Annotated in this window: 105 protein-coding genes (1 of these 105 only partly in view); 90 read left to right on the top strand and 15 right to left on the bottom strand. The window is 38.8% G+C overall.

From position 1 onward, the window contains the following. Nucleotides 1-1,013, top strand: partial view of a fructose-1,6-bisphosphatase gene (locus GMB86_RS02770; RefSeq protein WP_155216604.1) — the 3' portion only. Its footprint begins 925 nt before the window's first position; the window shows 1,013 of its 1,938 coding nt (coding positions 926-1,938); the start codon falls outside the window, past its left edge; it ends in the stop codon at nucleotides 1,011-1,013. Between the two features lie 272 nt (nucleotides 1,014-1,285). On the opposite strand, the gene GMB86_RS02775 is transcribed toward GMB86_RS02770, so the two are convergent. Further along, nucleotides 1,286-2,353, bottom strand: a complete 1,068-nt coding sequence (locus tag GMB86_RS02775) for a DUF3900 domain-containing protein (RefSeq protein WP_155216606.1) — start codon at nucleotides 2,351-2,353, stop codon at nucleotides 1,286-1,288. A 452-nt stretch (nucleotides 2,354-2,805) separates the two neighbouring features. On the opposite strand from GMB86_RS02775, the gene GMB86_RS02780 reads away from it, so the two are divergent. From GMB86_RS02780 to GMB86_RS02790, 3 genes are read left to right on the top strand one after another with little or no spacing between them, the layout of a single operon-like run. Continuing rightward, entirely contained in the window at nucleotides 2,806-3,492 is a 687-nt protein-coding gene (locus GMB86_RS02780) for a TerC family protein (protein ID WP_155216608.1), read from the top strand. Between the two features lie 28 nt (nucleotides 3,493-3,520). Next, nucleotides 3,521-3,958 (top strand): DUF1499 domain-containing protein, encoded by a 438-nt coding sequence (locus GMB86_RS02785; RefSeq protein ID WP_155216610.1) that lies wholly within the window; start codon nucleotides 3,521-3,523, stop codon nucleotides 3,956-3,958. Continuing rightward, on the top strand, nucleotides 3,951-4,328 hold the full coding sequence (locus tag GMB86_RS02790; protein WP_230458969.1) for a DUF423 domain-containing protein: 378 nt from the start codon (nucleotides 3,951-3,953) through the stop codon (nucleotides 4,326-4,328). Before GMB86_RS02785 ends, GMB86_RS02790 begins: the two co-directional genes overlap by 8 nt. Before the next feature lie 247 nt (nucleotides 4,329-4,575). On the opposite strand, the gene gerQ is transcribed toward GMB86_RS02790, so the two are convergent. The 3 genes from gerQ to hemQ form a co-directional block, all read right to left on the bottom strand. Continuing rightward, nucleotides 4,576-5,091 carry a spore coat protein GerQ gene (gerQ, locus tag GMB86_RS02795; protein WP_196220110.1) on the bottom strand — a complete coding sequence of 172 codons (516 nt, stop codon included), beginning with the start codon at nucleotides 5,089-5,091 and terminating at the stop codon, nucleotides 4,576-4,578. 126 nt (nucleotides 5,092-5,217) lie between these two features. After that, a complete protein-coding gene (locus GMB86_RS02800) occupies nucleotides 5,218-5,640 on the bottom strand; it encodes a cell wall hydrolase (protein WP_155216614.1) in 423 nt (140 codons plus the stop codon). 287 nt (nucleotides 5,641-5,927) lie between these two features. Continuing rightward, nucleotides 5,928-6,674 (bottom strand): hydrogen peroxide-dependent heme synthase, encoded by a 747-nt coding sequence (gene hemQ, locus GMB86_RS02805; RefSeq protein ID WP_155216616.1) that lies wholly within the window; start codon nucleotides 6,672-6,674, stop codon nucleotides 5,928-5,930. Nucleotides 6,675-7,029: 355 nt separating this feature from the next. Here hemQ and pta point away from each other — a divergent pair, with 355 nt between their 5' ends. Beyond that, a complete protein-coding gene (gene pta / locus GMB86_RS02810; RefSeq protein WP_155216618.1) occupies nucleotides 7,030-8,028 on the top strand; it encodes a phosphate acetyltransferase in 999 nt (332 codons plus the stop codon). A gap of 208 nt (nucleotides 8,029-8,236) precedes the next feature. Next, nucleotides 8,237-9,163: a DMT family transporter gene (locus tag GMB86_RS02815; protein WP_155216620.1), complete on the top strand. Its 927-nt coding sequence runs from the start codon at nucleotides 8,237-8,239 to the stop codon at nucleotides 9,161-9,163. A gap of 44 nt (nucleotides 9,164-9,207) precedes the next feature. Here the strand turns inward: GMB86_RS02815 and GMB86_RS02820 are convergent, their stop codons facing one another. After that, entirely contained in the window at nucleotides 9,208-9,666 is a 459-nt protein-coding gene (locus tag GMB86_RS02820; RefSeq protein ID WP_155216622.1) for a hypothetical protein, read from the bottom strand. 130 nt (nucleotides 9,667-9,796) lie between these two features. On the opposite strand from GMB86_RS02820, the gene GMB86_RS02825 reads away from it, so the two are divergent. Next, on the top strand, nucleotides 9,797-10,303 hold the full coding sequence (locus GMB86_RS02825; RefSeq protein WP_155216624.1) for a DUF3189 family protein: 507 nt from the start codon (nucleotides 9,797-9,799) through the stop codon (nucleotides 10,301-10,303). A 24-nt stretch (nucleotides 10,304-10,327) separates the two neighbouring features. Here GMB86_RS02825 and GMB86_RS02830 read toward each other — a convergent pair whose 3' ends face one another. Continuing rightward, complete coding sequence (locus GMB86_RS02830; RefSeq protein WP_155216626.1) at nucleotides 10,328-11,164, bottom strand: lipoate--protein ligase family protein; 837 nt, start codon at nucleotides 11,162-11,164, stop codon at nucleotides 10,328-10,330. Between the two features lie 173 nt (nucleotides 11,165-11,337). Here GMB86_RS02830 and GMB86_RS02835 point away from each other — a divergent pair, with 173 nt between their 5' ends. The 3 genes from GMB86_RS02835 to GMB86_RS02845 all read left to right on the top strand — a co-directional run bounded on the left by GMB86_RS02835 (nucleotide 11,338) and on the right by GMB86_RS02845 (nucleotide 13,881). Next, nucleotides 11,338-12,630 carry an HD domain-containing protein gene (locus tag GMB86_RS02835; protein WP_155216628.1) on the top strand — a complete coding sequence of 431 codons (1,293 nt, stop codon included), beginning with the start codon at nucleotides 11,338-11,340 and terminating at the stop codon, nucleotides 12,628-12,630. 29 nt (nucleotides 12,631-12,659) lie between these two features. Next, a complete protein-coding gene (locus GMB86_RS02840; protein ID WP_329602722.1) occupies nucleotides 12,660-13,172 on the top strand; it encodes a YwgA family protein in 513 nt (170 codons plus the stop codon). A 127-nt stretch (nucleotides 13,173-13,299) separates the two neighbouring features. Then, nucleotides 13,300-13,881 carry a GNAT family N-acetyltransferase gene (locus GMB86_RS02845; protein ID WP_155216630.1) on the top strand — a complete coding sequence of 194 codons (582 nt, stop codon included), beginning with the start codon at nucleotides 13,300-13,302 and terminating at the stop codon, nucleotides 13,879-13,881. A gap of 256 nt (nucleotides 13,882-14,137) precedes the next feature. On the opposite strand, the gene GMB86_RS02850 is transcribed toward GMB86_RS02845, so the two are convergent. Further along, on the bottom strand, nucleotides 14,138-14,380 hold the full coding sequence (locus GMB86_RS02850; RefSeq protein ID WP_155216632.1) for a hypothetical protein: 243 nt from the start codon (nucleotides 14,378-14,380) through the stop codon (nucleotides 14,138-14,140). Between the two features lie 301 nt (nucleotides 14,381-14,681). Between GMB86_RS02850 and GMB86_RS02855 the strand changes: the two genes are divergently transcribed. After that, nucleotides 14,682-14,969, top strand: coding sequence for a hypothetical protein (locus GMB86_RS02855; RefSeq protein WP_155216634.1), 288 nt, complete (start codon nucleotides 14,682-14,684; stop codon nucleotides 14,967-14,969). Between the two features lie 265 nt (nucleotides 14,970-15,234). Here GMB86_RS02855 and GMB86_RS02860 read toward each other — a convergent pair whose 3' ends face one another. Next, nucleotides 15,235-15,462: a hypothetical protein gene (locus GMB86_RS02860; RefSeq protein ID WP_155216636.1), complete on the bottom strand. Its 228-nt coding sequence runs from the start codon at nucleotides 15,460-15,462 to the stop codon at nucleotides 15,235-15,237. Nucleotides 15,463-15,862: 400 nt separating this feature from the next. Here GMB86_RS02860 and GMB86_RS02865 point away from each other — a divergent pair, with 400 nt between their 5' ends. Next, complete coding sequence (locus GMB86_RS02865; RefSeq protein WP_155216638.1) at nucleotides 15,863-16,381, top strand: YwhD family protein; 519 nt, start codon at nucleotides 15,863-15,865, stop codon at nucleotides 16,379-16,381. A gap of 47 nt (nucleotides 16,382-16,428) precedes the next feature. On the opposite strand, the gene GMB86_RS02870 is transcribed toward GMB86_RS02865, so the two are convergent. Both GMB86_RS02870 and GMB86_RS02875 read right to left on the bottom strand, forming a co-directional pair. Next, complete coding sequence (locus tag GMB86_RS02870) at nucleotides 16,429-18,492, bottom strand: transglycosylase domain-containing protein (protein ID WP_329602723.1); 2,064 nt, start codon at nucleotides 18,490-18,492, stop codon at nucleotides 16,429-16,431. A 333-nt stretch (nucleotides 18,493-18,825) separates the two neighbouring features. After that, on the bottom strand, nucleotides 18,826-19,002 hold the full coding sequence (locus GMB86_RS02875) for a hypothetical protein (protein WP_155216640.1): 177 nt from the start codon (nucleotides 19,000-19,002) through the stop codon (nucleotides 18,826-18,828). A gap of 148 nt (nucleotides 19,003-19,150) precedes the next feature. On the opposite strand from GMB86_RS02875, the gene speB reads away from it, so the two are divergent. From speB to GMB86_RS02935, 12 genes are all read left to right on the top strand, one after another. Continuing rightward, nucleotides 19,151-20,020 carry an agmatinase gene (gene speB / locus GMB86_RS02880; RefSeq protein WP_155216642.1) on the top strand — a complete coding sequence of 290 codons (870 nt, stop codon included), beginning with the start codon at nucleotides 19,151-19,153 and terminating at the stop codon, nucleotides 20,018-20,020. A gap of 428 nt (nucleotides 20,021-20,448) precedes the next feature. Further along, on the top strand, nucleotides 20,449-21,180 hold the full coding sequence (locus GMB86_RS02885; RefSeq protein ID WP_329602724.1) for a phosphoadenylyl-sulfate reductase: 732 nt from the start codon (nucleotides 20,449-20,451) through the stop codon (nucleotides 21,178-21,180). A 3-nt stretch (nucleotides 21,181-21,183) separates the two neighbouring features. Then, nucleotides 21,184-22,299: an inorganic phosphate transporter gene (locus GMB86_RS02890; protein ID WP_155216646.1), complete on the top strand. Its 1,116-nt coding sequence runs from the start codon at nucleotides 21,184-21,186 to the stop codon at nucleotides 22,297-22,299. Further along, nucleotides 22,300-23,451, top strand: a complete 1,152-nt coding sequence (gene sat, locus GMB86_RS02895) for a sulfate adenylyltransferase (protein ID WP_155216648.1) — start codon at nucleotides 22,300-22,302, stop codon at nucleotides 23,449-23,451. It begins immediately after the preceding gene. Between the two features lie 38 nt (nucleotides 23,452-23,489). Continuing rightward, nucleotides 23,490-24,092 (top strand): adenylyl-sulfate kinase, encoded by a 603-nt coding sequence (cysC, locus tag GMB86_RS02900; protein ID WP_329602725.1) that lies wholly within the window; start codon nucleotides 23,490-23,492, stop codon nucleotides 24,090-24,092. A 260-nt stretch (nucleotides 24,093-24,352) separates the two neighbouring features. Next, the gene (gene cobA / locus GMB86_RS02905; RefSeq protein ID WP_155216652.1) at nucleotides 24,353-25,120 is read left to right on the top strand and encodes a uroporphyrinogen-III C-methyltransferase; all 768 of its coding nucleotides are present in this window, start codon (nucleotides 24,353-24,355) and stop codon (nucleotides 25,118-25,120) included. Then, nucleotides 25,074-25,898, top strand: a complete 825-nt coding sequence (locus tag GMB86_RS02910) for a sirohydrochlorin chelatase (protein ID WP_329602726.1) — start codon at nucleotides 25,074-25,076, stop codon at nucleotides 25,896-25,898. The genes cobA and GMB86_RS02910 overlap by 47 nt, the downstream gene beginning before the upstream one ends. A gap of 32 nt (nucleotides 25,899-25,930) precedes the next feature. Further along, entirely contained in the window at nucleotides 25,931-26,545 is a 615-nt protein-coding gene (locus GMB86_RS02915) for an NAD(P)-binding protein (protein WP_155216656.1), read from the top strand. 13 nt (nucleotides 26,546-26,558) lie between these two features. Next, a complete protein-coding gene (locus tag GMB86_RS02920) occupies nucleotides 26,559-27,371 on the top strand; it encodes a uroporphyrinogen-III synthase (protein ID WP_155216658.1) in 813 nt (270 codons plus the stop codon). Between the two features lie 332 nt (nucleotides 27,372-27,703). After that, nucleotides 27,704-28,141: a DUF1934 domain-containing protein gene (locus GMB86_RS02925; protein WP_155216660.1), complete on the top strand. Its 438-nt coding sequence runs from the start codon at nucleotides 27,704-27,706 to the stop codon at nucleotides 28,139-28,141. Between the two features lie 159 nt (nucleotides 28,142-28,300). Continuing rightward, nucleotides 28,301-29,971 carry an arginine--tRNA ligase gene (gene argS / locus GMB86_RS02930; protein ID WP_155216662.1) on the top strand — a complete coding sequence of 557 codons (1,671 nt, stop codon included), beginning with the start codon at nucleotides 28,301-28,303 and terminating at the stop codon, nucleotides 29,969-29,971. Between the two features lie 195 nt (nucleotides 29,972-30,166). Further along, nucleotides 30,167-31,408: a cation:dicarboxylate symporter family transporter gene (locus GMB86_RS02935; protein WP_155216795.1), complete on the top strand. Its 1,242-nt coding sequence runs from the start codon at nucleotides 30,167-30,169 to the stop codon at nucleotides 31,406-31,408. A 62-nt stretch (nucleotides 31,409-31,470) separates the two neighbouring features. Here GMB86_RS02935 and cls read toward each other — a convergent pair whose 3' ends face one another. Then, the gene (gene cls / locus GMB86_RS02940; RefSeq protein ID WP_196220111.1) at nucleotides 31,471-32,676 is read right to left on the bottom strand and encodes a cardiolipin synthase; all 1,206 of its coding nucleotides are present in this window, start codon (nucleotides 32,674-32,676) and stop codon (nucleotides 31,471-31,473) included. A gap of 581 nt (nucleotides 32,677-33,257) precedes the next feature. Here cls and rpoE point away from each other — a divergent pair. Both rpoE and GMB86_RS02950 read left to right on the top strand, forming a co-directional pair. Then, nucleotides 33,258-33,767 carry a DNA-directed RNA polymerase subunit delta gene (gene rpoE / locus GMB86_RS02945; RefSeq protein ID WP_329602727.1) on the top strand — a complete coding sequence of 170 codons (510 nt, stop codon included), beginning with the start codon at nucleotides 33,258-33,260 and terminating at the stop codon, nucleotides 33,765-33,767. 267 nt (nucleotides 33,768-34,034) lie between these two features. After that, the gene (locus tag GMB86_RS02950) at nucleotides 34,035-35,633 is read left to right on the top strand and encodes a CTP synthase (protein WP_155216666.1); all 1,599 of its coding nucleotides are present in this window, start codon (nucleotides 34,035-34,037) and stop codon (nucleotides 35,631-35,633) included. 385 nt (nucleotides 35,634-36,018) lie between these two features. On the opposite strand, the gene GMB86_RS02955 is transcribed toward GMB86_RS02950, so the two are convergent. Further along, nucleotides 36,019-36,567, bottom strand: a complete 549-nt coding sequence (locus tag GMB86_RS02955) for a DUF2529 family protein (protein ID WP_155216668.1) — start codon at nucleotides 36,565-36,567, stop codon at nucleotides 36,019-36,021. A 221-nt stretch (nucleotides 36,568-36,788) separates the two neighbouring features. Between GMB86_RS02955 and GMB86_RS02960 the strand changes: the two genes are divergently transcribed. From GMB86_RS02960 to GMB86_RS02995, 9 genes are all read left to right on the top strand, one after another. Continuing rightward, nucleotides 36,789-37,178 (top strand): response regulator, encoded by a 390-nt coding sequence (locus GMB86_RS02960; protein WP_155216670.1) that lies wholly within the window; start codon nucleotides 36,789-36,791, stop codon nucleotides 37,176-37,178. Between the two features lie 361 nt (nucleotides 37,179-37,539). Beyond that, nucleotides 37,540-38,394: a class II fructose-1,6-bisphosphate aldolase gene (fba, locus tag GMB86_RS02965; protein WP_155216672.1), complete on the top strand. Its 855-nt coding sequence runs from the start codon at nucleotides 37,540-37,542 to the stop codon at nucleotides 38,392-38,394. Nucleotides 38,395-38,674: 280 nt separating this feature from the next. Next, a complete protein-coding gene (gene fsa / locus GMB86_RS02970; protein ID WP_155216674.1) occupies nucleotides 38,675-39,322 on the top strand; it encodes a fructose-6-phosphate aldolase in 648 nt (215 codons plus the stop codon). Between the two features lie 332 nt (nucleotides 39,323-39,654). Next, nucleotides 39,655-40,941, top strand: coding sequence for a UDP-N-acetylglucosamine 1-carboxyvinyltransferase (locus GMB86_RS02975; RefSeq protein WP_155216676.1), 1,287 nt, complete (start codon nucleotides 39,655-39,657; stop codon nucleotides 40,939-40,941). Between the two features lie 804 nt (nucleotides 40,942-41,745). Continuing rightward, nucleotides 41,746-43,014, top strand: a complete 1,269-nt coding sequence (gene rho / locus GMB86_RS02980; protein ID WP_155216678.1) for a transcription termination factor Rho — start codon at nucleotides 41,746-41,748, stop codon at nucleotides 43,012-43,014. Between the two features lie 115 nt (nucleotides 43,015-43,129). Continuing rightward, the gene (locus GMB86_RS02985) at nucleotides 43,130-43,375 is read left to right on the top strand and encodes a type B 50S ribosomal protein L31 (RefSeq protein WP_141189690.1); all 246 of its coding nucleotides are present in this window, start codon (nucleotides 43,130-43,132) and stop codon (nucleotides 43,373-43,375) included. A 92-nt stretch (nucleotides 43,376-43,467) separates the two neighbouring features. Next, complete coding sequence (locus GMB86_RS15900) at nucleotides 43,468-43,590, top strand: hypothetical protein (protein ID WP_268987281.1); 123 nt, start codon at nucleotides 43,468-43,470, stop codon at nucleotides 43,588-43,590. 64 nt (nucleotides 43,591-43,654) lie between these two features. Beyond that, nucleotides 43,655-44,035 (top strand): hypothetical protein, encoded by a 381-nt coding sequence (locus tag GMB86_RS02990; RefSeq protein WP_230458970.1) that lies wholly within the window; start codon nucleotides 43,655-43,657, stop codon nucleotides 44,033-44,035. Between the two features lie 224 nt (nucleotides 44,036-44,259). Beyond that, nucleotides 44,260-45,576, top strand: coding sequence for a cation:dicarboxylate symporter family transporter (locus GMB86_RS02995; protein WP_155216681.1), 1,317 nt, complete (start codon nucleotides 44,260-44,262; stop codon nucleotides 45,574-45,576). A 221-nt stretch (nucleotides 45,577-45,797) separates the two neighbouring features. Here the strand turns inward: GMB86_RS02995 and GMB86_RS16135 are convergent, their stop codons facing one another. Beyond that, nucleotides 45,798-46,001 carry a hypothetical protein gene (locus GMB86_RS16135; protein WP_408033825.1) on the bottom strand — a complete coding sequence of 68 codons (204 nt, stop codon included), beginning with the start codon at nucleotides 45,999-46,001 and terminating at the stop codon, nucleotides 45,798-45,800. Here GMB86_RS16135 and GMB86_RS15450 point away from each other — a divergent pair. The 26 genes from GMB86_RS15450 (at nucleotide 45,908) to spoIID (ending at nucleotide 70,829) form a co-directional block, all read left to right on the top strand. Next, nucleotides 45,908-46,162: a hypothetical protein gene (locus GMB86_RS15450; protein ID WP_196220113.1), complete on the top strand. Its 255-nt coding sequence runs from the start codon at nucleotides 45,908-45,910 to the stop codon at nucleotides 46,160-46,162. The genes GMB86_RS16135 and GMB86_RS15450 overlap by 94 nt on opposite strands. 341 nt (nucleotides 46,163-46,503) lie before the next feature. Continuing rightward, the gene (locus GMB86_RS03010) at nucleotides 46,504-47,118 is read left to right on the top strand and encodes a thymidine kinase (protein WP_155216685.1); all 615 of its coding nucleotides are present in this window, start codon (nucleotides 46,504-46,506) and stop codon (nucleotides 47,116-47,118) included. 238 nt (nucleotides 47,119-47,356) lie between these two features. Beyond that, nucleotides 47,357-48,430, top strand: a complete 1,074-nt coding sequence (prfA, locus tag GMB86_RS03015; RefSeq protein WP_155216687.1) for a peptide chain release factor 1 — start codon at nucleotides 47,357-47,359, stop codon at nucleotides 48,428-48,430. Beyond that, nucleotides 48,427-49,296 (top strand): peptide chain release factor N(5)-glutamine methyltransferase, encoded by an 870-nt coding sequence (gene prmC / locus GMB86_RS03020; protein WP_155216689.1) that lies wholly within the window; start codon nucleotides 48,427-48,429, stop codon nucleotides 49,294-49,296. Before prfA ends, prmC begins: the two co-directional genes overlap by 4 nt. Nucleotides 49,297-49,741: 445 nt before the next feature. After that, nucleotides 49,742-50,773, top strand: a complete 1,032-nt coding sequence (gene spoIIR / locus GMB86_RS15680) for a stage II sporulation protein R (protein ID WP_230458971.1) — start codon at nucleotides 49,742-49,744, stop codon at nucleotides 50,771-50,773. Nucleotides 50,774-50,911: 138 nt separating this feature from the next. Continuing rightward, on the top strand, nucleotides 50,912-51,955 hold the full coding sequence (locus tag GMB86_RS03030) for an L-threonylcarbamoyladenylate synthase (RefSeq protein WP_155216691.1): 1,044 nt from the start codon (nucleotides 50,912-50,914) through the stop codon (nucleotides 51,953-51,955). A gap of 149 nt (nucleotides 51,956-52,104) precedes the next feature. After that, a complete protein-coding gene (locus GMB86_RS03035) occupies nucleotides 52,105-52,671 on the top strand; it encodes a manganese efflux pump MntP (protein WP_155216693.1) in 567 nt (188 codons plus the stop codon). 170 nt (nucleotides 52,672-52,841) lie between these two features. Beyond that, a complete protein-coding gene (locus tag GMB86_RS03040; protein WP_155216695.1) occupies nucleotides 52,842-53,480 on the top strand; it encodes a low molecular weight protein arginine phosphatase in 639 nt (212 codons plus the stop codon). 176 nt (nucleotides 53,481-53,656) lie between these two features. Further along, nucleotides 53,657-54,244 (top strand): TIGR01440 family protein, encoded by a 588-nt coding sequence (locus tag GMB86_RS03045; protein ID WP_155216697.1) that lies wholly within the window; start codon nucleotides 53,657-53,659, stop codon nucleotides 54,242-54,244. A 389-nt stretch (nucleotides 54,245-54,633) separates the two neighbouring features. Next, complete coding sequence (locus GMB86_RS03050) at nucleotides 54,634-55,290, top strand: potassium channel family protein (protein WP_155216699.1); 657 nt, start codon at nucleotides 54,634-54,636, stop codon at nucleotides 55,288-55,290. A 153-nt stretch (nucleotides 55,291-55,443) separates the two neighbouring features. After that, nucleotides 55,444-56,685 carry a serine hydroxymethyltransferase gene (locus GMB86_RS03055; RefSeq protein ID WP_155216701.1) on the top strand — a complete coding sequence of 414 codons (1,242 nt, stop codon included), beginning with the start codon at nucleotides 55,444-55,446 and terminating at the stop codon, nucleotides 56,683-56,685. Nucleotides 56,686-56,956: 271 nt separating this feature from the next. Then, the gene (gene upp / locus GMB86_RS03060; protein WP_155216703.1) at nucleotides 56,957-57,586 is read left to right on the top strand and encodes a uracil phosphoribosyltransferase; all 630 of its coding nucleotides are present in this window, start codon (nucleotides 56,957-56,959) and stop codon (nucleotides 57,584-57,586) included. A 518-nt stretch (nucleotides 57,587-58,104) separates the two neighbouring features. Then, on the top strand, nucleotides 58,105-58,404 hold the full coding sequence (locus tag GMB86_RS03065; RefSeq protein ID WP_196220114.1) for an AtpZ/AtpI family protein: 300 nt from the start codon (nucleotides 58,105-58,107) through the stop codon (nucleotides 58,402-58,404). A 17-nt stretch (nucleotides 58,405-58,421) separates the two neighbouring features. Then, nucleotides 58,422-58,820: an ATP synthase subunit I gene (locus GMB86_RS03070; RefSeq protein ID WP_230458972.1), complete on the top strand. Its 399-nt coding sequence runs from the start codon at nucleotides 58,422-58,424 to the stop codon at nucleotides 58,818-58,820. Further along, complete coding sequence (gene atpB, locus GMB86_RS03075; RefSeq protein WP_155216709.1) at nucleotides 58,811-59,533, top strand: F0F1 ATP synthase subunit A; 723 nt, start codon at nucleotides 58,811-58,813, stop codon at nucleotides 59,531-59,533. The genes GMB86_RS03070 and atpB overlap by 10 nt, the downstream gene beginning before the upstream one ends. A 53-nt stretch (nucleotides 59,534-59,586) precedes the next feature. Continuing rightward, complete coding sequence (gene atpE / locus GMB86_RS03080) at nucleotides 59,587-59,808, top strand: F0F1 ATP synthase subunit C (protein WP_155216711.1); 222 nt, start codon at nucleotides 59,587-59,589, stop codon at nucleotides 59,806-59,808. 188 nt (nucleotides 59,809-59,996) lie between these two features. Then, the gene (atpF, locus tag GMB86_RS03085; protein WP_155216712.1) at nucleotides 59,997-60,485 is read left to right on the top strand and encodes a F0F1 ATP synthase subunit B; all 489 of its coding nucleotides are present in this window, start codon (nucleotides 59,997-59,999) and stop codon (nucleotides 60,483-60,485) included. Continuing rightward, nucleotides 60,482-61,021, top strand: a complete 540-nt coding sequence (locus GMB86_RS03090; RefSeq protein ID WP_155216714.1) for a F0F1 ATP synthase subunit delta — start codon at nucleotides 60,482-60,484, stop codon at nucleotides 61,019-61,021. The genes atpF and GMB86_RS03090 overlap by 4 nt, the downstream gene beginning before the upstream one ends. A gap of 13 nt (nucleotides 61,022-61,034) precedes the next feature. Then, nucleotides 61,035-62,549: a F0F1 ATP synthase subunit alpha gene (gene atpA / locus GMB86_RS03095; protein WP_329602729.1), complete on the top strand. Its 1,515-nt coding sequence runs from the start codon at nucleotides 61,035-61,037 to the stop codon at nucleotides 62,547-62,549. A gap of 48 nt (nucleotides 62,550-62,597) precedes the next feature. Next, on the top strand, nucleotides 62,598-63,461 hold the full coding sequence (atpG, locus tag GMB86_RS03100) for an ATP synthase F1 subunit gamma (RefSeq protein WP_329602730.1): 864 nt from the start codon (nucleotides 62,598-62,600) through the stop codon (nucleotides 63,459-63,461). A 32-nt stretch (nucleotides 63,462-63,493) separates the two neighbouring features. Further along, entirely contained in the window at nucleotides 63,494-64,906 is a 1,413-nt protein-coding gene (gene atpD, locus GMB86_RS03105; protein ID WP_155216716.1) for a F0F1 ATP synthase subunit beta, read from the top strand. Between the two features lie 60 nt (nucleotides 64,907-64,966). Beyond that, the gene (locus GMB86_RS03110) at nucleotides 64,967-65,377 is read left to right on the top strand and encodes a F0F1 ATP synthase subunit epsilon (protein WP_155216718.1); all 411 of its coding nucleotides are present in this window, start codon (nucleotides 64,967-64,969) and stop codon (nucleotides 65,375-65,377) included. A gap of 1,481 nt (nucleotides 65,378-66,858) precedes the next feature. Then, the gene (locus GMB86_RS03115) at nucleotides 66,859-67,080 is read left to right on the top strand and encodes a DUF1146 family protein (protein WP_155216720.1); all 222 of its coding nucleotides are present in this window, start codon (nucleotides 66,859-66,861) and stop codon (nucleotides 67,078-67,080) included. Nucleotides 67,081-67,262: 182 nt separating this feature from the next. Further along, nucleotides 67,263-68,021 carry a YwmB family TATA-box binding protein gene (locus tag GMB86_RS03120; RefSeq protein WP_155216722.1) on the top strand — a complete coding sequence of 253 codons (759 nt, stop codon included), beginning with the start codon at nucleotides 67,263-67,265 and terminating at the stop codon, nucleotides 68,019-68,021. A 167-nt stretch (nucleotides 68,022-68,188) separates the two neighbouring features. After that, nucleotides 68,189-69,511, top strand: a complete 1,323-nt coding sequence (gene murA / locus GMB86_RS03125; RefSeq protein ID WP_155216724.1) for a UDP-N-acetylglucosamine 1-carboxyvinyltransferase — start codon at nucleotides 68,189-68,191, stop codon at nucleotides 69,509-69,511. A gap of 292 nt (nucleotides 69,512-69,803) precedes the next feature. Beyond that, nucleotides 69,804-70,829, top strand: coding sequence for a stage II sporulation protein D (gene spoIID, locus GMB86_RS03130; protein WP_155216726.1), 1,026 nt, complete (start codon nucleotides 69,804-69,806; stop codon nucleotides 70,827-70,829). A gap of 622 nt (nucleotides 70,830-71,451) precedes the next feature. Here spoIID and GMB86_RS03135 read toward each other — a convergent pair. Together GMB86_RS03135 and GMB86_RS03140 are read right to left on the bottom strand one after the other, a co-directional pair. After that, nucleotides 71,452-72,576: an ABC transporter ATP-binding protein gene (locus tag GMB86_RS03135; protein WP_155216728.1), complete on the bottom strand. Its 1,125-nt coding sequence runs from the start codon at nucleotides 72,574-72,576 to the stop codon at nucleotides 71,452-71,454. Between the two features lie 602 nt (nucleotides 72,577-73,178). Next, the gene (locus GMB86_RS03140; RefSeq protein WP_155216730.1) at nucleotides 73,179-74,360 is read right to left on the bottom strand and encodes a M20 metallopeptidase family protein; all 1,182 of its coding nucleotides are present in this window, start codon (nucleotides 74,358-74,360) and stop codon (nucleotides 73,179-73,181) included. 262 nt (nucleotides 74,361-74,622) lie between these two features. Here GMB86_RS03140 and GMB86_RS03145 point away from each other — a divergent pair, with 262 nt between their 5' ends. The 29 genes from GMB86_RS03145 (at nucleotide 74,623) to GMB86_RS03265 (ending at nucleotide 105,078) form a co-directional block, all read left to right on the top strand. After that, the gene (locus GMB86_RS03145) at nucleotides 74,623-75,507 is read left to right on the top strand and encodes a M23 family metallopeptidase (protein WP_181406357.1); all 885 of its coding nucleotides are present in this window, start codon (nucleotides 74,623-74,625) and stop codon (nucleotides 75,505-75,507) included. A gap of 281 nt (nucleotides 75,508-75,788) precedes the next feature. Further along, on the top strand, nucleotides 75,789-75,914 hold the full coding sequence (locus tag GMB86_RS15905) for a hypothetical protein (protein WP_268987282.1): 126 nt from the start codon (nucleotides 75,789-75,791) through the stop codon (nucleotides 75,912-75,914). Between the two features lie 355 nt (nucleotides 75,915-76,269). After that, entirely contained in the window at nucleotides 76,270-76,995 is a 726-nt protein-coding gene (locus GMB86_RS03150; protein WP_141189661.1) for a hypothetical protein, read from the top strand. Between the two features lie 545 nt (nucleotides 76,996-77,540). After that, the gene (locus GMB86_RS03155) at nucleotides 77,541-79,190 is read left to right on the top strand and encodes a M20/M25/M40 family metallo-hydrolase (protein WP_329602731.1); all 1,650 of its coding nucleotides are present in this window, start codon (nucleotides 77,541-77,543) and stop codon (nucleotides 79,188-79,190) included. A 36-nt stretch (nucleotides 79,191-79,226) separates the two neighbouring features. Beyond that, a complete protein-coding gene (locus GMB86_RS03160; RefSeq protein ID WP_155216732.1) occupies nucleotides 79,227-80,504 on the top strand; it encodes an aspartate aminotransferase family protein in 1,278 nt (425 codons plus the stop codon). Nucleotides 80,505-80,648: 144 nt separating this feature from the next. After that, nucleotides 80,649-82,640 (top strand): methyl-accepting chemotaxis protein, encoded by a 1,992-nt coding sequence (locus tag GMB86_RS03165; protein ID WP_155216734.1) that lies wholly within the window; start codon nucleotides 80,649-80,651, stop codon nucleotides 82,638-82,640. Nucleotides 82,641-83,050: 410 nt separating this feature from the next. Then, nucleotides 83,051-83,173, top strand: coding sequence for a hypothetical protein (locus tag GMB86_RS15910; protein ID WP_268987283.1), 123 nt, complete (start codon nucleotides 83,051-83,053; stop codon nucleotides 83,171-83,173). 251 nt (nucleotides 83,174-83,424) lie between these two features. Then, the gene (locus GMB86_RS03170) at nucleotides 83,425-85,416 is read left to right on the top strand and encodes a methyl-accepting chemotaxis protein (RefSeq protein WP_141603656.1); all 1,992 of its coding nucleotides are present in this window, start codon (nucleotides 83,425-83,427) and stop codon (nucleotides 85,414-85,416) included. A 68-nt stretch (nucleotides 85,417-85,484) separates the two neighbouring features. Continuing rightward, complete coding sequence (locus tag GMB86_RS15685) at nucleotides 85,485-85,622, top strand: hypothetical protein (protein WP_230458973.1); 138 nt, start codon at nucleotides 85,485-85,487, stop codon at nucleotides 85,620-85,622. Between the two features lie 587 nt (nucleotides 85,623-86,209). Continuing rightward, on the top strand, nucleotides 86,210-86,617 hold the full coding sequence (locus tag GMB86_RS03175) for a thiol-disulfide oxidoreductase DCC family protein (RefSeq protein ID WP_246092675.1): 408 nt from the start codon (nucleotides 86,210-86,212) through the stop codon (nucleotides 86,615-86,617). 303 nt (nucleotides 86,618-86,920) lie between these two features. Continuing rightward, nucleotides 86,921-87,874: an ABC transporter permease gene (locus GMB86_RS03180; RefSeq protein ID WP_155216736.1), complete on the top strand. Its 954-nt coding sequence runs from the start codon at nucleotides 86,921-86,923 to the stop codon at nucleotides 87,872-87,874. Then, a complete protein-coding gene (locus tag GMB86_RS03185; protein ID WP_155216738.1) occupies nucleotides 87,864-88,817 on the top strand; it encodes an iron chelate uptake ABC transporter family permease subunit in 954 nt (317 codons plus the stop codon). The genes GMB86_RS03180 and GMB86_RS03185 overlap by 11 nt, the downstream gene beginning before the upstream one ends. Next, nucleotides 88,814-89,572, top strand: coding sequence for an iron ABC transporter ATP-binding protein (locus GMB86_RS03190; RefSeq protein WP_155216740.1), 759 nt, complete (start codon nucleotides 88,814-88,816; stop codon nucleotides 89,570-89,572). The genes GMB86_RS03185 and GMB86_RS03190 overlap by 4 nt, the downstream gene beginning before the upstream one ends. A gap of 86 nt (nucleotides 89,573-89,658) precedes the next feature. Next, nucleotides 89,659-90,585: a siderophore ABC transporter substrate-binding protein gene (locus GMB86_RS03195; RefSeq protein WP_155216742.1), complete on the top strand. Its 927-nt coding sequence runs from the start codon at nucleotides 89,659-89,661 to the stop codon at nucleotides 90,583-90,585. A 710-nt stretch (nucleotides 90,586-91,295) separates the two neighbouring features. Then, nucleotides 91,296-91,988, top strand: a complete 693-nt coding sequence (locus tag GMB86_RS03200; RefSeq protein ID WP_155216745.1) for a FadR/GntR family transcriptional regulator — start codon at nucleotides 91,296-91,298, stop codon at nucleotides 91,986-91,988. A gap of 380 nt (nucleotides 91,989-92,368) precedes the next feature. Further along, complete coding sequence (locus GMB86_RS03205; protein WP_196220115.1) at nucleotides 92,369-93,547, top strand: ABC transporter substrate-binding protein; 1,179 nt, start codon at nucleotides 92,369-92,371, stop codon at nucleotides 93,545-93,547. Nucleotides 93,548-93,637: 90 nt separating this feature from the next. Then, nucleotides 93,638-94,510, top strand: a complete 873-nt coding sequence (locus tag GMB86_RS03210; protein ID WP_155216748.1) for a branched-chain amino acid ABC transporter permease — start codon at nucleotides 93,638-93,640, stop codon at nucleotides 94,508-94,510. Further along, the gene (locus GMB86_RS03215) at nucleotides 94,507-95,520 is read left to right on the top strand and encodes a branched-chain amino acid ABC transporter permease (RefSeq protein WP_155216750.1); all 1,014 of its coding nucleotides are present in this window, start codon (nucleotides 94,507-94,509) and stop codon (nucleotides 95,518-95,520) included. Before GMB86_RS03210 ends, GMB86_RS03215 begins: the two co-directional genes overlap by 4 nt. Next, nucleotides 95,513-96,286: an ABC transporter ATP-binding protein gene (locus GMB86_RS03220; RefSeq protein WP_155216752.1), complete on the top strand. Its 774-nt coding sequence runs from the start codon at nucleotides 95,513-95,515 to the stop codon at nucleotides 96,284-96,286. Before GMB86_RS03215 ends, GMB86_RS03220 begins: the two co-directional genes overlap by 8 nt. Continuing rightward, on the top strand, nucleotides 96,279-96,992 hold the full coding sequence (locus GMB86_RS03225; RefSeq protein WP_155216754.1) for an ABC transporter ATP-binding protein: 714 nt from the start codon (nucleotides 96,279-96,281) through the stop codon (nucleotides 96,990-96,992). Before GMB86_RS03220 ends, GMB86_RS03225 begins: the two co-directional genes overlap by 8 nt. A 26-nt stretch (nucleotides 96,993-97,018) precedes the next feature. Beyond that, nucleotides 97,019-98,674 (top strand): M20/M25/M40 family metallo-hydrolase, encoded by a 1,656-nt coding sequence (locus GMB86_RS03230; RefSeq protein ID WP_155216756.1) that lies wholly within the window; start codon nucleotides 97,019-97,021, stop codon nucleotides 98,672-98,674. 59 nt (nucleotides 98,675-98,733) lie between these two features. After that, entirely contained in the window at nucleotides 98,734-100,044 is a 1,311-nt protein-coding gene (locus GMB86_RS03235) for an aspartate aminotransferase family protein (RefSeq protein WP_155216758.1), read from the top strand. Nucleotides 100,045-100,334: 290 nt separating this feature from the next. Next, nucleotides 100,335-101,315, top strand: a complete 981-nt coding sequence (locus GMB86_RS03240; RefSeq protein ID WP_155216760.1) for a nuclease-related domain-containing protein — start codon at nucleotides 100,335-100,337, stop codon at nucleotides 101,313-101,315. A gap of 192 nt (nucleotides 101,316-101,507) precedes the next feature. Further along, nucleotides 101,508-101,645, top strand: a complete 138-nt coding sequence (locus GMB86_RS03245) for a hypothetical protein (RefSeq protein WP_155216762.1) — start codon at nucleotides 101,508-101,510, stop codon at nucleotides 101,643-101,645. Continuing rightward, on the top strand, nucleotides 101,633-101,767 hold the full coding sequence (locus GMB86_RS15915; protein ID WP_268987284.1) for a hypothetical protein: 135 nt from the start codon (nucleotides 101,633-101,635) through the stop codon (nucleotides 101,765-101,767). The genes GMB86_RS03245 and GMB86_RS15915 overlap by 13 nt, the downstream gene beginning before the upstream one ends. 152 nt (nucleotides 101,768-101,919) lie before the next feature. After that, nucleotides 101,920-102,081 (top strand): hypothetical protein, encoded by a 162-nt coding sequence (locus GMB86_RS03250; RefSeq protein ID WP_155216764.1) that lies wholly within the window; start codon nucleotides 101,920-101,922, stop codon nucleotides 102,079-102,081. Nucleotides 102,082-102,458: 377 nt separating this feature from the next. Next, nucleotides 102,459-102,728 (top strand): sporulation transcriptional regulator SpoIIID, encoded by a 270-nt coding sequence (gene spoIIID, locus GMB86_RS03255; RefSeq protein ID WP_141189637.1) that lies wholly within the window; start codon nucleotides 102,459-102,461, stop codon nucleotides 102,726-102,728. A gap of 387 nt (nucleotides 102,729-103,115) precedes the next feature. Beyond that, on the top strand, nucleotides 103,116-104,117 hold the full coding sequence (gene mreB / locus GMB86_RS03260; RefSeq protein ID WP_155216766.1) for a rod shape-determining protein: 1,002 nt from the start codon (nucleotides 103,116-103,118) through the stop codon (nucleotides 104,115-104,117). Nucleotides 104,118-104,262: 145 nt separating this feature from the next. After that, on the top strand, nucleotides 104,263-105,078 hold the full coding sequence (locus tag GMB86_RS03265; RefSeq protein ID WP_329602732.1) for a flagellar hook-basal body protein: 816 nt from the start codon (nucleotides 104,263-104,265) through the stop codon (nucleotides 105,076-105,078). The last annotated feature ends 56 nt before the right edge of the window (nucleotides 105,079-105,134 follow it).

A 105,134-nucleotide genomic window follows, 5' to 3' on the forward strand; every position in this document is an offset into this window, starting at 1 on the left:
CAATGATTCAATTTAAGCTAGAAATGCCCATTATACAGAGGCGTCCGGATTTTGAAATGGACCATCGATTATTGCTGAACAAGATTGATTATGATCATAAGACGATTACGCTCCATGGTAAAACCTATCCATTACAAAATACATGCTTTGCGACGATTAACCCGGAACATCCTGAGCAGCTTTTAAAAGAAGAGGAACAAGTGATTGAAAAACTATTGTTTGCGATTCAGCACTCAGAAAAACTTTCGAGACATATGAATTTTCTCGTCAGGAAAGGGAGTCTTTATTTAAAATACAACGGAAATCTACTCATACACGGGTGTATCCCTTTAAATGAAGATGGAACGATGAAGAATATGACGATAGAAGGAAAAGAATACTCTGGGAAAAACTTACTTGATACGTTTGAACACTACTTACGCTATAGTTTTGCACACCCAGAAGAAACCGATGACCTTGCAACCGATATGATTTGGTATTTATGGACAGGGGAAAATTCATCACTCTTTGGCAAAAAAGATATGACAACGTTTGAAAGATATTTTATTAAAGAAAAAGAAACCCATATTGAGCAAAAAAACCCATATTATCAATTGCGTGAACAAGAAGATACATGTAAAAAAATCTTAGAAGAATTTGATTTAGATCCTGAGCAAGGGCATATTATCAATGGTCACACGCCAGTTGAAGAAATTAATGGGGAAAATCCAATTAAGGCAAATGGCAAAATGATCGTCATTGATGGAGGGTTCTCAAAAGCCTATCAACCGAAGACAGGCATAGCTGGTTATACGTTATTATACAATTCATACGGTATGCAGCTAGTTGCCCATAAACCTTTTACATCAAAAGAAGATGTTCTTCAGAACGGTGCCGATATTTTATCTGTCAAAAGGCTCGTTGATCGAGAGCTCAGAAGAAAGAAAATATTAGAAACTAATGTTGGAAGGAAATTACTGGAACAAATATCTGTGTTAAATGATCTTTTAGAATATAAATACATGAAATATTGACCTTGAACAAAGTTATCATCAACGAAACTGGCCTCCCAGTGGTTGAATGCCTGAACTAATCGGACTTATGCGGGTAGTTATCTCCCGCCTAGGAATGCGAGTTTTCATTCATTACCTTGAGGTGGGGTCAATGTTCGCGTTAATCCAGGATAAAATGACCGTGGCAAACTTTTTTATTGCCACGATTTTTTATGAAAAAAACTCCTTGATACTGTAGATAGAGATCCTACGACTCGTAAATTGTTTTAACCGAATTCATTTTTCATTTGCCTCTAAAATCCAGCTTTCTTCCCAATTCTTTCAACCAATCGGTGCAAATCATCTGGCTTATGAAATTCAATAGGTGAAAAGCCTTTTTCAAACTGTATGGATTCTGCTTCCACAACGAGGACATACCGGCCGTTTACTTTCGCAAGATGCAGGTTTTCACCAAAATCAGCGAGCAGCCCTTTGACCGACGTATTGCCGACTTTCATCTGCAATTCAGCATCGGGTGTATGTTCAACAATTTGAGCAGTAGCTTCAACGACTTGTTCCGTTGTGAGACGTTCTTGTATGTCACGTGTTTCACTTGATTCCCATATTTCCATTGCTTCTTCAAATTGCTGACGTTCTTGACTCTCTTCAGGTAGCTCCTCATGAAAATGCTCCTGTACCATCGTTTTGACTTGTTCTTTCATGATCATTGGCATGGATTCTTCATAATCCACGAATTTTAAAAAGTCTTCGAAGTAACGAGCATGGGAAGCCTGATGGATCTTAATTTCAGTTTCCTCGATCATGCCTTCTTCAGGCATGTAGGGGTATTGGATCGATTTCATATTCTTTGTTGTAATCGCCATTTCAACTTTATGAATAAGCGAGTCTTCGTCTGTGATGGAAGCCACTTTTGGTTCAAAATCGCATTTCATAATAAAGAGAAACCGGTCATCAAAATATTTTCTTGGAACGGCTGTAGCTACAAGGAAGGCGCCGCCTCGGACTGCACTGGTATCTAAATAAAGGCGAATAAGTTCTTCACTGTGGGTTCTAAAGTCTTCCTTCGTGTCAGCTATGAGAGTTCGATGAAATAAGTTATAGTTAGGATTCGAAGTTAGCTCATGGCCCGGTTCAACAATAAAATAACCGAGCTTTGTTGACACTTGATCTGATTTTGGATGCTTGTCCACTTTTCGTTTCACAATTTTTGCTAATTCACCATCTAAGAAGTCTTTAAGACGACTTGTATCATAGTCACTTCGATCCAGAGTTTGATAATGTTTAAAGCTTTTATTGAGTTGATCCTCTTTACCATTGACTTGTATCACAAAAAATGATAAAAAATCGATTTGAAAATCCATTTATGGTCACCTTTTTTCCTTCATTATCGATCTTGTAAAATACTTAAACGGTCTAACTAAGTATTAATAAAGTGAAACTTAATCAGTGGGTTTTTTTTCATCTCTCACTGGTTGTAAGTCTGAATGAATCGGACTCATGCGGGATAAACTTTATAAATAGGACTAAGCGTCCTTCTTAATCAACTCCCTAATTATACCTGAATTCCTTTTTTCATATAAGCAAAACTTCAATCATTGGTTTTTCCGCTAATATAGTTAACCTAAATCAATCTGGCTGCTGCAAGCAATCCATCCAAACATCAACATCTCATTTTTCTCGGAGTTTGTAAGGTGGAAAATGAGATAAAGGATAAATCTGCATGTCCGACCACGCATAACCATTGAGTAGAAGGATAAATGAAGGTATACTTTATATATGACCTAATGAAGATGTACTGGAGATGTAAAATATAATGACTTTTTTAATTGGATTATTAAGTATTATTATCATTGATATAGTGCTCAGTGGCGATAATGCGGTTGTTATTGCCCTTGCTTGTCGGAATTTACCTAAAGAAAAGCAACGGCCAGCCATATTAATAGGAAGTGGCGGAGCCATTTTGCTAAGAATTATTCTAACGTTCATTGCGTTCTGGCTTCTTGAACTCCCATTGTTAAATATGATTGGGGGCGTTCTATTACTCTATATTGCGATTCATTTATTAACGAGTAATGAAAATCCCGACTTGAAAAGTAGTTCAACCTTATTTGGCGCTGTCCGTACCATTATTATCGCTGATTTTGTCATGAGCTTAGATAACGTTGTGGCTATTGCTGGTGCTGCACATAACAATGTTCTTCTAATTATTATTGGCCTAGCCATAAGTATGCCTCTTATTATTTGGGGAAGTCAGCTATTAATGAAATTGATGGAAAGATTCCCAGTCATTGTAACCATTGGTGCGGCTATATTGGGCTATACGGCGGGAGAAATGATCTTTAAAGACCAATTGATTGATCAATGGTTTCAAACCGATTTAATAAATAAAGGGATAGCTGTTCTGTTTGCCCTTTTAGTTGTCTTAGCCGGCTATCTTATCAATAACAATAAGAAAAGTAAAAAAAAACATGTGAATGAACATCAAACATTGAGTAGATAACGAAAGATACACCAACGGAGATGATAAGATGAAAGAAAACGGACAGGTTGATTTTGGAGTAAATAATGGACAACTATTACCCTGCTCTAAATGGCCTAACGGGGTTTCGACGGATCATAGAGATCCAAATCGGCGAATGGTGCCGTTGTCCTACAAAGAAGTGTCAATGGATACGGCAAATAGCTATTTACAAGACGTGTTATCAACCATTCCTAAGACAACAATAAAAGTCAATGATGGTCATTATGTACACGTTGAATATAAAACACCCATTCTAAATCTGCCTCATGATGCGGAATTTTATTTTGATGAAGATAAGAAGATTCTTCAATTTCGTTCTGTTTCGAGAGTGGGAATAGCGGATTTTGGAATGAATAAAAGGTGGTTGCAAGCCGTTTACTCACGGCTTTTAAAAAAGCTGACAATACATCACATTAACCATGAGGATGGTGGATCAGTTGGATAAATTATTTATCGTGCTAGGTGCGATTTTTTCATTTTTATCGGTCGCTTTTGGGGCTTTTGGGGCTCATATTCTTAAAGAAAAACTGTCTGAACACGCTCTATCAATCTTTCAAACGGGTGTGCAATATCAAATGATGCATGCTCTTGGTCTTATTCTAATAGGAATTTTGGCAAGTAAAGTCATCAATGGACCTTCTCAATCTCTTCACTGGGCGGGCATTTTAATGGCTTTAGGCATTGTCGTGTTTTCAGGAAGTTTATACGTACTGAGTACGACAGGGATCGGTATTCTCGGAGCGATTACGCCAATCGGTGGTGTCTTATTTTTAATTAGCTGGTTCCTTGTTATCCTTGCTTTTTTACGAGCGTAATAAGGTTACCTTAGAAAGTTGATGTATTTAAGAAAGAGATCTCCCTCTAAAAGCGTTAAGCGTACCGAGCAGCAGTAAGGGGAAAACGGATTTCGGTTAGTTGATAGCTTAAAAGCGTTTTTCTTGTTACGTTGATAAACACTATTATTGACTCATTTGTGTAGAGTATGACAATACACGAATACGTTAAAAACCAACATAGATAGTTAACATAGCGATTAAAAAAAGCCTTCAGAGTTTCTGAAGGCTATTCTCTTGTTGTCTGAGGACCAAACGGATAAGAGTAACTAATAGGTCCTTCAAATGTAACGTAATTAACAAATACCATAGGAATGATATAGCGTGTGCCAGTTGGCGATTCACTTATGATAACATGGTCACGTCCAGCGGCTTCAAGTTCTCCTCTGAAAATTTTTGCATTCCATTGATTATTATTTTCAAATGTCGCATAGACAGTGACAGGTTTATCTAAATTTAATCGAAGAATATTTTCAATGTAGGATTGTTCAAATAATGGTAATTGAGGGGTTGATGGCTGCGTCGTAAACGATGGAAACGGAAAGGCTGGTTGTTGTTGTTGAAAGGTAGGTTGTTGTTGCGTTCCAGGCATGATACTTGATTGTCCTGGAAAAATGGTTGTCGGAGATCCAGTTATTTGTGGCTGCATGTCTTGTTGCATACCTTGTTGTTGCATGCCTCCTTGTTGCGGTATACCTGATGATTGACGTTGCTGATCTTCTGGAAAAGATGAATAATAACTCATATCATTTCACTCCTTTAGTTGGCTAAATGTACCAGTGACAAAACGTAAAATGAATTGATCCTAAATTAAGCGCTATTTTCTACTAGTGTTGACAGTACATTTTTATAAGCTAGTAAAGACAGGTTCTTAATATACTTCAGGACAAGCAGACTCAGTCGGCTGATAAAAACAATGAGCTTTATATCTGCCCGAATTCCATTGATTGTACCACTGAGCTGGGCATGAAGCAGGCGGTTGAAAAAACCACAATGCATTTGAAGCAGGATGAAATCTAGCACCATTTAAGACTTTTCTTGCCAAACGTTTATCTTGTTCCCTGGCGGCTTGATAGAAATAGCCTTTTTGTGTTGCTTCAAATCCACCAGGGCTTTGGAAGACCATTTGCCTTATGTTTCGAACATCTCTGAAATCCAAACAATTACCTCGGACACGATTAACACCCACATTTCCAACCAATTGCATGCCCAGTAATCCATCACCTTCAGCTTCCGCCCGCATGAGCCTTGCTAATAAAGAAACATCGTTTTCAGTGTGTTGAATAACTGCCATTCGTTCACCCCCAGTTATGGACCGCACTCTAACACCTAATTTATGAAGAAGTAGATAAATTCATGACAAATAAAATATGTCATGACCCTATTTTCATATCATTATATATAGAAGTTGTGATAAGGTGCTTATAAATTTACTAACGAATTAGGTCTTTAATCCGCTTAGGCAGCTAGAACGTCTAAAAATAAAATTCTCTTTATCAAAAATTGAGCAGTAGACTCCGAATAATTATAGAAGCATTAGAAAAACCGAGCCTTATGGACTCGGTTTTTCTTAAGATCAAATTACAAAGCCATCATTTGGCTAAAACGTTCCTTAGATAGCAAGGTCCCTACAAAGAACGAACCAAACTCGCCGTAACGGGCACTGACTTCGTCAAATCTCATTTCATAGACGAGTTTTTTGAATTGAAGCGCATCATCGCCAAATAAGGTGACGCCCCACTCCCAATCATCAAAACCAACAGAACCCGTAATAATTTGTTTGATTTTCCCTGCATAAGAGCGGCCAATTAAACCATGGCTTTTCATTAGCTCACGTCTTTCTGACATAGGGAGCATATACCAATTGTCTTCGCCATCCCGGCGCTTATCCATAGGATAGAAACAAAGATACTGTGTTCTTGGCAAAATAGGGAAAAGGCGCGATTTAATACGTGGATTTTCCATCGGATCCTCATCGCTTTGCCCTAAATAATTACTTAATTCAACCACTGAAACATAGGAATGGGCAGGAATGGTCACTTCAGCAAGTTTTGTTTTATTAAAGGCTGTTTCAAGGGCATTTAAATCATCCAAGGTTGGTCTAAGCCACATAAAGACAAAATCAGCTTTTTGACCAATAATCGAATAGAATGCATAGCTTCCTTTCTTTTCTTTCTGAATAAGATCCCATTCATTTAGAAAAGCATAAAATTCTTGAAGCGCTGATTCACGTTCATCACTGGATAGACTTTTCCATGCTTTCCAATCAATAAATCTGAAATCATGTAAACAATACCAACCATCTAAAGTTTGAGCTGCTTCACTCATGTTTTATATCACTCCTGTTCGGACGAAATAGTCAAAAAAAGGCTTGTCCAATTATTAAAATAATGATCTTATCATTATTGACAACTTTAACTATAGCATAATCATAATAATCAATGCGAAGTGGATGAATTTGAGTTCACTAAATTGTCATAATTTCAAAAGGAGTTCTTTTCCTATATAATTCGATATAATAAGAGTAGAGGATCATGAAACTTTCAACATTGACGATGTCCATGACGTTACTCCACTTATGACGATTTGAGCAAGGTTTCTCCCATGTAGGTATTTATTTACTCGATAAATCCGGGATATAAAGACACAAAAGGCAAGAATATTTTGAATGGAGGAGATCGATATGAGCACACTTTTTGATCAAATGAAGATTCAGGTAAAAAAAGAACAACCCAGACTGGTCTTTCCAGAAGGCCATGACGGTCGTATCTGTGAAGCAGTTCAAAGACTCGCGGAAGAAGACATTCTTTTTCCTATTTTAATTGCGAAACGGGATGAATGTCCGGCATACATACAGGATCTCGAAAAGAAAGGTAAGCTTTTCATTAAACATCCAGAAGAGGATCAGAATTTGGATCAGTTAGCAGATAAACTGGCTGAACGCAGAAAAGGAAAGTTAACAAAAGAAGAAGCGGAAAAATGGCTGCAAGATGAAAATTATTATGGAACGATGCTAGTTTACACCGATCAAGCAGCAGGACTTGTCAGTGGCGCAACACATTCAACTGCAGATACGGTCAGACCTGCCTTGCAAATTATTAAAACAAAACCAGGAGTACAGCGGACATCTGGTTCTTTTATCATGCTAAAAGGGGAGGAACAATTACTGTTTGCAGATTGTGCGATTAACATAGCCCCTGATAGTGAAGTATTAGCAGACATTGCTATAGAAAGTGCTAATACAGCTAAGGCATTCGGCATGGACCCTAAGATTGCCATGCTCAGTTTTTCAACAAAAGGTTCAGCGAAGGCTCCTGAAACAGACAAAGTGATGAAAGCTACAAAGTTAGTTAAAGAGAAACGTCCGGATTTATTCATAGATGGAGAATTCCAATTTGATGCGGCTTATGTGCCAGAGGTGGCTCAGACAAAGGCCCCTGACTCACCGCTTAAAGGCAAAGCGAATGTTTTTGTCTTTCCAAGTCTTGAAGCCGGAAATATCGGCTATAAGATTGCCCAACGTCTTGGCGGATATGAAGCCATAGGACCTATCTTGCAAGGTCTAAATCAACCTGTGAATGATTTATCAAGAGGCTGCAATACAGAAGATGTCTACAAACTGGCGATCATTACGGCCATGCAATCTGTCATGGACTCATCTAAAAAAAATAAAGTAAAATGACCGGTTTAGCAGGAATACATCATTAGTCTTCGAATTCATAGATAGAACGATTTTAAGGTGGTGTGGACAGTGAGAAGACTTTATTTTGATCTTTTTGAAAATGATCAACCAGCCCTTCATTCCTAAGAACAGGGATGATATCAATTTGATCATGCCTTTCTTAGCGGGAATCGATTTGAATATCCCATGAAGAGAGGAATGGGCCAGGATGAAAGAATCAATCATAGGGGCATGTTGCCTAACATTAGCTGCAAGCATATGGGGTAGTATGTATGTCATTAGTAAATATATTTTAATGTATGTTCCACCCATCACATTACTTTGGTTTCGTTATGTGATCGCTTGTCTTTTACTATTCGCTGTTATGGCGGCTAGCCGCAAGGGAAAAAAGATGAAGCTGCTTTCCAAAAGAGACGGGTTATTATTTATGTGGATTGGTTTTATCGGTTATTTTATCTCCATAGCCTTCCAGTTTATTGGAACAAAGTTATCAGATGCTCATACCGGGGCTTTGATAACGTCATCAACACCCGCTTTTATTGTCATCTTTGCTTGGTTTGTCTTGAAAGAGAGGATCACCGCTCGCAAGCTCCTTTCTCTTATCGTGGCAACGATCGGTGTGGTGATTTGCATTGGAGGTTCACCAAGAGTCGGGACTTACGCTTTAGGTAATATCATTTTAGTAGGGGCTGCTGTGACTTGGGCACTCTTGTCAGTCTATGTTAAGAAAGCATCTAGAAAGTTCTCATCACTCATGATAACGACGTACTCAATGATTTTTGCCCTCTTGTTTTCAACACCATTTATGATAGTAGAACAAATGAATGAGCCTATGACAATAAATCAAACACCCATCATTTTAGGTATCTTGTATTTAGGAACGGTATCAACTGCAGGAGCGTTCTTTCTATGGAATAAAGGGTTAGAACTTATGGATGCAGGGATTGGTTCATTATTTCTTTTTCTTCAACCAATTGTTGGAGCCATCCTCGGCTGGTTGTGGTTAAAGGAGACATTGTCCTATTCTTTTTATATAGGGGGCTGTTTTATTCTAGTAGGAATTATTATCGCGACTAGAAGGAAAGAACAATCTGCCAAGAAGAGGCCGAACACGAACAATAAATTAACGTCATAATTAAAAACGGATCATCCGAGTGGGTAGCGGATGATCCGTTTTTTTTAGTTTCTTTGAAGACGAAAGCCTTCATCTTTTAAGTAAAGAGCAGCGTCCTCATGGGAGCCGAAAGAATCGACTAAATTATTTCCAGCGTAGATGGTCCACGCCTCATCTTCATGAATCAACTGTAGCGTTTGTTTTTCACGATTAATCCACGTTTCCTCTTCTGGTTTTGGTTGTCCTTCTTCAGAAAGAGAAAAAATGGCATTTTCCACAATTGAGTGAAGCTCTGCTTCATTGAAATCCCGTATATTGACAAAGCCTTTGTCATCGGTGGGATAGCCTTCTAATTCTCCCGCATAGACATACCCATTTCCATTAGGATGGAGATGATAAACGACATTTTTCTTTTCTTTCACACTGTCATTATATTGGAAATTCACGCGTCCAAGCGAAACATCACGACGTTCTAATTCTGGAAAAGATTCAATAATCTCTAATTTTTGTTCGAAAGTAAGCATAGTTCCTCCATGTAGTTAGGTTATGACAAACATTATATCCTATTTGAATAAGGATAAGCCAATCTTCCCTGATATTTTAGGACGAATTCGGCCATAATAAAAGAAAAGTCGATCCCCGAGGTGGATGATAATGATTTATATTTATAACGATTATGGCGGTACACATACAACGGCATTAGCGGCAGCTTATCACCTAAACAAACTTCCAAAAGAGGGTAAGCTCACAAAAGAACAAATATTAGAAACACCATTTTTTAACAAACTAAAGACTAGTGATATGGGCGTTCTATTTTTTCATGGGATTGACTCGGATGGGAATTCCGTTTATACCGTTGGTCGCGGGGCTGCGAAACAAATGAAACGACTCCTTAAAAGTCTAACGGAACTTTTACAAGAAAAATATAACGGAACGGAAAAAGTCGTTCTCTCAAATACCTCTCCAACCGTTCCCATCACGATGACCTTTGGAGGACTTTTCTCAAGAAGACTACATATTGATTTTATTGGAGTTCCTTTGCTTGTGCTAGGGGCTAAACAATGCTGTCACGACATCCTTAGAGTGGTTGAACATACCAAATATGTAGGCAAAACAACATCAGCAAAGCTCACTGTTTTGGATAATAAAGAATTTAAGTAAAAATGACTCGAAGCTGGTGTCTTATCAGCGACGAGTCATCTTATTTAATGGATCATTTCTTTCTCTAATTCTTTGATAATATCCCCTGAATAAGTTTTGTTCAGAAGACGATAATAATGGAGATGAAATCTCTCCAAATTGTTGAATCACTTGAAGAAGAGTGACGATAAAACTTTGAACCGTTAAAGATGAACCGGAAATTTCCTCTAAAGAGGCCATTTTTTCTGGAACAATTTTTGGATAAACAAATTTCGTCTGTTCTCCTCTTAGACCACGATCATAAAACGACTTAATGAGTTCCGCCCGCTTCGATCCACTGCCTGTAAGACAAAGATAAATTTGAACTGCGACGCCTTTTCGAATCCGTCTTTGCGATATCCCCGCAAATTTTTTTCCATTTACACTTAAATCATAACGGCCAGGACAATAGGAACCGACGATTTCCTTTGCTTCAAAGGAAACATGGATGGGTTCAAGACACATTTTGATGAAATCGACCATAGCCTCGAAACTTTCATCAATCGATAAACTCCGGGTTTGCTCAGAAAAAATAAGGGAAATATTTAACACGCCTTCATCTAGAACAACCGCAAGACCACCTGAATTTCGTGTGACACAATGGTAACCCTGCTGTTGAATCGCATGAATACCGTCTTGCAAATGAGGGAGACGCATGTCTTGTATACCAAGAATAACGGTTTGATGATGGACCCAAGTACGAATCACAGGAGCCGATTCTCCGGATCCAACAGAATGGCACAATGTATCATCCATGGCAAACGACTGCATGCCATTAAATGAAGGGCCAAGAGTTGATTGATCAATCCAACGCCACGTAGGTTGATAGAGAAGTGATGTCATAGAATTTTCCTCTTTACATATTAAAGTATTGAACTAAAAGGTGACTTCATTATATCAAATTTGAACAAGACGAGAGTGAAGATTAATCTTACTTGTTCGACAAAATAACTCTTCATTCCATTTTTAATAGGGACAAGCTATAATAATAACATGACAGAATTGGGGTGAAGAAAATGGCCCAACGTATGACGAAACTTAGTGAAGAAAAAGTGTTTAAAGATCCCGTTCATCGCTATATTCACGTTCGAGATCGATTAATATGGGAGCTTATTGGAACAAGTGAATTTCAAAGGTTAAGGCGGATTAAGCAGCTTGGAACGAGTTACTTAACCTTTCACGGAGCTGAACATAGCCGTTTTGGTCATTCTCTAGGAGTCTATGAGATTACGAGAAAACTGATTAACGTTTTCGAAAAAGAACCAGAATGGGATCCGAATGATCGTCTCCTCTGTCTTTGTGCAGCCCTTCTCCACGATATTGGCCATGGACCTTTTTCTCATTCCTTTGAAAAAGTATTTCAGACGGATCATGAGCATTTTACAAGGGAAATGATTCTCGGGCAAACAGAGATTAATGCTGTACTAAGGAAAATAAGTGATGATTTTCCACGGAAGGTATCCGATGTGATTGGGAAAACGTATGAAAATAAATTGGTCGTAAGCATGATTTCAAGTCAGATTGATGCTGATCGAATGGATTACTTGCTTCGGGACGCCTATTATACAGGGGTAAGTTATGGGAATTTTGATCTAGAACGTCTTTGGCGAGTCATGCGTCCACGTGAAGACCAAGTTGTGATTAAAAAAAGCGGCATGCACGCCGTAGAAGACTATATTATGAGCCGTTATCAAATGTATTGGCAAATCTACTTTCATCCAGTCACGAGAAGTGCGGAAGTTATTTTAACAAAAATCCTGCATCGGGCAAAAACTCTTTATCACAACGGATTTAAGTTCAAATATGTACCAACGCAGCTTATGAGCCTTTTTGATGGACAAGTCACAGTCGAAGATTATCTCAAACTAGATGAGGCTTTAATTTTATATTACTTCCAAGTTTGGCAGGAGGAAGAAGATCAGATTCTGAAAGATCTTTGTTATCGTTTTATGAATCGTAAGTTATTTAAATACATTGAGTTTACGCCCATGGATTTAAGTTTATATGATGAACTTCGTGAGACATTTTTAGATGCAGGCTTAGATCCGGATTACTATCTTGTTGTCGATTCGTCATCTGATTGCCCATACGATCTCTATCGTCCTGGGGAAGAAGAAGAGAAATTGCCCATCTATTTGGTGATGCCAGATTCTCAATTGCGTGAACTGTCCAGAGAATCGGATGTTGTGGATTCCATCACAGGGAAGAAGCGAACAGACCATAAACTTTATTATCCATTGGATGCCATAATGGCACTGCCGAGTCATTCCAAAGCAAAGAAGAAACTGAGATCATTACTATCAATATAAATGAAAAAAGAAGATAAGGAGGAGTTCAAGTGCTTGAGGATCATGCGAAAATTGTCTCGTTGCTAGAGCAAGCAGGCGAAGTCGTCGGTCGAAAAAAATTACAAAAAATCATCTACATATTAAAAAAATGTGATATTCCGTTCCAAGAAAAATATCATTTTCATTTTTTTGGCCCTTATTCTGAAGAACTGTCCCTCCGAATAGAAGAATTATGTAACTTAGGATTTGTCAATGAAGTAAAAGAAACAAAAGGCGGCTATTATCAATATCGGTATACTTCAACTGAGACATCAAAAGAATTTCTTTCTCACTTCGATATTCATATGGAGACGATTGAACCTCTCATCCAGGAGTTAAATAACCAGAATTCGAAGTTTCTAGAACTCGTATCTACGATTTTATATTTTGATGACCTCTCTCATGAAGAAATTATTGAAAAAGTACAAGTGGTAAAGAAAAAACAAAACTATTCTTTGGACGATATCGAAGAAGCTTTTTCTTTTATCACATCCATAAAACGTCTGAACACAAAAGTGAGCTAATGATCTTATTAGTTCATTTTTTTCTTTTTCCTCTTCATAAAAAAACGACATCATCTAGAGTGTAGAATCCCATACTGTAGTGGCATAAGATAATGGTACGGATAGCCTTTGGAAGAGGGTGTACAAGATGTTTCAGTTTCGAATAAATGAAAACATTGACCTAAAAATGCTTGAGATGAATGACGTTCCCACATTATTTACAGTCATCAATAACGAAAGAAATGAATTACGCGAGTACGTTCCTTGGATTGATCACTTTCAGAGTGAATCAGATTTTTACCCGATTATTGAAATCTGGAATGAGCAATTTAAAATGAATATGGGGATGCAAATGGGCATCTTTTATAAAAATAAGTTTGTTGGAATGGTTGAATTTCATAAGTACGATTGGAGAAATAAATCAACGAGTATGGGGTATTGGCTGGTAAGTAGCGCTCGAGGTAAAGGCATTATGACAACCTGTTGTCGTGCACTCATTGACTATGGTTTCAATGTTTTGGGATTAAACCGAATAGAAATTCGGGCGGCATCTCAAAATGATAGCAGTAAGGCTGTCGCCAGAAGGCTTGGATTCATACATGAAGGTCACATCCGTTCTGCTGAGTGGCTTCACGGCCGTTATGTTGACCATGATTTGTATGGATTATTACAATCTGATTGGTATAAAAGAAAGTATCCCAATCTAGTATCTTATGACCTTAACGGATAAAATTTATCTCTTTCACCGTCGTAGCAACCCATCAGTGGGATAAACCTCCCACTGATGATTGCTACGATCTTTATTTTTCTGTTTGGATGAAAAAGAAGCCAATATAGATTGCTACTATCCAAATAATAATGGCAGACACTCGGTTTATGAACGTCAACCACTTTCCATTTGAGTCCATTTCACCTAACAGTTTTCCACAAAGGGCCAGACTAAAAAACCAAATCCAAGACACGGTAATACAAGTTCATGCGGAAATTCACACCAGTATTATTAAAAATATCAAAACAATAACAGCTAAAATATCAAGAAACATTCCTTTCTTATCATTTTCTTCTTTTTTGGAAAGTAATACGAAGAAATCAATCAAAGAAATTAGTATATATAACGACAAAGCGATTCTAACATCAAGCTTAAATATAACAACCACCGTGAGAAAAATCATCAAAAATACTAATGGCCAATGGATACTGTCATAAGACTTTATAAATCTTTTATACATAAAAGTCACTCCACTTGTAGTTCTAAAACATGATGTTTAATTAAATAAACATTAAAGAATGCAATATGAAGAAAAGGTTAATATTTGATTAGTAACAGTATTATTATTCACTATCAAAGGTTTCAGTTAAATTATCCCATTTAGTCGAATATAGTCGATGAAAACGTCTATCATTTCTTTAAGGAAATACTAGGTTCGAATCTATAAAAAAGAAGAAATGTGCGAATAAATGATAGAATTTATCCAATCAGTTAGAAAGAAAGACTCATAGAATATAAAGAAAGCGAAAGGAGGGAACAGCATGTGGGATGATTTAATGTGGCGTGACAATAGTAACTGCAAAAGACACGATTCATACAATTATTCAAACTATAACTCAAATAATTATCCAAACTATACTGGTATTGAATCATTATTACGCACCTTAACACCAGGAACAACAATTAACCGATTAGTCCTATTAGGAATCGACTATGAAGATGTCACCTTCGTTAACTATGATAGAAGCAGGAATCTAGCCTATTTCAATAATGACGGCGTTATTGTGGTTGAAGCGAACAAAATCCAAAGTTTAGATATTGAAGAATAGAGAAACATCAATCAGTGGGGCTTTTCCCACTGATCCTTACATAGTTCTGTTGAAATCCTTGCACTTTTTATCATTTATCCCGCCTTAACGGGCAGTAAGACCCCCACCTTATTTTGAGTATTCAAGGAAGATAGGTGGTGGATCAACTGCCCGTAAAGGTCCGATTGGTTCAACTAACCATCAGTGGGGGATGAAGACACCCCCCCACTGATGGAAGTTTCACTTTATTTATACCTGAACAGGGTTTAATACTATGGCGAATAACCTACAATAAAATAAAATGTTCGTGAAACCAATCGTCAAGATCTAAAGTATTATGCCCGTCTGCAATAATATGAAGTTCGTTTTCTTCGTCTCTCGTCAGCCATTTACCTTCTTCATCTTCTTCAACCATATAAAAGTAATCCTTCTTAAAAAGACAGCGATCTGTCCATTCAATTGGTAAATCTAATGACCGCTCAAAGACATTTCTAATACATCTAACTAAAATCATGTGACCCTCCATTAATTCGATTACGCATAAAGATAAAGATAATATGAATGGGACGTTTTTGCAATGGTTAAGCTTGGATATTAAATGCGTGTTCAAAAAGGTGACAAATTAGAAGCAAGAAGGTCAAGGCGGCGCCGTTTTGAGGACCGGCATTCCACATGATGTGGTAGCTTCAACGTTGCTCATAGGACGTGAGCGATTTTAGTTGAAGATCCTCTTGTGTTTACTACATGAGGACCGGAAAAACAAGCCAACGCCGAGATTCGTAGCTTATCATTTGGTGACTTTTTGAACAACTTCTATATGGAAAGTTGATATGATAAACTAGGGTTATCATGAGAATAATAACGGGTTATATTCCCCGGCTTTTGAACAGCTCGTATGAGGAGGATGATGATTAATGACTCAAGAAGATCAAAATAAAAAGAAATCAAGTTTCAATATTGTGAGTGGCGACTCAACCTCAGGCCATGGCGGTTATGGGGTGGGTTCCATCAATTTAGATAACATTTCCCCAATTATTATTGATGTTGAAGAGGGAACGGCAGAAGTGGATATGGGAGCCCTACATGCACGGAGTCAAATTGAAAGACGCATCCGCTTTTCACCAGACAAGGCCAACGTTGAAGGTGGGGGTAAACTTTACTGGCTTGTTTGGATGAACACGGAAGTGGGAGAAGAAGGACCATTTTATGCTGGAGCAGGTGCGGCTGATATGATCATTAATCGTGAAATCAGGAGAGGGTATAAAGTCTTACCAGACCATGTCAATAAAATGGATAAAGCACTAAAAGGCAAAGTTCTCGTTGACCACATGGATGAGGCATCGAAAAAAGTGTTGAAAGATTTTCTAGTCGGACACAGTGCTGAGATGTGGGAACGAGCCAATCCAGAATTAAAAAAACAGTTGGGTGAATAACCAAAAAAACCTCAAATGATGTGTGAATCGATCATTTGAGGTTTTTATTATTTTTTCTCGCCAAGGTGGAAGATCCAATCGAATAAACCATGGGATTGGGTTTTCTTTTTATGTTTAGGATGTGAAACGACTTTGGTTCCGTCACAATAAGCTTTTGGCGCCGTTCCTTTAATGAAATACGTTTCTCTTCCGGGACATGTATCTGTTGCACGAAGTCCAGTTTTCGGATCAATGTTAACAGCGACAACGCCCTTAGGTGGTTTAAAACTATTTTTTGATTTGCCTGATAGAGCGGACTCCATGCTATGGGCCCATATTTTTTTAGCATAACCAGAATCAGGATAGACGCTAATGGTTTCTCCTTGATCATAGCCAACCCACACGGCCATAGCGAGTTTGGGCGTAAAGCCTACCATCCAGCTATCTGTCGCCGTTGAACCTGTTTTCGCAGCCACTTTGTGCGTGAGGATATTGGCAACTTTACTACCTGTGACGGTCGTATAGCCATTAAGATGTTTGTCAAAGATACCCGTCATCATTTGGGATAAGACAAACGCCGCTTTCTTATTTAATACTTTTTTATTTTTAGGTTTCCATTCATATAGAACATTCCCATCTTTGTCGGTTACTTTTTTGACAAAGTGGGGTTGTACCCGATACCCACCGTTTGCGATCGCACTGTATCCTCTCGTGATTTCCAGCATGCTCACGGGTTTTGATCCAAGTGCGAGTGACGGGATCGGGGCAAGAGGACTGCGAATACCGACTTCTTTGGCTGTTTTAACCAGTTCATCCATGCCAATCGACATATGTGTCTTGACCGCATAGATATTATCTGACACGGCTAAAGCTTCAGCCATGGTTATTTTTTTGTTGGCATAGTAATTTCCAAAATTACTAGGTGAATAGGTGGCTCTGTCATCGTCATATTGAAAGGATGTTGGTGCACTTTTCAATAAAGTCGAAGGCGTGAAACCGTCTTGTAGGGCCGCATAATATAAAAATGGTTTGAATGATGAACCAGGTGATCTTCTGGATTGCGTGGCCCGGTTAAACGCACTTTTATCATAATCTCGGCCGCCGATAAGCGCGAGCACCGCACCTGTTTTCGGATTCATTGAAACGAGGGCTGATTGGATATCTGATTTTGGGTCAATTGTATCCTTTATCCAATACTCTGCCTTCTTCTGAATTTTAGGGTCCAAGGTTGTGTAAACGTTTAAACCACCATTAATCAATTGGTCATCTGTTAAATGTAATTTGTTCTTCAACTCATCTCGCACGGCTTGTTGAAAGTAAGGTGCTAATCGCTCTTTTTTTGGTCGTTCTTTAACAAGCTTAAGAGAGTGATTACTTGCCGAATGGGCTAATTGTTTAGAAATGGTTCCGTTTTTCACCATCGATTGTAAAACTATTTTTTGTCGCTCTTTTGCACGTTCATAATGGACATCTGGAGCATAAAGAGACGGTCCTTTAGGAATACCAGCCAGCATGCTCGCTTCACTTAAAGAAAGATCGGATGCATTTTTATTAAAATAATATTTTGATGCAGCTTGTATACCGTAAGCACCATGGCCGTAATAGATCGTATTCAAATACCCTTCTAAAATTTGGTCCTTTGAATAATTCATCTCGAGCCGCATGGTATAAAAAGCCTCGGCTAATTTTCTCGTCCATGTTTTGTCATTAGATAGAAAACTATTTTTTGCATATTGCATGGTAATGGTACTCGCCCCTTGGGCCTTTGAAAAACTTTTTACATCTGCAAATAGGGCACCTGCAAGTCGACGAAGATCAAAACCATGATGTTTATAAAAGTGTTTATCTTCGATGGAAAGGGTGGCTTGAATCAGTGGTTTGGATATATGGTCAAGCTTCGTCCATTCTGAACTAGAACTTAAAGCTGAATCCGTTGCTTTATTGAAAATATTTCCATGGCTGTCATAATAACTAATGGCTTTTGGAACATTAAGAGGCGGTGGACCAGCTATTTTAGCAACAATCCAAAGTCCAGCAATCCCTATCAGGAATAATAGGAGGAAAAAGAGGTTTAAGCGAAAAACCCATCTTAATCCACCTCGATATCGCTTTCGATTGGTTAGGAACTTCACAAATACACCCCCAAGATGTAAAAATCTAAGACTAGAGGGAAGTTATTCTAGTCTGTAAGTTGTGTTAGTAGTATGGTATAAAGAGACTAGGATTAAACATGTTTTAAGAGGATGTTCAAAAATCCACCAAATGATAAGCTGCGAATCTCGGCGTTGGCTTGTTTTTCCGGTCCTCATGTAGAAAGAACCTACATTCCGGTCCTCAAAACGGCGCCGCCTTGACCTTCTTGCTTCTAATCTGTCGCCTTTTTGAACACGTACTTAAAGAGGATGTTCAAAAATCCACCAAATGATAAGCTGCGAATCTCGGGCGATGTCCAAGAGGATCTTCAACTAAAATCGCTCACGTCCTGTGGCTGACGTTGAAGCCACCACATCCTGTGGAAGGCCGGTCCTCATGTAGAAAGAACCTACATTCCGGTCCTCAAAACGGCGCCGCCTTGACCTTCTTGCTTCTAATTTGTCGCCTTTTTGAACACGTATTTTAATGGATAGAAAATGATGAGTCATTTTAAGTGCCACATTCAGAAATTGACGAGCATGGCCGTTAAGTTTAGGGTATACTTACTGAATAATATAGAAGAAAGAGGACGTTACCATCTACATAATAGAAGGGACAACCGTTTTATATATTAATATATAGAAAAGGAGTATCGACATGATTTTTGATGAAGCTTATTCTGGGAAAGTATTTATAATGAGTCGAAAGGACTATGATTCTGCTGAAGCCGTTATTTATGGTATGCCGATGGATTATACGGTCAGCTTTAGGCCGGGATCACGATTTGGCCCAGGAAGAATAAGAGAAGCCTCGATTGGATTAGAAGAATATTCGCCGTATATGGATAAACACTTGGAAGAAGTGAACTATTTCGATGCAGGTGATATCCTATTTCCATTCGGTAATGCCGAAAAAAGCTTGGGACTTATTGAAGGATACGTTGATAAATTACTTAATGATGGTAAATTTCCGCTTGGACTTGGTGGCGAACACCTCGTGACATGGCCTGTTATTAAAGCCATGGCCAAAAAGTATCCGGATTTGGCTTTGATTCACATTGATGCCCATGCTGATTTACGTGAGGAGTATGAAGGAGAAGTTCTCTCCCATTCCACACCTGTGAGAAAAGTGTGTGGGTTAATTGGTGCGAACAACGTCTATTCATTTGGTATTCGTTCAGGTATGAGAGAAGAGTTTGCTTTTGCAAAAGAATCTGGGATGGTTCTTGAGAAGTTTGATGTCGCTGAACCTCTGCAAAAGTATTTGCCTAAACTGGCAGGACGCCCGGTTTATGTCACGATTGATATTGATGTATTAGATCCAGCCTTTGCTCCAGGAACCGGGACGGCAGAAGCAGGCGGTATTACATCAAAAGAACTTCTTCAAGCTATTCAGCTCATTGCAGAATCCGAATTGAATGTCGTTGGAGCGGATATTGTTGAAGTAGCACCAGCTTATGATCCAACAGAACAAACATCTATTGCAGCAAGTAAATTTGTAAGGGAAATCCTGCTCGGATGGGTCTGACTTCGTGTCAGGCTCTTTTTTTATCTTGATTTTTTAAAAAATGGGTGTCAAAACATCACAATTTGAGTAATATGAATTAAAACTTACCTTGAGTGATTTGCCTAAATACAAAGACGAAAAGCAACACCACGATTACTTGAATTTGACCATTTCAGAGATCATTTTTAGTGAAAAAAAGTAAATCAAAGTAAACATCTAGGAATATAACAAATTAATTGTAAGAAACTTGTTTATTTATTACAAATTTCTGTTGACTCTAACTAAAGTGTGGTATAAAATGGGTAACAATCCTATAAAAATACTGGGGATTAAAATGAAAGTTTAAATCAAACATTACATTTTATAAATAATGTGACATGATTGACCAAAATCACCATCTATAATAAAATCTAATCCTGAGTAAACTAATAAGAAAAGGGGACAATGGAGTGAAACCTCAGATTACGTATGACACATTTGTTGAGGATCCGTTTATAGACTTTGAACCAAATGATGCAACCAAAGGAGCTGAATCGATATTAGAATGGGCTTATGATATGTATGGCGACTCGATGATTTATGCTTGCAGTTTTGGTGCAGAGGGCATCGTTTTAATTGATATGATTTCTAAAATCAAAAAAGATGCCACCGTGGTTTTCTTAGACACAGGCCTACATTTCCCCCAAACATATGAATTAATTGACAAAGTAAAAAGGAACTATCCAGACCTAAGGATTCACATGAAAAAGCCTGATTTGACAGTTGATGAACAAGCCGAAAAATATGGATCAGCCCTCTGGAAGAGACAACCTGATCAATGCTGTTATCTACGTAAAATTAAACCGCTAGAAGATACATTAAGTGGGGCTGTCAGTTGGCTATCGGGCTTAAGAAGAGATCAATCGCCGTCAAGAAGCAAGACGAATTTTGTCAATAAAGATGATCGTTTTCATTCGATAAAAATATGCCCATTGATCTACTGGACTTGGGATAATGTTTGGGATTACATCAAACAGAACAATTTAGCTTACAATGAATTGCATGATCACGGCTATCCGAGTATTGGATGCTTCCCATGCACCCAAGCTGTTAACAATAATGGAGATTCTCGTGAAGGAAGATGGGTGGGTTTACAGAAAACCGAATGCGGTTTGCATACGGTTGAAAAAGGAGGCCATTAAAACATGGAACTCGTTATCCTTTCTTTTATTCTGGCTTACTTTTTTGCGTTTAACATCGGTGCCAGCGGGTCTGCCGCAGCGATGAGCGTATCTTATGGTGCAGGAGCTATACCTCAAAAGAAATGGGCGCTTATCATTTGTTCAATAGCTCTAATGCTAGGTGCTGTTCTTGGCAGTGGCCCTGTTGTAAAAACATTGAGTCACTCAATTATTCCATCACATTTCTTAACTCCAGAAATTGTTGTCATTATTTTGGCTGCTTCGGCTGGAACTTTGTTTATATCTAATTTGCTTAGTATCCCCTTATCGACAAGCGAGGTGACGGTAGGCGCTATTGTCGGTGCTGGGATCGCCTTTCAATCCCTAAATATAAACAAATTACTTATCATTTTTTCGTTTTGGATCGTTGTTCCTATTGTGGCTATGGTGGCGACCTATCTCCTTGTGAAGGGAGGTGACCGCTTCTATTCGGGTAAAAGACATTTTAATGCTAAGTGGAAGAAAATTGGGAGCATCATATTAATTTTGACAGGATGCTTAGAAGCTTATGCCGCAGGAATGAATAATGTAGGAAATGCCATTGGACCTCTAGTAGGGGCTGGTCTTGTTCCAGTACATATTGGTATTTTGACGGGTGCGGTATTTATGGTCATCGGAGTATTATCGCTTGGCAGTCGGGTTATCGAAACGAGCGCAAAACGAATCGTGAAACTGTCGATACCTAATGGTATTGCCGTCTCAGGCGTGTCAGGTATCCTTGTGACTCTGGCTTCTGTATACGGACTGCCTATTCCTATTACACAGGTCACAACATCAGCGATTGCTGGCGTTAGTGCCTCAAAAAACAGGCAAGCCGTTTGGAAACAACCCATTATTAAATTAATTATTAAAGTTTGGTTAGTCTCCCCTGCATTATCGATGATTGTGGCTTATCTATTAATTCAGGCTTGCGTTCGCTTTAACTTTTATTCGGTGATCATTATTTTATGTGTGATCCTCGCAACTTTATGTACATCAAGCCTATTAAAAACAAAACATATCAAAGAATTATTTAACGAAAAAAAACCAGAACAAACATCTGTAACCGTCATAACACATAAAAAAGAGGAGGTTTTGTAAATGACTTTAATCAAACCACACGGTGGTCATTTAGTAAATCAAATTGAATCGGAATCTTATCAACCTGAAACGGACTTACAAATCAATATCGATGCGATGGCATTGAGTGATTTAGAATTAATCGCAAATGGTGCCTATAGTCCATTAAAAGGGTTTATGAATCAAGCAGACTATCAATCTGTTGTCGAAACGATGCATCTAGTTTCTGGTGAGCCATGGAGCATTCCTATTACATTGCCAGTCGAGGAAGAGACCTCAAAACGATTGAAAAAGGGCGACACAGCTGCACTCGTAAAAGAAAACGAGACATACGGTTATATCCAAATTGAAGATATTTATCAACCAGATAAAGAAAAAGAAGCCCAGCTTGTCTATCAAACAACGGAACTTGCGCATCCTGGTGTGAAAAAACTTTTCTCAAGACCAGACCACTATGTTAGTGGCGAAATCAAACTGGTTAAAAGACCTAAGCGTGCGCATAGTGAATCATTCTTTTTAGATCCTAAAGAAACACGCGCTCGATTTGAACAACTTGGCTGGAACAAAGTGGTTGGTTTTCAAACACGCAATCCGATCCACCGCGCTCATGAGTACATTCAGAAAACAGCATTAGAAACCGTTGATGGCCTCTTTATCAATCCACTAGTTGGTGAGACAAAAAGCGATGACATCCCAGGTGATGTCCGGATGGAAAGCTACCAAGTTTTACTCAAACATTATTATCCAAAAAACCATGTTTTCTTAGCGGTATTTGCTGCGGCCATGAGGTATGCAGGTCCTAGAGAGGCAATCTTCCATGCAATCGTTCGGAAAAATTTTGGCTGCTCTCATTTCATCGTCGGCCGCGATCATGCAGGTGTTGGCAATTATTATGGCACCTATGATGCTCAAAAAATCTTTAGTAAATTTAAAGATGGTGAATTAGGCATTACGCCGATGTTCTTTGAACATAGTTTCTACTGCAAGGCTTGCGAAGGAATGGCTTCACATAAAACATGCCCACATGATGACGATCAACACGTGATTCTATCAGGAACAAAAGTAAGAGAGCTCTTGCGAAGCGGTCAAAGACCACCAGCTACGTTTAGTCGTCCTGAAGTGGTTGATGTCCTTATTGCTGGTTTAAAAAAGGCAGAAGGCATTAAATCTTAATGAGTCAAAAAATCAACAAAAAGGGGGAGAATGTAAACGTGGATACAAATATTGTTTGGCACAATCAAACGATTACAAAGCAGGATTATCGCAAAAAGAATGGTCATTATAGCGGCGTGATTTGGTTAACCGGTCTTTCAGGAGCAGGAAAGTCCACGATTGCCAATATTTTAAACCAAAAACTATATGCTCTAAATGTAAACTCTTATTTGTTAGACGGTGATAATGTCCGTCATGGATTGAATAAAGGTCTTGGATTTAGTGAGGAAGACAGACAAGAGAATATCAGACGGGTTGGCGAAGTGGCCAAACTATTTGTTGATAGCGGGTCAATAGCGATCGTCGCGTTTATCTCTCCTTTTCGCACAGATCGTGATCGAGTTCGAGAAAATCTCGAAGATGGCGAGTTTTTAGAAGTTTACGTTGACTGTCCATTGGAAGAATGCGAGGAACGTGATCCAAAAGGGCTGTATAAAAAGGCGCGAAGTGGAGAAATAAAATCGTTTACGGGAATAGACTCACCTTATGAAGCCCCATTATCCCCAGAAATAACATTACATTCTGGCCAAAAAGAGGCTGAGGCTTGTGCGGATGAGTTAATCGATCTCTTAATCCAAAAACAATGGATAACCAAAGGATAATACTTTAAAGTGAAATGTCACTCCGTGGGGTTTTCTTCATCTCCACGGAGTTTAAGCCTGAACCAATCGGGCTCATGTGGGCCGTTATCCCCTACCTAGGAATGCTTGTTGACCATGAGGTGGGAGCTTTTATTCGCCATAAATAGGAAATAAAAAAGTATAGCTTGAGCAGTCTTTGATGATGTATAGTGAACTAAAGAAGAGTAACTCGTAACGAGGGAGTAAGTGCTGTGGTTAATCCAAAAGAATGAGGTGGAATGATGAGAAAAGTTTATTTAGTCGGTGCTGGACCTGGGGATCCTGATCTTATTACAGTTAAAGGGTTAAAGGCGATTCAACAAGCGGATACCATTTTGTATGACCGTCTTGTGAATCCCGAACTTCTAAATTATGCAAAGAAAGAGGCTGAGTTGATCTATTGCGGGAAACGTCCCGATCATCATGCGTTGAGTCAAGAGAGTATCAATCATCTTCTTTGTAAATTTGCTAATCAAGGAAAGATTGTGACGAGATTAAAAGGTGGAGATCCTTTTATCTTTGGTAGAGGTGGGGAAGAGGCCGAAGAACTGGTTAAAAAGCAAATCCCCTTTGAAATTGTACCAGGGATTACGTCTGGTTCTGCTGCTCCAGCCTATGCCGGCATCCCATTAACCCACCGAAATTTCAGCTCATCAGTCGCCTTTATTGCTGGGATGACCCAACATGAAGATAACGTGGACAAGTATTGGTCTAAGTTTATCGGTATTGATACCTTATGTATTTACATGGGCGTCAAAAATTTGCCGGTTATTTGTAACCAGCTAATCAAACACGGAAAAGATCCACAAACGCCGATCGCTCTCATTCATTGGGGAACGACAGAGCGACAAATCACAATCTCTGGTACGTTAACGAACATTTGTGAGAAAGCCGCCACTGTGAAAAATCCTTCGTTAATCATTATTGGGGAAGTTGTTCAATTAAGAGATCAATTAAATTGGTTTGAATCCTTATCCACCGATAAAACCATGCAGGCAATTATGGGTTAAAAGTGCCATGGATAAACAAGGTGTATTATATGTCAGTCATGGAAGCCGAGACAAAGAAGCACTTCGTGAAGCAGAACAATGTATCAAAATGGCGCAAAAACAAGTCCAAGTCCCCCTGCAAGAAATTTGTTATTTAGAGATTTCAAAGCCTGACATTTTTGAAGGTATGGAGAAACTTGTAAAAAGAGGAGCCACAAGGGTTGCCATAGTTCCAGTTCTTTTATTGAGTGCGGGGCATTACTATAAAGACATACCAAAGGCGATCGAAGATATAAAGTGTCAATATCCATTCGTGACGTTAACTTATGGCAAGCCTCTTGGCGTCCAAGATCGTTTGATCGATGTTCTTGTCGATAGACTCAAGGAAGCTGAAATTCCTCATTTATCAAAGGCTAGACTCTTACTCGTTGGTAGAGGTAGCCGCAATCCAGAAACTCGAAGGGATATCGAAAAGATAGCTAGCATGCTGAAAGAACGCAGTCAAGTTAAAACAGTGGATGTATGTTACTTGGCCGTGTTAAAACCTTCATTTAATGATGTTCTAAATCATCTAGATAAACTGGAAAATGAAACCGTCATTATTCTTCCTTATTTATGGTTTACAGGACTATTAATTAAATCAATGGAAAAAAAGATAGAATCACTCAACACAACAAATAAACTTGTTTTATGCCAATATCTTGGGTTGCACCCTAATATGGCAGACGCTCTAAGTGATCGGGTCAAAGAAGCCATTTTATCAACACCCGTTACCCGTTCGAAACTAGATTTTAGTTAGTATAAGGTTAAGGTGAATGGGAGGAACACTGAATGTCTTTGATCCCTGTCATGGTTGATTTAAATAGGCGCCATGTGGTCATTGTTGGTGGAGGGAAAATAGCCACGCGTAAGATGAAGTTACTCAAAGAAACAGGTGCACGTATAACGATTGTGAGTCCATCCATTGAGGCGGCACTTCAGTCGTTACAAAAAAATGGCGATTTTATTTGGAAGCCAAAACAATTTGAAAAACAAGATATCGCGGATGCAGATGTTATTATTGTTGCAACAAATGATTCAGAGATTAACCAGCAGGTCGTTGAGGGAGCCCCCTGCCATGCACTCATTAATGATACGGAAGATGCCGAGAGGGGAAATATGACATTCCCCTCTTTTTTTCGAAAAGGGCGCCTAACCGTTAGTACGTCAACAGGCGGAGCAAGCCCGTCCTTAGCTAAAATGATTAATCAAAAGTTACAGACATTATTTGATGATGAACAATACGAGGAGTATCTCGACTTTTTGTATGATTGTCGAAAGCTCATTAAAGGCTCATCCTTATCTAAAAGTGAAAAAATTGATTTTTTAAGAAAACTTCTCGATGATGAATTCAAGAACAAAGAGAAACGAAGGAACTTAGTTGAAACGTTGAAAGCTAAGAAATGAGGGAGGCGAAATAATGAAAGGTCTAGTCAATAAGAGAATTGGGATTGCAGCCGAACGTCAAGCTGAGACAATCGCAACGTTAGTGACAAAACATGGCGGATCGCCTACAATTCATTCCATTCAAGGTCAATGGCTTTTAAACGATGAGATATGCAAGAACGACGTCAAAACTTTAGTCAATGGATCTTTTGATTGGGTTGTTCTGACAACAGGAATTGGAGCAAGAACGTTAGAAGAGGCTGCTGAAAAACTAAATGAGAAGGATCGTTTTCTGCAAAGCTTGCAAAAGACCCCACTTGCCATTCGCGGCAGTAAAACGCTCAAATGGTTAAAAGGGCACAATCTCGTCCCTGAGCGTGTTTCTGAAGATGGCACAATGGAACATTTGATATCTATGTTTAAGCAGGAGCGGGAGAATGAGAAAGGCAAAAGAGTCTATTTACAGCTCTATGATCAGGATGATGTAGAACTCAAGCAACAATTTGAAAGTCTAGGATTTGACCCCTATTTATCAAAGCCTTATTCTTATAAACAACCAGATCCTCAAGCGTTAAAATTGTTAACGGAGCAAATTATAGAGCAATCACTCGATGCTGTCGTTTTCACAAGTAAAACGCAAGTTCGTAACTTGTTTAGCCAAGTGGATCGAAAAGAGGCACTGGTCAAAGCGTTTAACGACCGAGTCTTGGCTGTGGCTGTAGGTAAAGTGACAGCAGGTGTGCTAGAAGAACAAGGAATCGAGGAATTAATTCAACCAGAAAATCAAAAAATGGGTCAAATGATTGTTAGGTTGAGTGAATATTATGAAGAAACGAGCCTTAAATAATTTTAAATAGAAGAATAAGCTGGCCGATCTGATTGATTAACGACAGATTGGTCGGTTTTTTTTATGAATCAAAATAGATTTTTTACTGTGACTTTTAACTTATCGAATTCAATTGCGAAATCTACTGATTGTTAGATACACAAATACTAACACTCCTTCTTTGACACGGTGTTTAAAAAAGAAAGGAAATATGTCTAATTTTATAACATTATGAAACATTCATTGAAAAAAAGCTTGAAAATGTTGAACTAATGCTTGTTTTGTCTATAATAGTGAAAGAGAGACCTTTTTTATGATAGAATAGTAAAAGTCTCTATTTTTTTTGATGTGGAGTGAGACCAATCGATAAACTTGCTGTTAACGTTTTATTAATATCAAAAGCCATTGATGAGACAGAAAAAGTGACAAAAACCACTCCGAAAACGGATAATGGTTACTTTTATATGAAAAACGACGCATTATACGTGAAGTTTGATGAAATAGATGAACATGGAACAGTACATACTTTGATAAAAGTGTCGAATGGAAAAGCACTCATTCAAAGAAAGGGTCATGTTTCAATGAATCAGCCCTTAGTAAAAAATGAGGAAATGGCTGGCAGTTATTCAGGTCCTTATGGTGAAATGAATACATCGGCTAAAACTCATAAAATCAAGGCGTTGTGGGATAGCCATCTAAAACAAGGCTGGATCCAATTAAACTACGAACTACATGTACAAGGACAATATGTTGGACATTTTGATTTAACCTATCAAATAAGCCCCTACTAATAGATAGTAAGGCGGCTTGAGAGCTTAAATACCATTGGTTCATCCAATGATCAGTGGAAAAGCCCCTCCCTACTGATGGAGGATTTACTTTATTCCGTGTGATGGGGCAGCAAGACCTACGCTAAAGCATTAGCTTTTAGCATTTTTAGGAGGATGAAAATGACAGTTGTTGAACAAGTCAAACAACAATTAAAGGACGAGATAATACAAGCTGTGTTGAAAGCAGGGCTTGCTACTGGAGAGCAGATACCTGATGTTGTATTAGAAACACCTAAGGATAAGGCGCATGGTGATTTTGCGACGAATATGGCCATGCAGCTTGCACGTATTGCAAAACAAGCACCAAGAAAAATTGCCGAAGCTTTGGTTGAAAACTTTGATAAGAAAAAAGGTCATATTCGTGAAATCGAAATAGCTGGACCTGGGTTCATTAACTTTTTCTTAGACAATAGCTACTTGACTAGATTAATTCCTACCATCCTAGAAGAAGGCGATGACTACGGTCAATCGACAAAAGGTAGCGGAAAGAAAATTCAAATTGAATATGTTTCAGCTAACCCTACAGGCAGCTTGCATCTTGGTCATGCCAGGGGAGCAGCGGTTGGAGATACATTAATTCGCATTCTAAGAAAAGCGGGCTACGAGGCGAGTCCTGAGTACTATATTAATGATGCAGGAAATCAAATTGGTAACCTCACCACTTCACTAGAAGCGCGCTATTTTCAGGCTTTAGGCATTGAAAAAGAGATGCCTGAAGACGGATATCAAGGTCAAGACATTGTCAAATTGGGTCAACAATTGGCCGAAAAGTATGGAGATGAATACGTTCATAAATCAGATAAAGAGCGGAATCAATTTCTCCGTAACTTTGGAGTCGAACACTTAATGGCTAAGATTAAAAAAGACTTAAGTGATTTCGGCGTCCATTTTGATGTTTGGTTCTCTGAGACATCTTTATATGAATCAGGCGAGATTACATCCGTATTAGAAAAACTCAAAGAACGTGGTCATACGTATGAACAAGACGGTGCCTTGTGGTTTGCATCAACAAAATTTGGTGACGACAAAGACAGAGTGCTGATCAAAAGTGATGGATCTTATACGTATTTAACACCCGATATTGCTTACCATTTAAATAAATTCTTACGTGGATTTGATCAACTTATTAACGTATGGGGAGCTGATCATCATGGCTACATTCCTAGAATGAAGGCAGCGATGGAAGCACTTGGTTATGATCCAAATCGTCTTGAAGTTCAAATTATTCAACTCGTGAACTTATTCAAAGACGGTGAAAAAGTGAAAATGAGTAAGCGTACGGGTAAAGCGGTGACTTTAAGAGAGTTGATGGAAGAAGTAGGGACCGACGCCATGCGTTATTTCTTTGCGATGAGAAGCTCAGACAGTCACTTAGACTTCGATATAGACCTCGCTGTTTCTAGATCAAATGAGAACCCGGTCTTCTATGTGCAATATGCCCATGCTAGAATATGCAGTATGCTCAAACGGGCGGAAAGCTATGAAACAGCATCCCTTGAAGAAGTGGACTTATCGCTTTTAACCAGTGAAAAAGAAATTGATTTATTAAAGAAAGTCGGAGAATTCCCTGAAGTCATCGCGGATAGTGCCGAGCAACTGGCTATTCAACGGATGACAACGTATCTTTTTGACCTTGCTTCAACCTTGCATAGTTTCTACAATGCGGAGAAAGTTCTTGATCCAGAGAACAAGGAATTAAGTCGCGCTCGTGTCGCCTTAATGAAAGCAGTCAAAATCACCTTGAAAAATGCGATGGATCTTATAGGCGTCAATGCTCCAGTGAGTATGTAAGATAAAAAAGTCGGCTGGCTGTTAAAGCATCCAATTAGCTTTTACAGTCAGCTTTTTACTGATTTTTATTGAGACCCATATATAATAAATAGAGAGATAAACCATAAGTAATAAAAATAGAGAAATCATTACTATCCAAAAAAACAGAAAATAAGGATAGTTTACAGAAACAGAGGGGTTTTGTAAGTGAAGAAATTGAGATTAAGTTTAGCGGTGCAAATCGTCATAGGACTTATTTTAGGTATTATTGTTGGAACGATCTTTTATGGACAGCCAGAAATTTCCACATTCTTGCAGCCTATAGCTGATATATTTTTACGAGCTATAAAAATGATTGTTGTTCCAATCGTACTAGCGTCAATTATTGTTGGCGTGGCGAGTGTTGGTGATTTAAAAAAAGTCGGAAAATTAGGGCTTAAAACAATCGTTTACTTTGAAATTATTTCAGCAATTGCCATTGTTATTGGTTTGCTCTTTGCTAATATTTTTCAACCAGGAGCAGGTGTAGATCGTCATCAATTAGAAAAAGCGGATATTAGTTCCTATATGCAAACAGAAAAAGAAGTGGAACAGCACAGTGCGGTCGATACTTTTGTGAATATCGTACCGACAAATATTTTTGAATCTTTGGCGAATGGTGACATGCTGGCGATTGTCTTTTTTGCTGTCATTTTCGGCACTGGTCTCACCTTTGTAGGAGAACGAGGAAAGCCAGTCCTTCATTTTTTTCAAGGGGTAGGAGACACCATGTTTTGGGTCACCAACCAAGTAATGAAGCTCGCTCCATTTGGGGTATTTGCCCTCATTGGTATAACGGTTTCTAAATTTGGTTTATCATCGTTGGTAGCGCTAGGTAAGTTAACCATTGTTGTTTATGGTAGTATGGTCTTCCTTGTTTTGGTCGTATTCCTTATCGTTGCCTTTATAGCGAAAATAAAATACTTCTCATTACTGCGTTTGCTTAAGGATGAAATTATATTAGCCTATTCAACTGCAAGTTCTGAATCTGTAATGCCCCGGTTAATGCAAAAACTAGAGAATTATGGATGTTCAAAATCCATCGTGTCCTTTGTTATTCCAACGGGTTATACGTTTAACTTAGACGGTTCGACCCTTTATCAATCGATTACTGCTATTTTTATTGCCCAGATGTACGGAATGCATATGTCTATTTCAAGTCAAATTATGCTTGTACTCATGCTCATGTTAACATCAAAAGGCATTGCAGGTGTACCGGGTGCCTCGTTTGTTGTATTACTTGCAACTCTTGGAACCGTAGGAATTCCTCTTGAAGGTATCGCTTTTATTGCTGGTATTGAAAGAATCCTTGATATGGCAAGAACAGCGGTCAATATTGTTGGAAATGCTCTTGCAACGGTTGTCGTTTCAAAATGGGAAGGTCAGTATCATCCTCAAGAAAATAAACGTGTCAGTTAAATCAAATCAGCCCACCAGATCATAGCTGGGGGCTTTATTTGATTATCTCATTTTTTTGTTTTTTAGAGCAGTGGATAAAGCATCCTACATAGCGGCGTCTTAATTTTTTCCCATAGCGGGCGATTTTTAAAACCTTCCAATGTCATCAATTCGGAGCCAAGATGAATGTCACGATAAGTTTGTTCAAGGACGACTTTTACAAAAGATTTATCATGAATAAAAGCAGATAATTCGTCGTTCCAAAAGAAACTGCGCCAGTCAAAATTTGCTGTACCGATACAACATGCCTCCTCATCCACGACAATTGTTTTAGAGTGATAGAATCCTTGATAAAAGTAATATAGTTCACATCCTCTTTTTAATAGAGGTTTTAAATAGTGACATGAGGCAGGCTTAACAAACGGGTGGTCTTTTCTTGTTGGTAATAAAATCGTGAGTTTCACCCCTCGATCCAAACAATGGATTAAAACCTGCATTAATTTTTTACTAGGAATGAAATAAGGAGATCCAATGAAAATCGAGTGTTTAGCTTGTTCGAGGTGTTCAATAAGAGCCTTTTCCAAATGGGATCCATTTGTTGCAAGTAATTTAATGCTTATATTTTCTTTTTCTAATCCAACGTCGATGCCTTTAATATTTAGCGATTCCCCTGATGCTTGAAGCCAATCTTGACTGAATTGTTGTTGTAAGTGGTTGACTCCGTCGCCTTTCAATTTAAGATGGCAGTCCTGCCAATCGCCGCGTTCGGGATTCCTCCCTAAATACTCGTCACCCACATTAAAACCACCAAAATAACCAACCTTTCCATCAATCACAGCTATTTTTCGATGATAGCGCCTATTAAGGTAATAAAATAAAAAAGGAAAACGGATGGGAGCAGCAAAAGAAAGATGGATACCTGCTTCTTTAATTTTTTTTCGATGTTTCCGAAGTGGAAATCCCCCAACGGTATCAACCAATAACCGTACGGTAACTCCGTCCTTCGCTTTTTCCCTTAATAGCTTGATCAATTTCTTGCCAATGGCATCATAAGCGAAAATGAAAAATGATAAATGAATATAGTCCTTGGCAGATTCTATTTCTCGTATAAGGTCAGAGAAAAGTTCCGTGCCATCTGCAAAAAAATGAACCGTATCATAGCCTTGATATTCTTGGGGTTGAGCCCGTGTTTTTTGCTTCAGTCGATACCCTAGAAAAATATCAAGTGCAATAGCCAAAATCAAGAAAATCATAAAGAGTAAAATAAGACCAATCCAAATCCAGAGCATGTTTCTCCTCCCAAGTATGGCGTTCATTCTTTCAATATAGCATAACCTAGAGATAGAGACCTTATCCATTCCCCAATCACTGATCTGTATAGGTACAGTTAAAAATGTAAAGTAAAGCTGAAGATTAAAAATGATTGATGTAGAGCTAATGTCTATCGAGTATCGGAAAATAGCCGAACGATCGTTAAATGGTCTTTTTAAAAAGTATTTTTATAAAATTAGTTGCTAAGTAGATGTTTTTAAGACTGTTTTGTGGTAGTATTGAGAAAGTTTTTTGTTTATACTGTATACTGTAATAAGAGATTTTATTATAAAACGGGCTGTACCATGAACATTCTCGATTTCTAGAACCTTGGCTATATAATAAGGAGTAACCAGGTTTAACGTACCTATTCATTTAAAGGTTTTGAGGTAATAAAGTTAAATAGGTATAAAGATTTCATATATAGGCGAGGATGGTTTTAGAAAATAGGATGGATGATCGTGTTTTTTCAAATAAAGCGAATGGGCAGATTGTCTGTTGCTTTTATCTGTAGTTTGATAAAATGGTTGGATATGATGGATAGAAAGGGTGTTTTTTTGTGACTAATAACGTAACAGAAGAGAAGCCAAAGTTGGACCAAGTATTTGATTTGTTGAAAGATGGAAATAAAACGCCTCGTACTTTCTATGAGTTGGCTCATAATGTTTTTACAAAACAAGAGGTAGAACGCGATAGTGGAGAAATGCTTGCGCGCCTTTATACTAATATGAATTTGGATGGTCGATTCTTGAGTCTAGGAAATAATTTCTGGGGTCTTCGTAGTTGGTATCCAATTGAACAACGAGAAGAAGATGTTGCGAAAACCCTTGCTCCAAGTAGGAAAACCAAGACGGCTAATGATGGATTCGACGATTACGATGACTATGAAGATGAAGAACTCGATGAAGATTTGGAAAAACTCGATGAAGATTATGATGACGATGAAGCTGACGAAGAAGAAAATGACTTCGATGATTTCACAAATTTAGATGATGATACTGAAGACACGGATGATGATACCATCAAACAAATCAAAGGGCATCATATTGATTTAGACGATGAGGAATAAAAAAAGGACCATCGAGGTCCTTTTTTCAATAATTAAATAGGGTGAAATATATAGATCTTCAAAAGGTTACCAATAGCCAAAATGTGGATTACGCCAAGATGTAAAACGTACTTGATACCCTATAACAAATTTGTTAAAATAACATTGGGCTATTTTGAGTAATACACGTCAAAGCAAAAGTGTGCCTCCTGTTGGGGAATAAGCACTTTTGCTTTTTTATATTGTAATTTTGTTAAATACTATCCTTAAAAAGGGGGAAATACCCGAATGACAAAATATATTTTTGTAACAGGTGGAGTCGTGTCATCTCTAGGTAAAGGGATAACTGCGGCGTCTTTAGGTAGATTATTGAAAAATAGAGGAGTTAGTGTGACGATCCAAAAGTTTGACCCGTACATTAACTTAGATCCTGGTACAATGAGTCCATATCAACATGGTGAAGTGTTTGTAACGGAAGATGGTGCCGAAACAGACCTTGACTTAGGTCACTACGAACGGTTTATTGATATTAATCTTAATCAAAACAGTAACGTCACTACAGGTAAAATATATTCAACCGTATTAAAAAAAGAACGTCGTGGTGATTATAATGGTTCAACGGTTCAAGTTATTCCACATATCACGAATGAAATTAAAAATCGGGTGTTCCGTGCAGGTAAGGAAACAGGTGCCGAAGTCGTTATTACCGAAATAGGCGGTACTGTAGGTGATATTGAAAGTCTTCCATTCCTTGAAGCGATTCGTCAAATTAAAAGTGATGTTGGTATTGAAAATGTCATGTACATTCACTGTACTCTCATTCCTTATTTAAAAGCAGCAGGGGAAATGAAAACAAAGCCGACACAACACAGCGTTAAAGAGCTTAGAAGTCTTGGCATTCAACCAAATGTGATCGTTGTTAGAACAGAATTGCCTGTTCCTGAAGACATGAAACGAAAAATTGCGTTGTTCTGTGATATTGATACTGAAGCGGTCATTGAAGCACCTGATGCAGAAACATTATATCAAGTCCCATTACACCTCCAAGAACAACATCTTGATGACATCGTATGTAAACATTTGAAACTAAAATGCGGTGAAGCGGATATGCAAGAGTGGAGTGAATTGGTTGAAAGAGTGCTTAACTTAAAAAACACAGTCAATATTGCCCTTGTTGGTAAATATGTTGAATTACAAGATGCTTATATTTCCGTTGTTGAATCATTAAAACATGCAGGATATGGTTATGATGCAGATGTTCACGTAAAATGGGTTAATGCAACGGAATTGACGAAGGAAAATCTAGAAGAACAACTAAGTGATGTGAACGGTATCCTTGTTCCAGGTGGGTTCGGTGACCGCGGAGTAAAAGGTAAAATTCTTGCCATTCAATATGCAAGAGAAAACAAGGTTCCATTCTTTGGAATCTGTCTAGGTATGCAACTTGCATCCATCGAATTTGCGAGACATGTGCTTGGGATCAAAGATGCTAACTCAGCTGAAATTGACCCAGAAACATCACATGCGATTATCGATTTACTTCCTGAACAAAAGGATATTGAGGATATTGGAGGAACACTTCGTCTTGGTCTCTTCCCGACAAGAATTGAAGAAGGTACCATTGCCTATGAAGCTTATCAAGACGAAATCATCTATGAACGTCATCGCCATCGTTATGAATTCAATAATGAATATCGTAAAGAAATGGAAGCAGAAGGATTTATCTTCTCAGGCCTTAGCCCGGATAACCGTCTCGTTGAAATCATCGAACTGAAAAATCATCCATGGTTTTTGGCTTCCCAATTCCATCCAGAATTTACATCTCGTCCAACAAGACCACAACCATTATTTAGAGAGTTTGTTGGAGCAGCCATTAATCATAAATAATAAAAGAGGTCGAAAAGGGGCTATTGCTTTTCGACCTCTTTTCATTTTACAAATTCTTTATTCCTCGTTAGAAGAGTAAAACCCGTAAGGTTGTGCGAAAAGAGGCGGAGTAGGTGCAATAAACAGAAAGTAGTGCAAACGAAGGAGGAACAGGTGTAATAAAACAGAAAGTAGTGCAAACGGAGGAACAGGTGTAATAAAACAGAAAGTGGTACAAACGAAGGAGGAGTAGGTGCAATAAAACAGAAAGTGGTGCAAACGAAGGAGGAGTAGGTGCAATAATCAATAAAGTGGTGCAAACGAAGGCGGAGTAGGTGCCCAATAATCAATAAAAAAGCCTACCCCGTTAAACGACGGAATAGGCAGCACTGATGGAACTTTCACTTTATTCCATTGACTGAAAGAAGTCCTGTTCTTCTAAAATGTCCATGATATTTAAATAAAGCGCCATGTATATGTATAGTGCAGCAAATATAAGAGGATTTCCGATTTTTTTACCGTTATCAGTTGGAACGAGCGGCCCCTTAACATCTAAATTAAGGAAACAATCAACATCATTGATCCAAGAAGGTTTTTTGTCCGTTTGATTCGATATGACGATAATATTACATCCTGATAGCTTAATTTTTGAATACAAATCAAACAAAGACTCATCAAGCTCTTCGTTAAACAGCAAAACAGTGTCGAATGAAGAGAGTGTGTGAATCCCATGATGGTCATCTAATAAAGGACGAGATTTTGGTAGAGAATTCGCTCCTGAAAGGGCTTCTGTAAGAATGGTTGATAGAAGGGACTCAGAACCATAAACATAGACATGTCCATCTGAGACGATGGTTTGACAGACTAATCTAGAACCTTCCTCAAGATTCCAATCATTTTCTTTTTGTATATTTTGAAAAATACCCATCAATTGTGTTGTAAATATTTTTAACATTAAGATTCAATCCTTCCTTCATACCTCTCTCTATTTTACAATTTCATTAGAGAAACTCAACATATTAGAAAAAATTGCAGGAATATGCCACAACAATAGAGAATATCATGTTCTTTAGAGGGGTAATTTAGCGAAAGTTGTCATTATCAAGTTTGAAATGGTAATTTAAATAAAAAAACAACGATATGATCCGACTTTTATTGAATAGAGGAGTGAAAAATATGAAATTTGATCAACATCAAGAGCCGGCCATATTAATAGTAGATGACCAATTTGGTATACGCATCTTATTAAATGAAATCTTTCAAAAAGAAGGATATCAAACCTACACGGCATCAAATGGAGTACAGGCGCTAGAAATTGTCCAAGAATATCATCCGGATCTCGTTATATTAGACATGAAGATTCCTGGAATGGATGGTTTAGAAATATTAAAGCGAATAAAAGAAAAAGAATCAGATATTAAAGTCATTATTATGACAGCTTATGGAGAACTCGAAAAAATAAAACAAGCGATAGAAAGTGGAGCTATTACACATTTTGCAAAACCATTTGACATTGATGATGTACTCAATGCTGTAAAAAAAGAGCTTCCACTAAAATCAAAATAAATAAGGATCACCACACCACTGTGTGAATCAAGACAAGAAAAAATGTGGTCAGCTCATTACATAAGAATAATGGTATATAAACAACCTGAATTGAGAATATATGTTCTCAATTTATTTTATCAAAAATTTTTTAATTAAGCAAGTATAGATTGTAAAAGTTTGCAAAGAATACAATTGAGACTGAATCGCCACATATTGAAAAATCTTGACACACAATTTTCTTGTTTTTGTAATGATTTATTCTTATAGTATGTTATGCTATACTAGTAGTCGAAAAAAGTAGCATGACCTAAAAAATACGAACAAAGAATATGTTAAACGTTTTAGGACGTGCCGATATATTTAAGGAGGATGAAGATTTATGGCTCTCGCTTCTATGACAGAAATGCTAAATAAAGCAAAAGACGGTAAATATGCAGTTGGTCAATTTAATATCAATAACCTAGAATGGACACAAGCTATTCTACAAGCAGCAGAAGAAGAAAAATCTCCAGTGATTTTAGGGGTTTCTGAAGGTGCTGCAAAATACATGGGTGGATTCCCAGTGGTAACAGCTATGGTTAATGCTCTTGTAAAAACAATGAACATTACTGTTCCTGTAGCCATTCACTTAGACCATGGACAAAGCTTCGAAAATTGTAAAGCTGCGATTGATGCAGGATTTACTTCTGTTATGATCGATGGATCACATCATCCAATCGATGAAAACATCGCTATGACTCAAGAAGTCGTTAAATATGCACACGAAAAAGGCGTTTCTGTAGAAGCCGAAGTTGGTACTGTAGGCGGAAAAGAAGACGGCGTTGTCGGTGGTGTTACATATGCTGACCCACAAGAATGTTTGCGTATTGTTAAAGAAGCAGAAATCGATTGCCTAGCTGCAGCTCTTGGATCTGTACACGGCGACTACGACGGCGAGCCAAAACTTGGTTTCGACGAAATGAAAGAAATTTCTGAGTTAACAGGTGCTCCTCTCGTATTACACGGTGGTTCAGGTATCCCTGAACATCAAATCAAAAAAGCAATTGAACTAGGTCACAGCAAAATCAATGTAAACACTGAATGTCAACAAGTTTGGACAGCTGCTGTACGTGAAAAATTAAACAACGACAGCAAAGTTTACGATCCACGTAAAGTCATCGGACCTGGTAAAGCAGCTATCGTTAATACAGTTAAAGCTAAAATTGAAGAATTTGGTTCAAACGGTAAAGCTTAATTCATTTTTAGTATGATTTAGGATGTATAAATGTTTAAAAAGACAAGGCATAAGATCATCAAATGAAGGTAAATAAACTTTCATAAGATCGGTTTTATGCCTATCTGTCTATATAAGAGCAAGAATGGTTAGCCTTCAAGTTCTCTAGTAATGAAAAATTTCAAAAATTCTCACTATGCTTCATCTCATTTTCCAAGCAGAAAATATACTATTCGAGAAATTCTCAAGTATAATAAGAGGGAAAGAGAAAGAGGCAGTTAATCATAGAGGAGGATGTGTTATGAAGTTTTTCATTGATACAGCTAACATTGATGAAATTAAGGAAATCAATAATCTTGGCGTTCTATCAGGTGTAACAACAAACCCATCACTCGTTGCAAAAGAAGGTGTTGATTTTCATGAACGTTTACGTGAAATCACATCTATCGTTAAAGGCTCTGTAAGCGCTGAGGTTGTCTCGACTACAGCAGAGGAAATGATTCCAGAAGGTAAAGAATTGGCAGCGATTGCACCCAATATTACGGTTAAAGTGCCTATCACATCAGAAGGTTTAAAGGCTGTCCATGCTTTTAGTGAAGCTGGAATAAAAACAAACGTAACATTGATCTTTTCTGCTAACCAAGCTCTTCTTGCAGCACGTGCAGGAGCGACCTATGTATCTCCTTTTGTAGGAAGATTAGATGATATTGGTCGAGATGGAATTGGATTAATTGCCCAAATATCTAAATTGTTTAAATTACATGATCTTGATACACAAATCATTGCAGCTTCTGTTCGCCATACGATACATTTAACTCAAGCGGCAGAAAATGGTGCACATATCGCAACAATCCCATATAAAGTATTTAATCAAGCTCTTCAGCATCCATTAACGGATAAAGGTTTGAGTAACTTTCTAGCAGATTGGGAAAAATACAAAAACCATTAATCCACAAAGAAGGTCAACTCTTTAGGAAACCTTTATGTGATTTAAGGTTTCCTCTTTTTTAAATCAATCCAACTCATACATAAGAATGTGATTTTAGTGAGTGATAAAAATAAAGATCTATTAGCTCGAATTTTTACCAGATCAGTGGGCCACGAGAACAACCCCTTTTAATCTTCTTGATACTCATTCATAGTTTCCAAACGAGTAACAAGCCCCTGATGAACGTTTCATTATTATGAAACTAAGCGAGCTTAACACCTGAATTGGGTTTTTGACATCTTTATTTAAACTCGTCATTCATAAAAATCCACCGTTCAGAAAAGGAGTAAATCATGGAGAAATTAATGATAGAAGGCGGTCATCGTCTAACAGGAACTGTACAAGTTAGTGGCGCTAAAAATAGTGCAGTTGCGCTTATTCCAGCTGCTATATTAGCTAATTCAAAAGTCACAATTGAACAACTCCCAGACATATCAGACGTCAGGAATCTTTGCGAATTACTTATGGAAATTGGCGGAGATGTCAGTTTCAAGAATAATACATTAACTGTTAATCCTGAAAATATGATTGATATGCCTCTTCCAAATGGTAGTGTAAAAAAATTACGTGCTTCTTATTATCTGATGGGTGCCATGTTGGGTCGATTTAAAAGAGCGGTTATTGGACTTCCAGGAGGATGCAATCTTGGACCACGTCCTATTGATCAACATATTAAAGGCTTTGAAGCATTGGGCGCAAAAGTCACAAATGAAAGAGGCGCTATCTACTTACGAGCTGAAGAACTTCGTGGAGCAAGAATTTATTTGGATGTTGTCAGTGTCGGTGCCACCATTAATATAATGCTCGCAGCTGTCAAAGCAAAAGGACAAACGATTATTGAGAATGCGGCTAAAGAACCTGAAATTATTGATGTAGCCACGTTATTAACAAGTATGGGCGCTAAAATAAAAGGGGCTGGAACAGATGTTATCCGGATTGAAGGCGTATCTGAGTTAAATGGCTGCCGTCATTCCATTATTCCAGATCGCATTGAAGCAGGGACATTTATGGTCATTGCGGCTGCTGTAGGTGAAAGAGTGACGGTTGACAACGTCATTCCGCAACACTTGGAGTCTTTAATAGCAAAACTTAGAGAGATGGGTATTAATGTTGAAATAGATGATGACCAAGTTATTGTATCACGATCAGAAGAACCACTGAAAAAAGTGGATATTAAAACACTGGTATACCCTGGCTTTCCAACGGATTTGCAACAACCTTTAACGAGTTTGTTAACTCAAGTCCATGGAACCAGTATCGTGACAGACACCATTTATAGCTCTCGTTTCAAACATATCGATGAACTACGTCGAATGGGTGCAGATGTTAAAGTTGAAGGACGGTCGTCTATAATATTAGGTCCAACTCATCTTCAAGGAGCTAAGGTTAAAGCCACCGATTTAAGAGCAGGTGCGTCCCTAGTGATAGCTGGACTCTTAGCAGATGGAGTAACAGAAATTCAAGGACTCGAGCATATTGATCGAGGATATAGTCATTTAGTTGAAAAACTACAACAACTAGGGGCTCACATTTGGCGTGAAAACATGGATATGGAAGAACAACGTATTTTATCGAAATAGATGGTAAGATATTAAAAAACGTGAATCATCAATCAGTGAGGGTTCCTCATCCCTACCTAGGAATGCTCGTTAACACTCACTGCCTTGAGGTTGAGGTCAATACACGCCGTTAATACGGAACAAATCCTCTTCATGATTCCGTAGAGGCAGATTAGATCAAGTGAGGCATACCCTCCTCACTTGATGATGAATGCAAAAAGAAATTAAATAAAAGTAACCGCATACAAATCACTTGTAAAATATGACGATTAGGCGTATAATCAATTTATTATCATTGCAAAAACATCAAAAATGATACATGCTGCCTTATGACAAGGGTATATAAAGATAATTAGTGGATCGTTTAATTAAAGATCTTCTAGAATATAAAGAAGAAAAGAGTAACACAGATAATCCCTCTATTATATTAAAAATACTTATGTTTAAATTTATACTTATCGACATTAAAAAAGATGGCCATACTAACTGGTATGCATACACCCAGTTAATGTCCATTAATCAGAAAAAACGTAACTTTAAGAAACAGACATGAATCATCCACGTCTCATCTTAAAGTGATTTAATATAAAGTTATTTTTATAAGTAGAGAATGATCATAATCATATGCTTAACTCCTCATCTTACGCAAAACATTTTTCTTTCAGGAAACTCCTTAATGCCTTCAAAGTAGAGTGTTGTCCATGTAGAAGAATAAATAGGGTTACATGCTATTTTTTCTAGACCTTATGAACGCTCCAGAGGAATTGACCTTCAAATAAGTTAGATTAATTTCAGTGAATGAATAAATAGAAGTGTGGTGTGATAATGACAGTTACATTAGCAGAATTAGAAAATATGAAACTAAAAGATTTATATCAACATGCGAAAAACTATAAGGTTTCTTATTATAGTAAGTTAAATAAGCGTGAACTTATCTTTTCAATACTTAAAGCACAAGCTGAAAAAGACGGATTATCCTTTATGGAAGGTATTCTTGAAGTTATTCCAACAGAAGGTTTTGGATTCTTAAGACCAATTAATTTTTCTCCAAGCTCAGAAGATATTTATATCTCAGCTTCCCAAATTAGACGATTTGATTTAAGAAATGGGGACAAAGTATCGGGTAAAGTAAGACCACCCAAAGAAAATGAACGTTATTATGGTTTGTTACATGTTGAGGCAGTCAATGGTGAAGCCCCTGATACAGCGAAAGAACGCGTCCACTTCCCAGCACTAACACCCTTATATCCGCAACGTAAGATGACACTAGAAACAACGAAAGAGAATTTTTCAACACGTATTATCGATCTCGTTTCTCCCGTAGGATACGGACAACGTGGGTTAATTGTTGCTCCTCCAAAAGCTGGTAAAACAACTCTACTTAAAGAAATTGCCAATAGTATTACTATCAATCATCCGGATGCTGAATTAATTGTGCTCTTAGTTGATGAACGTCCTGAGGAAGTGACAGATATTGAACGTTCAGTTAAAGGCGATGTGGTCAGTTCAACATTTGATGAAGTGCCTGAAAACCATATCAAAGTAGCTGAATTAGTGTTAGAAAGAGCAATGAGACTTGTAGAGCATAAAAAAGATGTTGTCATTTTGATGGATAGTATTACACGTCTTGCAAGAGCCTATAACTTGGTTATTCCACCAAGTGGACGTACTCTTTCTGGTGGGATTGATCCAGCAGCTTTCCACCGTCCAAAACGATTTTTTGGTGCGGCAAGAAACATCGAGGAAGGCGGAAGTTTGACCATTCTTGCAACTGCATTAGTGGATACGGGATCACGTATGGACGATGTTATCTATGAAGAGTTCAAAGGAACAGGTAATATGGAGCTCCATCTAGATCGGAAATTAGCAGAAAGACGCATCTTCCCGGCTATTGACATCCGGAGATCTGGTACACGTAAAGAAGAACTTCTTGTAGAAAAGGACCATTTAGAAAAATTATGGTCGATGCGTAAGACAATGGATGAGTCACAAGACTTTGTGGAACGTTTCTATAAACGTTTGAAAACAACGAAAAACAACCAAGAATTCTTTGACATCTTTGACAAAGAAAAAAGTGGCCTCGCAAAAGTTTGAGCATAAAGACCATAAAAAGATTAACTTGCCAAACATACGTGGGCTTGTTATAATAAACGCTGTGCAATAAAACTCTAATTTGAGATAAAATTAGGGCATAAAGGAGATGAAACATATGAAACCTGAAATCCATCCAGATTACCATAAAGTTGTATTTATGGATTCAAGTACTGAATTCAAATTCTTGAGTGGATCAACAAAAAAATCAAATGAAACGATCGTTTGGGAAGATGGCAATGAATATCCATTAATCCGTCTTGAGGTAACTTCTGACTCTCACCCATTCTACACTGGTCGTCAAAAATTTGCTGAAAAAGGCGGACGTGTTGATCGCTTTAAACAAAAATACAATCTTAAATAATAGGCAGGGTTACCTTGCCTGTTTTTTTATGCTTAAAAATAGACTTTTCAACTTGGCCGCAGGGGAAGGGAACCCTGTGGCTTTTTGGCGTTTTGATGCAATCTGGATTTGAAGGGATGCCATTCTGCGGAGGTGGTGCAATCCTGGCTGGAAGTGATGCAATCCTGGCTGGAAGTGGTGCAATTTTGGCTAGAGGTGGTGCAATCCAGATTTGAAGTGGTGCAATCTTAGCTAGAGGTGGTGCAATACGGATTTGAAGTGGTGCAATCTTAGCTAGAGGTGGTGCAATCCGGATTTGAAGTGGTGCAATCTTGGCTGGAAGTGGTGCAATCTGGACTTGAATTAGTGCAATCCAAGCTGGAAGCGGCTCAATTCCGTCTCGAAGTGGCTCAATCCCGTCTCGAAGCAGCTCAATCCCTTTATGAAGTGGCTCAATTCTGTCTCGGAGTGGCTCAATCCCTTTATGAAGCGGCTCAATTCTGTCTCGGAGCACCTCAATTCCATATCGAAGCGGCTCAATCCCGTATCAGAGTAGCTCAATTCCATATCGAAGCGGCTCAATCCCGTCTCAGAGTAGCTCAATTCCAAGTCGAAGCGGTTCAATCCCATCACGAAGTAATGCAATCCTACCTGAGAGAGTGTGATCCCACGCAAAGTTAGTAAATCAACATACCCCAAACTTTTTGCATTTCCGATCAATAAAGTACAATCTCGCCTGAAACAAATGACATCCTCCTCGAACACATATAACGCATGTACAAAATAAACAAAATACATATAATAATTTATACAAATATAACAATGACAAGGTTGCCTTGCTTAGTGTATTATTATAAACAATAGTTAGAAAATTCAAATGACATCTTGAGAAGGGATATTAGACGATGAAAATATCTGAAACCGAAATTAAGCGTAAGCCGCTTTTTAAAAATCTGTTTTTTCAGATTATGTTAGCGATTGTTGTAGGTATTTTAGTCGGTTATTTATGGCCAAGCGTCGGTAATGCTCTTAAACCCATTGGTGATGGGTTCATCAAACTCATAAAAATGATCATATCACCTCTCGTTTTTGGCGTTGTCGTTGTAGGTATTGCAAAAGTAGGTAATATTAAAACGGTCGGCCGAATTGGTGGAAAAACGTTACTTTATTTTGAAATCGTAACGACCTTTGCATTAATCATTGGTCTTGTAGTAGCCAATTTAATGAATCCAGGAACAGGATTGAATATTGATCCTTCAAGTTTAAGTTCAGGTGAAGTCGATGCAAAGACAGGTGGATCACATCTTCCGAGCGAAGGTGACTTTTTCTTAAATATGATTCCAGACAGTGTGGTTGGGGCTTTTGCCAATAACTCGATGCTACAAGTTCTCCTGTTTTCTTGTATGTTTGGTATCGCTCTTCTTCAAATAGGCGGGCGCACGTCCGAAGTTGTTCTGGATACGTTAGATCAACTAAATAAGGTCCTGTTTAAAATTATGGAATACATAATTCATTTAACAGCTCTTGCAACATTTAGTGCGATGGCCTTTGCAGTTAGTCAATATGGTTTAACTACACTCTCCTCATTTGGTAAACTCTTTATTGCTATGACGATCGCATGCCTTGGATTTATCCTTCTATTGGCAGTGATATTAAGGATATTCTTAAAACTCAGTCTATGGAAAGTCATCTTATATATTCGTGAAGAGATCATGCTTGCTTTTGCTACTGGTTCAACAGAGGCGGTCATGCCGCAATTAATGGACAAGTTTGAGCACGCAGGGTGCAATAAGGCGGTGGTCGGTCTAGTTGTACCAACTGGCTACTCTTTTAATTTAGATGGAGCATCCATTTATCTTTCTCTATCAGTTGTATTTCTGTCGCAGTCTGTAGGTATTGACTTAAGTATCGGTGAACAGATTCTCATTCTCGGTGTCCTATTACTTACATCAAAAGGGATGGCAGGAATTCCTGGTTCAGCATTTGTTGCCTTATCTGCAACAGCTGCTGCAACGAACTCTATTCCAGTTGCAGCCGTAGCACTCATGCTTGCACCAGACCGATTTATGGGAAATTATCGAACAACGGTGAATATTATTGGCTATGCTGTTGCAACTTTCATTATCGCACGATGGGAAAACCTGCTTGACATATCACAAGCTAAAAAAGTTCTTTACCATCAAGACTTAGATAATAAACCAAAGTTAAAAGAAATTAGCTAAACTATTTAAATAAGTGGTTATTAAAAGTATGGTTCTAATCAGGATCATACTTTTTAATTTATTTTAACTATCCTAACCATAGACACAGGATTTCTTTTATGCTATCAAGTAGTGGCATTTGAGCTTGAGCCATTCCTTGTAAAGTTACGCTGGTCTTTCTCGCAGAAGGCTAATAACAGGAAGAGTAGCTCAATTCTTTTATGAAGCGGCTCAATTCCATCTCAGAGCAGCTCAATCCCATGTTGAAGCGCCTCAATTCCGTCTCGGGGTAGCTCAATTCCATTTCGAAGTAGCTCAATTATGTCGTGAAGGGGCTCAATTCCGTTTTGAGGTGGCGCATTTCCGTTTTGAAGTTGTGCAATCCCGCCTTGAAGTTGTGCAATCCCGCCTTGAAGTTGTGCAATTCCGTCTTGAAGTAGTGCAATTCCATCTTGAAGTGGTGCAATCCCGTTCGGATGTGGTGCATTCCCGGCCGGAAGCGGTGCAATCCCGTTCGGAAGTGGTGCAAACCCGGCCGGAAGTGGCGCAATCCATATCCAAAGTGGCTCAATTCATCGCAAAGCAGCAAAGCTCAATTAAGCAGTGAAGCGGCTCAATTCCTTCATAGAGTAGCTCAATTCCATGTCGAAGCGCCTCAATACTGCTTCGAAGTAGCTCAATTATGCCATGAAGCAGCTCAATCCCGTTCCGAGGCGCCTCAATTCCATAGCAAATCGCCTCAATTCCCTATCGAAGCGGCTCACAACTTGCCAGTACATCTCCCAACATGCTCAAAATCAATGACTTGAAAAAATAAGCAACAAAGCACACACTAATATAAAATACCACCCTTATTCTTTTGCCATGATCGTGATATAATTTTTAATCATATATAAATTTGCGCATAGGACGATGCCAAAGAGAATGAAGGAAAGGTTGTGAACGTCCATGCAATGGACAACCCAAACGGGCTGGGTAGAATGTATTTGTGGAAGTATGTTTTCGGGAAAATCAGAAGAACTGATAAGACGTGTTAGAAGAGCCAGCTTTGGAAAACAAAAAATTCAAGTTTTTAAGCCTGCTATAGATAATCGATACAGTGATGAAGCCGTTGTTTCACATACAGGGACCACCGTAATGGCCATACCGGTAAAAACGTCAAAAGATATCATGGATGCGATTCTTCCAGATACGCAAGTTGTTGCAATAGATGAGATTCAATTTTTCGACGAGGATATTGTACAAGCTATTCAAGAACTTGCTGATCGAGGCCTGCGCGTTATTGTGGCGGGTCTTGATATGGATTTTAGAGGAGAGCCGTTTGAGCCTGTGCCATCGATCATGGCCATTAGTGAAGAGGTAACAAAACTTAATGCTGTGTGTATGGTATGTGGTTCACCAGCGAGTCGGACTCAGCGACTCATTGACCACAGGCCAGCCTCTTATAATGACCCTATTATTCTTGTTGGTGCGAGTGAATCGTATGAAGCACGCTGTCGTCATTGTCATGAAGTCCCAGGAAAGCCTGAAAATCGGTTTAAGAAAGAACAGGTCAATAAATGAACAATTGATAGTCAAAGGTAGCCTATACCTTTGGCTATCATTATGGCTTTCTTTTACTTAAAACAAAGGATTTTTGACGATTAGGACGGACGTATAATATAATAAAGTGAATAGAATGAACGTAGAATGTTTACTTTTGCAAAAAGTTAAACCATTTTTTCCTATCTTAATGATCTTAAATAGAATAAGATACACGGATGTTGGTTAGAGTGAAAAGGAATAGTAGGGGTGAAAAGGCATGTTTGATCGATTACAGTCGCTAGAAGATCGTTATGATAAATTAAATCAATTACTTTCCGATCCTGAGGTCATCAGTGACTCAAATAAATTACGTGAGTATTCCATTGAGCAATCTGAACTCGAAGAAACAGTTCTCGCTTATCGTGAATACAAAACGGTTAAAGAAGAATTAACAGAAGCAAAAGCCATGCTGGATGATAAATTGGATGCTGAAATGAAAGAAATGGTTCGCGGAGAAATTAGTGAACTCGAAGAAAGAAAAGAGGCTCTTGAAGAAAAATTAAAATTATTACTTATTCCGAAAGACCCGAATGATGAGAAGAACGTAATTGTTGAGATACGCGGGGCAGCAGGTGGCGATGAAGCAGCGTTATTTGCTGGGAACTTATTTAAAATGTACTCCCGCTATGCAGAAGCACAAGGCTGGAAAACGGAAGTCATTGAATCAAGTCCGAGTGAAGTCGGTGGATATAAAGAAGTGATCTTCATGATCACGGGTAAAGGGGCTTATTCGAAACTCAAATATGAAAATGGAGCACACCGTGTTCAACGAGTACCGGAGACGGAATCAGGCGGCAGAATTCATACATCAACGGCAACCGTCGCTGTCCTTCCCGAGGCAGAAGAAGTTGAGGTTGATATTAATGAAAAAGATATCCGTGTGGACCGTTTTGCCTCAAGTGGACCAGGTGGGCAAAGTGTTAATACGACCATGTCAGCGGTTCGTTTGACACACATTCCAACAGGTATTGTCGTTTCTTGCCAAGACGAAAAGTCTCAAATTAAAAATAAAGAAAAGGCCATGAAAGTTTTACGTGCCCGTGTCTATGATAAATTCCAAAAAGAAGCTCAAGCGGAATACGATACAACGCGGAAATCAGCTGTCGGTACAGGAGATCGTTCGGAACGTATACGAACTTACAACTTTCCACAGAGCCGTGTTACCGATCACCGAATTGGTTTGACCATCCAAAAACTAGATCAAATTTTAGATGGTAAACTCGATGAGATTATTGATGCTCTTATCTTAGACGAACAAGCCAAACAGATAGAACAGGCGGAAGCACAATGACTCAAAAACGTTTCGAAGCCCTAAATTGGGCTTCTTCTTTTTTAAGTAAACATGACCGTGATGCCAACATCGGAGAAATTCTTCTTTGTCATCGTCTAGGAATAACTCGGACTAAGCTTCTTGTAGATATTCGGGAACCTTTAACTGAAGAGGATGAAAAATGGTTCAAGAATTGTGTGATCCACCATGTTAAGACAGGAGAACCCGTTCAATATATGACCGGTACGGAAAGTTTTTTTGGACATACGTTTCATGTCTCACCAGCGGTATTAATTCCAAGACCTGAAACAGAAGAATTAATTGAATGGGTAAAGAAGTGGGCTAGTCGTTATTTTCCCCATAAGAAAGAGTTATCAGTATGTGATATCGGAACGGGTAGCGGTGCAATAGCCATCACCTTAGCACTCGAAAAACCAGAATGGCACGTATCGACAGTGGATCTTTCAGCTGACGCTATTAAAGTTGCCAAAGATAATGCAAAAAATCTACATGCCTCGGTTGATTTCTACGAAGGCAGCTTTCTTCAGCCACTTATTGATCATGATATAAAAGTAGATATTTTAGTATCCAATCCTCCTTACATCTCAAAAGAAGGCATGCGCTCACTTCAAGATGTCGTGAAGGATCACGAACCGCATTTGGCGCTTAGTGGAGGAGAGGATGGGTTAGATGCTTATCGATGCATCTTAAAAGAAGTACGCCAAATCATGAAAGATCAACTCTTGATTGGGTTTGAGATTGGTTATGATCAGGGAGAAGCGATACAAAATCTTATTAAACAAACGTTTGATGAACAGATTGAGGCGCTCGAAGTGATGAAAGATATCAATGGAAATGATCGTGTTGCTCTTGCTTTTATCAAATAATTAGTAAGAGACATTAGCAGCCTTCCCTTTTCAGATTTCCTGACATGTTCAAAGATATAGGGATGGCATTAATAAATAGAATGATTTAAGTGCGTGTTCAAAAAGGTTACAAATTAGGAGTAAGAAGATAAGAGCGCGCTGATTTGAAGAGGAATGTAGGTTTTTGCTACATGAGGACTGGCCTTCCACAGGATGTGGTGGCTTTAGGCGCCAGCCACAGGACGTGAGCGATTTTAGTTGAAGCTCCTCTTGGCCAACACTGAGATTCATATCCTATCACTTGGTGACTTTTTGAACAACCTCTTTAACAAATCTATTAAATCGTCACCTTACAAAAAGGAATGGAATCTCTTAAAAATCTCCCTTGTCGAAATAAGTTGAACATTTCTAGGTTTGATTTTTGTCCGTTTCGTCCACACTGTTTTTAGAAGGGCGGGATGATGAAATGAAAAAACGACTAGCACTTATTTCTATTTTATCTCTTATTCTATTAATCACGTTTATGCAAATTCAGCAAAATCTATCAAACGCACAAAATAATAAAACTCGTATTCCAAAAGACGCCATTAGACTTCGTATCTTAGCAAATAGTGATTCAGCAGCTGACCAAGCCGTTAAACGTCAAATTCGTGACGAAGTCAATCAAAATATTGAAGGTTGGGTTCGTGATTTAAAAACGACCGAACAAGCAAAAGACGTCATACTCTCACATATGGATGATTTGAATAAAGTTGTTGCGAAAAAATTGAAAGAGATGCATTTGAATGAATCATTTACGATTAAATTAGGGAAAGCAGACTTTCCAACTAAAATGTATGGCGGTTATGTTTATCCTGCAGGTCAATATCAAGCGCTCGTTGTGAGATTAGGTCAAGGAGAGGGAGCAAATTGGTGGTGCGTGTTATTCCCTCCATTATGTTATCTTGATTTCTCTAATGGAGATGCCATAAAACCGGACGATCATATTGCTTCAGCAGCTGAAAAAGCATCGAATGAGTCTGTATCAGAAGGAACTATTATCAAAGAAAAACGCACTCGAAATCAATTAGACGAAGCAAATAAAGAGAAAACGCAAACCCAAAGCGAGACGCAAACCCAAAGTGAAACGCAAACCCAAAGTGAAACGCAAACCCAAAACGAGACACAAATCCAAAGTGAGTCGCAAACTCAAAGAGAGACACAAACTCAAAGTGAAACGCAAACCCAAAGTGAAACGCAAACCCAAAGTGAAGCTCAGACTCAAAGTAAGGCACAAACGAACAGAGATGCACAAACTGAGAGCAAGGCGAAAACTCAAAAAGAAGCAGAAACACAAAATGGAAGACAAACGGAAAGTGAAGTACAGACTCAAAACGAGGTACAGCCTCAAAGTGAAACCGTGACACAAGAACCTGAACATCAAGAAACTCACAAACAAGTTAAAGTGAAATTTTTCTTATTTGATGCTTTGGAAAATATTAAAAACTCGATTTTTTAAGAGAGAATGGGTTAAATGATGGTTATGCTAGACTTTGATCAGTGGTTATTCATTTACAATAACGAAGGATGTTGCCATAATAATAAAGGATGTTTCTAAACACACGGTTTGAAATTTATTTTAGAGGAGATAGTAAAGATGGTTGAGACGAAAATTTGGCAAGTTGATCGCACAGAACGTCATTTAGAAAATAATCCAATGATTATTGAAGCTGCAGAAATTCTAAGGCAAAATGACGTCGTGGCATTCCCAACCGAAACGGTCTATGGCCTAGGTGGAAATGCAAAATCTGATGAAGCGATACAACGTATTTACACTGCCAAGGGACGACCAAGTGATAATCCTCTCATCGTTCATGTAGCATCAAAGGATCAGGTAGACGCGATCTGTACGGATATTACGCCTTTAGCTCGGAAATTAATGAATGCTTTTTGGCCAGGCCCACTTACACTTGTATTACCGAAACGCGGAGACATATCCACTCGGGTAACGGCGGGTCTATCGACAGTTGCCGTTCGGATGCCAAATGATCCGATTGCAAGAGCTATTATCAGTGTAGCCAACCTTCCGATCGCGGCACCTTCAGCTAACTTATCCGGAAAACCAAGCCCAACGCTTGCCAAGCATGTTATTGAGGATTTAAATGGCAAAATTGCAGGTATCGTAGATGGTGGAGCAACTGGTGTGGGCGTGGAATCAACGGTTCTTGATTGCACGACGACACCTTTTACCATCCTACGTCCAGGTGGTATTTCAAAAGAGCAACTTATAGACGTGGTTGGTTTAGTATCGGATGATCCCGCCCTCACCCGAACAGATCAAACACCGAAAGCACCTGGAATGAAATATAAGCACTATGCTCCAAAGGCTTTGATGTACATGGTTCCTAAAGGAAAAGAAACCATACAAGCTCTTGTTAATCATGACAAAGAACATGGCCAACGTGTTGGCGTCCTCACGACGGATGAAAACGTGCATCGTTACCTTAATGCAGATGTGGTGATTTCCTGTGGAGAGCGGGCTCAATTATCAACAGTTGCCCATCAACTTTATCAAACATTAAGAGAATTTGATGAGGCAAATGTCGACGTCATTTATAGTGAAACTTTCCCAGATGAAGGCATTGGCCAAGCGATTATGAATAGACTATCAAAAGCTGCTGCAGGAAGAATAATTGAATAATGGATATAGGAAACTAGTCATCCTCGATGTTTTAAGATGACTGGTTTTTTGCATGAAATGATAGGCTTGTTCAATCCCTTCTTCTAAAAACCAAAGGACATGCATAGAGTATCATAGTCACATGTTTTTTAAGAAGGGAGATCGACCACATGGTAGAAAATGCAAGCCAGTTATTTAATCATGTGATGACACTAGTCATCATGGCGATCGCATTAGGGATGGATGCACTTTCAGTGGGATTAGGAATGGGAATGCTCACTTTAAGATATAAACAAATTTTTAAAATTGGACTGGTTATCGGCGTATTCCATATGATTATGCCATTAATTGGGATTGCTATTGGTGAATTATTATCTCAGCATTTTGGAGAAATGTCTCAAATAGCAGGTGGTATTCTTTTAGTTCTTTTAGGTGGACAAATGATCTTCTCTTCATTTGGAAGGGGCGATGAACCCATCATTAGACCCGTTGGATTTGGTCTTTTTGTATTCGCCTTTAGTGTGAGTTTAGATAGTTTCTCAGTCGGATTAAGTCTAGGAATATATGGTGCCAAAATCGTCCTAACGATTATTTTATTTGGTTTAACAAGTATGGTTTTAACATGGGTTGGTCTAGTCATTGGAAGAAATTTTAGACATTTTGTTGGTCATTACAGTGAAGCCTTTGGTGGACTTATTCTTTTAATATTTGGCGTTAAATTACTTCTTCACGTCTAAAACACGAATTGATATGAGAGAAAAGCGAATCTTATGAACAGCGTAAGATTCGTATTTTTAATTTCTGTCCTTTGGCGTGGGGGTTTTTAAACTCTAATCAGCAAAGAAAAAGTGAAATAGTGGTTTCAAATATAAATTGTTGTATCATATAGAAAAGGGGGTGTTGATTCTTGAAAAATATTCTTTTTGTTTGTACGGGAAATACATGTCGGAGTCCAATGGCGGAAGCCTTGTTGAAAAATAAAGGGAAAGATTTATTTCAGGTGAAATCAGCTGGGTTATTTGCCATGACGGGAACGGATGCTCATCCTCATGCAAAAGACGTTTTGAAAAACCGAACCATCTCCATGGATCATAAATCAAAGCAAATTGGATCATCACTCACCGAATGGGCCGATCTTATCCTGACGATGACAGAAGAACATAAGCTGAGACTCTTAACTCAATTTCCTGACACGGTGGGCAAAGTCTTTACATTGAAAGAGTATGTCCTCTTTGAACTAGATCAAAAAGATCATTGGCAGCAATATCTTCAAGCGATTAGTGAACATGAGTCTAAAAAAACACTTTGGCTCCAAGAGTTACAAAATCCAAATCTTTCGGTTAGTGACCGATTAGAAAAAGAAGAGCGGTATCGTAAGGAAATTACAGAGAACGAATTAAAAATACAGGAATATCGGACAAAATTACCTAATTTGAACATTGCAGATCCTTATGGAGGTTCAAAGGAAGATTATGAACGAACATGTCGCCAATTAGAAGATCTAATAGACCAACTTGTGGAATATTTTAAAAAACACGACACATAACATGTCGATTAGTCGATTAAAGTCTTAAGTTGGATTACTTAGTGTTGAAATCTACAAGACATGACACGAATTTCCCGGGAAATGTGACAGAATATTACTTCAAACCATATGGCTTTGACGAACACTGATATAAAATGATCGTTATCCTGATAGAAAGGGCATAAAGGTGGATAAAAATGTCGATTGATATGAAAAATCAAATTAAAAGCCAATTGAAACAGGCACTTCATGATTTAAACAAAGCGATGCCATTAAATAGTGATCATCTTTTAGTCATAGGTGCAAGTACAAGCGAGATATTAGGGGAACGGATCGGGACTGCCGGAACCCTGGATGCGGCTGAAATGATCTATGAAGAACTGATGGAATTTAAAAAAGAAACAGGGGTACATTACGCCTTTCAATGCTGTGAACATCTTAATCGTGCCCTTGTTATGGAAAAATCCATCGCCAAAGAACAACGGTTTGACCAAGTGACTGTCACCCCTGTTCGTACAGCAGGCGGATCGATGGCAACCTATGCATATCAACACATTGATAATCCCGTGGTTGTTGAGTTCATCAAGGCAGATGCGGGAATTGATATTGGGGACACATTCATTGGAATGCATTTAAAGCATGTTGCTGTTCCAGTTCGAAGTACGATCAAAAGTATCGGACAGGCACACCTCACGATGGCTCGAACGAGGCCGAAGCTCATCGGTGGTGAACGAGCGGTGTATCCAGTTAAAGAACAGGTCTCTGTAAAACATGAATGTCAATAAAAAAAGATGGCCTTGATTTGAGGCTATCTTTTTTTATCCCGCATTAACAGCGGGTGCTGACCCCAACTTAAGGTAATGAGTGTAAACGAGCGTTCTCCTAGGTGGGAGATAACTGCCCCGGAGCCCGGCTGGTTCTAGGTTCAGTGGGGTTGAAGAACCCCCCATAGATTGAAGTTCACTTTATATTGAATGGCCACATTTTGATAAATTCCGGGCGTTTTAACCACATTATTTACCTTGTTCATGTAGTCCCGAAGGAAGACCGTGAGTCGAAATCACCTACCCTAATGAAATTGCCCAAGTTTGACGAAAAATGAGGAAACGATTAATGTAATTGGTAGATTGTTTCTAATGAAGAAGGACAAAAACTTGATAGAAGGTGAAAATAAATGGATAAACAATATGCAGTGATCGGATTGGGACGTTTTGGGGGGAGCATCTGCTTAGAATTTCAGAAAATGGGCTGTGAAGTTTTAGCCATAGACAAAGATATGAATCGTGTCAATGATTTTGCTGACATTGTCACTCAAGCTGTTCAAGCCGATTCAACAGACGAGAAGGCCCTTCAATCTCTTGGGATACGTAACTTCGATCATGTCATTGTTGCCATTGGAGAGGATATTCAAGCAAGCATCCTGACGACACTTCTTTTAAAAGAAGAAGGGGTTAGCGGCGTTTGGGTGAAGGCTCAAAATGACTATCATGCAAAAGTATTATCAAAGGTTGGTGCAGATCGAATCATTCACCCGGAAAGAGATATGGGAACAAGGGTGGCCCATCTTGTTTCATCTCATAAAATTATCGATTACATCGGATTGTCGGATGACCATAGTATTATAGAAATTGAGGTAACTGAAAAACTTATCAATCGAACGATATTAGATATCGACGTACGAGCCAATTACGGCTGTAATGTGATTGCCATAAAAAGAGGGAATGATTTTAAGGTAGCAGACATTGCCCGTCTTGTTTTACAAAAGGGCGATCGGTTGGTTCTCATTGGACTCAATAAAAATCTCACTCAGTTTGAAGAACAAGGAGTTTGACGTGTTTATCTTATAATAAACATTTCTATAAATGGATTCCTTTGTAAGTGAGAACAAAAGAATCTGATTTTTTTTTAAGATCAATTTTTTTTTGTGTCGAAAATGTGATAATATGATGATGAATCGACAAATTGAGAGGAGCTGCTCATTTTCATGAAGGCCTTAGAAACACAAGATCGTGAAGTTTTTGAAGCAATACAGAAAGAACTTGGACGACAAAGAGACAAGATTGAATTAATTGCTTCAGAAAATTTTGTAAGTGAGGCAGTATTGAATGCTGCTGGATCCGTATTAACAAATAAATATGCTGAAGGTTATCCTGCTCACCGCTACTACGGCGGTTGTGAATATGTGGATATTGTCGAAGATTTAGCCCGCGAAAGAGCTAAGAAGTTGTTCGGTGCTGAACATGTTAACGTCCAACCACACTCTGGTGCACAAGCTAACATGGGTGTTTATTTTAGCATCCTTGAAGCAGGCGACACTGTTTTAGGTATGAACCTATCTCATGGTGGCCACTTAACTCATGGTAGTCCTGTTAACTTTAGTGGGGTTCTATATAATTTTATTGAATATGGTGTAGACGAAACCACCCATCGCATTGATTACGATGATGTTAGAGAAAAAGCGTTAGCCAATAAACCAAAACTGATTGTGGCAGGGGCAAGTGCTTACCCAAGAGAGATCGACTTTAAACGATTTAGAGAAATTGCGGATGAAGTTGGCGCCTATCTCATGGTTGATATGGCCCACATTGCTGGACTTGTCGCAGCAGGACTTCATCAAAATCCAGTCCCTTACTGTGATTTTGTTACAACAACAACACACAAAACACTTCGCGGACCTCGTGGTGGCATGATTTTGTGTAAAGAAAAATATGCGAAAAAAATCGATAAATCCATCTTCCCTGGCATTCAAGGTGGTCCATTAATGCATATTGTCGCGGCAAAAGCTGTGGCACTTGGTGAAGCTCTCGAACCTTCTTTTAAAGACTATGCGAAACAAATCGTCTCTAACGCCAAAGCCTTTGCAGAAGCACTCGAAGCAAAAGGATTAACGTTAATTTCAGGTGGAACGGATAATCATCTTGTTCTTGTCGATGTTCGTAACCTTGGCCTTACAGGAAAAGCCGCTGAGCATGCTCTAGACGAAATCGGCATTACAACAAACAAAAATACCATTCCTTATGATCCAGCAAGCCCATTTGTCACAAGTGGAGTTCGTATGGGAACAGCAGCTGTTACCACACGTGGATTCAAGGAAGAAGACTTGGTCGAAGTTGCGGATATCATCGCAGAAACACTTAGAAATCCTGAAGATGAAGCCGTTCTTGGAAAATCAAGAGATCGAGTGAAACTATTAACTGAAAAATATCCAATGTACCCATCACTATAAGGGTTCAGATGTTTATCACTACGGGATGCTAATCACATTGATGGTAAGTAGAATCAATCGTTTAATTTAGGAATGATAGGTTGATAACTTGGCGTGGTCAAATCATGATCACGCTAAATTTTTCAAATTGCTGTCGCCCTCTAGCAAAGTTTCCATTATAATAGGACAAGAATATAAAAGAAACTCGTTGAATGTAAATCTGACTGAGGTTGAATTCATTGGTTTTTTTATGTAAAATTTGTCGAGAGACTATTGATAGGGGGAATCATACATGGGAGAACTAAAAGTATTAGATCATCCATTGATTCAACACAAATTAACGATGATACGAGATTATCGGACAGGCACGAAAGCTTTTCGTGAACTGGTTGACGAAGTAGGAACATTAATGGCATTTGAAATTACACGGGATTTACCATTAGAAGAAATTGATGTTGAAACACCCGTGACGACAGCTAAAGCCTATCGTCTTGCAGGGAAAAAGTTAGGCATTATACCGATTCTCCGTGCCGGCCTTGGCATGATGGATGGTGTTCTCAATCTGATTCCAGCGGCTAAAGTAGGACATGTCGGTCTGTATAGAGATCCTAAGACACTTGAACCTGTCGAATATTATGTCAAATTACCAAGTGATATTCATGAGCGTGAACTTATTGTGGTTGATCCCATGCTGGCTACTGGTGGATCGGCATCAGCTGCGATTCAGTCATTGAAAGATCGTGGGGCGATCAACATTAAGTTAATGTGCCTCATTGGTGCACCTGAGGGAGTCAAACGAATCCAGCAAGACCATGATGACGTCGACATCTACCTTGCAGCATTAGATGAGAAATTAAATGAAAAAGGTTACATAGTGCCTGGTTTAGGCGATGCAGGTGACCGTTTATTTGGTACCAAGTAATCGAACCTAGACATGTTGGATCATAATAATAGAAGTTCTTTCTTCAAAAGTGATTTCTAACAATTGTATAATCATGTCAATTACCGTCATATTTTATGAAAAAAATATCGAGTAAAGAGGGGGAAAATTAACCCCTTTCATTCTTGGTATAGCAATGAAGAAAACGCTTTAATACAAGGGTTTTTTGGTCAATCACTGTCACATATTCGTCAGTTTTGACCACTTCCATTTTGATCAAAAATGGTTAAAATTTAATTGTAGCTATGATATATCTTTAAATTAGCTAACCACTTATAAAATAAACATGGCGTAAAATTAAAGTCGATTAGTTTGTGTTGACAGAAAGATAGCGCTTTCGTAAAATTGAAATTAGTTGATATTTTCGGTGGAAAATAGTGAGAATTAATTGGATGGATGAAATTAGATAGAGTTTTCTACATTCATATCTTTAAGCTTAAAAGCTAGGTTTGAATTACTGATGTATTCGGGAAAGATGTTGATATGTAGTAAATTGGATCTTGATACACTTTCTCCTCACTAATCTCCAATTTCTTTTAACATTTTCACTGAAGTATAGACGAATTGAAAAGGATGATGTCATGAAACAAAAACAGACAGATCCTTGGCGAATGGTAGGTGTCGCAAGTACAATTGGCTTTGAAATTTTCGCGTTTATTTTGAGTGGGGCATGGCTTGGCAAACGTTTAGATGCGCATTTCAGTACAAATCACGTCTGGCTGGCGGTTTGTTTAATCGGTGGTTTGCTACTAGGCCTTGTAAGTGCTGTTTTTTCATTAATAACAATGACAAAGGACTGAGCCATATGGACAACGAGTTGGCATGGTCTTATCGTGTAATGCTTGTTATTTATGTCTGTTTATTACTTTTTACAAGTCTATTATGGATTGCGTTGCCTATTAAGTCTCTACTTGCTGGTTTTGCATTAGGGATGAGCATTAGTTTTTACAACATTCTCCAAATCATTTTAAGAACTCAGATAGCCAGTAAGGAGGTTCTTAAAGGGTCCCGTAAACGCAGAGGGTTGAATTCTTTCACTCGATATTTGGCCGTTGCTTTTGGAGTACTGTTGATCTATCGTTACCCAACTTGGTTTGATTTTCGGGTCTTTGTTTTTTCATTACCTATAGGTTACGTTTTATTAGTTTTAATCAATATTTATTATGGAAGACGTGAACGTCAATCACTTGAAAGGGGGGATAAATTTTGGAAATAACTCCAAAACTGACATTCCTAGGAATGACGTTTGACTTGACAGTGATGATTGGGACAACTATTGCAGCACTCCTTGTGATCATACTCGTGTTTTTCTTAACAAGAAAACTTACTATGAGACCAACCGGTAAACAAAATATAATGGAAATGATTGTTGATTTTATCCGCGGCATTACAAATATGATGTTGGAGGATAAGCAAGCAGCAAAATATTTAAGCTTTGCCATCACGACATTTTTATTTATTTTAGTTGCCAACATGTTAGGTGTTATTGTCATGATCAACTCGCATGGAGCGGTCCCAGCCTTTGGTTTAACTGGTGATGCTGAAGTGAGCTGGTTCAAATCACCGACTTCAGATATTAATGTCACTGTGGCACTCGCATTTGCTATTTCCCTGTATGCCCATTTTGCAGGTATTCGAAAAAATCCGCGCGGTTATGTTGCTCATTACTTTAAACCGTATTGGCCAATGTTTCCACTACACATCATTGACGAATTAGCGAAACCAACCACACATGCAGCGCGGTTATGGGCAAATATATTTGCAGGTGAAGTTTTGATTACCATCTTAGTAAGTGGTGCACCGTATTTAACTGCCTTACCACTTTTTGCTTGGCTAGGCTTTTCAATCTTTGTTGGATGTATTCAAGCCTATATTTTTACAGTGCTTGCTATCGTTTACATTTCGCAACAAATTGCAAGTGACCATTAATCAAAAACATTATTTAAGTACATTTTAAGTACATTTAAGGAGGAAATTTTATTATGACTATTCTTGCTGGTGGAATTATGATCGCATTTGCAGCTATCGCAGCTGGGATCGGTAACGCATTACTTTTTAGTAAATATCTCGAAGGTATCGCACGTCAACCTGAAGCTCAAGGTAAACTCTTTGGTCAAGCTATGATCGCAGTAGGTCTTGTTGAAGCATTACCAATCATTGCAATTGCCTTTGGTATTCTTGTATTGTTTGGTATCGTTGGATAATAAAAGACCAGTAGAAAGCGGATACCAACCCCGCTTTCTTTGTTAATAAGTGAAATAGTATCAACTTATTTTAAGTAGTAAGTCATCCTTTGTTATCTCGAACAAGATATTGGTTTTGACACTACTAAAATGCCTTATTGACCAACTGTTGCTTTTTTGTAAAAGCACAATGAAAGGAGTGGCAAAGCATGCTTGAATTTCATTTAGGAACAATTCTGTTTCAATTAGTCGTCTTCATTATCCTAATGATCATCATAGGAAAAATCGGTACAAAACCGGTAGTTGAAATGATGAGAAAAAGACAGAATTTTATTAATGAACAAATTAACAGTGCCGAAACGAGTCGAAAAGAAGCAGAAGCGTTTCTTGCTGAACAAAAATCTGAATTGGATAAAGTTCGTCAAGAAGCACATAGCATTATTGAACGGGCGAAAAAACAAGGTGAATCTGAAGCCGATAGCATTATAAGTGCTGCAAAAGACCGTGCTGATCGATTAGTTGCTGAAGCCCGCGTGGAAATAACCCGTGAAAAAGACCTAGCCATAGCGTCACTTCGTGATGAAGTAGCTGATCTTTCTGTTCTTCTTGCTACAAAAATTCTTGAAAAAGAAATTGATGCCAAACAATACGACAAAGAAATGAACCAAGTTCTTAAAGAAGTAGGAGAACGGTTATGAGTGAAGTCGTCAGCAAACGTTATGCGAGTGCACTCTTTGAAGTAGCAAAAGAACGCGGGGAAGTCGATACGTTTGAAAAAGATTTAATATTAGTTAATACCACTATTGTAGAAAACGATGAGCTTAATAAAGTTCTTAACCATCCACAAATTGATCGTGACGATAAAAAAGCGTTAGTAGCATCCATTTTTAATGATGCGATTAGTCAAGAAATTGTTAACCTTTTGTATGTATTAATTGATCGAGACCGTGAAAATATCGTGTTAGATATTTTGGCATCTTACCAAGTTTTAGCAGACAAAGAGCGCGACATCTTAGATGTTACAGTGACAACGGCGAAACCGCTTGATGAAAAAGGACAGAGCGCTCTTTCTAAAAAACTTAGTAAAGCGGTAAACAAAAAATTACGTATGCATACTAAAGTCGATGACTCTCTAATCGGAGGATTGCTCTTACGTGTGGGTGATAAATTGTACGATGGAACGATTTCAGGAAAACTGGCTAGATTTAGGCAGGAGATTAAAGTAGGTAGATAGGGGTGAACATTTCGTGAGCATTAAGGCAGAAGAAATTAGCTCGTTAATTAAACAACAGATTGAAAATTATCAATCTAAAGTTCAAGTCAGCGAGGTCGGTACTGTCATTGAAATTGGTGACGGAATTGCTCGTGTCCACGGTTTAGATAGCGTCATGTCAGGTGAGCTTGTTGAATTTTCAAATGGGGTCATAGGACTTGCACAAAACCTTGAAGAAAATAATGTAGGTATTATCATTCTTGGACCTTTCACAGGAATCCACGAAGGGGACGAAGTAAAACGTACAGGTCGGATCATGGAAGTTCCTGTAGGGGAAGAACTTCTTGGCCGTGTTGTTAATCCACTTGGCCAACCTTTGGATGGAAAAGGACCGCTTAATACGACAAAATCACGACCACTCGAAAATCGAGCACCTGGGGTAATGGAACGTAAATCTGTTACGGAACCCATGCAAACAGGGATTAAATCGATTGATGCCATGATTCCAATTGGTCGTGGACAACGGGAATTAATTATCGGCGACCGTCAAACAGGGAAAACAGCCGTCGCGATTGATACGATTATCAATCAAAAAGATCAAGACGTAATCAGTATTTATGTAGCCATCGGTCAGAAAGCATCAACAGTTGCCGGAGTGGTTGAAACACTTCGTGAATTTGGTGTTCTCGATAGAACCATTGTCGTCTCAGCAAGTGCTTCAGATCCAGCACCATTGTTATACTTGGCACCTTATGCTGGAGTATCAATGGGTGAAGAATTTATGTACAACGGGAAACACGTGCTTATTATTTATGATGATTTATCAAAACAAGCCGCAGCATACCGTGAACTTTCCCTCCTTCTTCGTCGTCCGCCAGGCCGTGAAGCTTATCCAGGGGATGTTTTCTACATTCACTCAAGATTATTGGAACGTGCAGCAAAATTAAGTGATCGATTAGGTGGCGGTTCAATCACAGCCTTACCTATTATTGAAACGCAAGCTGGAGATATTTCAGCTTACATTCCAACCAACGTAATCTCGATTACTGATGGTCAAATATTCTTGGAATCCAGTCTCTTCCGTTCTGGTGTTCGTCCAGCGGTTGATGCGGGGACATCAGTTTCTCGTGTTGGTGGTGCTGCTCAAATTAAAGCCATGAAAAAAGTAGCAGGAACCTTGAAATTAGATCTTGCCGCTTATCGTGAACTTGAAGCTTTCTCACAATTCGGATCTGATTTGGATCCTTCAACAAAAGCACGTCTTGAACGTGGACAAAAAACGGTTGAGCTCTTAAAACAATCTCTTCATAAACCGTTCCCAGTTGAAAAACAAGTGGTGAGTCTCTATGCATTATCACGTGGATTTATTGATGATGTTTTACTTGAAGATGTTAGACGTTTTGAATCCGAACTATTAGCGTTTGTTGAACAAAACCATAACACCATTTACGACACAATCCGTAAAACAGGTGCTCTTCCTGATGAAGAGACACTACAAAGCGTCATTAAAGCATTTAAAAATACGTTTGCTGCATCAACAAGCAAATAATGTATGGGATGGTTTCATCCCATACGCTTCAAAAGGTGGTGAATTGAAGTGCCTTCAATGCGTGATATAAAAGAAAGTATTGGATCAAAGAAGAAAACTCGCCAAATTACGAAAGCGATGGAAATGGTATCAGCTGCTAAATTGAATCGTGCGCAAATGCATGCGAAAACATACACAGCTTATACGGATAAACTTCGTGAAGTCGTTGGGGGTATCGCAGCAGGAAATAATGGAAGTATCAAACATCCGATGCTTCAAACACGTCCTGTAAAGAAAACGGGCTACCTTGTCATAACAGCTGACATGGGACTTGCAGGGGCATACAACAACAGCGTTTTAAAATATGTGTATGGTCTCATACAAGAACGTCATCAATCAAGCGATGAATATAAAGTTTTTGTTGTCGGTAAAGTCGGAGTGAAATTTTTTAAAAACCGTAATATAGATGTAACGCATCAAGCCACAGACTTACCTGAACGCTTTAAGTTTGATGATGTTAAGTCTTTGGCTAGAGAAGCAGTTGGTTTATATGCGTACGAAGAAATTGATGAATTATACATGGTGTACAATCACTTTGTTAGTGCAATTAATCAACAGTTGACCGATACGAAACTATTACCGTTATCTGATATTGAAACTCACGAAGAGCACTCAGTAACTTATGAATATGAGCCAGATAGCGAAGAGGTTCTTAAGAATTTACTACCTCTTTATGCAGAAGGTTTAATTTATGGAGCTTTACTAGATGCAAGGGCAGCAGAACATGCGGCACGTATGACAGCGATGAGAAATTCAACGGATAACGCAACGGAACTCATTGACAAATTAACACTTTCATTTAACAGTGCTCGTCAAGCTGCGATTACACAGGAACTTTCTGAGATCGTTGGCGGAGCATCGGCATTAGAATAAACTCTCACTATTTGTGATTGGAGGGAAAAGGCATGAACAAGGGTTATGTCACTCAGGTAACGGGACCAGTTATCGACGTTAGATTTGAACGCGGTCAACTTCCTGAAATCCACAATGCTCTTAAAATTGAATTTAATGCAACATCCGAAAATGAAGTAAGTATCAGTTTAACTCTAGAAGTGGCTCTTCACTTGGGAAATGATACGGTTAGAACCATTGCCATGTCATCAACCGATGGTGTTATACGTGGCACGGAAGTAATAGATACAGGTAAACCTATCTCTGTTCCAGTTGGAGATGCTACACTCGGTCGCGTATTTAATGTTCTTGGTCAAGCGATCGACTTAAAAGACGAACCTGGTCAGGATGTTCCTCGTCATGCGATTCACCGCGAGGCACCATCGTTTGATCAGTTAACAACAAAAACGGAAGTACTTGAAACAGGGATTAAAGTTATCGACTTACTCGCACCATACGTTAAAGGTGGTAAAATCGGTCTCTTCGGTGGTGCCGGTGTAGGTAAAACGGTTCTTATCCAAGAATTGATTCACAACATCGCCCAAGAACATGGTGGTATCTCGGTATTTGCCGGTGTTGGTGAACGTACTCGTGAAGGTAACGACCTTTACTTTGAAATGACTGATTCTGGCGTTATCAAAAAAACAGCCATGGTGTTTGGACAAATGAACGAGCCACCTGGTGCTCGTATGCGTGTTGCCTTGTCAGGTCTAACAATGGCTGAATATTTCCGTGATGAACAAGGGCAAGACGTACTGCTCTTTATCGATAACATTTACCGGTTTACACAAGCTGGTTCTGAAGTATCTGCCCTTCTTGGACGTATGCCATCAGCCGTTGGTTATCAACCAACACTCGCAACTGAAATGGGTCGTCTTCAAGAGCGTATTACCTCAACGAAAAAAGGATCTGTTACATCGATCCAAGCCGTTTATGTACCAGCGGATGACTATACTGACCCAGCGCCAGCAACGACATTTGCTCACCTTGATGCAACAACCAACCTTGAACGTGCTTTGACGCAAATTGGTATCTATCCAGCGGTGGATCCATTGGCATCAACATCACGTGCTTTATCACCAGATATCGTTGGTGAAGAGCATTACAATGTGGCCCGTCAAGTCCAAGAAACATTGCAACGTTATAAAGAATTGCAAGATATCATCGCTATCCTCGGGATGGACGAATTATCTGATGAAGATAAACAAACGGTTAACCGTGCCCGTCGTATTCAATTCTTCTTGTCACAAAACTTCCACGTTGCTGAACAATTTACAGGTATCGCAGGATCTTATGTCCCTGTAAAAGACACCGTTCGTGGCTTCAAGGAAATTCTTGAAGGAAAGTATGACGATCTACCAGAAGATGCTTTCCGTAACTGTGGACCAATCGAAGCAGTTGTTGAAAAAGCAAAAGAATTGGCGTAAGCCCGTTATGACTGAACCTCACGTAATGAGAGATGTATCTGCCAAAGGAGGTTTTGCGAAATGAGTACGGTGCATACGGAAATCGTAACACCGAACGGAAAAATCTTTGAAGGCGAAGCTCAAATGATTAATGTGAGAGCAACCACCGGTGAGTTAGGTATTTTACCTAGGCACATGCCGCTTGTTGCCCCACTAGAAATTGATCGTGTTCGCCTTGACCTCGATGATCGTACACAATATGTGGCTGTTCATGGTGGATTTATTCAAATTCATCCTGAACATGTCACCATTCTTTCTGAATCTGCGGAGTTGAAAGAAGATATTGATGTACCCCGTGCGGAAAAAGCAAAAGCAGAGGCAGAAGGGAAGCTGGGCAAACTCGAAAGCGGAACGCTAGATTACGAAACCGCAAAAAACGAGCTCAAACGAGCAGAAGCCCGACTAAAAACTGCCAAATCCGGCATCGAGTAAATTAATAGAAAGAGTACCAGTTAAAAACGACTGGTACTCTTTTTTTGGCCAATTTTCGAAGTAAAATTGAAAGATTACTGAACTCCGATAGAAAGAGACTCTATCAAATATTATTTCTCTAATATGTTCACAGGCTCAATTAAGTTGTGAAGCGCCTCAATTAATCTGGAACAGGCTCAATTAAGTGACGAAGCGCCTCAATTAACTTGGAACAGGCTCATTTAGTGACGAAGCGCCTCATTTAATTTAGAACAGGCTCAATTAAGTGACGAAGCGCCTCATTTAATTTAGAACAGGCTCAATTAGTGACGAAGTACCTCAATTAATCTGGAACAGGCTCAATTAAGTAACGAAGCGCCTCAATTGACTTGGAACAGGCTTAATTAAGTGATGAAGTACCTCAATTAATCTGGACCAGGCTCAATTAAGTAACGAAGTGCCTCAATTAATCTGGACCAGGCTCAATTAAGTGATGAAGCGCCTCAATTAACTTGGAACAGACTCAATTAAGTGACGAAGCGCCTCAATTAATCTGGACCAGGCTCAATTAGAGACGAAGTACCTCAATTAATCTGGACCAGGCTCAATTAGAGACGAAGTACCTCAATTAATCTGGAACAGGCTCAATTAAGTAACGAAGTACCTCAATTCCTCTAATACAGGCTCAATTAAGTGATGAAGCGCCTCAATTAATCTGGAACAGGCTCAATTAAGTGACGAAGTGCCTCAATTACTCTTGACAAGGCTCAATTAGTGACGAAGTACCTCGATTAATCTAATACAGGCTCAATTCAATATCATGGTCCTAAAAGTTTCATCGAGTAAGGGGGTGTTATAGCACAAGTTTGGTTCATAATCGCCTAACTCCGTTAAAGAATGCCCCGCTATGACAAAGGATAGAGCAACTCAGAGAAAGAATTGCACCACCTCGACATAGAATTGCACAACTTCAACAAAGAACCCCGACATAGATTTGCACAATTCGACAAAGATTTACACAACTCGACAAAGATTTGTACAACATTAGGTAGAAACAGAAACTTAACGATTTAAACTCAGTAATGCTACAATACAACTAATCCAACCCATGCTCCTGAAATCACCCCTATTAAAAAATTCCCCAGAGAAGATTGTAATGGTGTTAGGTATTTTGCACCTAGTTAGAAAGAGTGGTAATCATATTGGGGTAGGTCTATCTCCTTAAATCTCATGAAAGCTAATATATATAAAATTACAAGCATTGATTTTGATTGTTTTCGGGTTTAAAATCTGTTGTAAGGGTTTTTTTTATCCTAATGTGAATGATTAATTCATTAGGTTTATGGGTAATTATGTGTAATGGTCAAATTTTATTTTTTTTAAACGGTAGCACTTTTTTAAAAAAAGGGCTAAAATAAGAACGAAATGTTACATTTGTATTAAAAATCCTCATCATTATATAACAATTCAGTTACATATGAGCCAGGAAGGGTGTAGAGGTGATGAATTTTGGCTATCAAGCAGGACTTAGTATCGTTCTCCACCTGATAGCGTTTATTTTGACATGGTGGGCTATTCAAGGAATTAAATGGGAGCTTTTTTTTCGTAAGCCTAAAGGGAAACAATCTTTATGCTTCATGGTTCTTTTTTCACTTGCTATAAGCTACCTTGTCGCTAAATTTTTCTTAGATTATCTCGGTTCTTCCTTATTATTAATGAATTAATGGTATCGGAAACCGAAGATTGTATGAATGAATCTCAATGATCAACAGTAAATTTTAGCTTCAAGATATAAAAAGAGAAGTTGTCTATTTTTGAAGAATCTTGCCGATTATTAACGATAAGTTAAATGTATTAACCTACTCCTAATCGTGAACAATGTGATTAAGGAGAGGTGAAACGCAAGATGAAAACAAAGAATCAATGGATCATTGCACTTTTTATTATGGTTTTTTTCGTAGGGGCTTATTCACAAGTTGAAGCAAAAACAAGTCAATCAAATATATCTACTCATAAAGAGATTCCCTTAATAGCTCAAAGTATGGAAAAACAGGGGGCAAAGGTGACCGGGTGGTCTGTATATTCTAGACAATCGGAGACCACGTTAAAAAGCCGTTCCGAGCTAGAGCAATTTACTGAATCCTATTTGCGTAAATTGCCAAAATATACCTTTGTTAAAAAAATGAAAAAAAATGGCCAGTATGAATGGCTCGGAACCTATGCTATGGATCGTCATACCACAGGAACTATAAAAATTATTGCTTACCCCCACAAAAGTAAATATCAAACGTACATCATATATGAGTTGAAGGGCGATCAATGGGACTCAAAAAAATGGGGAAAAGTAGAGAAGATAGCTAAAAAAGAACAAGTTAAAATTTTCCATGGTTTGTATAAAAATTTTTATTGTGTAAAAGCGAAAATTAATGCTAAAATAAAATCTGGTCTACTAAATACTTCTAATAAAATAATGAATGATTTTCAAGCTCAACCAGTAGAAATAATAAATGAAAAAACCTTTGTGTCTGTATCTGCATATACTAAAGCATGGCGTGACACGATTTATACTGGGGAGAAAAAAATGAATATACAAGTTGCACTACGTACATTAAATGGTCAAACAACAATAACAGTAGGAACACCAATAATAACGACTGAATACTAAATATAATAAGCGAATATATCAGTGAATTTTTCGTTTTCGTGAAGAGAATCATCAATGTGATGGCGTGTCTGTTACCTCCCCCGTAAGAGGAGTTGCGGATGGTTAGGCCAATATTGGTTAACCAGGCGAAAAGCGGATAAATGACATTGGACGCGGAGGGGAATATCTTGGAGAAAATCATTGTTCGTGGCGGGAAGCGTTTATTTGGGACTGTAAAAGTAGAAGGAGCAAAAAATGCGGTTCTTCCCGTTATTGCGGCTTCGATGCTAGCTAATAAAGGTACAAGTAAAATTTATAACGTTCCTGCTTTAGCAGATGTGTATACGATTAACAATGTTTTGCGTTATCTTAACGCAGACGTGAATTATGAAAATAATATAATAACGGTAAAAGCAGTAAAAGAATTATTAACAGAAGCACCATTTGAATATGTTCGAAAAATGCGTGCATCTTTTCTTGTTATGGGACCTTTGCTCGCACGAGTTGGAATGGCTAGAATTCCGCTTCCTGGCGGTTGTGCTATTGGTTCAAGACCGATTGATCAACATCTCAAAGGTTTCGAAGCCATGGGTGCAAAAATCAATATTGGTAATGGATTTATAGAGGCAAGTGTTAATGGCAAACTCCAAGGAGCTAATATTTATCTCGATATGCCAAGTGTTGGCGCAACAGAGAACATTATGATGGCAGCTGTACTTGCTGAGGGTACAACGATTCTTGAAAATTGTGCCAGAGAACCAGAAATTGTAGATCTTGCCGATTTTTTAAATGCAATGGGAGCCAAAGTCAAAGGAGCTGGCACTGGAACGCTTACTATACAAGGTGTAAAAGAATTAAAAGCTGCTCATCATAGAATTGTCCCTGATCGAATCGAAGCCGGTACTTATATGGTTGCAGCAGCCATAACAGGCGGAAATGTCCTCGTTGAAGATGCTAGGGCGGAACATTTACGTCCTCTCATCTCAAAAATGGAGGAAATGGGTGTCAGAATTACACAAGAATTCAATGGTCTACGTGTTAAAGGACCAGATATTCTAAAACCGGTCGATGTAAAAACAATGCCACACCCAGGGTTCCCAACGGATTTACAGGCTCAAATGATGGCTCTATTATTAAAAGCCCATGGCACTTCTGTTATTACGGAAACAGTGTTTGAAAATCGCTTTATGCACGTTGAAGAATTTAGACGGATGAATGCGGATATCAAAATTGAAGGACGTTCAGCTATCATTAATGGTCCTTGTCATTTACAAGGAGCAGAAGTGTCAGCGACCGACCTACGTGCCGGGGCTGCATTGGTTATTGCTGGTCTTATTTCTCAAGGAGTCACACGCGTAAGTGAGTTAAAACATATAGACCGTGGATATGTAGACTTAGCAGGAAAACTTCGCGCACTTGGTGCTAACGTTGAGCGTGTGACCGTCGAAGAAGGAGCCATTGAACAAGAAGTCTCAATGCCTAAATTAAACATGAAACCAAAATTTGCTTAAATTTGTTATAATATACGGAGCCATACTTGGCTTCTTTTTTTTGACAATCTAATTTGAATATTTAGTTATTTGTCAAGATGATAGATTTGATATTTTTGCCAAATGAATATCATTTCCCATCAACAGTCTATGCCAAAATGTTTTTAAATATACATACATAACCTATAAAAATGTGAAAAATAAGTTTCGAAAGCTCCTCGTGATAGGGTGATCTTATCCCATTTTTTCGTTCTAATTGCTTGTTTACGCCCATAATATAAAGATGAACATTCAACTTATTGGGAGGACATATATGAGGAAAGGCATCATCATCCTAACACTATTCGTTGCTATCATCATCTTGATTCCAGCTGTCATTGTATTACCGTTTTCACATGCCAAAGACATGAAAGCAGATCAAATGCCGAACAAAAGTAAACAAAATGTAGAGAAACAAAAAAGTAAAGTAAAAACCCCCAATATTACGGTAAGTGTCTATAGAGAAAATCTCAAAAAAACACAAAAAGTTCCGTTTAATGATTATCTGGTTGGAGTCGTAGGTTCTGAAATGCCAGCCAAATTTGATTTGGAAGCGCTAAAAGCCCAAACTTTGGCTGCAAGAACCTATATTATCAGCCATCTTCTGGGCTTAGGTTCAACCTCCTTACCTGATGGAGGACAAGTGACCGATACGACGCAAAATCAAGTCTACAAGAATGATCAAGAACTTCGAAAGATATGGGGTAAAGACTATAGCTGGAAAATCAAGAAAATCAGACAGGCTGTGCTAGAGACAGCTGACCAAATTATTATGTATAAAGGAGAACCCATCTCCACTCCTTCTTTTTTCTCAACAAGCAATGGCTATACAGAGGATGCGAAGGACTACTGGAGCAGTAATATACCATATCTTCAGTCCGTTTCCAGTCCATGGGATAAAGCCTCTCCAAAATACAAAGTCACAGAAAAGCAATCAGTCAGTACGGTCGAACAAAAATTAAACATAACTTTACCCAGTGCAGATGGTCCCATCGGTAAAGTCACCAAAAGAACGGAAGGAAAACGCATCGCAACCTTCAAAATTGGGAATAAAACATTCACCGGTCGTGAAATTCGTGAAGCACTCAACCTAAGATCAACGGACTTCTCTATGACCAAAAAAGGCAATCAAGTAAGCATTAAGACCATAGGCTATGGCCATGGAGTTGGAATGAGCCAATACGGCGCAGAAGGCATGGCGAAAGAGGGCGCGAACTACAAACAAATCCTTAGCCATTACTATAAAGGAACTTCAATTCAGAACATGGAACCATTCACAAAAAGATTAGAAGATAAATGAGTGATAAATAGACCACAAGGAGATTGTGGTCTATTAGTATGGAAAAAGTACCCGAATTTAGATCGTACGCACCGAGTTACGGAGGGGCGGCTCTAGTTTGAAGTGGTGCAATAAAAGGCAGAGTGGTGCAATTCACATTTGAAGCGGTGCAATCGGATCAGAGTGGTGTAATTCGTGTTTAGAGCGGTGCAATTAGAGGCCGGAGTGGTGCAATTCATGTTCGAAGCGGTGCAATTAACGTCAGAGTGATGCAATTCATGTTCGAAGCGGTGCAATTAACGTCAGAGTGGTGCAATTCATGTTCGAAGCGGTGCAATTAACGTCAGAGTGGTGCAATTCATGTTCGAAGCGGTGCAATTAACGTCAGAGTGGTGCAATCCAAGTTCGAAGTGGTGCAATCAATGTTTGAAGTGGTGCAATTAACGGCGGAGTGATGCAATCCATGCCTGAAGTAGTGCAATCCAAGCATGAGGTGATGCAATCCCATCGCAAAGTAGTACAAAACTAGTTTGAAATTAAGAAAAGTACAGGAGATGTGTGAGTCGAGTCAATGTTATCTGGAATGAGAGAGGAGTAATTAACTAAAATCCCCACCCATTCTAGTGGATGGGGCTATATGTTTTTATAATGCGATTGCTTCCTCTGTATTCAATGTAATGACTTCCTCAGTATCTTTATCAAAAAAATGAATTTTATCTAAATCAAAGGCAAGTTTGATTTGATCGCCATTCTTGATATCAGTATCAATGACTTTAGCAACAATGTTTGTTCCGTTGATCGAGGTGTAAAGAAGACTTTCTGATCCCATTAATTCTGAAACATCAATTGAGGCATCAAATTGACCTGCAATTGTATCTTCAATTAAGTGCTCATTTCGATTAATATCTTCTGGTCGAATCCCTAATATAAACTCCTTATTGATATAACCTTTGGAGCGCAAAACCTCCAACTTGTCTTTTGGTAATGGGAAAGAAATATTTCCAATTCTTAGCTCGGTGTCAGAGCATGTCACAGGTATGAAATTCATAGCAGGCGAACCGATGAAACCGGCAACGAAAACATTAACAGGATGATTATACACTTCTTTAGGGGTACCAATTTGCTGAATAACACCGTCTTTCATAATGACAATCCGTGAAGCCATTGTCATAGCCTCTGTTTGATCATGTGTGACATAAATCGTCGTCGTGTCTAAACGGCGGTGCAGCTTCGAAATTTCAGCACGCATTTGTAGTCTGAGTTTGGCATCCAAGTTAGAAAGAGGCTCATCCATGAGGAATACTTTGGGATTACGAACCATGGCTCGTCCCAAAGCCACCCGCTGACGTTGACCACCGGATAATGCTTTTGGCTTACGTTTTAGGTAATCTTCCAGTCCAAGGATCTTGGCAGCTTCTTTTACTCTAGCATCAATCTCTGCCTTGGGTGTTTTTTTAATTTTTAATCCAAAAGCCATATTATCATAGACGGTCATATGTGGATAAAGGGCGTAGTTTTGAAAAACCATGGCAATGTCCCGATTTTTAGGAGCCACATCATTCATAAGTTTGTTGTCAATAAATAATTCCCCATCCGTTATTTCTTCTAGACCAGCAATCATTCGTAGTGTAGTAGACTTACCGCAACCTGAGGGGCCTACAAAGACAATAAATTCTTTATGCTTAATGTCCAAATTAAAGTTACTCACAGAAAGAGTGTCACTATTTTTGTACCTTTTACCAATGTTTTTCAATAGAATGTCTGCCATCAAATGCCTCCTGTATCTTTTTTGAATTATTTAATAGTATATATAAATTTAAATAGTTTGACAATTAGCGAATTGAACAAAAATACAAGACTATTTTTGGTCACTTTTTCATAATAGGTAGGAGGCAGGTAAACAAATGGATGATAGGGAAGATAAGCTTATTCAGTGGAAAAAGTGATACTTTAATCAATGGGGGTTTTCCCATCACCCACTGGGAAAACTAAACCAATCAGACTCATGTGGGCAGTTATCCCCCATCTAGGAATGTTTGTTTTTGAAGTGGGAATCAAAACTCGCCGTTATACTCGGGATAAATTCTAACCGAAACCAAGTCATCGATCAATTCATCCACTCCGAAGAAGTTATTCACAAAATACACAAAAAATCTATTTATCCACAATCAATTTATTGAATTTTATACTTTTTTCAGAAAAGTAATCCACAATTCAGGAAAAGATACACACAATTTGAGGATAAAAGAGGGGTTATGCACAGGCATTTTTTACAAAGAGGGTTTTGAATCTATAAGATATCCACATCAAAAAAAGAATTTTATAACCTCAAAGAGGACGATTCATTCGTTCCTCTCTGAGACAACATATTTACCCCAACCGATCAAAGATCAAATGACTCAAAACATCAACGCCAACTTTAATGGCTCCTTCACTTGGACTGCATTTAGGATGGTGTAATCCAAAGCTTTTTTCAGCGTTCGTTTCGGGTCCAGATCCAAGCCAGAAGAAGGCACCTGGAACATCTTTTAAGTAATTCGCGAAGTCTTCACCTATCGTCGTTGGCTCACATAGAGTAACATGGTCAGCACCAAGGCATTTTTCAGCTGCTTTTTTAACATAGTCGGTTTGACGTTCTGAGTTAATGACGGCTGGAGATTGATCAATATAGTTGAAATGAGCGGTACAACGATAAGATAGAGCTTGTTGTTCAATGATACGTGGTAAAATTTGTTTGATTTGTTCTTGTACTTTTGGAGAAAATGTACGAATTGTGCCTGTCAGTTTGGCTTCAGATGGAATGATATTATTGGCAAGGCCAGCGTGGAAAGAACCAATCGTGATGACAGCGGGTTCAATAGGAGAGATTTCTCGGCTGATGGCTGTTTGGATCCCCATAACGATAGAAGAACCTGCAACTATTGGGTCAATAGAAGCTTCAGGTGCAGCCCCATGTCCGCCTTTTCCTTCGATCGTAAGTTCTATACGGTCAACAGAGCCCATTAATGGACCTGGTTTGATCCCAATTGAACCCACTGGAAGGGTAGGTGCATTGTGTAAGCCATAGATTTCTTGAACGTTATCAAGTACGCCTTCTTTTATCATCGCTATAGCACCGACGTTAACTTCTTCGGCTGGTTGAAAAATAAATCTGACGGTACCTTTGAATTGTGAGGTGTGTTCGGATAATGTTTGAGCAGTGGCAAGTAGTATGGTGGTATGAATATCATGACCACAAGCATGCATGACGCCATCATTGACAGATTTGAAGGGGAGGTTGGTTTCTTCTTTAATTGGAAGAGCGTCCATATCGGCACGTAGAGCTATGGTAGGTCCAGGTTCCGATCCTGTTATTTCAGCGATGATGCCGTATCCACCTATATTTTTCTTAAAAGGGATGCCAAGTTTGGTTAGGGCTTGGGCCACTTTTTCGGAAGTTTCTTTTTCTTGTTCACTAAGTTCTGGATGTGCATGCAAGTCACGTCTAAAGGCAATCCATTCGTCGTTGTGCAGTTCTAAAAATTTTGATAAATATGCTTGTGATGTCTCCATCTTGTTAGCCCCCAAAAAATTTTTGTCAGATTGATAGCTTACCTTCTGATATACCTACCTCTATTAAAACACAAAGCACATATTATGGAAAAGTAGAAATTTTACCATATATGCATATTCCACAAAAAAGTGCGTAAACTAACCCTTTTGTTGTTGAAATAACAACTTTTGCTAGATTTGTCGAAAAAAAATAACAGTTTTTTTGTTTAACAAGGTATAGATTACTTGCAATCTGATCACAATGATTGCAGAGGTGATGGAAATGACAGACAATAATAATAACGATAAGAGAAAACTCAGCGAGGAATCCCAAAATAAATCAAACTTGCGAGCTCTCTTAAAAAAGCGTTGGTTTTTACCTTCTATCTATTTAGGTGTTGCAGCAATTCTCATGATCGGCGTTCTTTGGGTACAAGCAGATCGCTCAGACAAACAATCACTACAAAGTAACAAAAATGATGTCGTATTCGGTGACAAGGACTCTGCACCAGTTAACGGAACAACAGAGGTATTCAATTGGCCAGTAACTGACAAAAAAGCTGTGGGTGTTATTCAACCATTCTATGATGTTAACGGATCTACTGAGGATCAAGAAGCTGCTCTCGTAAACTATGATCATTCTTTTGTGCAAAATAAAGGGGTTAACATTGGCACAAAAGACAATAAATCATTTACGGTAACAGCAGCGATGTCTGGTAAAGTTACAAAAGCTGAAAAAGATGCCTTACTTGGCTACATTGTAACGATCAATCACGGCAAAGGTATTGAAACCATTTATAATAGTTTACAAACCTTAGATGTGAAAAAAGGACAACAAGTCGCTCAAGGTGAAAAACTTGGTAAAGCGGGAACAGAAGACTTCAACCGTGCAGCAGGTACACACCTACACTTTGAAATTCGCAAAAATAACATGGCTGTAAACCCAGAAAAATATTTTTCAAAAGGTCTATCAGCACTTAATAATGTAAAAAAACCATCTACAGAAGCAACAAACGCTGGCGCTAAAGAAACAACAGAAACACCAAAAAAACAAAAACCAGAACAAAAACCTAGCCAAAAGAAAGACGGCAAATCTGATACTAAACAAGACAAAAAAAGTGGATCTGAAACAGACCAAAGCACAAATGACGAAGGTGCTAATAGCTAATACTTAATAAAATGTACTACCAAACTGCCGTGACATTTCGGCAGTTTTTTTCATTGTTTATAAGTAGCTCAATTATGTGTTGGAGTGGCTCAATTAAGCTTGGAAGTGGCGCAATAACACATTGAAGTAGCTCAATTATGTCTAGAAGTGGCTCAATTATGGCAGAGGTGGCTCAATAACGTTTGAAGTAGCTCAATTAAGTTTGGAAGTGGCTCAATAACGAATTGGAGTTGCTCAATTAAGTTTGGAAGTAGCTCATTTATGGCTAAAGTGGCTCAATTATGGTTGAGGCGGCTCAATTAAGATTGAAAGTAGCTCAATTAAGATTGAAAGTAGCTCAATTAAGATTGAAAGTAGCTCAATTAAGTTTGGGAGTGCCTCAAATAAGTTTGGGAGTGCCTCAATAACATATTGAAGTGCCTCAATTATGAGTTGGAGTCGCTTAATCCAGCCCGGAAGTTGGGCAATCATGCTTTGATGTCATGCCAACCCAGCTAATTCATTACACAACTTCTTCAATTAAACAAACAACCAATACTAAATCTAATATTTACCGCTTAGTTACGATTTATGCCTCTTAATTTCACAATCATCGCAACATCATTATCTAAAACATCACATATCTTAAATAAGACAAGCAATTTTTAAATATCTATTCGAATGATCTAAGTATGAAGATCATATTTTTTGGGAACGTTAATTTTAAAGATTGTCGATTGTTTTTGACTACAACATCATGCTGGATAGAGGAGTTGCGAATGAATGAACGAACCGCGCGTTGAAAAAAAACGTTGGGGTATCCCCGCTATTGGTGTTGGTTTAATTTTTACTCTTGGGATTGTAGTTTGGTTAATTTCTTCAAATCAAGGTACCATACAACCTTTATTTAAAGGTGGACATGCAAAAGCAAATCCACAAACAGAGGAGAAAGTGAATACTGAACAAACCTATTTAAAAAAATATCATGTCGAGGATCTGAGAACTTTTTCACTAGATCAATCGATTGCGAGTCCAACATCTAAGCTAGATTTTCATATTACAGGAGACTATGTTAAGGAAACCAAACATGTTGTTTTATTGGATGTCGACAATCAACACATCGCTATTAAAAAATCACCGTCATTTAAATATGAATTAAATGGTTTTCGTAAAAAGCTAAATGGATATAAAGTTGTCGCAGTGATCGGAGGCACCAAGCAAGACATCAAGGTACTTACACCGGCTCCGATTACGCTAGCAGATCTCAATGGAACTTATGAACAACGAAAAAAAGGGGACACTTGCATAATTGGTCGTCTCTTATATGAAGACGACAGTCGAATTACCGTTGAAGTTCCAAAAGGCCAAATTACGTATGATAAAAAGACCAACTTCAAGTTAGATGACAACGCCCAAGGGAAACAACTTAAAGAAAAAATGGTGCGCCTTGTGTTAGACCATCAAGGAGCCGTCAAAACGTTACATTATAATTGGATCGATCAAGAGTAAAAGACGCGAAAGTAAGTCAACATTATGGCTTACCAAGCGTCTTTTTTACTGTATGTCACAAAATTCCTCGCAAAATTCAGTCTCTCAATAACTCTCTCATATTATAAATCGCAAGAAGGAGCGTAAAATGGTTAGAAAAAAATAAAATTTATAAAAATTTTTAACCACCAAATAAAATCCGGTAATCACAAGGTCTTAAACTCGAACAAGATTTTCTCAAACATCCCACGACCTCTCTACACTATAAGTCGTAGGGACCAGTGAGAAATGGTTAGAAAAAAATAAAAAATTTTCACCCAAACAAAACTGGAAACCAACAAGGTATTAAAAAGAGCACAATCCCAACACAACTCCTAATCCTTCTCACACTATAAATCGCAAGAAGGAGCGTAAAATGGTGATAAATAATTAACTTTTTCACCATCTACACAAAAACCCCCTTAATCAAACGTTTGTTTAACAGTCTTGTCCCCCTTTTTAGTATAAATAGCCCGCAATCGAATATACATAATGAGATATAGGCTATGGGAAAGGAGCGATAATGTGTGGATCTGTTATCAAAGGATTTAACAGAGGAAGAGCGTATCGAGAAGTTAACCACATGGCTTGTGAATATGCCGAGTGTGAACGGTACACCGAATGAAGCCGAGATTGCAGATAAAATCGCTGCTTTAATCAAACAGTTTCCTTACTTTACTCATCACCCAACACAAGTCTGGCTTCATCAAATACCAAATGATCCGCTCAATAGAAAAAATGTGTTTGCTTTAGTTCGCGGACCTAAGCAAACAAAACAGACCGTTATTTTTCATTCGCACATGGATACCGTTGGGGTCAAGGATTTTGGCAAACTTGAAGAACATGCTTTTGATCCTGCCGCGTTATTGGACTATTTTAAAACATACACGGGGGACGATACCATTCGCGAGCAGGCTTTATCTGGTGATTGGATGTTTGGCCGCGGGGCTTTAGATATGAAAAGCGGGCTGGCGGTTCATCTAAGCAATCTCCTCTATTATTCAGAGCATCCAGATAGATTAATAGGGAATATTTTACTCATGGTTAACCCTATTGAAGAGACCTCTCACGGCGGGATTATTGCCGCAACAGAGGAGCTTCTTCGGATAAAAGAGACCCTCTCTCTCGATTATGTGGCTGCGATTAACAATGATTACACGTCTGCTTTTTATCCAGGAGATCCAGCTCGGTATATTTATACAGGCGCTGTTGGGAAATGTTTGCCCAGTTTTTACGTCTATGGAAGAGAAACGCATGTCGGCGAGACATTAAAAGGGCTCGATCCCACCTTCGTTACATCTGAGCTCAACCGTCAAATCAATAACAATATGTCCCTCGCTGAAAACTTAGAGGGAGAGATGATTCTTCCGCCTTGTACACTCCTAAATCGTGAAATCAAAGATCATTATAACGTTCAAACCCCGATCACCAGCTTCATCTACTTTAATTACATGATCTACGAACGACCGCCGGAAGACATTATGAATCAATTAAAGACCATCGCATATAACGTTCGAGATATGACCAAAAAATACTACGAAGCGCAATACGAGGCGTTTCTTAAACGAAATGGTTTGCCGAGTCGCATGCTCACGTGGGATCTGGCCGTCTACACGTACGAAGAATTTTGCGAGAAACTCGGAGGGCAAGGCGTTAATGTTAAAGCCTTAGCAGAAAAAATTCATCTGGAATATCAAAAGGAAGACATCCGAACCATAACGTATCATATTGTGGATGAATTGAGAAAACATGATCAAACGATGCAGCCGTGTATCATCATCTTCTTTGGCCCACCTTATGTTCCCTACACCTTTATTGAAGGTGAAAAACAGATTTTAAACATCATTCACGAAGAGGCTGAACGTTTTGGAAAAGAAACAGGGGAAACTTTTTCGATCAAACGTTTCTTTCCTTACTTATCTGACAGCAGTTATTTATCTCTCATCGATTTGAAAAATAGTTTAGAAGTCCTTACCAAGAACTTTCCTGAATGGGACTCTCTAGGCCAAGTACCGTTTGATCATCTTCGGAAATTGGATATTCCTTCGATTAATCTTGGCGTCTATGGAATGGATGCCCATAAATGGACGGAGCGGGTCTACAAACCTTACACCTTTCACAAACTGCCAAAGCTAACTCGGCGGTTAACGTCTGCTTTTTTAAAAATAGAAGGATAGTAGTAAAAAAAATAGTGCGGCTAAGGAGGAAAGTATATGTCGAAAAAGTCTTTATCTGAACGGGCCAATGCCGTGATGCCGCCTCTTGCCAAACGCATCACGGAACTTGAAATTGAAAAAGGCAGAGGAGCCTACTTATGGGATACGAAAGGAAAAAAGTATCTTGATTTCTCAAGCGGCATCGGTGTCACCAATCTCGGACATAATCATCCCTACATTGTTCAAAAAGCCCAAGAACAAATGGAAAAACTGGTCCATGGCTGTCATAACGTCGTCTATTACAAACCGTATGTTGAACTGGCTGAAAAAATTTGTCATCTTGCTGGCGGCGATCATAAACTCTATTTTTCAAACAGCGGGGCCGAAGCGGTTGAAGGAGCGATCAAACTTGCCAAATGGGCATCCAAACGACCTGGAATTATCGCTTTTAAACGAAGCTTCCATGGACGAACGATGGGAGCAACAACTGTGACAGCGTCAAACTCCCAATACCGAAAAGAATACGAAGGGTTGTTGCCTAGTGTTTATTTTGCCGAGTACCCTTATACGTTCAGAACCGGATTAACGCCGGAAGCGGAGACGGAGCGCTGCCTTCAATCAATTGAAGACGTTTTTCATTATTTGATTGCTCCAGAAAAAGTCGCTGCCATCTTGATGGAGCCTGTTCAAGGGGAAGGGGGCTATATTGTCCCTCCCGTTCAGTTTGTTCAAGCCGTTCGAGACCTTTGTGATCAACATGGAATCCTCCTTATCTTTGATGAAGTCCAAACCGGATTCGGCCGAACAGGGAAAATGTTTGCCCATGAACACTTTGGTGTAAAGCCCGATATCATGTCACTCGCCAAAGGCATCGCGAACGGATTTCCGTTAAGCGCCATCGTTGGAAAACGAGAAGTCATGGATAAATGGTCAAGCGGGGCCCATGGCGGGACTTATGGCGGGAATCCGATATCCTGTGCGGCTGGACTCGGCGTCATCGAATGCCTAGAGCAAGGCGGTCTCGATAATGCCGTCCTCGTGGGTGAGTATTTTATCGAAAAACTTCATGAATTAGCTAAAAAATATCCCGACATCCAAGACATACGTGGTCTTGGCCTTATGATCGGCATGGAATTCATGACAAAGGAAGGAAAACCAAACGCTTATAAAGTTCATCAATTACAAGAAAAAGCCCTCGAAAAAGGTTTATTGCTCTTAAGCTGCGGTGTTGATAAAAACGTCATTCGCTTCATTCCGCCAGTTATTATTCGAAAAGAGCACGTTGATGAGGCCATTGACATCATTGATGACTGTCTTAAAGAAATAGGTAAATGAGACGATGATAGCCTAGACGACTTGTCTTGAATTTTAATTGTTCTCCCCCTTTTAATAAAATGTCGTTTTTTATCGAAAAAAAGTTCAAAGTGCGACCTAAATGGCCGATATAAAGGATAGATAATATAAAGGGGGAGCATTTTTGTGTCTCAAAGGCTTAATAAATTATTAAACATGGGGCTTCGAGGGAAACTGACCACGTCGTTTCTCATCATATTAATCGTTCCATGTTTGTTAGTAGGTATGATTTCCTATTACAATTCTAAAACTAAAATCCAAAATCAAATGGAGCAAAATGCAAAAAATAGTGTAGAGTTAATTAATGAATCCATTAACCAACTCCTATCAGGCCAAAAACAAGCGGTCGGATTTTTGGCAGATACACTTAAGCTTAATCATATGGAACAGAATAAAGCAGACATCCAAGAATTGTTAGAAAATCAAAAAACAGAAAATCCGAATGCCGCTATGATCATTGTGGGAAACAAAGATGGATCGTATATGTATGAACCGCGTAATATGAAAATTCCGAGTGATTATGATCCAAGAACACGACCTTGGTACAAGGATGCCATGGTAAATCCAGGGGATATCGTGATTACACAGCCTTATTATTCTGCTGCAGATAATAAGTATCTTGTCACAGTAGCTAGAACAACGAATGACGGAAAAGGCGTTGTAGGTGTTGATATTGATGCGGCAGGATTTCAAAAAATACTGAGTAAAAATAAAATTGGGAAAAAAGGATACGGTGTTCTTCTTGATAGTGACATGAAATTCATCGCTCATCCTAAGGAAATACCAGGAACAAAAGAAGATAAATTCATCGCCGATCGTCTTGTCAATCGATCTGGTGAATTCAATTATAAATTGAATGGCGAAGAGAAACACCTTATTTACGATACGAATAGCGAAACCGGTTGGAAATTAATTGGTACGTTGTATTTAGATGAAGTTCAAAATGAAACAAAATCTATTCTAATAACAACATCCATTGTGGTAGGAATTTCAGTTTTATTAGGTCTTTTACTAATGGGATTCATCATTCAAATGATTCTTAAACCCATTCGTCGTTTGATGTTTGCGGCTGAGAAAATTAGTCAAGGCGATTTAACGATCGATATTGAGGTAAAATCTCAAGACGAAATAGGTAAACTAAGCGCAGCTTTTAATCAAATGCAAGATTCCTTAAAAGAATTGATCTATTCGATTCAGGAAAAGGCATCGTCACTTGCGGCTTCTTCTGAACAATTGACAGCCAGTACGGAAGAAGGACGTGCCACATCTGAAGAAATTACGAATTCCATCCAAGAAGTTGCTACTGGTACAGAGACTCAATCTGGGCGAATTGAAGAAAGTACAGAGGAAATGAGCAAAGCGGCCAGTCACTTAGAAGCCATTACACAAAGTACGCTTCATCTCACGTCAACGTCTGAGAATGCAGCTAAAGAGATTGAAAAAGGTGACAAAACATTACATTTGACATTCGATCAAATGAAGACCATTCAAAGAACGATACAACATCTGGCTAAAACAGTTGAAATGATGACCGAACAATCAGGAAAAATCAGTGAAATTGTGAATTACATTGATGATATCAGTAACCAAACGCACCTTCTCTCACTAAATGCAGCCATCGAAGCCGCAAGAGCAGGTGAAGAAGGAAAAGGATTTGGCGTTGTCGCAGCTGAAATCAGAAAACTGGCCGAACAATCCTCAGCAGCCACTGATCGTGTCCGTGACGTCGTGACCACCATCATCACAGAAACAGATGATGTAAGTAAATCAATGAAAGAGGGCGTCCAAGAAGTGGATAAAGGACTTGACGCCGTCAATAACTCACTGATTGCCTTTAATGAAATTGAAGCATTTACGAATGCTGTGAATGAGCAAATAGAAAATGTATCAGAAAAAGTCGTAGAAGTAGCTGCAGTCGCAAACAATGCTAGGGAGGCATTTAAAGTCATCAATAAAGTGGGACTAGAAGCCTCTGCCAGCGTCCAAAATGTCTCTGCCGCAACAGAAGAACAATTTGCAGCCATGGAAGAAATGTCACGCAGTGCAGAACAACTGACCCAAATGGCAGAAGACTTACAAGAAGCCATCAGCGGATTTAAATTAGTGAAAGAAGACTGACTCTATAAAAAATGAACGAACAATTAGCCGAGACATTTATCTCGGCTTTTTTGCGTAGAAAAAAGACTAGAGTGGATCGGTTCCAAAGAGAGTTACTCCGGCTGAAGTGGTGTAAACTGAAAGTGAGGCGGTGTAATCCGAATCGAAGCGGTGCAATCCAAAGGCGAAGCGGTGCAAACCAATGTTGAAGCGGTGCATTTAATGTTGAAGTAGTGCAATCTGAGGGTGAGGCTCAATTCCAGGTCGAAGTAGCTCAATCTCAGAGCAACCACTTAATCCCCAAGCAAAGTGCCTCAATTCCACGAAGAAGTGGTGCAATCCTAGCAGGGTTATACACCCGGCTAAATTAATTTTCCCAACTAAACGATCCAAATAAATAAGCTGAGACATTTGTCTCGGCTTTGCTATAAGTGCGTATTCAAAAAGGTGACAAATTAGAAGCAAGAAGGCTAAGAGCGGCGCATTTCCTTAGGACCGGCATTCCACATGATGCGATAGCTTCAGGCACAGCCACAGGACGTGAGCGATTTTAGATGAAGACCTCTTGTATCCGCTACATTAGGACCGGAAAATCAAGCGGGCGTCGAAATTCGTAGCTTATCAATTGGTAACTTTTTGAACAACCTCTATAAGGTGTTCCAATAAAAAGATACAGCATAACGTATATTTTCTCCCCCCAATCTTCAATAATTTGTCATATTCAACAAAGAAAAACGGTTCAAAGAGGATATAAAAGCACCGATATTAAATTGCAGACAGAAGAAGGAGAAGGGGGAGAGTTTTTATGGAGCAAAGATTTAAGAATTTATTCAATATGGGACTTCGTGGGAAACTGATGACTTCATTTCTTATCATTTTAATCGTTCCATGTTTGTTAGTAGGTGCCTTTTCTTATTACAATGCAAAAACAAAAATACAAAATCAGATGGAACAAAATGCCGACAATAGTGTGAATTTAATAAATGGCGCAATAACAGAAATTGTCTTAGGTCAAAAACAAGCTGTTGGTTTTTTAGCCGATAATACTCAGCTTGCTGACATGAAAAATAATAAATCAGATATTCAAAATTTGTTAAAGAAACAGTTAAAGGAAGATCCAAGTGCCTTAATGGTTTATGCAGGGAACAAAAAAGGGTCTTTTATTCATGAACCACAAAAGTTTAAAACACCTAGTGATTTTGACCCGAGAACACGAGATTGGTATAAAACAGCCATGTCTAACCCCGGAGAAATTATTATATCTCAGCCATACACCTCTTTAACCAACCGCCAATTTGTTGTAACGGTGGCTAGAACGACGAATGATGGTAATGGTGTTGTTGCCATCGACATGAATGCTGGTACGTTTAAAAAATTACTTAGTGAAAATAAAATTGGGAAAAAAGGTTACAGTGTCATCCTTGACAGTCATATGAAATTTATTTCCCATCCTAAAAAAGAATCAGGTACTTCGGAATCAAAATTTATTGCCGACCGACTTAAAAATAAATCCGGAGCTTTCGAATATAATCTAGATGGCCAGGAAAAGCGTCTCATATATCAAACAAACCGAGAAACTGGCTGGAAGTTAATGGGTACGTTGTATTTAGATGAAGTGGCAAGTGAAACGCAGTCTATATTAACAACGACATCAATTATTGTAGGGATATCTATTATTCTAGGCCTCCTCATCATTGGATTTATTATTCGAATGATTTTAATTCCCATTCGCCGATTAATGGATGCAGCAGAGAAGGTAAGTCAAGGTGATCTAGCGGTCAACATTGAAGCAAAATCCCAAGATGAAATTGGGAAACTAAGTGCATCTTTTATAAAAATGCGAGATTCTTTGAAAACATTAATCTTCTCTATTCAAGAAAAAGCGTCTTCACTCGCTGCTTCTTCAGAAGAATTAACTGCAAGCGCAGAGGAAGGTCGAGCAACCTCAGAAGAAATTACGAATTCCATCCAAGAGGTCGCCTCAGGAACGGAAACGCAATCGGAACGAATTGAAGAAAGTACGGAGGACATCGAAAAAGCGGCGACAAACTTAAAATGGATTAAACAAAGTACGCTAAATCTTACCTCTACATCTGAAAAAGCCGGAAATGAAATTGAAAAGGGAGACAAGACGTTACATCTAACCTTTGAACAAATGAAAACGATACAAAGAACAATACAACACCTAGCGGAAACGGTAGAAATGATGACCGAACAATCAGGAAAAATCAGTGAAATTGTGAATTACATTGATGATATCAGTAACCAAACACATTTACTTTCGCTAAACGCGGCCATCGAAGCCGCAAGAGCTGGAGAAGAAGGAAAAGGATTTGGTGTTGTTGCTGCTGAGATTCGAAAGCTCGCTGAACAATCTTCAGAAGCAACTCATCGTGTCCGAGATGTGGTGACAACCATTACGAACGAAACGGATGACGTAAGTAAATCAATGAAGGTCGGCGTCCAAGAAGTTAATAAAGGACTAGACGCAGTAAACACTTCGATGCATGCTTTTAATGAAATCCAGTCATTTGCAAAAGACGTTAACGATCAAATAGAAAATGTAACAGAAAGAGTCGTAGAGGTAGCTGAAGTCGCCACAAATGCTCAAGAATCCTTTAAAGTTATTAACAAAGTCGCATTAGAGGCCTCTGCCAGTGTTCAAAATGTATCTGCTGCAACAGAAGAACAATTTGCATCCATGGAAGAAATGTCAAGAAACGCAGAGCAACTAACAAAAATGGCCGAAGATCTACAAAACGCCATTAGCGGATTTAAGCTAATGAAAGAAGACTGACTGACTCTATAAAAAATGAACGAACAATTAGCCGAGACATTTATCTCGGCTTTTTTGCGTAGGAAGAAGTGGTGCAACCCCGTGAAGTGGCTCAATTACGTTTTGAAGTAGCTAAATTAAGTTTGGAAGTAGCTCAATTAAGCCTGGAAGTACCTCAATTAAGCTTGGAAGTACCTCAATTAAGCCTGGAAGTACCTCAATTATGATTGAAGTGGCTCAATTACGTTTAAAGTCGCTCAATTACGTGTTGAAGTGGCTCAATAACATATTGAAGTAGCTCAATAATGTATTGAAGCTGGTCAAATACGAACTGAAGTACCTCAATTACGTTTTGAAGTAGCTCAATTATGTTTCCAAGTATCTCAATTATGTTTAAAGTGCCTCAATTACGTGTTGAAACGCCTCAATTATGTTTAAAGTACCTCAATTAAGCCTGTAAGTGGCTCAATTACGATTGAAGCAGCTCAATTATGTTTCCAAGTAGCTCAATTATGTTTAAAGTACCTCAATTAAGCCTGTAAGTGGCTCAATTACGATTGAAGCAGCTCAATTATGTTTCCAAGTAGCTCAATTATGTTTAAAGTACCTCAATTATGTTTAAAGTGCCTCAATTACGTGTTGAAACGCCTCAATTATGTTTAAAGTACCTCAATTAAGCTTAAAAGTACCTCAATTCCAAAAACAAACTCGCTCACTCCCATAAGAAAGTGGCTCAATCACAGTATGAACCCTCACTTTTTTCAAATATCCTTCACATCTTCCTTGTTTATTTCGACTGTGCGAGGGGAAGATAGTGTATAGGCTACAAAAAAGAAAGGTGATTTCATTGAAACAGCATGTCGTTTTCTTTGATGCCCAGTGTCCGTTATGTGCGAATACGAAAAAGGTCGTTAAATGGTTAGATTGGCGAAATCGGATCGAGTGGATTCCCGTACAACGAATTGAAGATACACCATACAAATTTTTGAAGGATGAGGGCCGTGATCTGTACGATCAAATTCATATGGTTACATCGGTTGGAAAGATACTTGCTGGTTTTGAAACGATCAGGAGGATTCTTATGGCCCTCCCACTAACGAGCCCATTAAGTTTAATCCTGTATCTTCCTTTTATGAAGAAAATTTTCACGCCACTTTATATGTGGGTATCGACTCACAGGTATCATTGGTTTGGCCGATATGATTCATTGCACGGTGTATAAGAGATTACTTGAATGAGGTGCATCCCAAAGTTAGACGTAAAAATCTAACTTATAGGGTGCACATCAAATGTGTAGTCTCTTTTTTTTATCTATTAAACAAATCTTCTGCTGGACTTTAAGTTAACCATACTACCTACCCAAATAAATAGGCTACTTTTTCTCTCCTAGAATCGCTCATTTCAATCTATCAAACTACCTAGTTCAATCAATTCAATAAACTCGTTGACAATGATTCTCATTCACGTTACACTTTTATTACTGATAACAGTTATCATTTAGCATTAAAAACTTAGGAGTTAAGCTATGAGAAAATGGATTTTCGTCATTATGACAATTTTATTAGCGATCTTGTCTGTCTTTGTTGGAGTGGAAAATGTTCCTTTATCGGACGCTCTTCACCTAACAAAAGAGCAAGTGGATATTCTTATGATTTCTCGTTTTCCGCGAACAGTGAGTATTATCATTGCGGGGGCTGGAATGAGTATTTGTGGTCTGATCATGCAGCAGCTTACGCGCAATCGATTTGTCTCTCCAACAACAGCCGGCACGTTGGATGCAGCTCGCCTAGGCGTTTTAGTTGCAATCATGGTTTTCCCCCATGCGACAACAATCACCAAAATGCTCATCGCCTTCGTCTTTTCGGTAGCGGGAACTTTTATTTTTATTCAGTTGCTTAATCGCATAAAATTTAAAGATACCATTTTTATTCCACTTGTTGGATTGATGTTTGGAAGTATCATTAGCTCCATTACAACCTTTTTTGCTTATAAAAACAATCTTGTTCAAAACATCAATGCCTGGCTCCAAGGGGATTTCTCGGCCGTGTTACGTGGAAGATATGAAATGCTATATATCACGATTCCACTCTTTCTCATAGCTTACATCTATGCGAATCGTTTTACCGTTGTGGGTATGGGTGAAAGTTTCGCAGTTAATCTAGGTCTTAATTACAAAGTGATTGTGGCGATTGGTTTAACCTTAGTTGCTCTCATGACCTCATCCGTCATATTGACGGTTGGCACGATTCCGTTTCTAGGGCTCATCGTTCCAAATATCATTTCGATTTATGTCGGTGACAATCTAAGGCAAACCTTACCGCTCACGGCGTTATTCGGTGCTTCGTTTGTTTTAGCCTGTGACATCTTGGGAAGACTTATCATTTTCCCATATGAAATATCGATTAGCTTAATGGTTGGTGTCCTCGGAAGTGGTATATTCATCATCCTGCTATTAAGGAGGGAAAAATATGCCGCGTAAATCGACGATCCAAATGAGCGCACTCGGGGCCTTCGCTATTTTATCTTGCCTTTTGTTCATGTTTTATAAAATTGGGGGAAGTTGGTCTTTTGCTTTAGAAGAACGCGGGATCAAACTCGCAGCTATCGGGCTAACAGCCGTAGCCATTGGAGTTTCCACGTTGATCTTCCAAACCTTAACACAAAATCGAATTCTAACGCCAAGCGTGATGGGGCTTGATTCGCTCTACATGTTATTCCAGACACTACTCGTCTTTTTCATTGGATCGAATAATCCGCTTATGGCAAATAAAAATATTAATTTTATCGCCACGCTTATCTTAATGATTGCTTTTTCGTTTATGCTCTACCACCTATTATTTCGGAGGGAACGGGTCTCCATTTACTTCCTCCTCTTATTAGGTATTGTTTTTGGGACATTATTTCAAAATGGATCGTCTTTTATGCAAATGCTGATTGATCCAAATGAATTTTTAATTGTACAAGGAAAGATGTTTGCGAGCTTCAATTCGGTCAATGGTACGGTGCTCGGTGTAGCCAGTATTGTCCTTATTCTTTCCCTTGTTTATCTCGCTTTTTGGTTCAAATACCTTGACGTACTAAGACTAGGAAAAGACCAGGCCATTAATTTAGGTGTTCCATATTTCAAGCTTGCCCGGCATCTGCTCATCATTGTTTCCATCATGATCTCTGTCGCAACAGCTCTTGTCGGCCCAGTCACATTTCTAGGACTTTTGGTTGTTAACGTGACGTATCAACTATTTGATACATACCGCCACAAAGTGCTTATTCCGGGCTCCATTTTACTGAGCATAATCGCTCTTGTCTTTGGCCAATGGATGGTGGAACGGATCTTTACTTTCAATACAACACTTAGCGTCATTATCAACTTTATTGGCGGCGCCTATTTCATTTACTTATTAATAAAGGAGAGTCGAGGATGATCGAGACAAAACAAATCACGAAAAGATATCAAAACAAAACCGTTTTGAATGCCATCGACCTTGAAGTCCCTGAAAAGCAAATCACAGCTTTTATTGGTGCGAACGGAGCTGGAAAAAGTACGTTGCTCGGCATCGTCAGCCGTCTTTTAAAAAAAGAGGGTGGAGAGGTTCTCATCGATGACATGGATATTAACGAATGGAAAAGCAAAGCTTTATCCAAAAAACTAGCCATCTTAAAGCAAAATAATCAAATGACGGCTCGATTAACGGTTGAAGATCTTGTTTCCTTTGGCCGGTTTCCATACTCTCAAGGTCGTTTAACAAAAGATGATCATGAAAAAGTGGACGAAGCTTTGGCTTACATGGGACTTGAACCTCTCAGAAAAAATTATCTCGATGCCTTATCAGGCGGGCAGCAGCAACGTGCCTACATTGCCATGATCATTGCGCAAGATACGGATTATGTTTTACTCGATGAGCCGCTTAATAATCTCGACATGAAAAACGCCGTGCAAATGATGAAGACTCTTAGACGCCTAGTTGATGACTTTGGCAAAACCATTATCCTTGTACTTCACGATATCAACTTTGCCTCTTGTTACGCAGACTACATGGTCGGTCTCAAGAACGGCGAGATTGTTGCCCAAGGATCAACAGAAGAAATCATGACGTCGGATAAGCTCAAAGACATTTATGACATGCATCTCGACATTACTGAAATTAATCAATGCAAATATTGCTTGTATTTTAAATAAAACGGAACCATTCTACTTAAGGATGGTTCACGAGTTAAATGGAAAAATTAATTAAAAATGTATAAGAATAGAGAAGGGGTAGAGACATGAAAAAAATTATCACAATGGCCTTTTTAGCGATCATCATGATCGTAGCGACAGCTTGCGGGAACAGTAGTCAAGCACCCAACGGAGAAACCATCTCGGTTAAAGCAACGAACGGTACGGTAAAAGTTCCAAAAAATCCAAAGAAAATCGTCGTCTTAGACTATGGCGTCCTCGATACATTAGACAAGCTTGGCGAAACAGACAAAATCGTTGGTATCCCGCAACAAACAGTTCCGGCCTATTTAAAGCAATTTAAAGACAAAAAATATACCAACCTAGGTAGACTAAATGAAGTCGATCTCGAAAAAATTAACAGTTTGGCACCAGACCTCATTATCAGCTCTAACCGATTGGCCAATCTAAACGACAAACTGAAAAAAATCGCACCAACCGTTCAATTCACTGTCAATGACAAAGACTTTTTAAACTCATTTAAAAGCAACATGACCGAGCTCGCATCGATCTTTGGTAAAGAAGATCAAGCAAAAAAAGAAGTTGACCAACTAAACAAAAAAATTGATACATTGAAATCAAACGTTCCAACAGACAAAAAAGTTTTAACCATTATGGCTAATGAAGGCAAAGCCTCAGCATTCGGATCTGAGTCGAGATACGGACTCATCTATGACGTCTTTGGATTCAAATCCGCAGATGCTCATATTGAGGCTTCACCACATGGACAAAGTGTCTCAAACGAATACATCAGTCAAAAAAACCCAGACTACCTCTTCGTCGTTGACCGAAGCGCTGTCGTCGACGGAAAACCATCAGCCAAAAAAGTCATCGAAAACGAACTCGTCCAAAAAACCAATGCCTACAAAGAAAAACACGTCGTCTACCTCAACCCAGAAGTCTGGTACTTCGCCGGCGGTGGACTCGAATCACTCAACATCATGATCGATGAAGTACAAAAAGGAATTGAATAAAAAATAGTAGAGCCAGCCTCGGTTAGATGGGGCTGGTTTTTTGATTGGGATTTTGGATGACGTTTTAGATGTGAGAAGTAGGAAGTGGAGCAAATCAAGGGCTAGAGGTAGTGCATTGAGGCCGCTTTATTTCTTAAATGAGGAACGGGATTGAGGCACTCTACATCGTAATTGAGGCGCCTTCGACCTGAATTGAGGCGCCTTCGACCTGAATTGAGGCAGTTCACATCGTAATTGAGGCACCTCCGACCTGAATTGAGGCAGTTCACATCGTAATTGAGGCACCACCGATCTGAATTGAGGCAGTTCACATCACAATTGAGGCACCTCCGACCTGAATTGAGGCAGTTCACATCGTAATTGAGGCACCACCGATCTGAATTGAGGCAGTTCACATCACAATTGAGGCGCCCCCGACCTGAATTGAGGCAGTTCACGTCACAATTGAGGGACCTCCGACTGGAATTGAGCCGCCCAACTTCATAATTGAGGCACTTGATTTCGACCATGAGATCTTCGCTTTAGAATAGAAATTCGAACATGCCAATCTATGATCAAAAACCCACACAGAGTAACACCACTTAAAACACATAACCCACATAAAAAAATGCCAATTTACAATTAACTTAAACTGGAAATTAAATTGACAAAAGGGAAACTCATATTAAAATGACAGTTAAAGAGGAAAGTTTGTGACGAGGAGGTTTTATATGAATAATTTATTGTACTTTAAAGTGCTCACAGATATTGAACAGAAAATAATTGATGGTACATATTTGCCAGATCAAAAGCTTCAGTCAGAAAGAGAACTGTCACTACATTATCAAGTAAGTCGCACAGTGATTCGAGAGGCGATTAAAGTACTTAGTGAAAAAGGCATGGTCACAGTCAAGGCGGGTAAAGGAGCCTATGTGACAAAGCCGAACAGAGATAATGTAACTAATGCTCTGCATAGAGTGATACAGGCAAGTGATACAAAGATTGAAGATATCGTAGAAGTGAGAGAAGAATTGGAATATACCATGATAAGAAAAGCTATAGCAAAAGCTTCACCTGAAGGGATAGAAAAGTTGAAGTTGATCTGCAAAAAGATGGACCATCCGACTATGACACTAAGTGAGTATGTCAAAGAAGATGCCAATTTCCATCTACAGCTTGCTAAATTGACCAAAAATAATATTTTCTTCTTGCTCATTAATTCTTTTTTTGAACTAACGGATATTGCTTTATTTAAATTGGTCCACTTTACTCCCACTAGTATAGAAGAAGCGCAGGTACAACATTGGAAACTCATTGAATGTATTGAGTTAAAAGATGAAAAAACAGCAGATATTGTAATGAGACAACACATGCAAATGATAAAGGATGAAATAGAAGTATTAAAAGGTAAAAATATTATTTAAAAAAGAGACTCAAAATTAGTTTAATTTAATAGAATGATGTTGAAATAGTAAATTATCTGTAAGAAAATCTAACAAATATCGGTACAAGAAGACATATATTGTGTATTATAAAACTATTAAGATTTAACAGAATATTTAAACTCTAATTCTGTAGAGGGGAGGTTCCATAGGACTTAATCAAAATTATTTTGGTTATACTGGTCTAACCAGTCTAACCAAAAAACTAATGCCAAAATTGAATAAAGCCTTTATTGTCCAAGCAAGTGGTCTACTCCGAGAACTGTATGACCAAGATGTTTCCGTTTCATGAACAAAAGTTTAACAATCACCTAAGACCCATCATCATGAACTTATTTTATATAAAAATAGGGGGATTAGAGATGAAGAGATTTAAAAAGATGATTTTTATGATGGTTAGCCTGTTAAGTATACTGACAGTATTATTAGCAGGATGTAGTGCTCCAAAAGGTGCCAGTGAAAGTGACAGTAAAAAAGATTCATCTGGCCCACTAAAGGTTGGGTTAGTTACGCAATTATCTGGTGGGGGTGCTTTATACGGCAACCTGATGAAACAAGGGGCTCAGTTAGCTGTTGATCAAATTAACGAAAAAGGTGGAGTAGATGGTCGTAAGCTCAAACTCTTAGCAGAAGATGATCAGGCTAATCCAAGTGAATCAGTAAAAGTAACGCAACGTATGGTTAGTGATGAAAATATCGATGCTTGGATCGGAACATTGAAAAGTTCAGACACCATTACGGATATTGGTATTACAGCTAAAAAAGATATACCAAGTTTTGTACCTGTTGCCGTGGCCGATAATGTCACGGACTCTGGGTTAAATAATGTTTATCGAAACGTTGCTAAAAACTCCATGCAGATCACGGAAATGGTTAATTACATTTTGAAAAAGCAACCACATAAAAAAATGGCCATCATTGCAGAGAACACAGATTATGGCCGAAACATCGTAAAGATCTTCTCGGAACAATTTGAAAAAGGCGGACGTAAGATCACAAATAAAGAACTTTATAATGTTGGACAAAAAGATTTTAATAACCAATTAACTAAAATCAAGGCAAGTAAGCCGGATTCGGTATTAATCGCTGGGTTAGTTGCAGAGGGTGCTTTGATTGCAAAACAAGCAAAGCAACTTGGAATTAATCAACAATTGTACAGCTTCGGTGGATTTATGGGTAAACAACCGATGGAACTTGGTGGTTCAGCTGTTAATAATCTAATCCATACAGATTACTTCGTACCAACAGCAAAGGATGAAAAAACTCAATCATTCGTTAATGACTTCAATGAAAAATATGGGCAAATTCCAGATAGTTACTACTCTGCAGCAACTTATGACGCAGTCTATCTCTATGCTGATGCTGTTAAAAAAGCAGGAACCTCAGATCCTGAAAAAGTAAATAAAGTTCTACATGAATTAAAAAATGAGCATACAGTGATGGGTGATATTACATTTGACAAAAATGGACAAGCAGCAACAAGGGTATGGATCAGCCAAATTCAAGATGGAAAACAAGTCGGAATTTATCATGCTGAATAATTGAAATTTTGGGCGATGAGATGTGATCTCGTAAGGCATCTCATCGGATAACCCTATAGAAAAAATACTAAGCCTATAGGAGGGATTTTATTGACAGAGTTAATCCAGATTATCGTAAATGGCATGGCAAACGGAGCACTCTACGCATTAATCGCTCTTGGCCTCACATTAATTTACGGGGTTATGAATTTATCTAATTTTGCCCAAGGTGAATTTGCCATGATAGGAGCTTTTGGCACTTATTATTTCATGCAAATGCATATGAATTACCTGATGGCTATGATTCTATCTCTTATAGTTGCGGGATTAATTGGATTCGTCATTCATATTCTAGCGTTTCATCCGTTAAGAAAAAGTGAACCGCTCAATATGATGCTCAGTTCATTAGGCGTTTCTGTTTTATTAGTAAATCTATCACAATATCTTTTTTCACCTAATCCAAAAGTGGTTTCCAATTCATTTAGTGAAGACTCGATTCAAGCCTTTGGCGTCTTTCTCTCGCAACAAAGAATCCTGATCGTCATCGTGAGTTTGATTTTATGTGGATTTACGTATTGGCTACTTGAACGGTCAAAATTTGGACGATCTGTTCGGGCAGCCTCATTAGATCCTGATACAGCCACATTATATGGCATTCCGACCAATAGAATCGCCTTCATCACCTTTGTCTTTGGTGTTGCCCTGACCGGAATTGCGGGCGGACTAACAGCTCCTATCTACAATGTTTATCCAACAATGGGGATATCACTCACGTTAAAAGCTTTTGTAGTTGTTGTGCTTGGTGGAATGGGAAATATTCCAGGAGCCATTATGGGTGGGTTTATTGTTGGTCTGATTGAGAGTTTTTCAGCAGGATATGTTTCAACAGCCTTTCAAGACGTCATTGTATTCAGTGCTTTATTCCTCGTACTTATTATCAAACCTGAAGGAATTCTATCAAAAGTTCAGGGGGAAAAAGTATGACAAAAACACGGCTATTCTATACAGCAATTACGATACTATGCATTGTCTGTTCGATTGCAAGCTTGTACATTCAAAATCTCTATCTCTTGCGTGTATTTATCTTAGCTGCTATTACTGCTATTCTCGCTTTGAGTGTCAATATTTTAGTAGGTTATACAGGCCAAATTTCGCTAGGACATGCAGGCTTCTTTGGCATAGGAGCTTATATGGTCGGGATCTTAAATGTAAATTATCATATCTCTTTCTGGCTATGTATGGTCATAGCGGTCCTATTTTCAGGGCTTATGGGTCTTATACTTGGGCTGCCTACAACTAAATTAAAAGGGCATTTTCTAGGAATTGCCACACTCGGCTTTGGTGTCATTGTTAATGGAGTATTAAATAACTGGATGCAAGTAACGGGTGGTCCTCAAGGAATTAGAGATATTGAATCGCCGACTCTTTTTACAATTCCTTTAGAATACGGGAACTTTTTCTTGGGATTCATTGTAGCTTGCCTTAGTTTATTAGTTTTAGTGATTTATCTTCTCATCAAGTCTCCTATCGGGAGGGCATGGAGTTGTCTTAAACAAGATGAAATCACAGCTTATGTAACAGGTATTCATGTATACCGCTATAAGCTATTAGCTTTTACTATAAGTGGCAGTATAGCAGGATTTGCAGGATCCTTATTTGCAGGATACATGACGTTTATTAGTCCAGATACATTCGATTTGAATCAATCGATTTCCATTATTACCACCGTCATACTTGGTGGAAGCGGGACTATTGCTGGTCCTTTACTCGGTACAGCTTTACTTGCCTTTCTTAATGAGTGGCTGAGGAACTTTGATGAATTAAGACTTGTTATTTATGGAATTATTCTGGTCGCCGTCATTGTATTTATACCAGAAGGGATATACCCATTTTTCAAAAACAAAGTCATCTCGATCTTTTCGAAGCGGAAAAAAGCAAGTCAACCAAACACGAGTATTGAACCACATGCTGGAAAGGATGCTGTGAATGAATGAACAAATCATGAAAGTGAATAACATTTCCGTCAATTTCGGTGGACTTTGGGCTGTAAAAAGCATTGACATGGATGTAAAGAAAAATGAAATCCTTGGCGTGATGGGTCCTAACGGAGCAGGAAAGTCGACATTTCTCAATGTTTTATCAGGATTGCAGCAGCCCTCCGAAGGCTACTTGGTCATAGGCACACAAAAGATCAGCCAATCTAAGCCTTGGAATATGGCGAAACTAGGATTATCTAGGAGTTTCCAAACAGTTCGTCTCCTTCCTGAACTAAATGTTTTAGATAATATTTTAATTGGTGGTCACATGGATGCTGAGAAACAGGCTTGGGATATCCTATTTCGAACGAAAAAATATAGACAAAGGGAAAAAGAGCTTATTTCTAGAGCAGAAAACCTGATAGAAACCTTAGAGCTGAAGGATAAGAAGTATGAGAAAATTTCCAAACTTTCAACTGAAGAAAGAAGACGCGTGGAAATCGCGCGATCGCTTATGACACAGCCTAACATTCTACTACTGGATGAACCTTGTGCGGGTCTAAGCCCTCAAGAGACAGAAGAAATAAGTAAACTCATTCTTAAGATAAAAGAACAAGGCGTGACGGTGATCCTTGTTGAGCATAATGTCAAAATGATCATGTCTCTTTCAGACCGCATCGTCGTCCTTGATCACGGTCAAAAAATTGCAGAAGGAACGCCAGATGAAATAGCCAAGCATGAGGATGTGATCAAAGCGTATCTAGGGGGTTCGGTCAATGCTTAAAATAAATCAAGTCGTTAGCGGCTACGGGGATATTAAAGTATTAAAGGGAATTTCGTTACATGTCAATGAAGGCGAAATTGTTGGCATATTAGGTGCAAATGGGGTGGGAAAGACAACACTACTAAAAACTATTTCCAATCTCATTAAAACTCGTGAAGGAACGATCACTTATTTAGGACAAGAAATACAAAATTCATCACCCCACAAATTAATAAGTATGGGAATCGCCCATGTACCACAAGGACGGCATATTTTTAGTAAAATGTCCGTCATTGAAAATCTCCAAATTTCAATGGATCATGCAAACAAAAAATCGAATGGTAAAGATCGACTGAGTTATGTATTTGATCTTTTTCCAAGACTCAAAGAGCGGCTTAAGCAGCTTGGGGGTACGTTGAGTGGAGGAGAGCAGCAAATGTTAGCCATTGCTCGGGCCTTAGTTGCAGGTCCAAAACTCATTTTGCTAGATGAACCTTCAATGGGCCTAGCTCCTTTAGTTGTTCAATCCATGTTTGAAACCATTCAGCAAATCGCAAAAGATGGGACAACGATTTTACTTGTGGAGCAAAATGCCGTAGCAGCACTTGAAATCGTTCAACGCTTATATGTAATGGACATGGGAAGAACAGTCTATGAATCTCAACAAATTACCAATCAAGAACTGGATAAGATTAAAGAAGTCTATTTAGGCATGAGTGTAAGTTAATTTGGGTTGAAAAGGAGAGAATGTTGATGGACTTTACATTAGAAAAACTATCGACGAGTGAACAAGTTGAGAAAATAGCTAAGTGGCTTGTTGAAATCCCAAGTGTGAATGGAACATCTGGAGAAGTTAAAATTGTGGATGAGATAGCTGGATTTATCAAGTCTTTTCCTTATTTCAAAAAACACCCTGACCAAGTTTGGAGCCTTGATATTGAAGGTGATCCTTTAGGTAGAAAAAATGTCTTCGCTCTTATTAAAGGTAAGCAAACATCAAATAAAACGGTTATTTTTCATTCTCATATCGATACAGTCGACGTCAAGGACTTTGGACAGCTTGAAGAACACGCATTTAATCCTGAAAAGCTAATCGAATTTTTTAAAGGATGGAAAGGAAACGATGAGATTCAGAAGCAAGCCCAGTCTGGCGATTGGATGTTTGGACGCGGATGTCTCGATATGAAAAGTGGCTTTGCTGTACACCTAACAAACTTTCTTCATTTCTCTGAACGTCCAAATGAATTCGAAGGTAATATTTTACTCATGGCCAATCCTATTGAAGAAACCTCACACGGCGGTATTATTGCCGCAACAGATGAATTAGTGCGATTAAAAAACGATGAATCTCTCGACTTTGTCGCTGCAATCAATAACGACTGTACGTCAGCTTTTTATCCTGGTGATCCACATAAATACATTTACACAGGGGCTGTTGGGAAATGTCTTCCAAGTTTTTATGTATATGGAAGAGAAACACACGTGGGAGAGACATTAACAGGTCTTGATCCTACCCTCGTAACGGCAGAACTGAACCGATTGATCAATAACAATATGAGTCTTTCTGAACAAGTCGAAGGTGAGCTCGTCCTTCCACCTTGTGCGTTACTAAACCGAGAAATCAAAGATCATTATACTGTTCAAACACCAATCACAAGTTATATTTATTTTAACTATATGATCTATGAACGGTCTCCAAAAGAAATCCTCTTTCAATTGAAAAATATTGCCCAAGAAGCTGCTGAAACGGTACGTAGCTATTACGAAGCCCAATATGAACAATTTCTTAAGACCAACGGCTTCCCAGACCGTACACTTTCATGGGATCTTACGGTTTATACCTTCTCTGAATTCTGTGAGAAGCTAATAAATCAAGGCGTGAATGTTAAAGAAATATCTGCAAAAGTATTTGCCGAAAATAAAAATGATGATATTCGAAATGTCGCTTTTAAGCTGGTCGATAAACTTCGAACATTAGATGAAAATATGCAGCCTTGTATTATTTTGTTTTTCGGTGCTCCATATGTCCCATATGCCTATCTAGAAGAAAAAAATGAACGAGAAAAAGCCGTTTTAAAAGTTATTGAAGAACAAGCTAATATGGTTGGGAAAGAAACAGGAGAATCATTTGCTATCAAACGGTTTTTTCCATACCTCTCTGATAGCAGTTATATGTCACTCGTTGATGTACAAGATGAGCTTAACGATCTAACGGATAATTTCCCAGAATGGGATTCTCTAGGCATGGTACCTATCGACAACCTACGTGAACTAGACATACCTTCTATTAATCTAGGAACTTATGGTTTCGATGCTCATAAATGGACCGAAAGAGTCTATAAACCTTATACATTTGATACATTGCCTCGATTGACCAAACAAATGACAGAGGCATTTTTGAAGATTTAAAAGCTAGTTGATTTACTGGTCTATAAAAAACAATTTTTTATATAAGGAGAGAACCTAATATGTCAGATAAAACATTGTACGAACGAGCTAATGAGGTCATGCCACCAGTCGCCAAACGAGTCACTGAACTAGAAATTGAAAAGGGAAAAGGAGCCTATCTTTGGGACAAAAGTGGGAAAAAATATCTCGACTTTGCAAGCGGCATCGGAGTGACAAACCTCGGTCACAATCACCCATATATCATAGAAAAGGCAAAAGAACAAATGGATAAACTGGTACATGCAGGACACAATGTCGTCTATTACGATTCTTACGTTGAATTAGCAGAAAAAATTTGCACCGTAATGGGTGGAGATTATAAGCTTTATTTTGCAAATAGCGGTGCTGAAGCCGTAGAAGGGGCTATCAAACTAGCAAAATGGGCAACTAAGCGCCCTGGCATCATTTCTTTCAAACGTAGTTTTCATGGAAGAACCATGGGGGCCGCTACCGTTACAGCTTCAAATGCCCAATATCGTAAGGAATATGAAGGTCTGCTTCCAAGTGTCTATTACGCTGAATACCCATACACCTTCCGAACAGGATTGTCGCCTAAGGAGGAAACCGAGCGCTGTCTCACGTCTCTAGATGAGATATTTCACTACCTCATCGCTCCAGAAAAAGTCGCAGCCATTATTATGGAACCTGTTCAAGGCGAAGGTGGCTATATAGTTCCACCCGCTGAATTTATTAAAAGAATCCGTGAAATCTGTGATGAACATGGAATCATGCTAATTTTTGATGAAGTACAAACCGGTTTTGGCAGAACAGGAAAAATGTTTGCTCATGAACACTTTGGAGTGAAACCGGATATTATGTCCATCGCAAAGGGAATTGCTAATGGTTTTCCACTTAGTGCCATCGTTGGTAAACAAGAAGTGATGGACAAATGGTCAAGTGGTGCCCATGGCGGAACCTTCGGAGGAAATCCAATCGCTTGTGCTGCAGGACTAGCCGTAATCGAATTGCTTCAAGATGGCTGGTTAGAAAATGCTCAAAACATGGGTAATTACTTTATGGAACAATTAAAGCTATGTGCAACTTCGTATCCTTCCATTAAAGACATTAGAGGCCTTGGACTCATGATAGGAATGGAGTTCCTAACAGAAGAAGGTAAACCCGACTCCGCAATGGTATCTAACTTACAAGCTAAAGCACTAGAGAAAGGACTCTTACTTCTCAGCTGCGGTGTGGACAAAAACGTTATCCGGTTTATCCCACCTGTCATTGTCACTAAATCAGACATTGACTTAGCCATCTCCATCATCAACGATTCATTGAAAGAACTGACCTTATCCAGTGTAAACAACTTGGGTAAGGTCAGTAAGTAAATATCAAGTGATCTATTCTCTTACGGAGAATAGATCATTTTTTTGGTTTTAGCGATTAGACAATCTATCGTCCACAATTAGGACATATGTATTTCTATGGAAAGTGTTCATAACCAGATTCAAAGTCAGCTAGGACAAACATTATATACAAGGAATTCATCATTCTTTGTTTTAGGAAAAATTTATCTGGAATGAGAGTGATTTCTTTAAATACAAAAACAAGATTGTGAAGGATTATAACAATCGACCCTCGAATATAAAAACAATCATACTAGATTGGAGTTGATAACTTGATCAAAAAATATCGAAACATTCCCCCTCGATTACTAGGACTAGAATCACTATTAAGGCGGTGTAGACTGAACTCTTTTGACAAAGAACGAGCGGAGCAAGAGTTAATCAATCGAAAGGCCGGCTATAAAGGTGAAAAATCGGTAGACTACACGTTAAGCTTTCTCGCAGAAAAAAAGTATTCTATTTTTCACGACCTTCGCTTACCTCATGGTGACCACTACTTTCAAATGGATACCATCCTCATTTCCAAATCCTTCATTCTCATCATGGAAGTCAAAAACTTAGCGGGAATCATTTACTTTGATCCTGAATTTGACCAGATGATCAGAGAGTTAGATGGTAAAAAAGAAGGTTTTCCCAATCCACTAACACAAGTAAAACGACACAAATATCAAGTTAAACATTGGCTTGATAGGTACAAACTCCCCCAACTCCCTATCGAGACCCTCGTTGTATTTAGCCATCCTTCCACCATCATTCAAGCATCAAACTTGAGTCCAGAACAGAAAAAGCAAATCACACATAGCACCAACCTTTTCTCCAAAATAGGGCCACTAGAAAGAAGGTATATCAAGGAAATACTAGAGACCAAAGAAATAAGAAAACTTGTCGATTCATTTATAAAAAATCATACACCTGATCTACCTAATCTCATTGAACAATTCCACATCCAGAAAAACAATATTCTAAAAGGCGTCCATTGTCCAAAGTGCTATAGCATGCCCATGAAAAGAGACTATGGAAAATGGATCTGTTCAGCTTGCGGTTTCTCCTCCAGACAAGCCCACCTAGACTCATTAATAGATTACCTCTTTCTGATAGGACCTACGATAACGAATCAACAACTTCGTAACTTTCTCCAAATACCTTCCAGATTTGTAGCTACAGATATCCTAACTTCACTTAAAGTCGAACAGCATGGCTCAACAAAAGGTAGAACCTATCAATTATCTTCCATTTTAGAAAAGAAGATGTAGATTAATTTCTTGGATGAGATCCTTAAATACGCAATTAATCGTTGAAGCGGCTCAATACTGAAGTGAGGTGCCGCAATTAATCGTGAGGAGGCTCAATCCCTTAGTGAAGTGCCGCAATTAATCGTTGAAGCGGCTCAATACCTTAGTGAAGTGTCGCAATTAATCGTTGAAGTGGCTCAATACTGAAGTGAAGTGCCGCAATTAATCGTTGGAGCGGCTCAATCCCGAAGCGAAGTGCCGCAATTAATCGTTGAAGCGGCTCAATCCCGAAGCGAAGTGCCTCAATTAATCGTGAAGAGGCTCAATCCCATTGTGAAGTGCCGCAATTAATCGTTGGAGAGGCTCAATCCCGAAGTGAAGTGGAGCAATTAATCGTGAGAAGGCTCAATCCCATGCCGAAGTGCCTCTTAATCATGAAGAAGCTTAATCCCGAAGTGAAGCGCCGCAATTAATCAAGAGGAGGCTCAATCCCATTGTGAAGTGCCGCGATTAATCGTTGGTGTGGCTCAATCCCGTATCGAAGTGCCGCAATTAACCGTGAGGAGGCTCAATCCCGAAGTGAAGTGCCGCAATTAACCGTGAGGAGGCTCAATCCCATGCCGAAGTGTCTCATGAAGAAGCTCAATCCCGAAGCGAAGTGCCGCAATTCAATGTTGAAGCAGCTCAATACCGAGGTGAAGTGGTGCAATTCCATTGTGAAGTGCCGCAATTAACCGTTGGAGCGGCTCAATCCCGAAGCGAAGTGCCTCAATTAATCGTGAAGTGACTCAATCCCGAAGCGAAGTGCCGCAATTCAATGTTGAAGTGGCTCAATCCCGATGTGAACACCTCAATCAAATTCCATGAACAGATTCACCAAATCCCCCATTTCTCATATTTCGAAATGTTTAGTCATATGAATAAATGTCAAATAGCATAATCTTCATAAAATGATTAAAAAGAACCCTCCATCCCTCCAAACACCTTGTCCTTATTGACTTTTTGGCATATAACCCGAAGTCGATTAATAAAATGTTACAAACTCACAACGCGGGGTTCTGAGGTGAGCGTGGAGGAACATAACAAAAATGCATTGAAGCAGTTGTTTTCCCTCCGAAGAAGGTCTCATTTCGCATGTCTATATATTCGTAGGAGGCGAGTGGTGTGCACGATTACATCAAAGAGCGAACAATCAAGATAGGAAAGCATATCGTGGAGACGAAGAAAACCGTGCGAGTAATTGCAAAGGAATTCGGTGTCTCTAAAAGCACCGTTCATAAGGATTTGACGGAAAGGTTGCCCATTATTAATCCAGAGTTGGCAAATGAGGTCAAGAATGTACTTGATTATCACAAGTCGATTCGGCATCTTCGCGGGGGAGAAGCAACACGGTTGAAATATCAGCAGGATACGAAAGAGGAAATAGTACAATAAGAGGTAGTTAAAAGTCCATGTAATAGTCAATATTTGGCGGAAAACCACCGAAAACCACCTTAATTTTCCTATTGATTACTTCAAAAGTGACCTGCAGATTGAAGAAAAAAGTAAAGACAAACATCCAAAGGAGGTCCGCATACGGTCTTAACGAGCAGGAGTAATCTCAATCCGATTACTCTACAAATTCACCAAATAAGGAAACACGTAATAAGGTCAATTCAATTTCTAGTTATTTTTACTCATTTTTTCGTTTGAAAATACTCCCTGATGACTACAATTTATGGTAAGATAAATAATGATATAATTCGACAACTTATGCGTAATTTACGAAAATTCGAAACACTCACTATATAAATAGAAACAATATAATCAGGGAGGAAAATTATGTTTTCTAAAGATATCGGAATAGACCTTGGTACGGCAAATATTCTTATTTATGTAAAAGGGCGCGGCATCGTCTTAAATGAACCGTCTGTCATAGCCATTGACACGACAACAAATATACCGCTTGCAGTAGGTGAAGAAGCAAGACGTATGGTTGGTCGTACGCCAGGAAACATTGTCGCCATTCGTCCTCTTCGCGATGGCGTTATTGCTGACTTTGAAATCACAGAAATGATGCTTAAGCATTTTATTAATAAAATCAACGTTAAAGGGTTCATGGCGAAGCCGCGTATTCTTATTTGTACACCGACAAATATTACATCAGTAGAAAAAAAGGCTATCCGAGAAGCGGCTGAAAAAAGCGGCGGAAAACAAGTATATCTTGAGGAAGAGCCAAAAGTGGCTGCGGTAGGTGCAGGCATGGATATCTTCCAACCAAGTGGAAATATGGTTATCGATATCGGTGGTGGAACGACAGATATTGCGGTTCTCTCTATGGGAGATATCGTGACGGCTGAATCGATCAAAATGGCTGGAGATAAATTCGACCAAGAAATTTTAAATTTTATAAAAAGACAGTACAAGCTCCTCATTGGTGAACGGACGGCTGAACAAATCAAAATGAACATCGGCACGGTTTTCAAAGGCTCAAGAACCGAAGAAATTGCCATCCGCGGACGTGACATGGTAAGTGGCTTACCTCATACCCTGACCGTACATTCAGATGAAATCCACGACGCTCTCATTGACTCCGTTATGGTTATCGTTCGTGCAGCAAAAAATGTATTGGAAAAAACGCCACCTGAACTATCTGCTGATATTATTGATCGCGGCGTCATCATCACAGGCGGTGGAGCACTACTTCACGGGATCGATCAATTACTTGCTCAAGAATTGAAAGTACCTGTCGTTGTAGCAGAAGATCCAATGACATGTGTAGCCGAAGGAACAGGAATCATGCTTCAACATTTGGACAAGCTTCCAAAACGTAAAGCAAATTAATAAAATACTCGTGGACAGGCCGTATTGTCTGTCCGCATATACATATTACTAAACGTATACCCAAAATAGTACTTTATAAAACCTATTTTATTGGTTCTCTTTTGAGCGTACGACTCGTCACTCGACAAAAAGGAGGGACTCTCCCGTGATAAGAGGATTTTACACGGCAGCTGAAGGGATGCTAACCCAACAAAAACGTCAGCAAATGCTAACGAACAACCTGGCCAATGCCAATACACCCGGATACAAATCGGATCAAGCAACCCAGCGGTCTTTTCCTGAGCAACTCATTGCAAGACTAGGCGGAGCTGATCCATCAAAAGGCAACATCGGAAGTTTATCCACGGGGGTCTACCTCCAAGAAACGATTCCAGACTTTTCAGAAGGAACCCTTCAGGAAACAAAAAATAAAACAGATCTCGCCTTACATGCTGCAGGCTTACCTCAGAATCCGCAGACGGGTAAAACAGAAGGCGCCTTATTCTTTGTCGTTCAAACACCAAACGGCGTCCGTTATACACAAGATGGTCATTTTACGCAGAATGCAGGCGGCACGCTGATGACAGCTGAAGGCAATCCTGTCCTAGATGCAAACGGCAAACAAATCCAAGTTCCTTCCGAAAACTTTGACGTAGCTGAAGATGGAACCGTGAGCGTCGCAGGTCAACGAATGGCTCAAATTGGCGTGAACTACGCAGCCAACCCAAACCAACTTGTCAAAGAAGGATCAGGTCTATTCCGAATGACAGCGGGCGGCAACCTTCCATCTGCACAAGGCAACCAAGCGATTACATATCAAATAAAACAAGGTTACCTCCAAGGTTCCAATGTGTCACCGGACGACACCATGACAGACTTAATGTCTACATTTCGAAGCTTTGAAACAAACCAAAAAGTCTTGCAAGTCCTTGACTCAACCATTGATAAATCCGTCAACCAAGTGGGTCGAGTGAACGGGTAACGTTGACTCTTTGAGCGAAGCGATGTCTTATCCGATGGCTTGATATTCACTAATCC

It is taken from the genome of Terrilactibacillus tamarindi (assembly GCF_009718825.1).
Taxonomy (GTDB): Bacteria; Bacillota; Bacilli; order Bacillales; family Sporolactobacillaceae; genus Terrilactibacillus; species Terrilactibacillus tamarindi.

Bases quoted from the DNA above. Each gene is read 5' to 3' on its own strand.
- GMB86_RS02775 (WP_155216606.1), bottom strand. From the start codon at position 2,353: ATGGATTTTCAAATCGATTTTTTATCATTTTTTGTGATACAAGTCAAT.
- GMB86_RS02780 (WP_155216608.1), top strand. From the start codon at position 2,806: ATGACTTTTTTAATTGGATTATTAAGTATTATTATCATTGATATAGTG.
- GMB86_RS02785 (WP_155216610.1), top strand. From the start codon at position 3,521: ATGAAAGAAAACGGACAGGTTGATTTTGGAGTAAATAATGGACAACTA.
- gerQ (WP_196220110.1), bottom strand. From the start codon at position 5,091: ATGAGTTATTATTCATCTTTTCCAGAAGATCAGCAACGTCAATCATCA.
- GMB86_RS02800 (WP_155216614.1), bottom strand. From the start codon at position 5,640: ATGGCAGTTATTCAACACACTGAAAACGATGTTTCTTTATTAGCAAGG.
- hemQ (WP_155216616.1), bottom strand. From the start codon at position 6,674: ATGAGTGAAGCAGCTCAAACTTTAGATGGTTGGTATTGTTTACATGAT.
- pta (WP_155216618.1), top strand. From the start codon at position 7,030: ATGAGCACACTTTTTGATCAAATGAAGATTCAGGTAAAAAAAGAACAA.
- GMB86_RS02815 (WP_155216620.1), top strand. From the start codon at position 8,237: ATGAAAGAATCAATCATAGGGGCATGTTGCCTAACATTAGCTGCAAGC.
- GMB86_RS02820 (WP_155216622.1), bottom strand. From the start codon at position 9,666: ATGCTTACTTTCGAACAAAAATTAGAGATTATTGAATCTTTTCCAGAA.
- GMB86_RS02825 (WP_155216624.1), top strand. From the start codon at position 9,797: ATGATTTATATTTATAACGATTATGGCGGTACACATACAACGGCATTA.
- GMB86_RS02830 (WP_155216626.1), bottom strand. From the start codon at position 11,164: ATGACATCACTTCTCTATCAACCTACGTGGCGTTGGATTGATCAATCA.
- GMB86_RS02835 (WP_155216628.1), top strand. From the start codon at position 11,338: ATGGCCCAACGTATGACGAAACTTAGTGAAGAAAAAGTGTTTAAAGAT.
- GMB86_RS02845 (WP_155216630.1), top strand. From the start codon at position 13,300: ATGTTTCAGTTTCGAATAAATGAAAACATTGACCTAAAAATGCTTGAG.
- GMB86_RS02850 (WP_155216632.1), bottom strand. From the start codon at position 14,380: ATGTATAAAAGATTTATAAAGTCTTATGACAGTATCCATTGGCCATTA.
- GMB86_RS02855 (WP_155216634.1), top strand. From the start codon at position 14,682: ATGTGGGATGATTTAATGTGGCGTGACAATAGTAACTGCAAAAGACAC.
- GMB86_RS02860 (WP_155216636.1), bottom strand. From the start codon at position 15,462: ATGATTTTAGTTAGATGTATTAGAAATGTCTTTGAGCGGTCATTAGAT.
- GMB86_RS02865 (WP_155216638.1), top strand. From the start codon at position 15,863: ATGACTCAAGAAGATCAAAATAAAAAGAAATCAAGTTTCAATATTGTG.
- GMB86_RS02875 (WP_155216640.1), bottom strand. From the start codon at position 19,002: ATGACTCATCATTTTCTATCCATTAAAATACGTGTTCAAAAAGGCGAC.
- speB (WP_155216642.1), top strand. From the start codon at position 19,151: ATGATTTTTGATGAAGCTTATTCTGGGAAAGTATTTATAATGAGTCGA.
- GMB86_RS02890 (WP_155216646.1), top strand. From the start codon at position 21,184: ATGGAACTCGTTATCCTTTCTTTTATTCTGGCTTACTTTTTTGCGTTT.
- sat (WP_155216648.1), top strand. From the start codon at position 22,300: ATGACTTTAATCAAACCACACGGTGGTCATTTAGTAAATCAAATTGAA.
- cobA (WP_155216652.1), top strand. From the start codon at position 24,353: ATGAGAAAAGTTTATTTAGTCGGTGCTGGACCTGGGGATCCTGATCTT.
- GMB86_RS02915 (WP_155216656.1), top strand. From the start codon at position 25,931: ATGTCTTTGATCCCTGTCATGGTTGATTTAAATAGGCGCCATGTGGTC.
- GMB86_RS02920 (WP_155216658.1), top strand. From the start codon at position 26,559: ATGAAAGGTCTAGTCAATAAGAGAATTGGGATTGCAGCCGAACGTCAA.
- argS (WP_155216662.1), top strand. From the start codon at position 28,301: ATGACAGTTGTTGAACAAGTCAAACAACAATTAAAGGACGAGATAATA.
- cls (WP_196220111.1), bottom strand. From the start codon at position 32,676: ATGCTCTGGATTTGGATTGGTCTTATTTTACTCTTTATGATTTTCTTG.
- GMB86_RS02950 (WP_155216666.1), top strand. From the start codon at position 34,035: ATGACAAAATATATTTTTGTAACAGGTGGAGTCGTGTCATCTCTAGGT.
- GMB86_RS02955 (WP_155216668.1), bottom strand. From the start codon at position 36,567: ATGTTAAAAATATTTACAACACAATTGATGGGTATTTTTCAAAATATA.
- GMB86_RS02960 (WP_155216670.1), top strand. From the start codon at position 36,789: ATGAAATTTGATCAACATCAAGAGCCGGCCATATTAATAGTAGATGAC.
- fba (WP_155216672.1), top strand. From the start codon at position 37,540: ATGGCTCTCGCTTCTATGACAGAAATGCTAAATAAAGCAAAAGACGGT.
- fsa (WP_155216674.1), top strand. From the start codon at position 38,675: ATGAAGTTTTTCATTGATACAGCTAACATTGATGAAATTAAGGAAATC.
- GMB86_RS02975 (WP_155216676.1), top strand. From the start codon at position 39,655: ATGGAGAAATTAATGATAGAAGGCGGTCATCGTCTAACAGGAACTGTA.
- rho (WP_155216678.1), top strand. From the start codon at position 41,746: ATGACAGTTACATTAGCAGAATTAGAAAATATGAAACTAAAAGATTTA.
- GMB86_RS02985 (WP_141189690.1), top strand. From the start codon at position 43,130: ATGAAACCTGAAATCCATCCAGATTACCATAAAGTTGTATTTATGGAT.
- GMB86_RS02995 (WP_155216681.1), top strand. From the start codon at position 44,260: ATGAAAATATCTGAAACCGAAATTAAGCGTAAGCCGCTTTTTAAAAAT.
- GMB86_RS03010 (WP_155216685.1), top strand. From the start codon at position 46,504: ATGCAATGGACAACCCAAACGGGCTGGGTAGAATGTATTTGTGGAAGT.
- prfA (WP_155216687.1), top strand. From the start codon at position 47,357: ATGTTTGATCGATTACAGTCGCTAGAAGATCGTTATGATAAATTAAAT.
- prmC (WP_155216689.1), top strand. From the start codon at position 48,427: ATGACTCAAAAACGTTTCGAAGCCCTAAATTGGGCTTCTTCTTTTTTA.
- spoIIR (WP_230458971.1), top strand. From the start codon at position 49,742: ATGAAAAAACGACTAGCACTTATTTCTATTTTATCTCTTATTCTATTA.
- GMB86_RS03030 (WP_155216691.1), top strand. From the start codon at position 50,912: ATGGTTGAGACGAAAATTTGGCAAGTTGATCGCACAGAACGTCATTTA.
- GMB86_RS03035 (WP_155216693.1), top strand. From the start codon at position 52,105: ATGGTAGAAAATGCAAGCCAGTTATTTAATCATGTGATGACACTAGTC.
- GMB86_RS03045 (WP_155216697.1), top strand. From the start codon at position 53,657: ATGTCGATTGATATGAAAAATCAAATTAAAAGCCAATTGAAACAGGCA.
- GMB86_RS03050 (WP_155216699.1), top strand. From the start codon at position 54,634: ATGGATAAACAATATGCAGTGATCGGATTGGGACGTTTTGGGGGGAGC.
- GMB86_RS03055 (WP_155216701.1), top strand. From the start codon at position 55,444: ATGAAGGCCTTAGAAACACAAGATCGTGAAGTTTTTGAAGCAATACAG.
- upp (WP_155216703.1), top strand. From the start codon at position 56,957: ATGGGAGAACTAAAAGTATTAGATCATCCATTGATTCAACACAAATTA.
- atpE (WP_155216711.1), top strand. From the start codon at position 59,587: ATGACTATTCTTGCTGGTGGAATTATGATCGCATTTGCAGCTATCGCA.
- atpF (WP_155216712.1), top strand. From the start codon at position 59,997: ATGCTTGAATTTCATTTAGGAACAATTCTGTTTCAATTAGTCGTCTTC.
- GMB86_RS03090 (WP_155216714.1), top strand. From the start codon at position 60,482: ATGAGTGAAGTCGTCAGCAAACGTTATGCGAGTGCACTCTTTGAAGTA.
- atpD (WP_155216716.1), top strand. From the start codon at position 63,494: ATGAACAAGGGTTATGTCACTCAGGTAACGGGACCAGTTATCGACGTT.
- GMB86_RS03110 (WP_155216718.1), top strand. From the start codon at position 64,967: ATGAGTACGGTGCATACGGAAATCGTAACACCGAACGGAAAAATCTTT.
- GMB86_RS03115 (WP_155216720.1), top strand. From the start codon at position 66,859: ATGAATTTTGGCTATCAAGCAGGACTTAGTATCGTTCTCCACCTGATA.
- GMB86_RS03120 (WP_155216722.1), top strand. From the start codon at position 67,263: ATGAAAACAAAGAATCAATGGATCATTGCACTTTTTATTATGGTTTTT.
- spoIID (WP_155216726.1), top strand. From the start codon at position 69,804: ATGAGGAAAGGCATCATCATCCTAACACTATTCGTTGCTATCATCATC.
- GMB86_RS03135 (WP_155216728.1), bottom strand. From the start codon at position 72,576: ATGGCAGACATTCTATTGAAAAACATTGGTAAAAGGTACAAAAATAGT.
- GMB86_RS03140 (WP_155216730.1), bottom strand. From the start codon at position 74,360: ATGGAGACATCACAAGCATATTTATCAAAATTTTTAGAACTGCACAAC.
- GMB86_RS03145 (WP_181406357.1), top strand. From the start codon at position 74,623: ATGACAGACAATAATAATAACGATAAGAGAAAACTCAGCGAGGAATCC.
- GMB86_RS15905 (WP_268987282.1), top strand. From the start codon at position 75,789: ATGGTTGAGGCGGCTCAATTAAGATTGAAAGTAGCTCAATTAAGATTG.
- GMB86_RS03150 (WP_141189661.1), top strand. From the start codon at position 76,270: ATGAACGAACCGCGCGTTGAAAAAAAACGTTGGGGTATCCCCGCTATT.
- GMB86_RS03160 (WP_155216732.1), top strand. From the start codon at position 79,227: ATGTCGAAAAAGTCTTTATCTGAACGGGCCAATGCCGTGATGCCGCCT.
- GMB86_RS03170 (WP_141603656.1), top strand. From the start codon at position 83,425: ATGGAGCAAAGATTTAAGAATTTATTCAATATGGGACTTCGTGGGAAA.
- GMB86_RS03180 (WP_155216736.1), top strand. From the start codon at position 86,921: ATGAGAAAATGGATTTTCGTCATTATGACAATTTTATTAGCGATCTTG.
- GMB86_RS03185 (WP_155216738.1), top strand. From the start codon at position 87,864: ATGCCGCGTAAATCGACGATCCAAATGAGCGCACTCGGGGCCTTCGCT.
- GMB86_RS03190 (WP_155216740.1), top strand. From the start codon at position 88,814: ATGATCGAGACAAAACAAATCACGAAAAGATATCAAAACAAAACCGTT.
- GMB86_RS03195 (WP_155216742.1), top strand. From the start codon at position 89,659: ATGAAAAAAATTATCACAATGGCCTTTTTAGCGATCATCATGATCGTA.
- GMB86_RS03200 (WP_155216745.1), top strand. From the start codon at position 91,296: ATGAATAATTTATTGTACTTTAAAGTGCTCACAGATATTGAACAGAAA.
- GMB86_RS03205 (WP_196220115.1), top strand. From the start codon at position 92,369: ATGAAGAGATTTAAAAAGATGATTTTTATGATGGTTAGCCTGTTAAGT.
- GMB86_RS03215 (WP_155216750.1), top strand. From the start codon at position 94,507: ATGACAAAAACACGGCTATTCTATACAGCAATTACGATACTATGCATT.
- GMB86_RS03220 (WP_155216752.1), top strand. From the start codon at position 95,513: ATGAATGAACAAATCATGAAAGTGAATAACATTTCCGTCAATTTCGGT.
- GMB86_RS03225 (WP_155216754.1), top strand. From the start codon at position 96,279: ATGCTTAAAATAAATCAAGTCGTTAGCGGCTACGGGGATATTAAAGTA.
- GMB86_RS03230 (WP_155216756.1), top strand. From the start codon at position 97,019: ATGGACTTTACATTAGAAAAACTATCGACGAGTGAACAAGTTGAGAAA.
- GMB86_RS03235 (WP_155216758.1), top strand. From the start codon at position 98,734: ATGTCAGATAAAACATTGTACGAACGAGCTAATGAGGTCATGCCACCA.
- mreB (WP_155216766.1), top strand. From the start codon at position 103,116: ATGTTTTCTAAAGATATCGGAATAGACCTTGGTACGGCAAATATTCTT.